At 60.0% G+C, this 110,610-nt stretch carries 116 protein-coding genes, 1 tRNA gene and 1 riboswitch (2 of these 118 cut by a window edge); of the genes, 56 read left to right on the top strand and 61 right to left on the bottom strand.

All coding sequences use genetic code 11. The features are described 5' to 3' along the window. The 10 genes from era to folK all read right to left on the bottom strand — a co-directional run. Positions 1-415, bottom strand: partial view of a GTPase Era gene (gene era, locus MWU53_RS11575; protein ID WP_247093476.1) — the 5' portion only. It extends 503 nt beyond the left edge of the window; 415 of the gene's 918 nt are visible here — the first part of the coding sequence; the start codon lies at positions 413-415; its stop codon lies off the left edge, out of view. Positions 416-418: 3 nt separating this feature from the next. After that, positions 419-1,099: a ribonuclease III gene (gene rnc, locus MWU53_RS11570; protein ID WP_247093474.1), complete on the bottom strand. Its 681-nt coding sequence runs from the start codon at positions 1,097-1,099 to the stop codon at positions 419-421. Next, on the bottom strand, positions 1,096-1,875 hold the full coding sequence (lepB, locus tag MWU53_RS11565; protein WP_247093472.1) for a signal peptidase I: 780 nt from the start codon (positions 1,873-1,875) through the stop codon (positions 1,096-1,098). Before lepB ends, rnc begins: the two co-directional genes overlap by 4 nt. A 116-nt stretch (positions 1,876-1,991) precedes the next feature. Further along, positions 1,992-2,390, bottom strand: coding sequence for a holo-ACP synthase (gene acpS, locus MWU53_RS11560; RefSeq protein ID WP_247093470.1), 399 nt, complete (start codon positions 2,388-2,390; stop codon positions 1,992-1,994). After that, complete coding sequence (locus tag MWU53_RS11555) at positions 2,387-3,010, bottom strand: LysE family translocator (protein WP_247093468.1); 624 nt, start codon at positions 3,008-3,010, stop codon at positions 2,387-2,389. Before MWU53_RS11555 ends, acpS begins: the two co-directional genes overlap by 4 nt. After that, positions 3,007-3,759 (bottom strand): pyridoxine 5'-phosphate synthase, encoded by a 753-nt coding sequence (locus MWU53_RS11550; RefSeq protein WP_163040750.1) that lies wholly within the window; start codon positions 3,757-3,759, stop codon positions 3,007-3,009. Before MWU53_RS11550 ends, MWU53_RS11555 begins: the two co-directional genes overlap by 4 nt. A gap of 36 nt (positions 3,760-3,795) precedes the next feature. Beyond that, positions 3,796-4,443, bottom strand: coding sequence for a DUF2062 domain-containing protein (locus MWU53_RS11545; RefSeq protein ID WP_247093466.1), 648 nt, complete (start codon positions 4,441-4,443; stop codon positions 3,796-3,798). A 35-nt stretch (positions 4,444-4,478) separates the two neighbouring features. Further along, a complete protein-coding gene (locus tag MWU53_RS11540; RefSeq protein ID WP_247093526.1) occupies positions 4,479-6,587 on the bottom strand; it encodes a bifunctional (p)ppGpp synthetase/guanosine-3',5'-bis(diphosphate) 3'-pyrophosphohydrolase in 2,109 nt (702 codons plus the stop codon). A 61-nt stretch (positions 6,588-6,648) separates the two neighbouring features. Continuing rightward, positions 6,649-7,005 carry a DNA-directed RNA polymerase subunit omega gene (rpoZ, locus tag MWU53_RS11535; RefSeq protein WP_163040754.1) on the bottom strand — a complete coding sequence of 119 codons (357 nt, stop codon included), beginning with the start codon at positions 7,003-7,005 and terminating at the stop codon, positions 6,649-6,651. 81 nt (positions 7,006-7,086) lie between these two features. Beyond that, the gene (folK, locus tag MWU53_RS11530; RefSeq protein WP_247093464.1) at positions 7,087-7,683 is read right to left on the bottom strand and encodes a 2-amino-4-hydroxy-6-hydroxymethyldihydropteridine diphosphokinase; all 597 of its coding nucleotides are present in this window, start codon (positions 7,681-7,683) and stop codon (positions 7,087-7,089) included. Between the two features lie 102 nt (positions 7,684-7,785). Here folK and MWU53_RS11525 point away from each other — a divergent pair, with 102 nt between their 5' ends. From MWU53_RS11525 to rnhA, 4 genes are all read left to right on the top strand, one after another. After that, a complete protein-coding gene (locus MWU53_RS11525) occupies positions 7,786-8,343 on the top strand; it encodes an NYN domain-containing protein (protein ID WP_163040756.1) in 558 nt (185 codons plus the stop codon). Between the two features lie 106 nt (positions 8,344-8,449). Further along, entirely contained in the window at positions 8,450-9,400 is a 951-nt protein-coding gene (gene ispH, locus MWU53_RS11520) for a 4-hydroxy-3-methylbut-2-enyl diphosphate reductase (protein ID WP_247093461.1), read from the top strand. Between the two features lie 6 nt (positions 9,401-9,406). Beyond that, on the top strand, positions 9,407-9,994 hold the full coding sequence (locus tag MWU53_RS11515) for a class I SAM-dependent methyltransferase (RefSeq protein WP_247093458.1): 588 nt from the start codon (positions 9,407-9,409) through the stop codon (positions 9,992-9,994). An 18-nt stretch (positions 9,995-10,012) separates the two neighbouring features. Next, the gene (gene rnhA / locus MWU53_RS11510; protein ID WP_247093457.1) at positions 10,013-10,465 is read left to right on the top strand and encodes a ribonuclease HI; all 453 of its coding nucleotides are present in this window, start codon (positions 10,013-10,015) and stop codon (positions 10,463-10,465) included. Between the two features lie 10 nt (positions 10,466-10,475). On the opposite strand, the gene MWU53_RS11505 is transcribed toward rnhA, so the two are convergent. The 4 genes from MWU53_RS11505 to def (MWU53_RS11490) are packed head-to-tail and all read right to left on the bottom strand — an operon-like array spanning position 10,476 to position 12,683. After that, the gene (locus MWU53_RS11505) at positions 10,476-10,715 is read right to left on the bottom strand and encodes a GlsB/YeaQ/YmgE family stress response membrane protein (RefSeq protein ID WP_247093454.1); all 240 of its coding nucleotides are present in this window, start codon (positions 10,713-10,715) and stop codon (positions 10,476-10,478) included. Between the two features lie 38 nt (positions 10,716-10,753). Then, complete coding sequence (gene fmt / locus MWU53_RS11500) at positions 10,754-11,653, bottom strand: methionyl-tRNA formyltransferase (RefSeq protein WP_247093452.1); 900 nt, start codon at positions 11,651-11,653, stop codon at positions 10,754-10,756. After that, positions 11,650-12,147, bottom strand: coding sequence for a peptide deformylase (gene def / locus MWU53_RS11495; RefSeq protein WP_247093450.1), 498 nt, complete (start codon positions 12,145-12,147; stop codon positions 11,650-11,652). Before def (MWU53_RS11495) ends, fmt begins: the two co-directional genes overlap by 4 nt. After that, a complete protein-coding gene (def, locus tag MWU53_RS11490; RefSeq protein ID WP_247093448.1) occupies positions 12,144-12,683 on the bottom strand; it encodes a peptide deformylase in 540 nt (179 codons plus the stop codon). Before def (MWU53_RS11490) ends, def (MWU53_RS11495) begins: the two co-directional genes overlap by 4 nt. A gap of 82 nt (positions 12,684-12,765) precedes the next feature. Between def (MWU53_RS11490) and MWU53_RS11485 the strand changes: the two genes are divergently transcribed. Then, entirely contained in the window at positions 12,766-13,938 is a 1,173-nt protein-coding gene (locus MWU53_RS11485; protein ID WP_247093446.1) for a MalY/PatB family protein, read from the top strand. A 57-nt stretch (positions 13,939-13,995) separates the two neighbouring features. Here the strand turns inward: MWU53_RS11485 and MWU53_RS11480 are convergent, their stop codons facing one another. From MWU53_RS11480 to MWU53_RS11435, 10 genes are all read right to left on the bottom strand, one after another. Further along, complete coding sequence (locus MWU53_RS11480; protein ID WP_247093444.1) at positions 13,996-14,376, bottom strand: hypothetical protein; 381 nt, start codon at positions 14,374-14,376, stop codon at positions 13,996-13,998. Positions 14,377-14,440: 64 nt separating this feature from the next. Continuing rightward, on the bottom strand, positions 14,441-15,874 hold the full coding sequence (locus MWU53_RS11475) for a deoxyribodipyrimidine photo-lyase (RefSeq protein WP_247093442.1): 1,434 nt from the start codon (positions 15,872-15,874) through the stop codon (positions 14,441-14,443). A gap of 65 nt (positions 15,875-15,939) precedes the next feature. Beyond that, positions 15,940-16,731 carry a precorrin-4 C(11)-methyltransferase gene (cobM, locus tag MWU53_RS11470; RefSeq protein ID WP_247093441.1) on the bottom strand — a complete coding sequence of 264 codons (792 nt, stop codon included), beginning with the start codon at positions 16,729-16,731 and terminating at the stop codon, positions 15,940-15,942. Next, on the bottom strand, positions 16,728-18,527 hold the full coding sequence (gene cobJ / locus MWU53_RS11465) for a precorrin-3B C(17)-methyltransferase (RefSeq protein WP_247093439.1): 1,800 nt from the start codon (positions 18,525-18,527) through the stop codon (positions 16,728-16,730). The genes cobM and cobJ overlap by 4 nt, the downstream gene beginning before the upstream one ends. Beyond that, positions 18,518-19,219 carry a precorrin-2 C(20)-methyltransferase gene (gene cobI / locus MWU53_RS11460; protein WP_247093437.1) on the bottom strand — a complete coding sequence of 234 codons (702 nt, stop codon included), beginning with the start codon at positions 19,217-19,219 and terminating at the stop codon, positions 18,518-18,520. The genes cobJ and cobI overlap by 10 nt, the downstream gene beginning before the upstream one ends. Further along, positions 19,216-20,415 carry a precorrin-6y C5,15-methyltransferase (decarboxylating) subunit CbiE gene (cbiE, locus tag MWU53_RS11455; RefSeq protein WP_247093435.1) on the bottom strand — a complete coding sequence of 400 codons (1,200 nt, stop codon included), beginning with the start codon at positions 20,413-20,415 and terminating at the stop codon, positions 19,216-19,218. Before cbiE ends, cobI begins: the two co-directional genes overlap by 4 nt. A 66-nt stretch (positions 20,416-20,481) precedes the next feature. Continuing rightward, positions 20,482-21,138, bottom strand: coding sequence for a precorrin-8X methylmutase (locus tag MWU53_RS11450; RefSeq protein WP_247093433.1), 657 nt, complete (start codon positions 21,136-21,138; stop codon positions 20,482-20,484). Next, positions 21,135-22,418 carry a sirohydrochlorin chelatase gene (locus MWU53_RS11445; protein WP_247093431.1) on the bottom strand — a complete coding sequence of 428 codons (1,284 nt, stop codon included), beginning with the start codon at positions 22,416-22,418 and terminating at the stop codon, positions 21,135-21,137. The genes MWU53_RS11450 and MWU53_RS11445 overlap by 4 nt, the downstream gene beginning before the upstream one ends. Next, complete coding sequence (locus MWU53_RS11440; protein ID WP_247093429.1) at positions 22,415-22,642, bottom strand: DUF6732 family protein; 228 nt, start codon at positions 22,640-22,642, stop codon at positions 22,415-22,417. The genes MWU53_RS11445 and MWU53_RS11440 overlap by 4 nt, the downstream gene beginning before the upstream one ends. Before the next feature lie 225 nt (positions 22,643-22,867). Beyond that, a complete protein-coding gene (locus MWU53_RS11435; protein WP_247093427.1) occupies positions 22,868-23,689 on the bottom strand; it encodes a protein-disulfide reductase DsbD domain-containing protein in 822 nt (273 codons plus the stop codon). A gap of 108 nt (positions 23,690-23,797) precedes the next feature. On the opposite strand from MWU53_RS11435, the gene MWU53_RS11430 reads away from it, so the two are divergent. Continuing rightward, positions 23,798-24,376 (top strand): YqgE/AlgH family protein, encoded by a 579-nt coding sequence (locus MWU53_RS11430; RefSeq protein ID WP_247093425.1) that lies wholly within the window; start codon positions 23,798-23,800, stop codon positions 24,374-24,376. 6 nt (positions 24,377-24,382) lie between these two features. Here MWU53_RS11430 and MWU53_RS11425 read toward each other — a convergent pair whose 3' ends face one another. Beyond that, complete coding sequence (locus MWU53_RS11425) at positions 24,383-25,339, bottom strand: L-threonylcarbamoyladenylate synthase (RefSeq protein ID WP_247093423.1); 957 nt, start codon at positions 25,337-25,339, stop codon at positions 24,383-24,385. A 94-nt stretch (positions 25,340-25,433) separates the two neighbouring features. Between MWU53_RS11425 and MWU53_RS11420 the strand changes: the two genes are divergently transcribed. Beyond that, complete coding sequence (locus MWU53_RS11420; RefSeq protein WP_247093421.1) at positions 25,434-27,155, top strand: acyl-CoA dehydrogenase; 1,722 nt, start codon at positions 25,434-25,436, stop codon at positions 27,153-27,155. A 5-nt stretch (positions 27,156-27,160) separates the two neighbouring features. Continuing rightward, a complete protein-coding gene (locus MWU53_RS11415; protein ID WP_247093524.1) occupies positions 27,161-28,195 on the top strand; it encodes an MBL fold metallo-hydrolase in 1,035 nt (344 codons plus the stop codon). Between the two features lie 78 nt (positions 28,196-28,273). Here MWU53_RS11415 and MWU53_RS11410 read toward each other — a convergent pair whose 3' ends face one another. After that, a complete protein-coding gene (locus MWU53_RS11410) occupies positions 28,274-29,224 on the bottom strand; it encodes an NAD(P)-dependent oxidoreductase (RefSeq protein ID WP_247093419.1) in 951 nt (316 codons plus the stop codon). Between the two features lie 163 nt (positions 29,225-29,387). Between MWU53_RS11410 and MWU53_RS11405 the strand changes: the two genes are divergently transcribed. From MWU53_RS11405 to MWU53_RS11395, 3 genes are all read left to right on the top strand, one after another. After that, positions 29,388-29,834: a DUF6173 family protein gene (locus tag MWU53_RS11405; protein WP_247093417.1), complete on the top strand. Its 447-nt coding sequence runs from the start codon at positions 29,388-29,390 to the stop codon at positions 29,832-29,834. A gap of 95 nt (positions 29,835-29,929) precedes the next feature. Further along, positions 29,930-30,064 carry an aa3-type cytochrome c oxidase subunit IV gene (locus MWU53_RS11400; RefSeq protein WP_247093415.1) on the top strand — a complete coding sequence of 45 codons (135 nt, stop codon included), beginning with the start codon at positions 29,930-29,932 and terminating at the stop codon, positions 30,062-30,064. Between the two features lie 37 nt (positions 30,065-30,101). Continuing rightward, positions 30,102-30,698: a hypothetical protein gene (locus MWU53_RS11395; protein ID WP_247093413.1), complete on the top strand. Its 597-nt coding sequence runs from the start codon at positions 30,102-30,104 to the stop codon at positions 30,696-30,698. Positions 30,699-30,706: 8 nt separating this feature from the next. On the opposite strand, the gene MWU53_RS11390 is transcribed toward MWU53_RS11395, so the two are convergent. Both MWU53_RS11390 and MWU53_RS11385 read right to left on the bottom strand, forming a co-directional pair. Further along, complete coding sequence (locus MWU53_RS11390; RefSeq protein ID WP_247093522.1) at positions 30,707-31,039, bottom strand: AzlD domain-containing protein; 333 nt, start codon at positions 31,037-31,039, stop codon at positions 30,707-30,709. Beyond that, positions 31,039-31,749 carry an AzlC family ABC transporter permease gene (locus tag MWU53_RS11385; RefSeq protein ID WP_247093411.1) on the bottom strand — a complete coding sequence of 237 codons (711 nt, stop codon included), beginning with the start codon at positions 31,747-31,749 and terminating at the stop codon, positions 31,039-31,041. The genes MWU53_RS11390 and MWU53_RS11385 overlap by 1 nt, the downstream gene beginning before the upstream one ends. Before the next feature lie 47 nt (positions 31,750-31,796). Here MWU53_RS11385 and MWU53_RS11380 point away from each other — a divergent pair, with 47 nt between their 5' ends. Genes MWU53_RS11380 through MWU53_RS11370 form a run of 3 tightly spaced genes read left to right on the top strand, consistent with a single transcriptional unit; the run spans position 31,797 to position 35,061 of the window. Further along, a complete protein-coding gene (locus MWU53_RS11380; protein WP_247093409.1) occupies positions 31,797-32,687 on the top strand; it encodes a formate dehydrogenase accessory sulfurtransferase FdhD in 891 nt (296 codons plus the stop codon). Further along, positions 32,684-33,304 (top strand): molybdenum cofactor guanylyltransferase MobA, encoded by a 621-nt coding sequence (gene mobA / locus MWU53_RS11375; protein WP_247093407.1) that lies wholly within the window; start codon positions 32,684-32,686, stop codon positions 33,302-33,304. Before MWU53_RS11380 ends, mobA begins: the two co-directional genes overlap by 4 nt. Beyond that, positions 33,301-35,061 (top strand): bifunctional molybdopterin-guanine dinucleotide biosynthesis adaptor protein MobB/molybdopterin molybdotransferase MoeA, encoded by a 1,761-nt coding sequence (locus MWU53_RS11370; protein WP_247093405.1) that lies wholly within the window; start codon positions 33,301-33,303, stop codon positions 35,059-35,061. The genes mobA and MWU53_RS11370 overlap by 4 nt, the downstream gene beginning before the upstream one ends. A 63-nt stretch (positions 35,062-35,124) precedes the next feature. Here MWU53_RS11370 and smpB read toward each other — a convergent pair whose 3' ends face one another. Both smpB and dapA read right to left on the bottom strand, forming a co-directional pair. Then, positions 35,125-35,601, bottom strand: a complete 477-nt coding sequence (gene smpB / locus MWU53_RS11365) for an SsrA-binding protein SmpB (RefSeq protein ID WP_247093403.1) — start codon at positions 35,599-35,601, stop codon at positions 35,125-35,127. A gap of 105 nt (positions 35,602-35,706) precedes the next feature. Further along, on the bottom strand, positions 35,707-36,582 hold the full coding sequence (gene dapA / locus MWU53_RS11360) for a 4-hydroxy-tetrahydrodipicolinate synthase (protein ID WP_247093401.1): 876 nt from the start codon (positions 36,580-36,582) through the stop codon (positions 35,707-35,709). Positions 36,583-36,727: 145 nt separating this feature from the next. Here dapA and MWU53_RS11355 point away from each other — a divergent pair, with 145 nt between their 5' ends. After that, positions 36,728-38,689, top strand: coding sequence for a lytic transglycosylase domain-containing protein (locus MWU53_RS11355; protein ID WP_247093399.1), 1,962 nt, complete (start codon positions 36,728-36,730; stop codon positions 38,687-38,689). Here the strand turns inward: MWU53_RS11355 and MWU53_RS11350 are convergent. Together MWU53_RS11350 and mnmD are read right to left on the bottom strand one after the other, a co-directional pair. Continuing rightward, positions 38,679-39,542, bottom strand: coding sequence for a DMT family transporter (locus MWU53_RS11350; RefSeq protein WP_247093397.1), 864 nt, complete (start codon positions 39,540-39,542; stop codon positions 38,679-38,681). The genes MWU53_RS11355 and MWU53_RS11350 overlap by 11 nt on opposite strands. A 9-nt stretch (positions 39,543-39,551) precedes the next feature. Further along, on the bottom strand, positions 39,552-40,241 hold the full coding sequence (mnmD, locus tag MWU53_RS11345) for a tRNA (5-methylaminomethyl-2-thiouridine)(34)-methyltransferase MnmD (RefSeq protein ID WP_247093395.1): 690 nt from the start codon (positions 40,239-40,241) through the stop codon (positions 39,552-39,554). A gap of 55 nt (positions 40,242-40,296) precedes the next feature. Between mnmD and MWU53_RS11340 the strand changes: the two genes are divergently transcribed. Together MWU53_RS11340 and MWU53_RS11335 are read left to right on the top strand one after the other, a co-directional pair. Further along, complete coding sequence (locus MWU53_RS11340; RefSeq protein WP_247093393.1) at positions 40,297-41,337, top strand: FAD-dependent oxidoreductase; 1,041 nt, start codon at positions 40,297-40,299, stop codon at positions 41,335-41,337. 12 nt (positions 41,338-41,349) lie between these two features. After that, a complete protein-coding gene (locus MWU53_RS11335) occupies positions 41,350-41,754 on the top strand; it encodes a VOC family protein (RefSeq protein WP_247093391.1) in 405 nt (134 codons plus the stop codon). Here the strand turns inward: MWU53_RS11335 and MWU53_RS11330 are convergent. Beyond that, complete coding sequence (locus MWU53_RS11330; protein ID WP_247093389.1) at positions 41,745-42,290, bottom strand: NAD(P)H-dependent oxidoreductase; 546 nt, start codon at positions 42,288-42,290, stop codon at positions 41,745-41,747. The two genes, MWU53_RS11335 and MWU53_RS11330, sit on opposite strands and share 10 nt — an antisense overlap. Before the next feature lie 74 nt (positions 42,291-42,364). On the opposite strand from MWU53_RS11330, the gene MWU53_RS11325 reads away from it, so the two are divergent. After that, positions 42,365-44,020, top strand: coding sequence for a thiamine pyrophosphate-binding protein (locus tag MWU53_RS11325; RefSeq protein ID WP_247093387.1), 1,656 nt, complete (start codon positions 42,365-42,367; stop codon positions 44,018-44,020). 23 nt (positions 44,021-44,043) lie between these two features. On the opposite strand, the gene MWU53_RS11320 is transcribed toward MWU53_RS11325, so the two are convergent. The 3 genes from MWU53_RS11320 to MWU53_RS11310 all read right to left on the bottom strand — a co-directional run bounded on the left by MWU53_RS11320 (position 44,044) and on the right by MWU53_RS11310 (position 46,306). After that, entirely contained in the window at positions 44,044-44,355 is a 312-nt protein-coding gene (locus MWU53_RS11320) for a YciI family protein (protein WP_247093384.1), read from the bottom strand. Between the two features lie 23 nt (positions 44,356-44,378). Beyond that, positions 44,379-44,987: a cob(I)yrinic acid a,c-diamide adenosyltransferase gene (cobO, locus tag MWU53_RS11315; RefSeq protein WP_247093382.1), complete on the bottom strand. Its 609-nt coding sequence runs from the start codon at positions 44,985-44,987 to the stop codon at positions 44,379-44,381. A 113-nt stretch (positions 44,988-45,100) separates the two neighbouring features. Continuing rightward, a complete protein-coding gene (locus MWU53_RS11310; RefSeq protein ID WP_247093380.1) occupies positions 45,101-46,306 on the bottom strand; it encodes a hypothetical protein in 1,206 nt (401 codons plus the stop codon). A gap of 162 nt (positions 46,307-46,468) precedes the next feature. Between MWU53_RS11310 and MWU53_RS11305 the strand changes: the two genes are divergently transcribed. Then, positions 46,469-46,783 carry a hypothetical protein gene (locus MWU53_RS11305; protein ID WP_247093378.1) on the top strand — a complete coding sequence of 105 codons (315 nt, stop codon included), beginning with the start codon at positions 46,469-46,471 and terminating at the stop codon, positions 46,781-46,783. Here MWU53_RS11305 and MWU53_RS11300 read toward each other — a convergent pair. Next, a complete protein-coding gene (locus MWU53_RS11300; protein ID WP_247093376.1) occupies positions 46,780-47,229 on the bottom strand; it encodes a GNAT family N-acetyltransferase in 450 nt (149 codons plus the stop codon). The genes MWU53_RS11305 and MWU53_RS11300 overlap by 4 nt on opposite strands. A 29-nt stretch (positions 47,230-47,258) precedes the next feature. Then, positions 47,259-50,960: a cobaltochelatase subunit CobN gene (cobN, locus tag MWU53_RS11295; protein ID WP_247093374.1), complete on the bottom strand. Its 3,702-nt coding sequence runs from the start codon at positions 50,958-50,960 to the stop codon at positions 47,259-47,261. Positions 50,961-51,023: 63 nt separating this feature from the next. On the opposite strand from cobN, the gene MWU53_RS11290 reads away from it, so the two are divergent. Beyond that, positions 51,024-51,188, top strand: a complete 165-nt coding sequence (locus MWU53_RS11290; RefSeq protein ID WP_247093372.1) for a hypothetical protein — start codon at positions 51,024-51,026, stop codon at positions 51,186-51,188. A 7-nt stretch (positions 51,189-51,195) separates the two neighbouring features. Here the strand turns inward: MWU53_RS11290 and MWU53_RS11285 are convergent, their stop codons facing one another. Beyond that, complete coding sequence (locus tag MWU53_RS11285) at positions 51,196-51,648, bottom strand: GNAT family N-acetyltransferase (protein ID WP_247093370.1); 453 nt, start codon at positions 51,646-51,648, stop codon at positions 51,196-51,198. Further along, positions 51,645-52,751 carry a cobalamin biosynthesis protein CobW gene (gene cobW, locus MWU53_RS11280; RefSeq protein ID WP_247093368.1) on the bottom strand — a complete coding sequence of 369 codons (1,107 nt, stop codon included), beginning with the start codon at positions 52,749-52,751 and terminating at the stop codon, positions 51,645-51,647. The genes MWU53_RS11285 and cobW overlap by 4 nt, the downstream gene beginning before the upstream one ends. A 31-nt stretch (positions 52,752-52,782) precedes the next feature. Then, a riboswitch (cobalamin riboswitch) is annotated at positions 52,783-52,982 on the bottom strand. A gap of 202 nt (positions 52,983-53,184) precedes the next feature. Here cobW and smc point away from each other — a divergent pair. Further along, positions 53,185-56,640: a chromosome segregation protein SMC gene (smc, locus tag MWU53_RS11275; protein ID WP_247093366.1), complete on the top strand. Its 3,456-nt coding sequence runs from the start codon at positions 53,185-53,187 to the stop codon at positions 56,638-56,640. 69 nt (positions 56,641-56,709) lie between these two features. Further along, on the top strand, positions 56,710-57,177 hold the full coding sequence (locus MWU53_RS11270) for a YbjN domain-containing protein (RefSeq protein WP_247093364.1): 468 nt from the start codon (positions 56,710-56,712) through the stop codon (positions 57,175-57,177). A 39-nt stretch (positions 57,178-57,216) separates the two neighbouring features. Here the strand turns inward: MWU53_RS11270 and MWU53_RS11265 are convergent, their stop codons facing one another. Genes MWU53_RS11265 through MWU53_RS11250 form a run of 4 tightly spaced genes read right to left on the bottom strand, consistent with a single transcriptional unit; the run spans position 57,217 to position 60,666 of the window. Continuing rightward, a complete protein-coding gene (locus MWU53_RS11265; RefSeq protein ID WP_247093362.1) occupies positions 57,217-58,398 on the bottom strand; it encodes a lytic murein transglycosylase in 1,182 nt (393 codons plus the stop codon). A gap of 44 nt (positions 58,399-58,442) precedes the next feature. Beyond that, positions 58,443-59,360, bottom strand: a complete 918-nt coding sequence (gene cbiB / locus MWU53_RS11260) for an adenosylcobinamide-phosphate synthase CbiB (RefSeq protein WP_247093360.1) — start codon at positions 59,358-59,360, stop codon at positions 58,443-58,445. Continuing rightward, on the bottom strand, positions 59,357-60,298 hold the full coding sequence (locus MWU53_RS11255; RefSeq protein WP_247093358.1) for a threonine-phosphate decarboxylase: 942 nt from the start codon (positions 60,296-60,298) through the stop codon (positions 59,357-59,359). The genes cbiB and MWU53_RS11255 overlap by 4 nt, the downstream gene beginning before the upstream one ends. Continuing rightward, the gene (locus tag MWU53_RS11250; protein WP_247093356.1) at positions 60,295-60,666 is read right to left on the bottom strand and encodes a DUF1636 domain-containing protein; all 372 of its coding nucleotides are present in this window, start codon (positions 60,664-60,666) and stop codon (positions 60,295-60,297) included. The genes MWU53_RS11255 and MWU53_RS11250 overlap by 4 nt, the downstream gene beginning before the upstream one ends. 159 nt (positions 60,667-60,825) lie before the next feature. Between MWU53_RS11250 and MWU53_RS11245 the strand changes: the two genes are divergently transcribed. The 4 genes from MWU53_RS11245 to MWU53_RS11230 are packed head-to-tail and all read left to right on the top strand — an operon-like array spanning position 60,826 to position 63,594. Beyond that, on the top strand, positions 60,826-61,215 hold the full coding sequence (locus MWU53_RS11245) for a response regulator (RefSeq protein WP_247093354.1): 390 nt from the start codon (positions 60,826-60,828) through the stop codon (positions 61,213-61,215). Between the two features lie 53 nt (positions 61,216-61,268). After that, the gene (locus tag MWU53_RS11240; RefSeq protein WP_247093352.1) at positions 61,269-61,898 is read left to right on the top strand and encodes an HAD family phosphatase; all 630 of its coding nucleotides are present in this window, start codon (positions 61,269-61,271) and stop codon (positions 61,896-61,898) included. Further along, on the top strand, positions 61,895-62,809 hold the full coding sequence (locus tag MWU53_RS11235; protein WP_247093349.1) for an ornithine cyclodeaminase: 915 nt from the start codon (positions 61,895-61,897) through the stop codon (positions 62,807-62,809). Before MWU53_RS11240 ends, MWU53_RS11235 begins: the two co-directional genes overlap by 4 nt. Then, positions 62,794-63,594, top strand: coding sequence for a phytanoyl-CoA dioxygenase family protein (locus MWU53_RS11230; protein WP_247093347.1), 801 nt, complete (start codon positions 62,794-62,796; stop codon positions 63,592-63,594). The genes MWU53_RS11235 and MWU53_RS11230 overlap by 16 nt, the downstream gene beginning before the upstream one ends. Positions 63,595-63,683: 89 nt before the next feature. Here MWU53_RS11230 and rpsU read toward each other — a convergent pair whose 3' ends face one another. Next, entirely contained in the window at positions 63,684-63,890 is a 207-nt protein-coding gene (rpsU, locus tag MWU53_RS11225) for a 30S ribosomal protein S21 (RefSeq protein ID WP_007255353.1), read from the bottom strand. Between the two features lie 110 nt (positions 63,891-64,000). Between rpsU and MWU53_RS11220 the strand changes: the two genes are divergently transcribed. Genes MWU53_RS11220 through MWU53_RS11210 form a run of 3 tightly spaced genes read left to right on the top strand, consistent with a single transcriptional unit; the run spans position 64,001 to position 66,311 of the window. Then, positions 64,001-64,684: a COQ9 family protein gene (locus MWU53_RS11220; RefSeq protein WP_247093345.1), complete on the top strand. Its 684-nt coding sequence runs from the start codon at positions 64,001-64,003 to the stop codon at positions 64,682-64,684. Next, the gene (locus MWU53_RS11215; RefSeq protein WP_247093343.1) at positions 64,681-65,664 is read left to right on the top strand and encodes an NAD(P)H-quinone oxidoreductase; all 984 of its coding nucleotides are present in this window, start codon (positions 64,681-64,683) and stop codon (positions 65,662-65,664) included. The genes MWU53_RS11220 and MWU53_RS11215 overlap by 4 nt, the downstream gene beginning before the upstream one ends. After that, positions 65,664-66,311 (top strand): sulfotransferase family 2 domain-containing protein, encoded by a 648-nt coding sequence (locus MWU53_RS11210; protein WP_247093340.1) that lies wholly within the window; start codon positions 65,664-65,666, stop codon positions 66,309-66,311. Before MWU53_RS11215 ends, MWU53_RS11210 begins: the two co-directional genes overlap by 1 nt. On the opposite strand, the gene MWU53_RS11205 is transcribed toward MWU53_RS11210, so the two are convergent. Further along, positions 66,312-66,953, bottom strand: coding sequence for a ribonuclease T2 (locus MWU53_RS11205; protein ID WP_247093338.1), 642 nt, complete (start codon positions 66,951-66,953; stop codon positions 66,312-66,314). Between the two features lie 147 nt (positions 66,954-67,100). Between MWU53_RS11205 and MWU53_RS11200 the strand changes: the two genes are divergently transcribed. Both MWU53_RS11200 and MWU53_RS11195 read left to right on the top strand, forming a co-directional pair. Then, complete coding sequence (locus MWU53_RS11200) at positions 67,101-67,841, top strand: cell cycle transcriptional regulator TrcR (protein WP_247093336.1); 741 nt, start codon at positions 67,101-67,103, stop codon at positions 67,839-67,841. 140 nt (positions 67,842-67,981) lie between these two features. Continuing rightward, positions 67,982-70,183, top strand: a complete 2,202-nt coding sequence (locus tag MWU53_RS11195) for an ATP-binding protein (RefSeq protein ID WP_247093334.1) — start codon at positions 67,982-67,984, stop codon at positions 70,181-70,183. On the opposite strand, the gene yaaA is transcribed toward MWU53_RS11195, so the two are convergent. The 3 genes from yaaA to MWU53_RS11180 are packed head-to-tail and all read right to left on the bottom strand — an operon-like array spanning position 70,184 to position 73,340. Next, positions 70,184-70,945 (bottom strand): peroxide stress protein YaaA, encoded by a 762-nt coding sequence (gene yaaA / locus MWU53_RS11190; protein WP_247093332.1) that lies wholly within the window; start codon positions 70,943-70,945, stop codon positions 70,184-70,186. A 1-nt stretch (position 70,946) separates the two neighbouring features. Beyond that, on the bottom strand, positions 70,947-72,989 hold the full coding sequence (recQ, locus tag MWU53_RS11185) for a DNA helicase RecQ (RefSeq protein ID WP_247093330.1): 2,043 nt from the start codon (positions 72,987-72,989) through the stop codon (positions 70,947-70,949). Between the two features lie 60 nt (positions 72,990-73,049). Further along, positions 73,050-73,340, bottom strand: a complete 291-nt coding sequence (locus MWU53_RS11180; protein WP_247093329.1) for a YggT family protein — start codon at positions 73,338-73,340, stop codon at positions 73,050-73,052. A 126-nt stretch (positions 73,341-73,466) separates the two neighbouring features. On the opposite strand from MWU53_RS11180, the gene MWU53_RS11175 reads away from it, so the two are divergent. From MWU53_RS11175 to MWU53_RS11125, 11 genes are all read left to right on the top strand, one after another. Next, positions 73,467-73,997: an acyl-CoA thioesterase gene (locus tag MWU53_RS11175; RefSeq protein WP_247093327.1), complete on the top strand. Its 531-nt coding sequence runs from the start codon at positions 73,467-73,469 to the stop codon at positions 73,995-73,997. A 56-nt stretch (positions 73,998-74,053) separates the two neighbouring features. Then, positions 74,054-75,385, top strand: a complete 1,332-nt coding sequence (locus MWU53_RS11170; protein WP_247093325.1) for an MFS transporter — start codon at positions 74,054-74,056, stop codon at positions 75,383-75,385. Between the two features lie 8 nt (positions 75,386-75,393). Next, on the top strand, positions 75,394-76,260 hold the full coding sequence (mepA, locus tag MWU53_RS11165) for a penicillin-insensitive murein endopeptidase (RefSeq protein WP_247093322.1): 867 nt from the start codon (positions 75,394-75,396) through the stop codon (positions 76,258-76,260). Continuing rightward, entirely contained in the window at positions 76,233-77,159 is a 927-nt protein-coding gene (locus MWU53_RS11160; protein WP_247093320.1) for an esterase-like activity of phytase family protein, read from the top strand. The genes mepA and MWU53_RS11160 overlap by 28 nt, the downstream gene beginning before the upstream one ends. 116 nt (positions 77,160-77,275) lie before the next feature. Continuing rightward, positions 77,276-77,896 (top strand): queuosine precursor transporter, encoded by a 621-nt coding sequence (locus MWU53_RS11155; protein WP_247093318.1) that lies wholly within the window; start codon positions 77,276-77,278, stop codon positions 77,894-77,896. Between the two features lie 271 nt (positions 77,897-78,167). After that, positions 78,168-78,587 (top strand): alternative ribosome rescue aminoacyl-tRNA hydrolase ArfB, encoded by a 420-nt coding sequence (gene arfB, locus MWU53_RS11150; protein WP_247093316.1) that lies wholly within the window; start codon positions 78,168-78,170, stop codon positions 78,585-78,587. Positions 78,588-78,687: 100 nt separating this feature from the next. After that, complete coding sequence (locus MWU53_RS11145) at positions 78,688-79,965, top strand: aminotransferase class III-fold pyridoxal phosphate-dependent enzyme (protein WP_247093314.1); 1,278 nt, start codon at positions 78,688-78,690, stop codon at positions 79,963-79,965. Beyond that, positions 79,962-80,906: a phosphotransferase gene (locus MWU53_RS11140; protein WP_247093312.1), complete on the top strand. Its 945-nt coding sequence runs from the start codon at positions 79,962-79,964 to the stop codon at positions 80,904-80,906. Before MWU53_RS11145 ends, MWU53_RS11140 begins: the two co-directional genes overlap by 4 nt. Before the next feature lie 322 nt (positions 80,907-81,228). After that, positions 81,229-82,218: an IS1595 family transposase gene (locus tag MWU53_RS11135; RefSeq protein ID WP_348647039.1), complete on the top strand. Its 990-nt coding sequence runs from the start codon at positions 81,229-81,231 to the stop codon at positions 82,216-82,218. 233 nt (positions 82,219-82,451) lie between these two features. Continuing rightward, positions 82,452-82,802 (top strand): type II toxin-antitoxin system RelE/ParE family toxin, encoded by a 351-nt coding sequence (locus MWU53_RS11130; RefSeq protein WP_247093310.1) that lies wholly within the window; start codon positions 82,452-82,454, stop codon positions 82,800-82,802. Continuing rightward, the gene (locus tag MWU53_RS11125) at positions 82,799-83,158 is read left to right on the top strand and encodes a helix-turn-helix transcriptional regulator (protein WP_247093308.1); all 360 of its coding nucleotides are present in this window, start codon (positions 82,799-82,801) and stop codon (positions 83,156-83,158) included. Before MWU53_RS11130 ends, MWU53_RS11125 begins: the two co-directional genes overlap by 4 nt. A 252-nt stretch (positions 83,159-83,410) precedes the next feature. Here MWU53_RS11125 and MWU53_RS11120 read toward each other — a convergent pair whose 3' ends face one another. After that, positions 83,411-83,554 carry a hypothetical protein gene (locus MWU53_RS11120; protein ID WP_247093306.1) on the bottom strand — a complete coding sequence of 48 codons (144 nt, stop codon included), beginning with the start codon at positions 83,552-83,554 and terminating at the stop codon, positions 83,411-83,413. Here MWU53_RS11120 and MWU53_RS11115 point away from each other — a divergent pair. Then, positions 83,547-84,716, top strand: coding sequence for a hypothetical protein (locus MWU53_RS11115; protein WP_247093304.1), 1,170 nt, complete (start codon positions 83,547-83,549; stop codon positions 84,714-84,716). The genes MWU53_RS11120 and MWU53_RS11115 overlap by 8 nt on opposite strands. Here the strand turns inward: MWU53_RS11115 and pncB are convergent. The 5 genes from pncB to MWU53_RS11090 all read right to left on the bottom strand — a co-directional run bounded on the left by pncB (position 84,713) and on the right by MWU53_RS11090 (position 89,951). Further along, entirely contained in the window at positions 84,713-86,005 is a 1,293-nt protein-coding gene (gene pncB / locus MWU53_RS11110) for a nicotinate phosphoribosyltransferase (protein ID WP_247093301.1), read from the bottom strand. The two genes, MWU53_RS11115 and pncB, sit on opposite strands and share 4 nt — an antisense overlap. After that, complete coding sequence (gene pncA / locus MWU53_RS11105) at positions 86,006-86,614, bottom strand: bifunctional nicotinamidase/pyrazinamidase (protein WP_247093299.1); 609 nt, start codon at positions 86,612-86,614, stop codon at positions 86,006-86,008. A 137-nt stretch (positions 86,615-86,751) separates the two neighbouring features. Then, positions 86,752-87,852, bottom strand: coding sequence for a polysaccharide biosynthesis/export family protein (locus MWU53_RS11100; protein ID WP_247093297.1), 1,101 nt, complete (start codon positions 87,850-87,852; stop codon positions 86,752-86,754). 158 nt (positions 87,853-88,010) lie between these two features. Then, positions 88,011-88,664: an ABC transporter ATP-binding protein gene (locus tag MWU53_RS11095; RefSeq protein ID WP_247093295.1), complete on the bottom strand. Its 654-nt coding sequence runs from the start codon at positions 88,662-88,664 to the stop codon at positions 88,011-88,013. Between the two features lie 9 nt (positions 88,665-88,673). After that, positions 88,674-89,951 carry a sugar transporter gene (locus MWU53_RS11090; RefSeq protein WP_247093293.1) on the bottom strand — a complete coding sequence of 426 codons (1,278 nt, stop codon included), beginning with the start codon at positions 89,949-89,951 and terminating at the stop codon, positions 88,674-88,676. Between the two features lie 91 nt (positions 89,952-90,042). Between MWU53_RS11090 and MWU53_RS11085 the strand changes: the two genes are divergently transcribed. The 3 genes from MWU53_RS11085 (at position 90,043) to MWU53_RS11075 (ending at position 93,925) form a co-directional block, all read left to right on the top strand. Beyond that, the gene (locus tag MWU53_RS11085) at positions 90,043-90,834 is read left to right on the top strand and encodes an ABC transporter permease (protein WP_247093291.1); all 792 of its coding nucleotides are present in this window, start codon (positions 90,043-90,045) and stop codon (positions 90,832-90,834) included. A 173-nt stretch (positions 90,835-91,007) separates the two neighbouring features. Continuing rightward, a complete protein-coding gene (locus tag MWU53_RS11080; RefSeq protein ID WP_247093289.1) occupies positions 91,008-92,843 on the top strand; it encodes a DUF4422 domain-containing protein in 1,836 nt (611 codons plus the stop codon). A 104-nt stretch (positions 92,844-92,947) separates the two neighbouring features. Then, the gene (locus MWU53_RS11075; protein ID WP_247093287.1) at positions 92,948-93,925 is read left to right on the top strand and encodes a glycosyltransferase; all 978 of its coding nucleotides are present in this window, start codon (positions 92,948-92,950) and stop codon (positions 93,923-93,925) included. 9 nt (positions 93,926-93,934) lie between these two features. Here MWU53_RS11075 and glf read toward each other — a convergent pair whose 3' ends face one another. Then, entirely contained in the window at positions 93,935-95,080 is a 1,146-nt protein-coding gene (gene glf / locus MWU53_RS11070; RefSeq protein ID WP_247093285.1) for a UDP-galactopyranose mutase, read from the bottom strand. Between the two features lie 348 nt (positions 95,081-95,428). On the opposite strand from glf, the gene MWU53_RS11065 reads away from it, so the two are divergent. After that, positions 95,429-98,302: a hypothetical protein gene (locus tag MWU53_RS11065; RefSeq protein WP_247093283.1), complete on the top strand. Its 2,874-nt coding sequence runs from the start codon at positions 95,429-95,431 to the stop codon at positions 98,300-98,302. A 105-nt stretch (positions 98,303-98,407) separates the two neighbouring features. Further along, the gene (locus tag MWU53_RS11060; RefSeq protein ID WP_247093281.1) at positions 98,408-99,229 is read left to right on the top strand and encodes a DUF2793 domain-containing protein; all 822 of its coding nucleotides are present in this window, start codon (positions 98,408-98,410) and stop codon (positions 99,227-99,229) included. 18 nt (positions 99,230-99,247) lie between these two features. Here MWU53_RS11060 and MWU53_RS11055 read toward each other — a convergent pair whose 3' ends face one another. Together MWU53_RS11055 and MWU53_RS11050 are read right to left on the bottom strand one after the other, a co-directional pair. Further along, complete coding sequence (locus MWU53_RS11055; RefSeq protein WP_281501380.1) at positions 99,248-99,886, bottom strand: sugar transferase; 639 nt, start codon at positions 99,884-99,886, stop codon at positions 99,248-99,250. A gap of 45 nt (positions 99,887-99,931) precedes the next feature. Then, entirely contained in the window at positions 99,932-101,266 is a 1,335-nt protein-coding gene (locus MWU53_RS11050; RefSeq protein WP_247093279.1) for a UDP-glucose/GDP-mannose dehydrogenase family protein, read from the bottom strand. A 172-nt stretch (positions 101,267-101,438) separates the two neighbouring features. On the opposite strand from MWU53_RS11050, the gene MWU53_RS11045 reads away from it, so the two are divergent. The 4 genes from MWU53_RS11045 (at position 101,439) to MWU53_RS11030 (ending at position 103,380) form a co-directional block, all read left to right on the top strand. Beyond that, on the top strand, positions 101,439-102,074 hold the full coding sequence (locus MWU53_RS11045) for a CAP domain-containing protein (protein WP_247093277.1): 636 nt from the start codon (positions 101,439-101,441) through the stop codon (positions 102,072-102,074). A 159-nt stretch (positions 102,075-102,233) separates the two neighbouring features. Beyond that, positions 102,234-102,449 carry a hypothetical protein gene (locus MWU53_RS11040; RefSeq protein ID WP_247093276.1) on the top strand — a complete coding sequence of 72 codons (216 nt, stop codon included), beginning with the start codon at positions 102,234-102,236 and terminating at the stop codon, positions 102,447-102,449. Positions 102,450-102,701: 252 nt separating this feature from the next. Continuing rightward, a complete protein-coding gene (locus MWU53_RS11035; protein WP_247093274.1) occupies positions 102,702-102,914 on the top strand; it encodes a hypothetical protein in 213 nt (70 codons plus the stop codon). Positions 102,915-103,170: 256 nt separating this feature from the next. Then, positions 103,171-103,380 (top strand): hypothetical protein, encoded by a 210-nt coding sequence (locus tag MWU53_RS11030; RefSeq protein WP_247093273.1) that lies wholly within the window; start codon positions 103,171-103,173, stop codon positions 103,378-103,380. A gap of 81 nt (positions 103,381-103,461) precedes the next feature. On the opposite strand, the gene MWU53_RS11025 is transcribed toward MWU53_RS11030, so the two are convergent. Together MWU53_RS11025 and MWU53_RS11020 are read right to left on the bottom strand one after the other, a co-directional pair. Then, positions 103,462-104,202, bottom strand: a complete 741-nt coding sequence (locus tag MWU53_RS11025; RefSeq protein WP_247093271.1) for a YjbF family lipoprotein — start codon at positions 104,200-104,202, stop codon at positions 103,462-103,464. A 2-nt stretch (positions 104,203-104,204) separates the two neighbouring features. After that, positions 104,205-106,328: a YjbH domain-containing protein gene (locus tag MWU53_RS11020; RefSeq protein ID WP_247093269.1), complete on the bottom strand. Its 2,124-nt coding sequence runs from the start codon at positions 106,326-106,328 to the stop codon at positions 104,205-104,207. A 212-nt stretch (positions 106,329-106,540) separates the two neighbouring features. Here MWU53_RS11020 and MWU53_RS11015 point away from each other — a divergent pair, with 212 nt between their 5' ends. The 4 genes from MWU53_RS11015 (at position 106,541) to MWU53_RS11000 (ending at position 110,553) form a co-directional block, all read left to right on the top strand. Further along, positions 106,541-107,698 (top strand): acyl-CoA dehydrogenase family protein, encoded by a 1,158-nt coding sequence (locus MWU53_RS11015; protein WP_247093267.1) that lies wholly within the window; start codon positions 106,541-106,543, stop codon positions 107,696-107,698. Between the two features lie 142 nt (positions 107,699-107,840). After that, positions 107,841-108,938, top strand: coding sequence for a CaiB/BaiF CoA-transferase family protein (locus MWU53_RS11010; RefSeq protein WP_247093265.1), 1,098 nt, complete (start codon positions 107,841-107,843; stop codon positions 108,936-108,938). Positions 108,939-109,040: 102 nt separating this feature from the next. After that, positions 109,041-109,117, top strand: a tRNA-Arg gene (locus MWU53_RS11005). Positions 109,118-109,272: 155 nt separating this feature from the next. Then, positions 109,273-110,553: a DUF4147 domain-containing protein gene (locus MWU53_RS11000; RefSeq protein ID WP_247093263.1), complete on the top strand. Its 1,281-nt coding sequence runs from the start codon at positions 109,273-109,275 to the stop codon at positions 110,551-110,553. A 13-nt stretch (positions 110,554-110,566) separates the two neighbouring features. Here the strand turns inward: MWU53_RS11000 and MWU53_RS10995 are convergent, their stop codons facing one another. Beyond that, positions 110,567-110,610: the 3' end of an alpha/beta hydrolase gene (locus MWU53_RS10995; protein WP_247093261.1), read on the bottom strand. 790 nt of this gene lie beyond the right edge of the window; the window shows 44 of its 834 coding nt (coding positions 791-834); its start codon lies beyond the right edge, outside the window; the stop codon is at positions 110,567-110,569.

Raw genomic sequence — 110,610 nt, 5'->3', positions numbered from 1 at the left:
AAGCCAGAAGCGTCTCGGCTTTGACCTTATCGATCTTGTTAATCGCAAGCGCGACGGTGCGACCCTTTCCGATTTCGTCCAAGCCATCGAGAATGGTTTTGACGCCCTCGGTTACGCCCCGATGAGCTTCGACCAGAAGAACGGTGATGTCAGCATCCGCCGCTCCCCCCCATGCTGCGGCAACCATAGCGCGGTCCAGTCGGCGGCGCGGCTGGAACAAGCCGGGCGTGTCTACGAAAACGATCTGTGCGTCGCCTTCGATGGCCACGCCGCGAATGCGCGCACGGGTCGTTTGCACTTTATGCGTCACGATCGAAACCTTAGCCCCGACCATATGGTTCGTCAGCGTCGACTTGCCCGCATTGGGTTCGCCAATCAGGGCGACAAAGCCCGCGCGTGTGTTCGCATCCGACATCTTTTATCCTTCAACCTGCGCCAGAAGCGCTTTGGCCGCAGCTTGTTCGGCGGCCCGTTTTGAGTTGGCTTTCGCCTGCGCTGCACGACCATCGGGCAACTGCACTTCGATGGTGAAGACCGGAGCATGATCCGGGCCTTCGCGACTTGTTTCGATATACTTCGGCACGGCCATCTTACGCGCCTGCGCCCATTCTTGCAGCGCTGTTTTTGCATCCCGGGCATCGGCCTCGACCTTGTGGATGCGGTCGCCCCACAAACGCAGGATCATGTCCCGCGCCGGATCCAGCCCGCCATCCAGATAGACGGCGGCAATTACCGCCTCCATCGCGTCGCCCAGCAGCGCCAGTTTGCGCCGCCCGCCGGTCTTCATCTCGGACCGGCCCAGTTTCAGGACTGCACCCACATCAATCTGCGTGGCCACGTCTGCGCAGGTTTCCTTGCGCACCAGCGCGTTATAGCGCGGGGCCAGCGTGCCTTCGGGCGCGTTGGGATCGTCGGCCAGAAGCTTCTCGGACATGACCAGCCCAAGCACCCGGTCGCCCAGAAACTCCAGCCGCTGATTGTCGGGACGCGTGGCCGATGAAATCGACCCGTGCGTCAGCGCGCGGATCAGCAGATCGGGCTGCGAGAACTCGTACCCGATACGTGCCGTGAAGGCGATGAGATCAGCAGACAACTTCACTCGATTTCCTTGAAGAAGCGATCCGACCGCCATGTCCAGAAATAGAACAGACGTTTGCCCGCCGCCGAGAACATGATGCGATCCGCGCGGCCCAGAAGGTATTCGGCAGGCACAAAGCCCACGCCGCCGGCGTTCGGGCTGACTCGGCTGTCGATCGAGTTGTCGCGGTTGTCACCCATGAAGAAGTAATGACCTTCAGGCACGGTGAACACGTTGGTGTTATCGACGCTACGGTTCGCGAAGTTCAGGATCGAATGCGACACGCCACCGGGCAGAGTTTCAACGAACTTTTCTTTCAGGCACTCACCACCTTCACCAACCGGGCGGTTGATACATTGCGGAATAGTGCGGAAACGTCCCTGCGGCAGTTTGGTTTCTGAGAACATGCCATCCGGCACCTGTTTGGACTCTTCACCGTTGATCCAAAGCACGCTGTTTTTGACCTGGATCTTGTCACCCGGCAAGCCAACCAGACGCTTCACATAGTCTGTGCCAAGGGTCGGGTGGCGGAAGACGACAACATCTCCACGCTCGGGTTCCGAGCCAAAGATACGTCCCGAGATCGGGCAGCTTGAGAACGGGCAAGAGTAGCGCGAATAGCCATAAGCCATTTTGTTCACGAACAGGAAATCACCGATCAACAGCGTGTCTTTCATTGACCCTGTGGGGATCCAAAAGGGCTGAAAGAATAGGGTGCGGAAGATCCCGGCGATGATCAGCGCCCAGAAGATCGTTTTGACGTTCTCCCACAGGCCATCTTTCTGCTTCTCGGTCATGTAACTGCCTTTTATCTGTCAGGCCACAATGGACCGAAATCTGTTGAGGGCGATATGGGCGGATGGGGGGCAGGAGTCAAGTTTTGCGCCGGGTTTCGGCGGGTTTGGCCGGGGTTTTAGACGGGCCGCGCCTCAATCACCACAAATGCCTGCGCCCAAGGGTGATCATCGGTCAATGTGACGTGGATCACGGCCTGATGCCCCGCGGGGGTCATTTCGTCCAAACGGTCCTTGGCCCAGCCCGTGACCTCCATCACCGGCTGGCCTGTCCGCAGGTTCGACACCGCCATATCGCGCCAGCTGATCCCCATGGTCAGCCCGGTGCCCAACGCCTTCGAACACGCTTCTTTCGCGGCCCAGCGCTTGGCCAGCGTGCCTGCCTCATCCTTGCGACGGGCGGCCTTGGCCAGCTCGCGGTCGGTAAAGACACGTGCACGAAATCGGTCGCCGAAGCGATCCAACGTTCCCTGAATGCGTTCGATATTCGCAAGGTCTGTGCCGATGCCCAAAATCATTCAGCACGCACCGTCAAGATTTTCAGGCTGGCGGCGCCAAACAGAGCCGCGAATGCAAGTTCAAACCAACGACGCGCATCGCGGTAGATTTCGACCGCTTTCGGGGTCGAGAACAGATAGGCATACCCGATGAAAACCAAAATGCCTCCGGTATACAGAAAGGCAAACATTCCCGCGATGTGCGGCCCCGGTGCGGACGGAGGCAGAATGATAGAAAAAACCGCGCCCCAAGACAGAATTGCTTTGGGATTGGTCAAGTGTACCAACGCACCTTTCTTGAAGGCAGATAGGCGCGATCCTCTGGCAACAGCGCCCTGATCAATGGTCTTCTCTGTGAATGCGGATTTTACGGACCGGACAGCCAGGTAAAGAAGATAGGCAGCGCCTGCATATTTTATCGTTGCGAACAGCCAGCCGTAGCTCAGCATAAGCGCGCCCATGCCAAGGGCCGCAGCAATACCCCAGAAGGCTCCTCCGGCAAGTATTCCAGCAGCAAAGGCAAGACCCTGTTGCCGTCCTTCAGACATCGAGGTCGCCGCAATGCCAAGCGTAGCCGGTCCCGGCGAGGCACCTGCCAACACCCATCCTAACCACACGATGGCAAGCTCGACACCCGTCATCCCCGCGCCTCGTCCATCAGGCGGCGCATCTCGGCGATGGCATCAGGCATACCGCGGAAGATCGACTCACCAATCAGGAAATGGCCGATGTTCAGCTCGACCACCTCGGGCATGGCCGCAATAGGGGCGACGGTGTCATAGGTCAGGCCATGGCCCGCGTGCACCTCAAGCCCTAGCGAATGAGCAAAGGCCGCGCCCTCGCGCAGGCGTTCCAGCTCGGCGTCGCGCTTGTCGAATTCCCCTTCCGCGTGGAAATCGCAATAGGCGCCAGTGTGCAGTTCGACAACCGCCGCACCAATCCGCGCCGAGGCCTTGATCTGCTCGGCATCTGCGTCAATGAACATCGACACGCGGCACCCTGCGTCCCGCAAGGGTAAGATGTAGTCGCCCAGACGGTTGTCATTGCGGGCGACGTCCAAACCGCCTTCGGTCGTCAGCTCTTCGCGCTTCTCAGGGACCAGGCAGACCGCATGGGGTTTGTGGCGCAGCGCGATCGCCTGCATTTCCTCGGTCGCGGCGCATTCAAAGTTCAGGGGGGTGGTCAAAGCCGCCATCAGCCCGTCAATGTCCTCGTCCCGGATATGGCGGCGGTCTTCGCGCAGATGCGCGGTGATGCCATCGGCCCCGGCCTCTTCCGCCAGTTTCGCGGCGCGCACCGGATCCGGATAGGCCGAGCCACGCGCGTTGCGCACGGTTGCCACGTGGTCAATGTTCACGCCAAGCCGAAGCTTGCCTGCGGTCTGGGTCATGTTCGTGCTCCTGCACCGGTTCCGTTTGGGAAAGTGTTACTTGTTTTTGTCGGGGCCGCCACCCTCAGAAAACCGTTCGGCCATCCGTTTTTCATACCGCGACTTCAGCTTGTTAATCCGGCGGCGCTGATAGGCATGGATCACCGGGTTCGCCAGAATATAAGCCACGGTGCCCGCGGTGATGCCTGGGATCAGACAACCCACCAGATAGGGCAGGAAAACACGGTCATAGAAGCTGTTGATCTGAGACCAGTCGGCGACATCATCGGTCAAGATCGCCTTCAGGTTCGACCAGATGTCATTGGTTGCAGCAGCAAAACTTGCAACAATTTCAGGCAGGTGGACCGTGACTTCCTGCCCCAGCATAGCGTGCCCCAGATTGACCGACAGCTCGGCAATAATGGGAAAGGTCAGCGGGTTGCCCACAAAGGTCGCCAGAAGCGCCGCCAACACGTTCCCGCGCAGAAGCCACGACAGAATGGCCGCAGTCAGGAAGTGCAGACCGTAAAAGGGCGTGAAGGATGCAAACACCCCGGCGGCAATCCCACGCGAAATCCGATGCGCCGGATCGGGCAGGCGTCGCAAGCGGTGCACCACGTATTGGGCCGCACGGTACCAGCCGCCGCGCGGATAAAAGAACTCCGCTACGATTCGCAGATACGATCGCGGATTTCGTTTAAACACCTGTACGTCCTTCCGCCTGCCCGGCCGGTGGTGGGTTATGGTTTGCGGCTCAGATCCCGATGCCGATGCACGGCTGCCACGTCGCTGTCTGCTTCAAGCGCCAGCATAATCGTGTGCAGATGTTCGACATCCCTTAGCTGAACATCAACAATCAAACGGTAAAAATCCGGTTTCCGGTCCACGAATCTCAGATCCGAGATATTGGCCTTCTGTTCGCCGATCAAGGTGCAGATACGCCCCAAAACGCCTGCATCATTGGAAATCGTCAGCTCGATGCTGACCACGTGAATGGCTGGGTGCTTGCCCGAGTGCCAATGCAGATCGACCCAGCGCGAGCTGTCGTCGTCCAGATCAGCCAGCGCATCGCAGTCGATCGTATGCACCATCACACCCTTGCCGCGATAGGAAATCCCGACGATCCGTTCACCCGGCACTGGCTGGCAACATTGGGCCGGGGCAAAGTCCTGCCCGGCCTCCAGCCCGATCACGGACGCATCAAGATCGACCTCATCTCCGTGCGGATCAGCTTCGGGATACAAGATGCCCACAACGTCACGCGCCTGAAGTTCGGCCGACCCGAGACGGGCCAAAAGCTCGTCCGTGTCCTTCAGTCGAAGCTGCTTGGCGGCTGTCGCCAGCGCTTTGTCACTGACTTTCCGTCCGACATGTTCGAACGCGAGGCGTGCAAGCTCGCGGCCCAAACGGACATAGCGTTCCCGGTCGTCATTGCGCAGTTTCTTGCGGATGGCAGCCTTGGCGCGACCCGTCACAACAATGTCGATCCAAGTCGCCTGCGGGCTTTGTCCTTCGGCGGTCATAATCTCGACCGACTGCCCGTTCTTGACGCGCGTCCACAGGGGGACGCGGATGCCGTCGACTTTTGCACCCACGCAGCTGTCGCCAATCCGTGTGTGGATCGCGTAAGCAAAATCCAAGGGCGTCGCGCCACGTGGCAGTTTGACGACCTCGCCCTTCGGGGTGAAGCAGAACACTTGGTCCTGATACATCTCGAGCTTCACATGCTCGAGGAATTCGTCGTGGTCATCCGCCGTTTCGAACCGTTCCGTGAGCGAGGCGATCCACTTGGCGGGATCAACGGCAAAGGGGTTTTCCACCCGGATCCCGTCACGATAGGACCAATGCGCCGCCACACCGGTTTCCGCCACCTCGTGCATCTCGCGCGAGCGGATCTGAACCTCGACCCGTTTGCCATCGCGACCCGACACCGTAGTGTGGATCGAGCGATAGCCGTTCGATTTGGGCTGGCTGATGTAGTCCTTGAAGCGACCCGGAACCGCGCGCCAGCGTCGGTGGATCGCCCCCAGAACCCGATAGCAATCCGTGTCACTTTCAGTGATCACCCGGAAGCCGTATGTGTCGGACAGACGCGAGAAGCTTTGTCCCTTCTCCTCCATCTTGCGCCAGATGGAATAGGGCTTTTTCGCGCGGCCAAATACCTTGGCCTCGATGCCCGCCGTGTCCAGCTCCAGCCGGATGTCGCCGGTGATCTTTTCGATCACATCACCGCTTTCCTTCTGAAGCCGCAGGAACCGCCGCATGATCGAGCTTCGCCCCTCGGGGTTCAGCACGTGGAAGGCAAGATCTTCCAGCTCTTCCCGCATCCACTGCATACCCATGCGGCCTGCAAGCGGGGCGTAGATATCCATCGTCTCGCGCGATTTTTGGATCTGCTTGTCCGGGCGCATTGCCTTGATCGTGCGCATGTTGTGCAGACGGTCGGCAAGCTTGACCAAAATGACGCGCATGTCCTTGGACATGGCCATGAACAGCTTGCGGAAATTCTCGGCCTGCTTGGTCTCGGACGAGGACAGCTGCAGATTGGTCAGCTTGGTGACGCCGTCCACAAGCTCGGCAATCTCTTTGCCGAACAGCTCGGACACCTCGCCATAGGTTGACCCAGTGTCTTCGATCGTGTCGTGCAGAAACGCGGTGACGATGGTCGCATCGTCCAGCTGCATATCCGCCAGAATGTCGGCCACGGCGAAGGGATGCATGTAATAGGGATCGCCCGAATGGCGATACTGCCCAAAATGCATTTGGCCGCCATATTCAAAGGCGGCCATAAGCAGGTCCGAATTGGACTTAGGATTGTACGTCGAAATGCGTTCGATCAGACCGTCGATATCGAGATCAACAAGCTCGTCTTTCCAGCTCGTCACTCGTGACGCCTCCGTTCGCTTTCGATCAGCCTTGGCCTTGCGCTTCCATCAGCGCGCGCAGCAGCTTTTCTTCCGACATGTCGTCGTCAGCAGGCTTGTCAGCGGCTTCAGCACCCATAAGCAGCGCCATGCTGTCTTCTTCGGGCTCGTCCACCTCGATCTGAGTCTGGTGATCCTCGATCATGCGCTCGCGCAGTTCGTCCGCCGTCTGGGTTTCGTCCGCAATTTCGCGCAGAGCCACAACGGGGTTCTTGTCGTTGTCGCGATCCACAGTGATCTCGGCACCTGCCGAAATTTCACGCGCGCGATGCGATGCCAGCATTACCAGATCAAACCGGTTCGGCACTTTATCAACGCAATCTTCAACCGTCACACGGGCCATGTCCGCTCCATTCCTTGCAAGGGGATGTGAAACGCCTATCTATGCCGCTGAACTGGCAATGACAAGCAGAAACGCCCCTTATCAGCCCATTTCAAAGGGCGAAACCTCTTTTTTTGCCTCTTCCGACAGAGCGTCTGCCATCTCTTTGATGGATTTGCCTAAAACCGGATGGCGCCAGTCCGGCGCAACGTCAGACAGAGGAATCAATGCGAACCCGCGATCCTGAACCCGCGGATGAGGCAAAATCAGCTGATCCGGGGCATGTTTCATCTGCTCATCCAGCGGCAGATTCATCCAATGTTCGAACGTCTCGCGGTCCGGGGTGATGCAATCCCCATAGGCGATCAGATCAATATCCAACGTGCGCTGCGCCCAGCGCGAGGGCCGCTCGCGCCCGAACTCATGCTCGATGTCATGCAATTTCTGCAGCACGACTTCCGCGGGTTCATCCACCTCTAACTCTGCTGCAACATTGATGAAATCCGGCCCGGCACCCGCTGGAAAACAAGCTGTGCTATAATAGCGACTTAAGGAGGTGATTCTTAAACCGCGCTCGGAAAAGCAACCCAGCGCATCTCGCACCAGCTTCGCCGATTCTTTGAGAGCGAAAGTGGCGTTACTTCCAAGCAGAACCCATGCCTTTGTATAGACTTTTTGTTGATTTTTAGCTTGCGGCACAGCGTGTGTTCCCTAGATTACGTCACATGTTTCTTCGTTAAGTGATTTTAATCCTACCACTCACGGAATTGCTCGGCGAAGTTAATTGGAAAGGAATAATTAATGTTCTATCGCGACGAGCGACTCGCACTCTTCATCGATGGCTCTAACCTTTATGCAGCGGCTAAGTCGCTCGGGTTTGACATCGATTACAAGCTGCTCAGACAAGAATTCATGCGCCGCGGCAAGCTGCTACGTGCATTCTACTACACAGCACTTCTGGAAAACGACGAATACTCACCCATTCGCCCCCTGGTGGACTGGCTCCACTATAATGGCTTCTCGATGGTGACGAAGCCAGCCAAGGAATACACCGATTCCATGGGCCGCCGGAAAGTCAAAGGCAACATGGACATCGAACTGACGGTCGATGCTCTTGAGCTTGCCGACCACATCGACCACGCGGTTCTGTTCTCGGGCGACGGCGACTTCCGCCCGCTGGTGGCCGCACTTCAGCGTAAAGGCGTGCGTGTGTCGGTGGTTTCGACCATCCGCAGCCAGCCGCCAATGATCGCCGATGAACTGCGCCGCCAGGCTGACAACTTCATCGAGCTGGAAGAGCTGAAAGACGTGATCGGCCGCCCGCCGCGCGAATTTGATGGTCCCGAAGACCGCGATTGATCTGAATGGGCAGGCCGGGGCAGACGCTCCGGCCTGTTTCCTTTTGGGGGCGGCTCTGGACGACCCGCGTGAAAACCCTTACCTCTGACCCAGATCGGAGGACGCCATGACAAAACCCGCCCTGACCCTATATCTTGCAGCCCCCAACGGCTTTTGTGCTGGTGTGGATCGCGCCATCAAGATCGTCGAAATGGCGATCGAGAAATGGGGGGCCCCGATCTATGTGCGGCACGAGATTGTGCACAACAAATTCGTTGTGGATGGGCTGCGCGCAAAGGGTGCCGTGTTCGTTGAAGAGCTGGACGAATGCCCCACTGATCGCCCGGTGATCTTCTCGGCCCACGGCGTTGCGAAATCCGTCCCTGCAGAAGCCTCGCGTCGCGAAATGGTCTATGTCGATGCCACCTGTCCGCTTGTCTCGAAAGTCCATATCGAGGCCGAGCGTCATCACGACAATGGATTGCAAATGGTCATGATCGGCCACGAAGGCCACCCGGAAACGGTCGGCACGATGGGCCAACTGCCCGACGGAGAAGTCCTGCTGGTCGAAACCGCCGAGGATGTCGCCACGCTGGAACCGCGCGATCCAGAACAGCTGGCCTATATCACCCAGACCACCCTGTCCGTGGACGACACCGCCGGTATTGTCGCCGCCCTGCGCGAGCGTTTCCCCGCCATTGTTGGCCCGCACAAAGAAGACATCTGCTACGCCACCACCAACCGTCAGCACGCCGTCAAAGCCATCGCGCCGCAATCGGATGCGGTTATGGTGATCGGTGCGCCCAACAGCTCGAACTCGCGCCGCTTGGTCGAGGTCGCGCGCGCCAATGGCTGCGACTATTCCATGCTGGTGCAGCGCGCGTCCGAGATCGATTGGCGCTCGCTTGAAGGCATCCGCACGGTCGGGCTGACTGCAGGCGCATCCGCCCCGCAAGTGTTGGTGGACGAGGTGATCGACGCCTTCCGCGACCGCTATGACGTGACCGTGGAACTGGTCGAAACCGCGCAGGAAAACATCGAATTCAAAGTGCCGCGCGTGCTGCGTGTGCCAGCCTGACCCTTCATGTCAGAAGATCGCCAGACCCTTGACGTCTATGACGCCCAAGCCGCCGAATACGAGGCGCGGGTCGCGATCAAGGACACACCGGGGCTGGACGGTTTCATCGCGGAACTGCCCCCACACGCGCATGTTTTGGACCTAGGCTGTGGTCCCGGCCTGACCGCAAAACAGATGATGAACCACGGACTGACTGTGGATGCCACGGACGGCTCCACCGCGATGGTGAAACGCGCCCGCGATCACGGCGTTCCTGCGCGACAGGCTCTGTTTCACCAGATCGACGGGCACGCCCTCTATGACGGGGTCTTTGCAAATTTCAGCCTGCTCCACCTACCACGTGCCGAGATGCCCGTCATGCTGACCCGGCTTCACAAGCTGCTGAAATCGAAGGGCATCCTGCACATCGGCGTCAAACTGGGCATGGGCGATGCCCGCGATGATCTGGGGCGGTTTTACACCTATTACCAACAGGATGAGCTGGAAGAGCTGTTGACCTCGGCAGGCTTTACACTCATCACCCGCATTCTGGGCAAGGGCACTGGGCTGGATGGCCGTTCATCCAACTGGATTGTCCTGCACGCGCACAGCTAAGGCGAAAGGAACACACTCATGGCTGAATTTTTCGCCTATACCGACGGCGCCTGTTCCGGCAACCCCGGCCCCGGCGGCTGGGGCACGCTTTTGCAGGCTAAGGAAGGGAATGCCGTCGTCAAGGAGCGCGAGTTGAAGGGTGGCGAGGCGCTGACCACCAACAACCAGATGGAGCTTATGGCCGCCATCATGGCGCTTGAGACTTTGGGCAAGCCCTGCGCGATCACCGTCATTACCGACAGCCAGTATGTGAAGAACGGCGTGACTGGTTGGATCCACGGCTGGAAGCGCAACGGCTGGAGAACCGCTGCCAAGAAGCCCGTGAAGAATGCCGAGCTTTGGCAGCGTCTGGACGAAGCCCAAGCGCGCCATCACGTGACGTGGGAGTGGGTGAAGGGCCACGCAGGCCATCCGGAAAACGAACGCGCAGACGAACTGGCGCGGGCAGGCATGGCGCCCTTCAAGAGCTAAGACTTTCTGCCTAGCTGCGGCCCGAGTATCTCTGCCACAGCCAGATCAGCAGAATGGCCCCCAGCACGGCTCCGATTGCTCCGAAGGCAATGCTGCCAACCATCATCAAAGCACGCATCAGAAGACCGCTGATCAACGCCCCGCCCACACCAATGGCGATTGTCGTGGGGACATCCGTGCGCACGTCCATGATGCGCGTGGCCAGAAAACCCGCAGCAGCACCAACGATGATCAAAAATATAATCGACATGTGATCAATATGGGGTCAGAGCGTGCGGATTGAAAGGTTCAACCGACCTGATCGGGCATGTCAAAGCCGCGCAGGAAGTCTTCGGCCTCCATCGCGCGTTTGCCGGGACGTTGGGCACGCAGGATCTGCACGGCGCCGTCTCCGCAAGCGATGGTCAGCCCGTCCAGAACCTGTCCGGGTGTGCCGTTTCCATCCACCAGACGCGAGGCCAAAAGCTTCACCTGCTCGCCCGCCATATCGCATTTCGCGCCGGGGAACGGGGACAGGCCACGGATCAGGCGATCCACGCCGACTGCGGGCCGGGTCCAATCCACCCGCGCCTCGGCCTTGTCGATTTTCGCGGCATAGGTCACGCCGTCCTCAGGCTGCGCCTCGGGGGTCAGATCGTCCAACCGCGCCAGAGCGTCCACGATCATTCGTGATCCCATCGTCGCCAGACGATCATGCAACAGGGCCGTGGTTTCCTCGGCCCCGATGGGTGTCGCTTCGCGCAGCAGGACGGGGCCCGTATCCAGACCGGCCTCCATCTGCATGATGCAAATGCCAGTTTCGGCATCGCCCGCCATGATCGCACGGTGAATGGGCGCGGCCCCCCGCCAGCGCGGCAGAAGCGAGGCATGGATGTTCAGGCAGCCATGCGTTGGCGCATCCAGAATGGCTTGCGGCAGGATCAGGCCATAGGCGACGACAACCGCAGCATCCGCGTTCAGATCGGCAAAGGCTTGCTGTTCCTCGGCACCCTTTAAGGACACAGGGTGACGCACCTCCAACCCCAGCTCCAACGCCCGCGCATGGACCGGACCGGGGCGGTCTTTCTTGCCGCGCCCAGCGGGACGAGGCGGCTGGCAATAAACGGCGGCGATGTCATGCCCGGCCTCGACCAGCGCTTCCAGCACCGGAACGGAAAAGTCGGGCGAGCCCATGAAGACCAGTCTCATCGGCTCAGCTTCCTTGCCTTTTTCACCAGCATGTCGCGCTTCACCTTCGACAGGTGATCGACGTACATCTTGCCGTTCAGGTGATCGATCTGGTGCTGTACCGAAGTGGCCCAGATGTTCACGAAATCGCGCTCCTCGACCTCGCCCGCCTCGTTCAGGAACCGCACGGTCACGGCGCGCGGGCGGCTGATCACGGCAGAGACGCCGGGCAGGTTCGGGCTGGCTTCTTCGTGTTCACGCGATTGGGTCGAGGCGTGCAGGATTTCGGGGTTCGCCATGCGCACCGCCTGCCCGCGTTCGTCCGACGCATCCACAACCGCCAAGCGCAGCATGATCCCCAACTGAGGTGCCGCCAGTCCAACACCGGGCATCGAATCCATCGCAAAGATCATCTCGTCCCAGATGGCGCGAATGTCATCCGTCACGGCCTCGACCGGTTCAGCCGCCGTGCGCAGGCTTTTATGCGGGTATTTCACATAGGGGCGGTGGGTCACGACCGGGCTAGCTCGCGCTTCAGTTTCTGCATCTTGCGGGTGATCATCTGGCGCTTCAGCGGCTTCAGATAATCAATGAACAACTTGCCGTTCAGGTGGTCGATCTCGTGCTGGACACAGGTCGCCCAAAGCCCGTCGAAATCGCGTTCCTGCAGGTTACCGTCGCGATCCAGCCACTGCACTCGAACCTCTTTCGGGCGGGTGACTTCGGCGAATTGATCCGGGATCGACAAGCAGCCTTCTTCATAGACGTTCAACTCGTCCGAGGACTGGATGACCTCGGGGTTGAACATGATCAAGGGCTGCCGCGGTTCGTCTTCGTCCCGCACGCAATCCAGCACGATCAGACGTTTCAGAATGCCAATCTGGGGCGCCGCCAGACCGATGCCCGGCGCGTCATACATGGTTTCCAGCATATCGTCGGCCAATGTCCGCAAGTCATCGGACAGGTCCGGCACAGCGTCGGCCACCTTTTTCAGGCGCGGGTCGGGGTGAATAAGGATCGGTTTGATGGTCATATGCTGCATGTAGGACATGCGCCCCTTTCGTGCAATGGCTGGCTTGCACCCGCCGCCAAAGCCGCTAACGTGCCCAAAATGCCATCCCGAAGGAGACACCATGAATTTCGACAAGATGACCGAGCGCCGGGGCACGCACTCCTCGAAATGGGACAAGATGGAGCAGCTGTTCGGCGTATCACAGGAAGACGGGCTGGCGATGTGGACAGCGGACAGCGACTATGAAACCGCGCCCTGCGTGATCGAAGCGGCCCGCAAAGCTGTCGAGCATGGCGTGTTCGGTTATTCTTGGGAATATGATGCCTACAAAGAAGCCGTCGCGTGGTGGATGCGCACACGACACAATTGGGACGTGAACCCGGATTGGGTTCTGTCCAGCCAAGGTCTGGGCAACGCGATTGCTCTGTGCCTTCAGACGTGGACCGAGCCCGGCGATGGCATTGTGATCTTCACCCCCGTTTATCACGAATTCGCTATGAAGATCGGCAAGAACGGACGCAAGGTGGTCGAATGTCCGCTGAAACTTGTCGGCGACCGGTACGAACTGGATCTGGAGGACGCACAGTCGCGTCTGACCGGCAACGAGAAGATGATCCTGTGGTGCTCGCCGCAGAACCCCTCGGGCCGGGTCTGGACAGAAGCCGAGCTGAAAGCCATCGCTGCGTTCGCTGAAAAGAATGACCTTATGCTTGTCTCGGACGAGATCCATCAGGATCTGGTCTATCCGGGCCATAAGTTTGTCCCGACCGCCGTTGCTGCCCCGGAATCGCTTCCGCGTCTGATTACGCTGACCGCGGCCTCAAAAACCTTCAACATCGCAGGCCAGCGCACCGGCAACATGATCATCCCCGATGATGAACTGCGCAACGCGATGCGCGGCAAGCTCTATCAGATGGACTATGCCCCCGGCATGTTGGCTGTGTCGATGATCACCGCAGCTTACTCGCCCGAGGGCGCAGAATGGGCAGACGCCCAGATCGCGCATCTGGACCGCAACCGCAAAATGTTCGACGCCGCGATCAATGCCATCCCCGGCGTGAAATCCATGCCGCTTGAAGCGACCTATCTGGCCTGGGTCGACTTCTCGGGTACTGGCATGACCCATGACGAGGTGATTGCCCGCATTCGCGACGACGCCAAAATCGCCGTCAGCCCCGGCCCGTCATTCGGCGCCGGAGGCGAAGGCTTCCAACGCTTCAATCTGGCCACGCAAGGCGCGCGGGTCGAAGACGCCATCACCCGCATGCAGCGCGCCTTTGCAGACTTACAGTGACACACAAAAGGCCCGCGCGGATCACTCCAGCACGGGCCTTTTGTTAGAAACTCAGAGTTACTTGCCTTCGATTAGGGCAACCGGCGCATTGTCTTCGCGGGCATAGTCCCGCGGCACGGCGTCATGCGCTTCGGCCTTGCGCTTGAATTCATACTTCATCTCACCGTCTTCCTCTTCCGAGGCAATGATCAGGCACTGATACAGATGCCTCGACCCGTCATAGAGGTCCACCAACCCGCGCAGATGCGGCGCACGTTCAGCATCCAGCGCGAATCCTGTCTCCCAGAACTTCAGCACCGGGAACACCTCTTCATTCACACGAATGCGCAAACGGCTTTTTTTCTTGAGGTCTTTCTTGCGCGCCGCTTCCAGCCCCTCGCGCACCTCTTTCGGAAGATATTCCACGGTTCGTCCCCTCCCAACGCAGATGACTATCATGGCACAAGATATGTCTCGGTCAAGTAAACGGAGTGTTAACCATGAGTTAGATTGCTGCCCTCAGCTAAAGCTCACCGAAGGCATCAAGCGCAGCAGTTCGCGCGCTGGCATGGTCCACGATCGGGTGGGGATAGGTCGCCCCCAAGCGCACACCCGCCCCATGCAGCACGGCCTCGGACGCTTGCCACGGGGCGCCCAGATAACGGTCCGGCAGAGCCGACAGCTCGGGCACCCACTGGCGGATATACGCGCCGGTCGGGTCAAATTTCGAGGCCTGTGTGATGGGATTGAAAATGCGGAAATAGGGTGCAGCATCCGCCCCGCAGCCTGCCACCCACTGCCAACTGGCCGCGTTCGACGCGACATCCGCATCCAGCAACGTGTCATGGAACCACGCCAGCCCCGCGCGCCAATCAATGCGCAGATGCTTGGTCAGGAACGAGGCCACGATCATCCGCACGCGGTTATGCATCGTGCCGGTCTGCCAAAGCTCGCGCATACCGGCATCCACGATCGGGTACCCGGTCTGCCCCCGCTGCCACGCGGTCAGATCATTGGGCGCGTCGCGCCACGGGAAGGGGACGAATTTTGGCTGGAACTCTACATGCGGCAAGCTGGGCGTGTGATAGAGCAAATAGGCCGCGAATTCGCGCCAGCCGAGTTCGGCGAGGAATTTGGTCGCGTCCCGTTCGCCAATATCTCTGGTCAGTTCGGCACGGCGCAGACTGGCCAAGATCTGGCGCGGTGTGATCTCTCCCATCTGCAAATGCGGCGAGAGGTTCGAGATCCGCGCCTCGGCCGGAAAGTCCCGGCCCTCGGCGTAACCTCGCGCCCGCGTGGTCAGGAAGTGATCCAAACGCGCAACCGCGCCAGCCTCGCCCGGTGTCCAATGGGGTCCAAAGCCCGCGGCCCAGTTGGGGCGCGTTGGCAGCAATCCCCAATCGGGCAGGTCTTCGCTCGACAATTGGCGATGGAATGTCAGGTCAGAGGGGATCGGCAAGGCAGGCGAGACCTGATCCAACTGCGCCAGACAGGCGCGCCAAAACGGGGTGAAGACACGGAACGGCGTGCCGGATTTGGTTGCCACCTGCCACGGCTCGAATAAATACCGCCCCGCGTGGCTTTCGGCCCGAATGCCCTGCGCCTTCAGCTGCGTCTTCAGGACGGTGTCCGCGGCAACCGCATTGGGCGTATAACGACGCGACCAGTGCACCTCGTCCGCGCCGGTTTCCGCGATCACCTGCGACAGTACCATCTGAGTCGGACCTGATCGCAATACCAACTGCCCGCCCAGCTGATCGATCTGCGACACCAAGGCGGTTAAAGAGCGATGCAACCACCACTGCTGCGCCCCACCAATCGGATCAGCGGGGTGAGGATCGTTCACGAAAAGGCAGATAACGGGGCGACCACCAGCACAGGCGGCGGTCAGGGCTGCATGATCAGACAGACGCAGATCATTGCGATACAGAAGGATGGCGGGGCGGGACGTGCTCATGAATGCCTCATGTGTAGGACATAGAGTATACGTCCCGCCACCGTATTTAGATCAGTGCTTTTAGATCAGGTATTGTGATCCTCGACCAGATCGACACCCACCACCGGGCGCAGCACGTGGGGCTTCTCGGGATCGTAAAGCGCGGAATCCTTGAAGTCACGGCCACGATCCAACGCCGGGCCGACTAGGATCAGCGCGGTGCGAGTGATCTTTTCGGCACGGACTTTCTTGCGAATATCCTTGATCGTGCCACGAATGAACATCTCGTCCGGCCAGCCGACGCGATAGGCGACGACCACCGGGCAATCCTCGCCATAATACGGGGTCAGCACGCGCTCGATCTCGCGCATGTTGCGCACAGCCAGGTGGATGGCCAGCGTCGCGCCGGTCTTGGCGAAATTCTCAAGGCTTTCACCCTCGGGCATCGAGGTCGACTGCATCGACATCCGGGTCAGAACGATGGACTGGGCGATTTCCGGGATGGTCAGTTCCTGCCCCAAGGCGGCCGCAGCAGCAGCGTAGGCGGGCACACCCGGAATGACTTGATAGTCGATCCCATCCGCATTCAGGCGGCGGATTTGTTCAGCAATCGCACCGTAAAGAGACGGGTCTCCGGAATGCACACGGGCCACGTCCTGCCCACGCGCATGGGCGGCTTTGATTTCGGCGTGGGTGTCGTCCAGCGTCATCGCGGCGGTGTCCATGACTTTCGCATCGTCAGGGGCGCAGGCGACAACCTGCGGCGGGACCAGAGACCCCGCATAAAGGCACACCGGACACTCGCCAATGACGCGCTGCGCTTTCAGGGTCAGAAGTTCGGGATCGCCGGGGCCGGCACCAATGAAATAGACGGTCATGACAGATCTCCATCAATGCGGCGGGCATAGCCGCGCGGGGTAAACATACGGGGGCCTTCGCCCAGTTGCGCCAGACGCGAGTTCGACGAGCCCACCAGCACCACGGTCAGCATGTCGACCTCGTCCACCTGCAATTCGTCCAGACGGCGATAGCGGATGTTCTCGGTCGGGCGACCAAGGTTCGAGGCCAGCATCACCGGCGTATCTGCCGGGCGATGCTTCAGCAGGATGTCACGTGCCTCGGCCAGCAGAGTGCGGCGCTTCATTGACACGGGGTTGTAGAAGGCGATCACGAAGTCACCCTCAGCGGCAGCGTGAAGGCGCTTCACGATATCCTCGCGGTGGGTCAGCAGATCCGACAGTGAAATGGCGCAGAAATCGTGGCCCAACGGTGCGCCTGCACGGGCGGCTGCACCTTGCAGCGCGGACACACCGGGTGTGGACACAACCTCGACCCGACGCGCTGCATCGCTGACGCCTTTTTCCTCGGCGGTACGGTCGAGGAGTTCGTACACCAACGCGCCCATCGCATAGATGCCCGCGTCGCCCGAGCAAACCAGCGCGACGTTCTTGCCCTTGCCCGCCTGTTCCAGCGCGTAACGGCAGCGATCTTCCTCGCCGCCCAGCGGGAAGTCCGAGCGGGTTTTACCAGCGGCCAGCGGGCCGATCAGGTCGATATACAGGCCATAGCCCACCAGCTCCTCGGCCTCTTGCAGCAGATGGCTGGCTTCCGGCGTGCGCCATGTGTGCTGGCCCGGCCCGATCGAGACAATGGACAGCTTGCCACGGGTGCGGCCACGCATCTCGGTAATGGGCTCGGGTGCACGCGCGATGGCGCATGTGGTGTTGGCGGTTTTGACCTTTTCGACAACCAGTTCGGCGTCCGGGCCAGCGGCGGCCAGCGCCGCACCTTCCGACACGCCGTGGCATCCGACCTCTTCGAACACGACGTCCGAGGGGTTCGCCAGACGCGCGGTTTCGGCTTCCAGTTCCTCTGCCGTGAACACGCGGAACGGCACGTCCAGACGGCGCGCCAAATCATTCATCGCGCGTTCGTCGGCTTTCAGGTCCAGCGAGGTGACGCAAGCGATGGCCTCGGGGGCGATATTGGCGGCGACCAGTTGCTCGGACACGTTCTGCCACAGCTCTTCGGGGTCCGCATTGCGCGCACAACCCACACCCAGCGCGAAGCGTTGCGGGTGATAGGCCAGACGCGTCGGGCCGGTCTCAACCGGAGCCTCGGTCACAACCAGTTCGACCGCGCCGCCCGCGTCATCGATGTCAAAAATGTTCTCGCCCACGATCGAAACGCCAGCGCCCGACAGCAGTTCTGCCATGGCCTCTTTCGCGTCCTTCTGGTTGGCCAGACGATAGCCCACCGGCGGCTCGTCCAGCGCCACGCCCATCGACACGTCACCTGCGGTGGTGACGGCAGCGGTGGCGTTGATCCCGGCTGCGATTTGAGTTGCCAGACGATTGGCCCCGCGATGCCCGCCCAGCAACGGCAGCACGGCGGATCCATCATCGGCGACGGCCACAACGGGCGGTTCGGCCAGTTTGTTGGCAAGGATCGGCGCAACCGCGCGGATCAGAATGCCCGCAGCGCAGACGCCGACGATGGGCGTGCCCGCGGCAAACAGCATCCGCACGTGATCCAGCGCGTTGGGGAAGAATGCATCGGCTTTTTCGACACGGCCTTCGCGGCCATGCACCTGTGCGCCCAACAGGGCAGCGACCTTATGGGCCAGAGGTTCGCCTGAAGCATTCAAGCAGATAACAACAGGCGTTACAGCCATGGGTCGGTTCCTTTCGCAAGCAGGATCATCGAGAAATAAGGGGCCTTTTCAGGGGCCTCGGACAGGGGCAGCACGACCTCTTCCGGCAGGCTGGCGCGTTCCACATAGGTGGCTTTCGCAGTCAGGCCGAGGTCATCAATCACGCTGCGGATCTTGGGCAAGTGACGCCCGACTTTCATGATCGCCACCGACTCTGCGCCTTCGATACGCGACCGAAGCTCGTCCTCGTCCAGCGGGCCGGGCAGCACGGTCAGGCGTTCGTTGCGCGCGACCAGAGGGCGTTGCGCCCGGGCGGCCACGGTGGTGATCGAGGTCACGCCGGGGATGATGTCGCAATTGAACCGATCCGACAGGCGGGCGAACAGGTACATGAACGAGCCATAGAAGAACGGGTCGCCCTCGCACAGCACCACCACATCGTCGCCCGCTTCCAGACGCTCGGCGATCTGCGCGGCGCCTGCATCATAGGCGGCTTGTGCCGGTGCACGCTCGACGCTCATGGGCACCGGAATGCGGATCTCGTCCGCGTCTTCCGCGATCAGGTCAGCGGCAATCGACCGGGCAAAGCTGTCTCCGCGCTCCAGCGCCGGATAGGCCACGACCTTCGCCGCCGCAATCAGGCGCGCAGCCTTCAGCGTCATCAGCTCGGGGTCTCCCGGGCCAAGGCCGATCCCATATAGGGTTCCGTTCATCGTTTAATCAGGCTCCATTGGGTGACAGGGCGCAGGGGCTTCCAACCGGACAGCGACCCCAGCGCTTCCGCGCGTTCCACAGACAGTTTCACCAGCTGTCCGCCATGTTTCTTGTGCAGCGCGGTCAGGCACATCTCGCTTTCGATGGTGACCGCGTTGGCGACCAGACGGCCCAGAGGGCGCAACGCCGCCCATGCGGCGTCGAAAGTTTCTTCGGTCAGGCCACCACCGATGAATACCGCATCGGGGGCATCCAACCCGTCGAGCGCAGCAGGGACCATGCCGTCGACAAGCTCCAGACGTGGCACGCCCAGCGCCAGCGCGTTCGCAGCCGCCATAGCGCGGCGTTCCGGTTTGGGCTCAATCCCGATGGCGCGGGCATAGCGCGCGCCACGCATCCATTCGACCGCGACCGAGCCACAGCCCGCCCCGATATCCCACAGCAACGCACCGCGCATCGGCATCAGCTTTGCCAGAGTGATCGCGCGGACTTCTTGCTTGGTCATGGTGCCGTCGGATTGGAACAGCTCGTCTGCCAGCCCCGGCACGCGCGGCAGAAGCGCGGCGTCAGGGGCGGCAACACAGTCTACCGCCAGCGTGTTGAACTCGGGCACCTCATGGTCCCAGCTTTCCGCCAGCCCATCGAAGCGTGCTTCCTTGTCGCCGCCCATGTGGGCCAGCACGGTCATGCGGGATTTGCCAAACCCACGCTCAGTCAGAAAGGCTGCAATCTGCCCGGGAGTCTCGGCGCCTGTGGTCAGGATCAGCAGGCGTGCGTCGGGTTGGATGAAGGCAATCATCTGCTCGACCGGGCGGCCATGCACGGTCAGGGTTTCCAAATCCGCCATCGACCAGCCCATGCGGGCGGCGGCCAATTGGAACGCGCCGACCTGCGGGTGGAAGACGATCTGTGATGCATCGAAATGACGGCCAATCTTGGCCCCAACCGAGAACCATAAAGGATCCCCCGTCGCCAACACCGCCACACGTTTGCCGCGCCGCGCTTCAAGTTCGGCAATCAGGCTGTTGAAGGGCGAGGGCCACGCAAGGCGCTCGGCCTCGGTGTCCAGCATCTCGTGATGGCGTTTGCCGCCCACAATGACCTCGGCCGCATCCAGAACCGCGCGGGTCGCAGGCGCCAGCCCGTCAACGCCATCTTCGCCAATGCCGATGATATGCAGCCAAGGTTGGGTCATGTCACTTGCTCCTGACACCAAGTTTCTTCGAAGAAACTTGTCCGTTTTCTTGGGAAGAAAACGGGATCATTTCTTTTCCTCCGGCAGTCCTGCCGCCAAGGCGTTCACAGCAGCCGATGCAATCGCCGAGCCGCCGCGCCGTCCGCGCAGGGCGACGAATTCGCAGCCACGCGAGTCGTTGGCCAGTTCCGCTTTGCTTTCGGCAGCGCCGACAAAGCCCACCGGGAAACCCAGGATCACGGCAGGTTTAGGCCCGCCCGCGTCGATCAACTCCAACAGGTGGAACAGCGCGGTGGGGGCGTTGCCCACGGCAACGACAGCGCCTTCTAGCTTATCCGCCCACAGCTCGACCGCCGCGGCGGAGCGCGTGTTGCCGATTTCCTTGGCAAGCGGGGGCGTGCGCGGGTCGTTCAGGGTGACGATTACCTCGTTCCCGGCAGGCAGATAGCGGCGAATAATCCCCGCGCCCACCATCTCGCAATCGCAAAAGACGGGCGCGCCGGATTTCAGCGCCTCGTGGCCGACCTGATAGGCGTTTTCCGAGAACGCCAGACGGTCCGCGACCTCGACCATGCCGCAAGCGTGGATCACACGGGTGGCAAGCGCCGCCATGCCACCGGGGAACCGCTCCAACCGAGCTTCGCGGCGCAGGGTCGCGAAGCTTTCGGCATAGATCGCCATCGGGTCGCGTTCATAGCGCAGAGGGGGACGGCCCGTGCTCATTTCGAGCGTGCCGATTCTGGGCCATGCGGGTGTTTCGCATGAGGGTATTCGGCGTGCACGTGGTCATGATCATGGTGATGATGATGGTCATGGTCGTGATCATGATGGTGGTGGTGATCGTGGTCATGATGGTGATCATGGTCGTGGCTGTGGTCATGATCGTGGCTGTGGTCATGATCGTGATGGTGGTGGTGATGTCCCATATACAGGCGGCATTCGCCGGTGCAGAACGTGTCACACAGCTTACAATCCGCCACGTTCGAGCCGGGCGCGGATGCCCCCTGCCCTTCGACGTGGTGGTGGTGGCTTTCCTGAATGGCGCCAACCTCGGCCTCGAAGCCCAGAACCTCGACACGGTATTTGCACATCACGCAGGTGGGCGGCGGGACGTCTGCAAAGGCGGGGTGCTTTTCGCGATCCTCGACAGAAATGGTTTTCTCTTCGCCGCCATCCATTGCCAGAACCTGCGTGCGATAACCACAGGTGCCGCAGTTCGGCGGGCGCACGTCGCCCAGCTGCTCTGTCACGCGCTCGGCGAAGGTTTCCAGCACTTTCGGGTGATCGTTCAGATAACCCGCTTTGACGAAATGGATGTCCGGGTTTTCAGAAGCGACCTTGTCGGTGAAGCCATAAATCCGGTCAATCAGGATGCCGGTGAACAGGAAATACGGGAACACGATGACGCGTTTATAGCCCAGCTTGGTCACGTGGTTCAGGCAGGGTTCGACCAGAGGGAAAGTCACGCCGGAATAGCCCACTTCCAGCCAGCCAAAGCCCATACCCTCCTGCAAGAGACGCGCCACCTTGGCGACGTTGCCGTTGGCGTCAGGGTCCGAGGCACCACGGCCGATCACCACAAGGCAGGTTTCCTCCAGCGGCACCTCGCCCTTCTCGGCATTGGCGGCGTCGACGGCTTCCTGAATGCGCGCACCGGCAGCGGCGATCATCTTGGGGTCCACGCCCAGTTCGCGCCCATAGGTGACGTCGATCCCGTGCTTTTCAGCGTAGGAATTCAGAACCGTCGGAATGTCGTTCTTGGTGTGCATCGCGGCAAACAACATGCCCGGGACGGCCAAAATGCGGTCACAGCCCGCTTCACGCAGACGGTCCAGCCCGTCGCGGATCACCGGGTTTGCAAACTCCAGATAGCCATAGTCGGTCATCCAGTCGTCCGGGAAATAGGCCGGAAGCTTTTCCGCTAGGACCGCGAACTGGTCCACCGCATCCTGGCTGCGCGAGCCATGCCCGCAGATCATCACACCAATTTTCGACACGCTCATGCCTCCTGCGGCTCTTCGTCTACAGCTTCTGCCTCGGCCTTGTCAGCGTCGGCATCTTTTCCCTTTTGGCCCTTCAGCGCCGCCCACAGGCCAATGCCTGCTGCCAGACCAATCAGGATAATCGCCCCAATATGGTCATGTCCTGCGACGTCTCCGATATGGCTGGGGTGGGCAATGGCCGGGCCGGCCAGAAGGCCAAGAACAACAAGAGCAAAACGGGTCATGCGGCATCCTTTCACGCATAAAGCGGGCGCAAAGAGGTTGCCTCTTTCGTTCAACGACGCTGCGTCTGATCCCCTAACTGGGTCGATCGTCTGCAGCCAACCTCTCTGGCCCTATGGGCTTCGTTGGGTTTTCTATAGAAAGCGTGTGGGATGGGCGCAATGGGAAAGACGGCACGGAAGGGCCGATTGGCGACATCTGGCGTGGGTTTTGGGGTGCGAATGCGGTCAGCCGCCCGTGCAACCGCGAATATCAACGCCACGCCCAGCCGCCAGTACGGTCAGACGCACGTCCGAGCGATTCAGCATGAAGGGCTTGCCCGAGATCGGCACAAGATCGGCCACCGTGGTCAGAACCCTGCCGTCGCGTTGCGTCGACAGGGTGTTCACCCACAGCGAGGGGTCTGTGGTTTCCACCACAACGACCTCACCCTTACCAACGCGGGGCATGTCGATGGATGCGGTCAGACGCAGCCCGTCCTTGATCGGCTCGACCTGACAGATGGCTTTGCGCAGTCCAGCTTCAGAAGCCGTATCGGGCCGCGCATTCAGCGCGCGTTTGATGGGACGCGCGGCCTTGGTGGCCTCGGCAGGCAGCGTGACCGAAATCTCGGCGTCCATCGGCATGCACACGTCTTTGCACACCCCAAGGTTCACCTTGCCAGTCAACGTGATGGGTTCTCCGTTCTGACTGGGTGTCAAGCTCATCGGCAGGACCAATTCATGCGAATAGCCGATGGTCTGCATCCCGGACGTCTCGAACACCTCGGGTACCGGCCAATGGAAGGTCACGCCCGCCAGATTACCCGACCCGCGCCAATCAAGACTTGGGGGGATACCGGCCTCTCCGGGGCTGCGCCAATAGGTCTTCCAGCCATCCGCCAGCCTCACCCGAAGCGCGGCCATGTGGTTGCCCGACGCATCCCGCCATCCCGGCAGAACGTCGATCTGCGCCACGTCTTCAAGCGCAGGCGGCGTATCCGTTTGCGCCGAAGCCGGAGTGCCCAGCGACAGCGCCCCAAGACAGGCAGTAAGGATGGCGTGTTTCATATTCATGCCCAAATACATAAGCAGCAAATCGCACATGTAAAATCACAAAATCCGGATAAGTTGTGACCAGCCCTTGCAAAGCGTCGGCCGGATCGCTTTTCTATTAGTATGAGCAACACCGAAAACACCGAAATGAACCTCAGCGGAAAGCTGTTGATTGCGATGCCCGGCATGGGGGATCCACGGTTCGAAAAATCCGTGGTGTTCATGTGCGCCCATTCGCCGGAAGGGGCGATGGGGCTGATCGTGAACAAACCGTCTGCCGAGCTGTCATTGGGCGATGTGCTGGCGCAGCTGGACATCGACGCAAGCTCGATCACCAAGGCGGGCAAAGTGTTTTTCGGCGGTCCTGTGGAAGGTGGACGTGGATTTGTCCTGCACTCGGGCGAATACAACAACGACGAATCGACCCTGAAGGTGGATGACGTTTTCTCGATGACCGCGACACGCGACATTCTCGAGGCGATGGCCCATGGCGAAGGTCCACAACAGGCCTTGGCCGCTTTGGGCTATGCCGGATGGTCGCCGGGACAGATTGAGGACGAGATCCAGCAAAACGCATGGCTGACCTGCGACGCCGAGAAGGCGATTGTCTTTGCCTCTGACGATGACGGCAAATGGACCGCGGCGCTGGCCCAACTTGGCATTGACCCCCTACTTCTGTCAGCAGAGGGCGGCCACGCTTGATCGCACCTAGTCTCGTGGGGCCGCCGCCCGACGCAAACGGTCATTGATCGCACGCCCAAGCCCATGATCGGGAATCGGTGACACGGCGATTGGCGCATCCCCATCCGCATCCAGCTTGTGCAGATAGCCAAACAGGTTCGCTGCAGCCTCGACCAGATCGCCCGAGGGCGACAGGTTCAGCGCGGCCTCGACCGGGCCAAATCCCAACAGACGCTCACCGGGCGCGACGTTTTCCGCATTCAGCCGCATCCGCGCGTTGGGCGCGTAATGTGATTGAAGCTGCCCCGGCGCATTGATGGCCTCATCCTGAGCTCGGCTCGCAAGCGGGCCACCCAGCGCGGCTTCAAGCGCTTCGACCGGCAGGCCGCCGGGGCGCAGCAGCGTTGGCTCGGGGTCAAGTCCGACAATGGTGCTTTCCAGCCCGACGCCACAGGGACCACCGTCCAACACCGCCTCGATCCGGCCCGACAACCCGTCCAGCACATGCTGCGCGGTCGAGGGGCTGATCCGCCCCGACGGATTGGCCGAGGGCGCGGCGACGGGCACGCCCGCGGCCTCTAACAACTGGTGCGCAAGCGGGTGCGCGGGCACGCGGATCGCGACGGTCGGCAGTCCGGCGGACACCAAGGCGGACAACGGCCCATCCGGCTTCAACGGCAACACAAGCGTCAGCGGCCCCGGCCAGAAGGCCATCGCCAAATCGCGGGCGACGCCAGACAGCTCGGCATAGTCCGTCACTGCATCGACCGACGGCAAATGCACGATCAGCGGATTGAAATGCGGACGGCCTTTAGCCTCAAAGATTCGCGCCACCGCCCGGTCATCCGTCGCATTGGCTCCAAGGCCATAGACGGTCTCGGTCGGGAAGGACACCAGCGCACCAGTGCGCAACAGCTCGGCCGCGCGGGCAATGCCGCCCGCGTCGTCCTGCAAATGCTCGGTTTTGAAGCTGCGCTCGGTCATGACGCTGCGTTTTCCTTTGCCCTTCAAATGACCTTCGGTAAGGGATCATCAAAGCCCTGTTAAGGGTCAATGTCCACGAAGCCAAGGATCGAACATGACTTATCGCGCCACAACTGATGACTTTCAATTCCTGTTCGACCACATCATTGGCTACGACGACATCGCCGCGACCGAGCTGTTTGCCGAAGCCTCGGGCGACATGGCGACCGCCGTTCTGACGGAAGCGGGCAAGATGTGCGAAGACAAGCTGGCGCCATCGCACCGTGACGGTGACCTGACCCCGGCAGTATTGGAAAACGGCGTTGTGCGTACCTCGCCCGGATTTGCCGACAGCTATGCGGCGATTGCTGAAGGTGGTTGGATCGGCATGGCCGCGGACCCGGAATATGGCGGCATGGGCCTGCCCCTGACCCTGCAAACCGCTGTGAATGACATGATGTCGGCGGCGAACCTGTCGCTGCAGCTTTGCCCGCTAATGACGCAGGGCCAGATCGAAGCGCTGGAGCATCATGCCTCGGACGAGCTGAAGGCGCTGTATCTGCCCAAGCTGATTTCCGGCGAATGGGCAGGCACCATGAACCTGACCGAGGCACAGGCCGGGTCGGACGTGGGCGCACTGACCTCGAAAGCCAGTGACAATGGCGACGGCACCTATGCGGTATCGGGTCAGAAGATCTTCATCAGCTGGGGTGACAACGACATCACCGAAAATGTCTGCCACCTTGTTCTGGCGCGCCTGCCCGATGGTGCGGCGGGCACTAAAGGCATCTCGCTGTTCCTTGTGCCGAAATTCATCCCCGATGCAGACGGCAACCCGGGCGAAAAGAACGACCTGCGCGTCGTCAGCCTTGAGCATAAGATGGGCCTGCACGGCAGCCCGACGGCTGTGATGTCCTTCGAAGGCGCAAAAGGCTGGATGATCGGCGAGCCGCACAAAGGCATGGCCGCCATGTTCACCATGATGAACAACGCCCGTCTGGGGGTTGGCGTTCAGGGTCTGGGTGCTGGCGAAGGCGCCTATCAGAAAGCGCTGGCCTACGCGCTGGAGCGCAAGCAGGGCCGCACGCCTCTGGGCGAAGATGGCACCGGCATGATCATTGATTTCGCCGATGTACGCCGGATGCTGACTCAGATGCGCTGCGAGCTGTTCGCCGCCCGCGCCATGGCTTTGTCGCTGTCCAAGGCCATCGACATGGCCACCGCAACGGGTGACGAAAGCTGGAAAGCCCGCGCCGCCCTGCTGACCCCGATCGTGAAAGCCTATGGGACCGAGACCGGCATTCTGGTCAGCCATCTGGGCGTGCAGGTCCATGGCGGCATGGGCTTCATCGAGGAAACCGGTGCTGCGCAGTACTGCCGCGATGTGCGTGTAACCGCGATTTACGAAGGCACCAACGGCATTCAGGCCATGGACCTTGTAGGTCGCAAGATGATGGACGGGGGCGATGCTGCCTTCCGCCTGCTGGATGAAATCGAAGCTCAGGCTGAAGGCGCCCGCGCCATGTTCCCCAACATGTCCGAAGCCGTCTGGTCGGCTGCCGAAGACCTGCGCGAAACCGTCGAATGGATGGTCGAGCAAGGCGACATGCAGGACCGCTTTGCCGGTGCCGTGCCGTTCCTGATGGGCTTTGCCCGCGTTCTGGGCGCGCATATGCATTTGAAAGCGGCGATTGCCGAAGGCGGTAACGGCGCGCGCACCGAACTGGCCCGCTTCCACATCAACCGCTTGCTGCCCGAACACACTGCACAGTTTACGCAGGCGCGTGCCGGGGCTGCTGGCCTCTATGCACTCAGCCCGGAAGATTTGGCCTCGTGAGCGACCTGACGACCGGAAAGCTGGACTTTCCTTTTCCCGACGCGCCCGCCGAGGGCGAGGCCATTGAGGTCGCAAAAGGCGTGCTCTGGGCACGCCTTCCGCTGCCTATGGCCTTGGACCACGTGAACGTCTTCGCATTTGAAGACCCCGAGGGCTGGACCATCGTCGACACAGGCTTTGATACCGGCAAGACCCGCCGCATCTGGGAAAAATTGCTGGCAGGCCCGCTGGGCGGCAAACCCGTGGTACGCGTGATCGTCACGCATCACCACCCTGACCACGTCGGGCTGGCCGGCTGGTTCCAGCGCGAACATGGCGCGGAACTGGTCACCACCCGCACAGCGTGGCTGTTCGCCCGGATGCTGCTCTTGGATGAGCAGATGGAACCGGTGGACGAGACGCTCGCCTATTGGCGCGCGGCGGGGATGGATCGCGAGGTTTACGAGAAACGCCTGACCGAGCGCCCCTTCAACTATGCCGACATCGTCGCCGACATGCCCCTAGGCTTCAAACGCATCAAGGAAGGCAGCCGCATTCACTTTGGCGGGCGCGACTGGGACGTGCGCATTGGCAATGGCCACGCGCCAGAACACGCGACGCTCTGGTCCACGGATGGGGAACTGGTGATCGGCGGGGACCAACTGCTTGCCACGATCAGCCCCAACCTTGGCGTCTATGCGACCGAACCCGATGCGGACCCGGTCGGCGACTGGCTGGAAGCCAATGAACGCCTGAAGCAATACGCGACCCCCAACCAACTGGTCCTGCCCGGCCACAAGCTGCCCTTCACAGGCCTGCCCACGCGGATGCGCCAGTTGATCGACAACCACCACAGCGCCCTGCGTCGACTGGAAGAGTTCCTGTCAGCCCCCCACACCGCTGGCGAATGCTTCCCGCCACTGTTCAAACGCGAGATTAAGGGCGGGGAATACGGGCTGGCGCTGGTCGAGGCCGTCGGCCATCTGAACCACCTTCTGCACGAAGGCCGCGCCATCCGCACTATGCGCGAGGATGGCGCGTGGGTGTGGAAAGCCGTCTAGGCTCTACACGCTTTTCTTGTCTAAAATATCCTGGGGGAGTGTGAAACCCGCAAGGGTTTCGCACGGGGGCAAAGCCCCTTAACCCCGCCCGCGCGGCACAACCTCGTATCCCGGCTCTTCTGGTTCATCATCTGTCATCTCGGCGGGAAACCCGGGGGCGGTGATGTCCAGCCCGGTGGCTTCCTCGAGACGACGAATGATGTCATCTGACTGCGCCCGCTCGCCATAGCGCGCGATCCCATCCTTGAAGATTTCGATCATCAGGGGCGAGATTTCCAGCGGCACATTGGCCCGGTCCGCAATGTCCTGAAACAGGCCGATATCCTTTTTCACAAGATCCATGGTGAAAGAGATGTCGCGCGACCCGTTCAGAATCACCTGACTTTCGGTCTCGTGAACGAATGACGTTCCGGACGAAATCTTGATCGCCTCGTATGTCGTCGCCAAGTCCAACCCGGCGGCTTTCATCGTCACCAATGCCTCGCAGCAGGTCAGCAGGTTGGCGGTCGCCAGATAGTTGGTCATCACCTTCAGAACCGAGGCCGACCCGAGCTCGCCCGTGTGCAACACGCGGCGCCCCAGAACCGTCAGGATCGGCAGCACGCGTTCAAACGTCGCCCGATCACAGCCTGCAAAGATCGAGATATTGCCCGTATCCGCCCGATGGCACCCGCCCGAGACCGGGCAGTCCACGGCCGCGCCACCGCGCGCAATAACCTCGGCGCCCAGACGTTTCACCTCGGCCTCGTCGGTGGTGGACATCTCAAGCCAGATCTTGCCCTCGCAGACTTCGTCCAGCATCTCGCTGACCACCGCGTTACACGCCGCGGGAGACGGAAGGCAGGTGATCACCACGTCGCACGCGCGCATCAAAGCTGCTGGATTGTCTGCCGCCTTGGCCCCGCGCGATACGAACCCGTCGACGAACTCGGAATTCAGGTCCAGCACCGTCAGGTCCTTGCCATTCCGCAACAGGCTTCCCGCCAGTTTACCACCGACATTCCCAAGCCCAACAAAACCGATTTTCATGCAAATCCTCCCTGATTTCCGGTCAGATTTTCAGCGGCGCCCCCACCTTTCTGTCCTGTTTCCGACATCCGACCAGATTTCCTCTGTTCAGTATATCGTGACGTGACGCCGGGCTTTGCCTGTGCAATCTTCGCAGAGTGTAACTTATGAAGAATGGTGCCTTATGTCCGACGACGCCCCTAAAACCCCAGCACGCCAACCGCGCGCGCATAATCTTGACTGTAGTGAATCCGGGCCTGTCGTGGTCGAGGATCAACCACTGCCTGCCAAAGTGGCGGAGACCCCGGTCGAACAGAAAAGCCCCGCGCAATGGGCCTATGAGCGCCTGATTCTCTATATCAAAAACTTCGAAGATCAGCTGGACAATGAACACGAAGTCGCCATGGGCTTTGCTGGTGGTGATGCGGGCGTTCTGCGGATCGAAGGGATCGGTTATTTCGACCCGGACATCATCACCTATTACGGGTCCGACGGCGAGGGCACAAAAACCCAACTGGTACAGCATGTCAGCCAGTTGTCGGTCATGCTGCGCGCCCTGCCCAAGCAGATCGAAAGCGCCGAACCGAACCGCATCGGGTTCCGGCTGGCGGCCCAGTTGGAAGAAGAATAATCGCAAACTGTATGACGAACAGAATCCGGGCCGTGACAGAGGCCCGGAAATCCGTTATTCGGTGCAAAACGCAAACTCAGAACAGGATTTGAACAATGGCTGAACACGTTCATGGCACCATGGAAACCAGCGCCCAGGAAAAAACCTATGCGGGCTTTGTAGCCACAACCAAATGGTCGGTCATCGTTATTCTGGCTATTCTGGTCTTCTTGGCCCTGGTTGGCGCCTAAGACCAACACCCAATCATAGTTCAGGTTCGAGGGTTTCATGGTACGATTGCTAGCAGTGCTATCGTTGATCGTCTCGCTTGCCGGCTGCGGTGGCGCAGACAACATCTTTGCCAGCGATCAAACAGTGGCGGATGCCGTATACCGGCATGACGGTCCGCCGACCCTCACCCTGTTCACTGTGATCTCGAAGGCGTCCGGCTCGGGCGCGCATTCGGCGCTGATGGTCAACGGCTCGCAGCGCGTGATCTTTGATCCGGCGGGGACCTTCCACCATCCCAACCTGCCCGAACGCCATGATGTGATCTATGGCATGACGGACCCGGCGGTGGACTTCTACATCGATTACCACGCCCGTGTGACCTATGACGTGGTCCGTCAGGACATCGTCGTATCGCCACAAGTGGCCGAAATGGCCAAACGCGCGGTCGAGCAATATGGCGCGGTCCCCAAGGCGCATTGCGGCCAGTCAGTCAGCGCCATCCTGCGCAGCCTTCCGGGCTTCGGATCGGTCCCGCAGTCCTACTATCCCAAGAAGATCATGAACGCGTTCGGCGACCTTCCCGGCGTGCGTGCGCAAACCTTCCAGGACGACGACCCCCATAAAGGCGGCGAGATCAGAACGCAGGGCATCTGACCCGCGCGTTATCCCAGCAGGAACAAAAGCCCGTAAAGCGTGGCGGCCCCAGACAGGATCGCTGCCAGAACGTTTTTGCTGAAATACCCCACGGCCAATGTCACAAGCGCTGCCCCCAGTCGCGCCGGATCAGGGCTTCCCTCTGTCGCGGCGGGCCACAAGACCAACGGGGCCACCAGACCCGGCAAGACCGCAACGGGCGTATAGCGAAGGTGCCGCAGCACCCATTCCGGCATTTGCCGATCACCTATTATCCCTAGAAAGCTGAAGCGGATCAGGAAGCTGCCGATCGCCATCGCGAAGATAACAAACCAGACTGTGGTGTGGTTTAGCTGGTCCATCACGCGGCCCTCCGTTCCATGTAGAGCTCGACCTGAGCGCCCACGATCATCGCACCGATCGCTGCCACCAACAGGCCCGAGCCATAGGGCATCCACGCCATCAACAGCGCCAACACGACCGAGGTCAGCGCCGACGCTACATGCGCCATCGTGCGCAGCGCGGGGGCGATCATCGCAAGGAACGTAATCGGAAGGGCGAAATCCAGCGCAAATTCAGGCGGCACCTGCGCGCCCGCGACCGCGCCAAGGTAAGATGCACCGTACCAGAACGGCGCCAAGGGGGCGACTGTCCCAACGTAGTAGGCAAACCGCTCGGGCACAGTCAGTTCGCGCTCGATCTCGAATTTGATCTGCGACAGGGCATAGGCCTGATCCACCATTAAATAGGCCACCAGCCCGCGCTGCCAGATCGGCGCACTGCCCAGATAGGGGGTCAGCGATGCGCTGTACATCGCCATGCGCAGGTTCACTGCCAAGGCGGTCAGGATCACGATCACGGTGGGGGCGTTCTCGGTCATCAACTGCACGGCCGTGAACTGCGCGGCCCCCGCAATGACTAAAATGGAAAAGCCCATAACCTCGGCCACATTCAACCCGGCTTCGGTCGCCACCACGCCGAACAGGGCAGCGAAGGGGATGATTACCAGAAGAAACGGAAGCGCATCGCGCGTTCCGCGCAGGAAATGTCGTTTCGGGTTGGACGCGGTCATGGGGAATTCCTAAGTTACCCCTAACGCTTACGGCGTCCGTGCAGGAGTTGCAATTGTCCACCGAACTCGATCTTTCCGAATACCTGATCGCCCCCGACCCCGGCGCGGCGCGATTGACCCGTGCCGTTGCGGGCCACGATGAAACCGGCGCGCCAGTGACCATCAATGTGGTCGAGGAACGCCCCCTGACCATCTTCCTAAATCGGCGCGAGATCGTGACCGCCATGACCATTGGTGACTATCCCGAGTATCTGGCGCTTGGATTTCTGCGCAATCAGGGGATGCTGTCGACAGAGGACCAGATCACGGGCGTCGACTATGACGACGACATCGACACGGTCGTCGTGCGCACGGCCACGGAAACGGATTACGAAGACAAACTATCCCGCAAGACCCGCACCTCGGGTTGTGCAGTGGGGACGGTGTTTGGCGACATGATGGAGGGGCTCGAGGGGCTGACCCTGCCCGCCGCGCCGGTGAAGACCTCGTGGCTTTATGCCCTGTCGCAGAAGATCAACCGCACGCCCTCGCTTTATCTGGAAGCGGGTGCGATCCACGGCACGGTCCTGTGCGAAGGGGATCGCCCGCTGGTCTATATGGAGGATGTGGGCCGCCACAACGCCGTCGACAAAGTGGCCGGCTGGATGCTGGATCAGAATGTCTCGGGCGCGGACAAGATCCTTTATACCACCGGGCGACTGACGTCTGAGATGGTGATCAAAACCGCGCAGATGGGCATTCCCGCGCTGGTCTCTCGCTCTGGCTTCACCGCATGGGGTGTCGAGATCGCAAACGAAATCGGACTGACCTTAATCGGTCGAATGCGGGGGCAGCGGTTTACCTGTCTGGCCGGAGAAAGCCGCCTGATCCGCGACGTGGATCCAGCCCACGTCACGCGTGAAGACAGCAAACACCGCCGCAAAGGGGCAGGCGCATGACCCGTCCCCTTGGCATCATTCTGGCCGGTGGGCTCGCCACCCGTATGGGCGGTGGAGACAAGGGACGCCTTCCCTTGGGCAACGGTACGCTTTTGTCCCACGTGATCGACCGACTGGCCCCTCAGGTCGACGGCATGGCCTTGAACGCGAACGGAGACCCCGTGCGTTTTGCCGACACCGGCCTGCCCGTTCTGCCCGACAGCATCGACGGCTATGCGGGTCCCTTGGCGGGAGTCTTGGCCGGGCTGGATTGGGCTTCTGAACAGGGCGCGACTCATGTGGTCTCTGCCGCCGCCGACACGCCGTTTTTCCCGCGCGACCTTGTGGATCGGCTGCTGATTGCCGCCCAGCGCGACGGCACCGACATCGCTTTGGCTGCCACGCTTGACCCGCAACGCGGTGCGATGCGCCAACCCACCTTTGGCCTCTGGCCGGTCGCACTTCGTGACGACCTGCGCGCGGCCTTGGAAGACGGCTTGCGCAAGGTCGTCCTCTGGACCGACAAGCACGGCGCGGCCATCGCCAGCTTTGCGCCCACGCCCTTTGATCCGTTTTTCAACGTGAACACCCCGGACGACCTTGCCCAGGCCGAACAGCTTTTGGAGACCGCCCCATGAAAATCTTCGGTGTCACCGGCTGGAAGAACTCGGGCAAAACCGGGTTGATGGAGCGTCTGATCGCCCATTTCACCGCGCAGGGTCTGCGCGTCTCGACCCTGAAACACACCCATCACGGCGTCGATCTGGAAAAGCCCGGCACGGACACACACCGCCACCGCGTGGCGGGCGCGCAAGAGGTCGTTTTGGCCTCCTCCGCCCGCATCACCACCCTGCATGAGCTGCGCGATAGCCCCGAACCACGACTGGCCGAGTTGATCGCGGGCCTGACCCCCTGTGACCTTGTGCTGGTGGAAGGGTTCAAAGGCGCACCGCATCCCAAGATCGAGGCGCACCGTGTAGAAACAGGCGAGGATTTGTTGGCACCAAGCAATGACACGATCCGCGCCGTGGCTAGCAATGAAGCCCTCCCTCACCTCGACCTGCCAGTCTTCGATCTGGATGACACCGCCGCGATTGCAGCCTTCATCGCAGATGTCACCGGCCTCGCCCCGCGCAAACCAAAGGGATTGAAAAACGACTGCTTCGCCCTGCCCCCCGGCGTCCATTGGACCCCCGTCGATGAAGCGCTAGAGACATTGCGCGACCGCCTATCACCTGTGGTCAGCACCGAAACCGTGCCCACGGCAACATCCCGTGGCCGGATCCTTGCAAGTGACCATTTGGCGGCCCGCTCCAACCCACCCGGTGCAAACTCCGCGGTCGACGGCTATGCTTTCGCCTATGCAGGACTGCCCGAAGGCGACGTGATCGAAATACCCCTGATGTCCGAGCGCGCCGCTGCCGGTGATCCCTTCACCGGCAGCGTCCCGATAGGCCACGCCATCCGCATCCTGACCGGCGCACTTCTGCCCGAGGGCGTGGACACCGTGGTCTTGCAGGAAGACGTCCAAGTCGATGGGCAAACCCTGCGCTTCCCCGCAGGCGTCAAACCCGGCGCCAATGCCCGCGCTGCCGGTGAAGATGTCGAGGCTGGCAAGCTGGCCCTGCCCGCAGGTCACAAGATGCGCGCGCCCGATGTCGCGCTTCTGTCCGCGCTCGGCCTGCCGCATGTCCAAGCCTGCAAACCGCTGCGCGTCGGCGTCCTGTCCACCGGCGATGAACTGGCCGAGCCCGGAACGACCACAGACACCGCCCGCACCTATGATGCCAACCGCCCGATGCTGCTGTCTCTGGCACAGGGCTGGGGCTATACCCCCGTCGATCTGGGCCATGTGGCCGACGACCGCGACGCCCTGCGCGCCGCCTTCGACATGGCTGCAACAGAGGCCGATGTCATCATAACGTCCGGCGGGGCCTCGGCAGGCGACGAAGACCATGTCTCAGCCCTGCTGAAAGAAACCGGATCGCTGCACCACTGGCGCATCGCGATCAAACCGGGCCGCCCTCTGGCGCTGGCGCAATGGAACGGCACACCCGTCTTCGGACTGCCCGGCAACCCCGTCGCCGCGCTGGTCACGACACTGATCTTCGCACGCCCTGCCTTCTCGGTCCTTGCTGGCGGTCCATGGCTGACCACGCCCGGAACCATGCTGCCAGCCGCTTTCACCAAATCCAAAAAAGCAGGCCGCCGCGAATATCTGCGCGCACGCCTAAACGAAAACGGCGAGGTGGAAGCGTTCAAATCCGAAGGCTCAGGCCGCATCTCAGGCCTTAGCTGGGCCACCGGACTGGTTGAACTGCCGGACGAGGCGATGGACATCACCCCCGGCACCCCCGTCCGCTTCATCAGCTACGACAGCCTCGGGATCACCTGACCCCCATCCTCTTGCCTTAAATACCTTGGGGTGAATGCGCGCAGCGCAGAGGGGCAAAGCCCCTTAATCACCGTGCCGCAAAAGCCGCTGCTTCTGACGGCCCCAATCCCGTTTGGCCTCGGTCGCGCGCTTGTCATGGGCCTTCTTACCCTTGGCAATGCCCACCTTCACCTTCACCAGACCTTTGTGGTTGAAATAGATGACCAGCGGCACAAGGGTCATGCCCTTGCGACTGGTCGCATTCCACATCTTCGAGATCTCGCGCTTCGACGCCAACAGCTTGCGCTTGCGGCGCTCCAGATGGCCCCAAGTGATGGCCTGCTTATACGGCGCGATATAAGCGTTGGTCAGGTAAAGTTCGCCATCCTCAACAGCCACATAGCTTTCGGCAATATTCGACCCACCCTGACGCAGCGATTTCACCTCGGAGCCCATCAACACGATGCCGCATTCGATGTCTTCCTCAATCGCATAGTCATAGCGTGCACGCCGATTGTCGGCGATCACTTTATAGTTGGTGTCTTCTTTTGCCTTAGCCATGTGCCGGATGTAGGGCTTGCGCCGCGAACTGTCCAGACCATCCCATCAGATAGACAAAGGGCCGCGACGATGCGCGGCCCCCGTAACACAAATCAATTGCCTGGATCAGTTGATCAGCCCGGCGTGACGCATGGCGGCATCAATGGCGGCCTTGGTCTCGTCCGTCAGGCCAACCAGCGGCGAGCGGACGTCTTCGGTGCAGCGGTCCAGCTTGGACAGCGCGTATTTCGCGCCACAGGTGCCCGGCTCCATAAAGATCGCCTTGTGCAGCGGCATCAGCTTGTCTGCGATCTCCAGCGCCTTGGCGAAGTCACCTTCCAGCGTTGCGGCCTGCATGTCCGCGCACAGACGCGGGGCCACGTTCGCGGTGACCGAAATGCAGCCCACGCCACCCTGTGCGTTGAACCCGTGTGCCGTAGCGTCTTCGCCCGACAGTTGGATGAAATCCGCACCACAGGTCATGCGCTGAAAGCTAACACGCGCCAGATCACCCGTCGCGTCTTTTACGCCCACGATGTTCTTGTGCTTGGCCAGTTCGCCCATGGTCTCGGGCGTCATGTCAACGACCGAGCGACCGGGGATGTTGTAGATCACGATCGGAAGGTCGACGGCATTCGCAATCGCCTCAAAATGCGCAATCAACCCCCGCTGAGTCGGTTTGTTATAGTACGGCGTCACCACCAGACCAGCAGCGGCACCAACACGCTTGGCGAACTCCATGAAGCGCAGGGCTTCGGCAGTGTTGTTCGAGCCCGCACCGGCAATGACCGGCACGCGGCCTGCGGCGGCTTCGACTACGGCTTCGATGACGGCTTCATGCTCGTCATGGGTCAGGGTCGGGCTTTCACCGGTTGTGCCCACCGGCACCAGTCCGGTCGAGCCTTCCTCGATCTGCCATTCGACCAAGCGTTTAAGCGCGTCGAAATCCACTGCACCGTTCTTGAACGGCGTAACCAGGGCAGGAAGAGATCCTTTGAACATGACACGCTCCATTTTGTCTGTGTTTCCAATCACGTCTGCGAAGATCTGCTGAATCGCCTCGCAAACGCGGCGGAAACTAGCCGGGTTCGACAGAAATGCCAAGTTTGTGTGTTGCGTGTTAGCGCCATAAAGCTAGGTTTTGCACATGAACAGGATCAAATCACGCCTTATCCCGGCCCTGACACTGGCCGCCAGTCTTGGTTTTGCTGCAAGCAACCCCGCTTTCGCACAAAATGCCGGGGCCGTTTCGGCCTTTGAAAAGGCTATTGAAACCGCGCGCGACGGCGATTGGGACACCGCCCGGACCCAAGCAGCACAGGGCGGTGCGCTGGCTGCTGACATATTGGAATGGCACCGCTTGCGGCAAAGCGAGGGCAGCTTTGCCGACACCCGCGCTTTTCTGGCGCGCCACCCTGACTGGCCCGGCCTGAAGCTTCTGCGCAAACGATCCGAAGAATCAATTCCGCGCAATCACACACCGGCCGAGGTTTTGGACTTCTTCCGCGACCAGCCCCCGCAAACCGGGCGCGGCGCATTGCGTCTGGCCGAGGCGCTGAAGGCCACAGGGAACGGGGAAGAGGCCAAAGCGCAGATCATCCTTGGCTGGATTTCGCTGTCTCTGGACGAAGACGAACACGATGCGTTTGTCTCGCGCTATGGCGATACGCTGAAATCCCATCACTGGGATCGGACAGATATGCTGCTGTGGCGCGGGGCGACAACCGAAGCGGGGCGTATGATACCGCTGTTGTCCACCGGCAAACAGGCACTCGCCACAGCTCGCATCGCGCTGCGCAAAAAGCAAAACGGCGTGGACGCGTTGATTAAGGCCATCCCTGCCAGCCTGTCAGATGATCCGGGGCTGGCCTATGAACGCTTCCTGTGGCGGGCCTCGAAAGGGCGCAATCAGGATGCTGTGGACTTGCTGCTGGAGCGGTCGACCTCGGCCCAATCGCTTGGCGCGCCTGATCGTTGGGGCAGTTGGCGCCGTGTCTTGGCCCGTTGGTCGATGCGCGATGGCAAGCCCAAGCAGGCCTATCGCTTGGCAAGCGCGCATCACATCACGGACGGATCGGATCGCAACGATCTGGAATGGTTGGCGGGCTATGTCGCGCTGCGAAAGCTGAACGATCCGGCCACCGCGCTAGAACATTTCCAAACCTTCCAACTGGGCGTCGAAACCCCGATCAGCCTTGGTCGCGCCGGATATTGGCAGGGCCGCGCTTATGAGGCGTTGGGGGATAAGGTCTCGGCCCAAGCGTCCTATGAATACGGTGCCGAGTTCCAGACCAGTTTCTATGGCCTTCTGGCCGCCGAGAAAGCCGGCGTTCCAATGGACCCAACCCTGATCGGGTCGGAGCCTTTCCCAGACTTCCGGCAGGCCAGCTTCTGGGGCGGATCGGTAATGGAAGCCGCCCGCCTTCTGCAAGCCGCGGACGAGCTGTATTGGGCCGAGCGGTTCTCGGTCCATCTGGCCGAAAGCCTGACCCGCGAAGAGATTGGACAGCTGGCTGCATGGGCCGAAAGCGTGAATGAGCCGCACCTGCAGGTCATGATCGCCAAGCAGGCCGCACGACAGGGCCACACCATCGTTCGCCCCTATTTCCCGACGCCCGATATTGGGCGCGGCAACCGCACCGTGCCCCGCGCCTTGGAACTGGCCATCGCCCGGCGCGAAAGCGAGTTCGACCCTTCGGTCGTCTCGGGCGTTGGTGCACGTGGTTTGATGCAGCTGATGCCCGGCACCGCGTCTGACATGGCCAAGCGGCTGGACATGCCCTATTCCAAGGCACGCCTGACCGAGGATCCCGCCTATAACACGCGACTGGGATCAGAATATCTGGCGAAATTGATCGAGGATTTCGACGGCAACCCGGTGCTGATCGCGGTGGGCTATAACGCTGGTCCCAGACGCTCGCAAAACTGGACCGAGAAGTTTGGGAACGTGCGTTCCTCGTCCGTAGATATCATCGACTGGATCGAGCACATTCCCTTCCGCGAGACCCGCAATTACGTGATGCGCGTCACCGAAAGCCTGCCTATTTATCGCGCGCGGCTGACCGGGAAAACGCAACCGCTGCGCCTGTCGAAAGAGCTTAAGAAGTAGCGCGGCGGCTGCGGATCAGGGTGAAAATGCCCGCCGACACAACGATCACCGCGCCGATCACGACATTGGTGTGCAAGGTCTCGTTGAAGACCAAGACGCCGATGAAGCTGACAAAAACCAGTTGCAAATAGGCGAAGGGTTGGACGGTGCTGGCCTCGGCAAACTCGTAGCACTTGATGAGCAGCCAATGGCCCAATACGCCGGTGCAGCACAGCAGCGCCATCCACGCCCAATCGCCCTGCGACATGGGCTGCCAGAACCAAATGCCAATGGCGGTCATCACCACGGCACCGATAATACCCGTCCAGAAAAAGCTGGTTTGCGTGCTGTCGGTCTTGGCTGCCAGCCGCGTCATCAAGCCGTAGACCGCGAACATCGCGGCCCCGAGCAGCGGAATAATTGCATAGGGTGAAAACACGCCCGTCCCCGGCTGCAGGATCACCAGAATCCCAACGAAGCCAACCGCGATCGCCGCCCAACGCCGCCAGCCCACATGCTCGCCCAGAACCGGGCCAGATAGGGCAGCCACCATCAGCGGGTAAACGGCGAAAATCGCGTGGCTTTCCACCAGCCCCAGCAACGTGAACGAAATCACCGTCACGCAGATTTCCAGCGCCAGCAACGCGCCACGAGAGATTTGCAGCCACAGCCGCGCGGGGCGCAGCGCTTGGCTCAGACCGCCATTGCGACGGGTGATCCAGATGACGAAGGCCGCAAAGAACCAATAGCGGATCATCACCACCATCCAGACGTTGTATTCCCCGCCCAAATGGCGCGAGATCCCGTCCTGCATCGCAAAAACGAAGGTCGTGGCGACCATCAGCCAGATGCCGATTTGATTGTTGCGATCCATTGCGTCCTTCTAGGGCCGCAATGTTCCACGGCTCATATGCCGCTTGCGCCCGTATCCGGATACACGTTCCACATCGAAACCCGCCGCGTCTAGGGCACGGCGCACAAAACCTGCGGCGGTATATGTCGCAAACGTGCCATTTGGCGCGGTGTGGATGCCAACCTGTGCCATAAGGTCCTCGCCCCACAGTTCGGGGTTCTTCGCGGGCGAGAAGCCGTCGAGGAACCACGCATCCGCCTTTCCATCCCAAGCCGCGAGGGTTTCGCGCGCGTCGCCTTCGATCACCTCGACCGTGAACCCGTCCAGATCAAAGCGCCGCGCTCCGTCAGCCCACGCCGTCAGGAAAGGCCCAGCCACCGCATGCGCCTCTGGGAAGGTTTGCAGGGCGCGGTCGATGTCGGCGGCGTCCATCGGGAAAGCCTCGAACGAGGTGAACCCAGCCCCCTCGGGCGATCCCGAAGCGCGCCACGCGATGAACGCGGCCAGCATGTTCAGACCGGTGCCAAAGCCCAGCTCGGCAATCTGGAAACTCGGGCGAAAGCGGTTAGCCAAATCATTGCCGTCGATGAAGACATGCCGCGTCTCGGCCAGCCCATCTTCAAGCGAGAAATAGGGATCGTCGAACCGATCCGCCACCGGCACGCCGCTGTCTTTCCACGTGATCGTCGCCGCGGTGGTCGTTGTCTGGCGCTTTGTCATGATCTGCCCTAGAACGCTTTTGAAACCTGCGCGAACATGAAGAAGGATAGCTCTGATGGCAATCGCTGATGTGACAGTTTACGGCGCGGGGATCTTTGGCCTATCGGTTGCATGGAGCTGCGCCAAACGTGGCGCGAAGGTGCGGGTGATCGACCCGAATGGGCCGGGCGCGGGATCATCCGGAGGTCTGGTCGGCGCGCTGGCCCCGCATGTCCCCGAACGCTGGAACGCCAAGAAAGCCTTTCAATTCGACAGCCTGATCATGGCGGAAGCGTATTGGGCCGAGGTCGAAGCGGTGTCAGGAAAATCCCCCGGTTATGCGCGGTCAGGCCGTTTACAACCCATCGCAGATGAACGCCTGCTGGACCTTGCCAAGTCCCGCGCGGCCGAGGCCGACACGCTGTGGCAAGGCAAAGCCGTGTGGCAGGTGCGCCCAGCGTCGGACTTCCCCGATTGGGCGCCGATCAGCCCCACGGGCTTCCTGATCTACGACACACTGACCGCCCGGATGAGCCCCCGCCGGGCAGGTGCCGCTTTGGTCGCTGCAATCCAAGCCAAGGGTGGCGAAGTCGTGACCGACGGCCCCTCGGAAGGGACCGAGGTCTGGGCGACCGGCTGGCAGGGCATGGTAAAACTGTCCGAGGAATTGGGCAAACCCGTTGGCAACGGTGTCAAAGGACAAAGCGCGCTTCTGGACTATGACGCCCGCGATATGCCGCAGCTGTTTGCAGATGCCGTGCACATCATCCCCCACGCGGATGGCACGGTCGCCATCGGGTCCACCAGTGAACGTGAGTTTGACGATCCATCCAGCTGTGACGATGCACTGGACGAGGTTATCGCCCGCGCCCGCGCCGCCTGCCCGGCCCTTGCAGACGCCCCGGTGATCGAACGCTGGGCGGGCGTCCGCCCCCGCGCCAAATCACGCGCGCCGATGCTGGGTGAATACCCCGGCCGCCCCGGCGCCTTCATCGCCAATGGCGGCTTCAAGATCGGCTTCGGTATGGGCCCGCGGGTGGGGGAGTTGATGGCGGATCTGGTATTGGAAGGCCGCGACGAGATCCCCGAAGATTTCCGGGTCGAGGCCAGCTTGTAGGAGCACATCCGCATGACACCGACACTAAGCTCACTGGATCACTTCGTCCTGACAGTCGCCAACATTGACCAGACAGCAACCTTCTACGCCAACGTGCTAGGCATGACTGCGATCCAGTTCAAGGTCGCCGATGGCACGGCCCGTTGGGCCTTGGAGTTTGGTCGTCAGAAGATCAACCTGCATCAGGCAGGCAGAGAATTCGACCCTAAAGCGGCGACCCCAACGCCAGGAAGCGCCGATCTGTGTTTTCTGTCGGACACACCGCTGGAAGCGTGGATGACCCATTTGAAGACACAGAACGTCGCGATCGTCGAAGGGCCTGTGCCTCGTACCGGCGCACAGTTTCCAATCCAGTCAATCTACATTCGCGACCCCGATGGAAACCTGATCGAAATCGCTGAGCGGCTTCAGGACTGATCCGCGGCGGCCCTCAGCTTCCCCATCAGCTTCACCAGATTGGCCTCGTAGCGCTCATTCGTCAGATTGCCATTTTCGTCGAATTCTTTCGAACTGCCCGCCACAGCGATCTCTGGCCCGATCACAAGCTTGGGCTGAAACGGCACCATTGCCGCCACCAAAGACGCCTGCGCCCGTTCTCCGCCCGCGCGACCTCCGGCGGCCGACATCACGGCAACAGGCTTGCCCTGCCAAGGATGAGGCTTCACCCGGCTGACCCAATCCAGCGCATTCTTCAAAACGCCGGTCAGCATCTTGTTGTACTCCGGCGTCGAGATGATCACCGCGTCCGCTGCTGCAATCTGCGCCGCCAGTTTCGCCACGCTTTCGGGGATCCCCTCGGCATCCTCAAGGTCGCCATCGTAAAGCGGCAAGTTCAAATCTGCCTCGACGTAATCCGCATCGCCATAAAGCCGCGCAGCATTTCGCAGCAAGAACCGGTTGGTTGCGTCTTTACGCAGGGAACCGGACATGCCAAGCAATTGGTGTTTGGACAAATGAACCTCCTTGTTCGCGTCCCAAGGATGTGGGGCGCGCGACATGAGAGGTCAAGATAAGACGAGACTTACCCATGCGCCACGGCGGACAAATCCTTGTCGATCACCTGAAAACTGAAGGCGTGAGCCGCGTCTTTTCCGTGCCCGGCGAAAGCTTTCTGGCCGCACTGGACGGGCTTTACGACAGTGGGATCGAAAATGTGGTCTGCCGTCAGGAAGGCGGCGCGGCGATGATGGCCGAGGCACATGGCAAGCTGACCGGCGCGCCGGGCGTGTTGTTCGTAACACGCGGGCCGGGGGCGACAAATGCGTCTTCCGGCATTCACGTCGCCATGCAGGACGCCACGCCAATGGTGGTGTTCGTCGGCCAGATTGCACGCGGCCACCGGGATCGCGGAGCGTTTCAGGAAGTCGACTATCGTGCTTTCTTTGGCCCGCTTGCCAAGTGGTCCTGCGAGGTTGACCAGACCGATCGCCTGCCCGAATACCTCGCCCGCGCCTTCCATGTCGCCCGCACCGGACGCCCCGGTCCCGTCGTGGTCGCCCTGCCCGAGGATATGCTCAGCGACGTAGCTGATGTGCCGGATCGCCCCGCCGTACCCGCCACGCAGGGCAACGTGTCCAGCGCGGACGCAGGTGCCATCATGGCCGCGATTGCGACCTCCGCGCGTCCGCTTCTGATCGCAGGCGGTCCGGGTTGGACGGCTGAAGCGGGTGCGGCGCTGATGGAATTCGCCGCCGCCAATGCCCTGCCCGTCGCCACGGCCTTCCGCCGTCAGGACTATGTCGACAACCGCCACCCGAACTATGTCGGAGACCTCGGCCTTGGCATTAACCCGGCGCTGAAAACCATGTTCGGCGCGGCCGACACGTTGGTCGTTCTCGGCAGCCGCTTGGGCGACATCGTGACTGGCAGCTACGAGATGCTGAACCCGATCCAGACCGGCAAGCGGATCGTGCATGTCTATCCCTGCGCAGAAGAGCTGGGTCGCGTTTATCACGCCGACCAAACTGTGCTGGCGACCGGCCCCTCAGCGATTTCGGCGCTTGGCGCGCAGCCCGCGCTGACCGCCACCCCGTGGGCGGAATGGACGCAACAAGGCCGCGCAGCTTATGACGCGTTCCAGACCCCGGTCGAGACCCCCGGCCCGGTCAAGCTGGAGCGCATCATGCACTGGCTGTCGGACACTCTGCCTAACGACACCATCATGACCAACGGAGCCGGAAACTATGCCACATGGCTGCACCGCTACTTCCGCTTCAAGGAATACGGCACGCAGTTGGCCCCGACCTCGGGCTCGATGGGCTATGGCTTCCCGGCCGCAGTAGCCGCCAGCCTGCAACATCCTGACCGCACCGTCATTGCATGGCTTGGGGATGGCGAATTTCAGATGACCCTGAACGAGATGTCGACCGCCGTGCAGCACGGTGCCAAACCCATCGCGATCATCGTGAACAACGGGCGCTATGGTACCATCCGGATGCACCAAGAACGCACCTACCCGGCGCGCGTCTCGGGCACGGATATGGCGAATCCCGATTTTGCGGATCTGGCCCGCGCCTATGGAGGCCATGGGGAAACGGTCACGCGAACGGAAGACTTCGAAGCAGCTTTCCGCCGCGCCGAAGCGTCAGGCAAACTGGCTGTCATCGAGTTGGTGGTGGACCAGCAGGTCGCCACGCCGGGGCTGACGCTGGATCAGTTGCGCGCACAGGGCGAGGCGGGGTGACCGCCACGCCCCGGCGCTAGGGATCAGCCCTTCGGCATCTCCATTAGCTCGGCCAGATGGATCGTGCCCATCTGGATGAAGCTGTTTTCACTGGCAATCGCCAAGGCCGTGTCCGCGTCCGGCGCGTTGATCACGCAAAAACCCATCATCGGCTGCTTGAACCCTTCGCGGTGGCCATCACCATCCACGGTCCATTGTGCCTTAAAGGGCGTCTCGGGCATTTCGAACACGTCCGCGTATTTGGCGATCCACGCCTTATACGCAGCCTGCATCTTAGCCTTCTGATCGTCGGGCACATCCGTCGGCTCGTGATAGGCCATGTAGAATCTCGGCATCGTTTCTCCTCCCGTTTAGGGGATCAGTATTCGACCCCAATCTGCGCTTTGATGCCCGACCGGAACGGGTGCTTCACCAACTCCATCTCGGTCACCAGATCGGCAATCTCGATCAGATCGTCCGAGGCATTGCGCCCGGTCAGAACCACGTGGGTCATGTCGGGTTTCTCTTCGACCAGGAACTTCACCACCTCGTTGATGTCGACATAGTCGTAGCGAATGGCAATGTTGATCTCGTCCAGCAGGACCATCTTGTTGGACGGATCGCGGATCAGCTCTTTCGACTTCTCCCACGCAGCCTGCGCCATCTCGATGTCGCGGGTGCGGTCTTGGGTCTCCCACGTGAAGCCTTCACCCATCGTGTAGAACTCGCAAATGTCGCTGAACTTGGCGTTGATCAGATCACGCTCGCCGCAATCCATGCCGCCCTTGATGAACTGCACCACGGCGCATTTCATATCAGCAGCGATGCAGCGGAAAATCATCCCGAACGCGGCCGAGCTTTTGCCCTTGCCCTTGCCCGTATGCACGATGATCAGACCCTTCTTGTCGGTCTTCGTCGCCATGATCTTGTCACGGGCGGCTTTCTTCTTTGCCATCTTTGTGGCGTGGCGATCGGGATCTACGGTCATTCTGGCCTCACTTCTGAATGTCAGACCAGTGTGAGAGCACATGCCACCAGATGCAAGTGCGGGCGCCCCGAAAATCAGGACGCCCGTCTATTTTGGCCACCGTGAGTGGTATATTACTCGGCTGGTACGGCCGAACTGTGTACGCGGCCAAAATGCTGTTTGTTCAAGCGAACAACCAAGACAATCATGGCCATTTGGAACGCAATCGCAATGGCGGAAATCACCCAGTACATGACCGAGAACTTGTCGACCACGCCAGCTTTGACCAGACCAGAGTTCAGGAAGAACTGCAGCAGAACCGACAGGGCAACTCCCGGGCAGACCAGCGCATAGGAACCGGGCGAAGTCTCGTTCCCGAAGACAAAGCTTTTCCAGTAGCCAACGCGCGACAGCACAACCAGACCCAGTAGCCCGAACAGGACCTGTACTGCCATCAGGCGGGCAAGGAACACCATGGTTTCCGCAGCCGAGCCATGGACGTCAAAGGTGGCGTGCAGGCCGTGGTCTTGGCGCAAGAACATGATGCCCAGAATGGTCATCAGTGGGATAACAATCATCAGGGTTGGGGCAGCTTCCTTGGCAGTGCCGTGATGCAGCATCGAGTTGAAGGCGGTGAACAGGGCCAGAGCGGCATAGACAATCGCTGCTGTACCAAAGAAGGTCGAGCCAACCAGCGATACGCCCACGACGATGGTGTTTGTGCTCATCGCGGCGGGGGCAGCAAAGCCAACGGCGGTCATGGCAAGCGCAAAGGACGGCAGCATCTGTGCAAAGCTGTTATGGGCAGTCACATCGAAGACACCACCTTTGGACAGAACACGACCAAGGAAGTCACCGATATAGCTCAGCGCCAGAATGCCGATGGCAAGAAAGGCCGCCATGGCGAAGGGGAACAGGTATTCCACGATCGACCACAGGCCGGGCACGAAGACCAGACCGGCGACGAACAGGCCGTTTACGCTCATCGCCAAGGCCAGCGGCATGGCAAGGATGGTGGTCTCTGCGTTCGAGTTCTTCAGCGCGGTGTAGGCATCTGTTTTGCGGAAGGCCGAGAATCTCTTCAGGTTCCAGATCAGGTATTTCAGGTTCAGGAAGACCATGGCGGCAATCCCGGCCCACGCCACGGCGATGGCAACCTTGATGCCCATCGATCCGGTGGTGAAGGCGGACATAATGTCCTCAAAGACCGGCACGGGCTGGCCCGGGTGTTTCACCCAGAACATCAGGTACATGAAGAAGGTGACCGACAGGCCACCGGCCCCGACCGAGGCCAGGAAGTAGAGCGGCGAATATTTATCCGCGGGACGAGAGGTTTGCATCGGATTTCTCCATTCATATTCGTTTTCTTGAATATCTTATAATTGCAATTGCAACAGTTCGCAAGCCCCTGCCCGTGTACAGGTTGTCGCGGGGTGAATTTGCCCGGATTTACCGATTGTTAACCAAGACACCGCAATCTGCAGAGGAAGGAGACCCAACCCATGCGCCTTGTCCATTCCCTTGTTTTTCTGAGCTTTACGGCCCTCGCCGCCTGCGACAGCCCCAGTCCGCAATTCATGCATCGCGACACTGCAACCACGCGGGTCGAGGTCGAGGGCTCTACCTTTTCGGTGCATCAGCGCGAAAACTGGGTCGAGGTCTATCGCATCGGATTCGAGGCGCTGCCCCGCGTACCGGTGATTCTGGCCCGGGCGAAAATCGCGATTGAGCAGGCCACGGGATGTAAGGTGGTCAAAGGGTCTTTGACAGGGGATCAGGCCATTCAACGCGCCAAGATCGACTGCGACGCGGCTTAATCGACAGGCTTAGGCGTCACAACCTTGGAAAACTCGAATGACGTTGGGCGATCAAATCCCGGATGGCTGTACGCAGCGGTTTTGGTAAAGCCCAACCGTTCGAAGGTGTGGTGGTTCTCGACCAACTCGACCCGCGTTTTCAGACGCAGAACCGACAGGTGTAAAGCACGTGCACGTTGTTCGGCCAGATGGATCAACGCCCGTGACAGCCCGTGCCGCTGCGCGTTTGGATGGACCGCAAGTTTACCAAGATAAAGCTCGGGCGGATTGGCGTCGGGGCGCGGTGTCAGAAACACGCAAGCCTGTTCGTCGATCACCCAGACCTCTCCTGTCCGGACCTGTGCGGCGATCCCATCCTCGGTCAACTGATGCAAAGAACTCGGCGGATCAATCCGCCCCTCCATCCCAGCGAAGGCGGTGCGAAGCAGCGCCAGAACTGGCGCCATATCTTCGTCCGACCTAAGCCGTCGCGGGGTCACCGGATCTGGTCCAGCATCGCCCGGGCCGAGTTTGACCGTGGCGTCCAAAGCCCGCGTTCGATCGCTTCGCGCAGACGTTCGGCGATTTCCTTCAGCGCCGGGTCGTTATGTTCCTCGATGAACTCGCGGGTATCGTCATCCTCGATGAAAGCGCTATAGACCAGATCGAAGTGATGGCTGCGCACCGCGCCCGTCGTGGCCGCGAAGGCGAACATATAGTCGACCGTCGCCGCGATCTCGAACGCGCCTTTATAACCGTGGCGTTTCACCCCATCGATCCATTTCGGGTTCACAACGCGGGACCGGACCACACGACCAATCTCATCTTCCAGCGTACGGATCACCGGGCGCTCGGGACGCGAGTGGTCGTTGTGATAGATAGGGCGATCGCGACCCTGAAGGGTCGACACCGCCGCAGCTGCGCCACCTTCGAACTGATAGTAGTCGTCGCTGTCCAACAGGTCGTGCTCGCGGTTGTCCTGGTTCTGGACGATGGCCTCGACCTGACCCAGACGCGCCTCGAACCCTTCACGATCGCGGGTGCCTTCGCTGCCCGCGCCATAGGCATAGCCACCCCATTCCAGATAGGCCTCGGCCAGATCGGCCTTGTCGGCCCAAAGGCGTTCATCAATCATCGCCTGAAGACCCGCGCCATAAGCTCCGGGTTTCGAGCCATAGACCCGCGACGTCCCCTCGCCCGCCCGCACACGCGCGGCGGCGGGGTTCACGTCATTAGGTTCATCCATGGCCTGCACAGCGCGTGCGGCGCTATCGACTAACGAAATCAGCTGCGGAAAGGCATCGCGGAAGAAGCCTGACACACGCAGGGTCACATCCACGCGCGGACGGCCAAGCGCCGAGGACGGGATCACCTCGAACCCGGTCACGCGGCGGTTGGCGCTGTCCCATTTGGGTTTCACGCCCATCAGCGCCAAGGCCTGCGCGATGTCATCGCCGCCGGTGCGCATGTTGGCGGTGCCCCATGCCGTTACCAGCATCGAACGTGGCCAGTCGCCATGGGTCTGTAGGTGCTTGTCGATCAGCAGGCTGGCTGATTTCCAGCCCAACGCCCACGCGGTCGGCGTCGGCACAGCGCGGCTGTCGACCGAGAAGAAATTGCGCCCCGTGGGTAGTACATCCAAACGTCCGCGGGTGGGGGCGCCGGATGGCGCAGGGGCGACGAACTGTCCAGCAAGGGCGGTGAGAAGCCCCTTCCCCTCGTCCGGCCCACAGGCCCGCACCGAAGGCAAAACCTGCGCATGATAGGCGTCAAGAACCGGACGCGTTGCAGCGAACTCCTCCGGCACCTCATCCCATTGAACAGCGGCCTGCGCCAGCAGCTCCAGCCGCTCGACCGTGTCGCCATTGCTGCGCCACTTGCCTGCTTCAATTGCCTCAAGCCGCGCATGACGTGGGCCGTCATATGTGGCCGCCATATCGCAATCGAGCGGGTCGATATCTACGCCGCAATCTGCCGCCAAAGCCCGGATCAGTGACGCATCTCCGCCCCCGCCTTGCCCGCGCGGCACGCGAACCAGCGCGATGCCTAGATCACGCTCCAGATCCCCGGTCGGAGACTGCCCGAACACGTGCAAACCATCCCGGATCTGCGCTTCTTTCAGCTCACATAGGTAGGCGTCCAATTTCGCCAGATCGCTGTCCTCATCCTCGCCCGACATGCCCACATCGGCGTCCAGCCCGGTGGCTTGGGTCAGCGTCAGGATTTCACGACGCAGATGCACGATCCGGCGGGGATCGACGCCAGCAGCCTCATAGTATTCGTCCACCAGCGCTTCCAGATCGCGCAGAGGCCCATAGGTTTCAGCCCGTGTCAGGGGGGGCGTCAGGTGGTCGATGATCACGGCCTGCGCGCGGCGCTTGGCTTGCGTGCCTTCGCCGGGATCGTTCACGATGAACGGATAGACATGGGGCATCGGGCCCATCACAGCCTCGGGCCAGCAGGTTTCGGACAGGGCGACAGCCTTGCCCGGCAGCCATTCGAGGTTTCCGTGCTTGCCCATATGCACCAGCGCGTGCGCGCCAAAGACGTGACGCAGCCAGAAATAGAAGGCCAGATAGTTGTGTGGCGGAACAAGATCGGGCGAGTGATAGGTCTCGGTCGGGTCGATGTTATAGCCACGCGCAGGCTGTACGCCGACGACGACGTTGCCGAACTCCAGCACCGACAGAGAGAACGACCCGCAGTCGACGTCACCCGGGGTGAAGAATGGGTCTTGTTCAGGTTTGCCCCAACGGCTTTCAATCGCCTCGCGCATCTCCCATGGCAGTTGGCCGTAGTTGATCTGATAGTCGGACATTGGCATGGACACGCCGCCCGTACGGGCGGCCCGATCGGTCAGCCAGTTGGTCGGCCCCGCCATCACCGCCTGCATCAACGCATCGCTGTCCGCAGGTGCGTCCGCAACTCTGTACCCCTGATCCGCCAGCAGCCCCAGCGCGTGCATCACGGCGGCAGGCGTATCCAGCCCCACGCCGTTGGCCAGACGCCCATCCTTGTTGGGATAGTTCGCCATGATCAGCGCGACTTTGCGGTCGCCCGTCGCAGCACGCCGCAGACGCGCCCAGTTAGCGGCAAGTTCCGCCACGAACTGCACCCGGTCGCCCAGCGCCTTGTAGGTGGCAATGGGGCATTCAGTGGCCTCGTCAAAGAAAGCTTCGCCCTTGAAGGAAATCGCGCGGGACAGGATGCGGCCGTCCACTTCGGGCAGGGCTACGTTCATCGCGATGTCGCGCGCAGACAGTCCGGTCAGACCCTCGGCCCATGCCTCTTCGCTGGACCCAGCCAGCACGACCTGAAACACCGGCGCCGCGTTGCACCACGGGGCTTCGAACGGGTTCTGGCTGGGGGCATCGCCTGCATGCGGCGATCCGACGGCGAAAGAGGTGCAGTTCAGGATCACGTCGAGCGCGGCCTCGGCAAACAGGCTTTCCAGCGTCGCGACGGATACCGGGTCTTTCAAAGACGCCACGAACACCGGCAGCGGGTTCAGCCCCTGACGCAACAGCGACTTCACCAGTCGATTGATCGGGTTCAGCCCCGCGCCTTGCACCAGCGCGCGATAGAAGACGACGGGCACAACGGGGGCGCCGTCGGTCCACATCTCTTGCGCTGCGGTCAGATCCGCGACGCCTGCGCCCGGCCAGTAGACTCCCGCACGCAGCAGGGGGCGTGCGGCTTCGGGCTTGTCGCCGCCGTCCATCATCGCCTTGGCATAGTCCAGGAACCCAACCGAGTTTTCCGGCCCGCCCTCGACCAGATACGCCCAAAGCGCATCGTAATCTTCATCGGACACGGTCGACAGCGCGCGCAGTTCGGCGTCCGGCTTGTCATCGCCCGGCAAAAGCGCCAAAGGCACGCCCGCGTCGCGAAGATGGGCGGCATATTGCTCGGCCCCATATTTCCAGTAACCGACACCGCCAAGCACGCGTGCCACAACCAGACGGGACTTCGTCGCGCAGTTGTCGATATGCAGGTCCACTGACATCGGGTGCGCCAGATGCATCATGTTGGCCAGACGCAGACCGGGCGCGTCCGACATCTCGGCCCGCGCTTGGGCCAGCCCTGCAAGTTCCGTGTCTGCGGCAGAAATGAACACCAAATCCGAGGGTGTCTGCCCCAGATCTACCGGTTCTTTTCCGTCATCAATGCTGCCCGGAGTAGCTGCCAGAAGATGCATATCGCGTCCCTTGCGTTAAGATGTTATGGACCGGGCAAACAAGACCCAATCAAGGTGAACCTTATGGATTATAAAGCTGCCGGCGCGCCGAAGCCTGCGAAGGGAAATCCCCGCCATTCCGAACATAATGCCCGTGGAACCGCGAAGAATCCGCTGAACCGGAAGGACGACAAATCGGCGCTTCTGGCCCGGATGAAAGCGGCTGCCGAGCAAAGCAAAAAAGACTGAGCGCCACTCACAGCTCTTTCTCCATGAAGAGAGAGCTGTTTGCTTCGGGGTAGTCTCCGAACGGACCGCATTTGGTAAATCCGGCCCGTTCGTACAGACGGTGCGCCGCATAGAGCACATTGCCGGTTTCCAGTTTCATGGCCGCGTGGCCTTGCGCACAAGAGGTGGCTTCGATCTGCTGAAGCAGGGCTTCACCCACGCCTTTCCCGCGCGCGTCTGGCGAGACGAACATGGACTTCACTTCGCCATATTCGCCTTTATCGGCCAGTGCGCCAGTACCCAACACCACGTCGCCCTCGCGCGCCACGAAGAACGAGATTTCGGGCACGCAGAGGTCGTCGATATTCAGAAAGAAATTGTCCTCGGGCGGAAACAGGCTCTCCATCAGGGCATGGCTTTGCTTTAGCAGCGCCGTGGCCTGAGGATCGCGCGGATCGCCGGGAACAACGTCAATCGTCATGCGGTTAGCGCCTGTTCGATCGCTGCGCGGTCAAGACCCGACTGCCCAATGACCACCAGACGCGTTTCGCGGGTCTGGGTGCCGAAGGGCTGATCGAAATAGGTGTCGACGCGGGGACCAACCGCCTGCAGCGTCAGGCGCATCGGTTTGCCTGCGACGGCGGCAAAGCCTTTCAAGCGCAGAATGTTGTTGGCCCGGATCACGTCGGCGACTTTCTCGGCAAAGGTTGTGGGGTCGGCGACCTCGCCCAATGTCACCACGAAGCTTTCAAACGCATCATGGTCGTGATCGTGGTGATGATGGTGGTCATCATCGTGATCATGGTGATGATGGTCGTCGTCATGGTCATGGTGGTGGTCATCGTGGTGATGATGCCCCTTCTCATGCAGCGACAGGCGGGCGTCCATGTCATCCTCGGCCCCCATGCCCTGCCCCAACAGAACCTCGACCGGCAACGCGCCCATGGTCGAGCGGACAACCTGCACGCCATCACGGCTTTCGTCGGCCAATCGCGAGACCAACTGATCCGCTTCGCCTTCCGCCAGCAGGTCGGATTTGTTCACGACGATCATGTCTGCGCAGGTCACCTGATCCTTGAACAGCTCGGACAGAGGCGTTTCGTGATCCAGATTCTCGTCAAGTTTCCGTTGCGCTTCCACGGCATCCAGATTTGACGCGAACTGACCGTCAAACACGGCCTTCCCGTCCACAACGGTCACAACACCATCCACGGTCACGCGGGTCGAGATCTCGGGCCATTGGAAGGCACGGACCAGCGGTTGCGGCAGGGCCAGGCCCGAGGTCTCGATCACGATGTGATCGGGCGGGGTGTCGCGGTCCAGCAGCTTTTCAAGCGTCGGAATGAAGTCCTCGGCAACGGTACAGCAGATGCAGCCGTTCGACAGCTCCATGATGTCATCCTCGGTGCAGGTCTCGTCTCCGCAGCCCTTGAGGATGTCACCATCGACGCCCAGATCACCAAACTCGTTGATGATCAGCGCAATGCGCTTGCCCTTGGCGTTGTCCAGCATGTGACGGATCAGGGTCGTCTTGCCCGCGCCCAGAAATCCGGTAACCACGGTGGCAGGAATCTTTGCTTGCATCTTATCCTCCTTCGCCCGTCTCCCCGACGGGTGGGTTGCATGATCGCATGGCAGGTCTCCTGGCTTTGCGGGTCGAAGCGCGCCGCCGCCTTCCCGACCCGAAGGTCAGTGGCGCTGGCGGGCGCTCTCCGCTTACAGTCGCGGGGGCGGCTGCACCATCAGACCCCGGATTGGGTCGTCCCCGGTGCATTCCCTTTTGTCCCAGTGGGAACCATGCAGAACGTCTTTGCCGTGCAAGGGGGCAAAGGGTCAAGATCGAAACCGACCTCGCAGGCGGGAATGGCGGCAAGACAAACAGGTGCCCAAGGCATCAAATGCAATATCTTGTGGATAACTTGCCCATTTCGACCACATATCGGTCACCACCGTTGACTCCCGCATATTCCGTTCGAACAATCGTTGAACAGTAAGAATCAATTATGAGGCAGACCGCTTGCGGTTTTCAAAACTCCGTCTGAATGGCTTTAAAAGCTTTGTAGACCCGACCGATCTGGTGATCGCGGACGGGCTGACGGGAGTTGTGGGGCCAAACGGCTGCGGTAAATCCAACCTGCTAGAGGCCCTGCGCTGGGTCATGGGCGAGAACCGCCCGACCGCCATGCGTGGCGGCGGGATGGAGGATGTGATCTTCGCCGGTGCGGCCTCGCGCCCCGCGCGCAATTTTGCGGAAGTCTCGCTGCTGCTGGACAACAGCGAACGCCTTGCCCCTTCCGGATTCAACGAAAGCGACAATCTGGAAATCATACGCCGGATTACCCGCGACGCGGGCTCTGCTTATAAGGTGAACACCAAAGATGTGCGCGCACGGGACGTCAGCATGCTGTTCGCCGACGCCTCGACCGGGGCGCATTCGCCGGCGCTGGTGCGTCAGGGGCAGATTTCGGAACTGATCAACGCCAAGCCCAAAGCGCGTCGCCGCATTCTGGAAGAGGCCGCTGGCATCTCGGGCCTGTATCAGCGCCGCCACGAGGCCGAGCTGAAGCTGAAGGGCACTGAAACCAACCTTGCCCGCGTGGATGATGTGATTGAGCAATTGGCCTCGCAGCTGGGGCAGTTGGCCAGACAAGCCCGCCAAGCCGCACGTTACCGCACAATCGGGGACGACCTGCGCCGCGCCGAGGGGCTGCTTCTCTATCGTCGTTGGAAAGAAGCCGACGCCGCCCGCGCCGACGCCCAAGCCCAGCTGACCGAACGCGTAAAAGCCGCCGCCGCGGCCGAGGGCGCCTCGCGTCAGGCCACGAAAACCCGGCAAGACACCGAAGACCGCCTGCCGCCGCTGCGCGAGGAAGAGGCCGTTGCCGCCGCCATCTTGCAACGTCTGCAAGTTCAGCGCGACCAGCTGTCGGATCAGGAAAGCCAAGCGCGCGCACGGATCGAGACGCTGACATCGCGCATCGCGCAATTGGCCCGTGACATCGACCGTGAAAGCGGGCTGAACAAGGATGCGGGCGAGACGATTGAGCGTCTGGAATGGGAGCAGGCGCAGATCGCCAAGGCATCCGAAGGGCATGCTGATGCGCTTGAAGCCTCCAACGCGGATGCCCGCGACAGCGCGGCAATCTTGCAGGAACGCGAAGGCGACCTAACCCAACTGACGGAAGACGTCGCGCGGCTGGCCGCGCGCCACCAATCCGCCCACCGCTTGCTGGATGACAGCCGCAAGACGCTGGAAAAAAGCGAAGGCGAGGCCACGCGGGCGCGATCCGCGATGGACGACGCAAAGGGCGCGGTTGATAAAGCGGCGGCTGATTTTGAAGCGGCTGGCGTGGCGCAGAATTCTGCGGCCAAGGCTTCGGAAGACGCTGAAGCGGCGCTTGTGGCGGCCGATGAAGCCCGTTCCGAGGCACAATCACGCGAAGCAGATGCCCGCGCTGCGCGATCATCTGCTGAAGGTGAAGTGAACGCCCTGCACGCCGAGGTTCAGGCGCTGTCCCGTCTGGTCGAGCGCGATGCGTCTGAAGGGTCGCAGGTGCTGGATACGCTGCGCGTGAAGTCGGGATACGAGAAGGCCTTGGGCGCCGCGCTGGCCGATGATCTGCGCGCGCCAGAGGTCGAGGGCGAAGCGCCCTCGGGCTGGGCGCTGTTGCCCGGATATGCGCAAGCGCAATCCCTGCCAGATGGCGTGAATGCGCTGTCCAACTATGTCACCGTGCCCGAAGTTCTGGCCCGTCGGATGAGCCAGATCGGTCTGGTCGCAACCGAAGACGCCGCCCGCCTTCAGGCCCAATTGAAACCGGGGCAGCGCCTTGTCTCGATGGAAGGCGATCTGTGGCGTTGGGATGGGTTCCGCGCGGGGGCCGAAGACCAGCCGTCGACGGCCGCGCTTCGGCTTGAACAGCTAAACCGCCTGCAGGAACTAAAGCAGGATCTGGAGGAGGCCACCGCCCGCGCAGATGGGGCCCGCGCCGCCCATGACGTGCTGAAAACCCGGCTGGTGGAAACGACCGAAGCCGACAAGCGCGCCCGCGATGATCGCCGCGATGCGGACCGCGCCGTGACCGAGGCCAATCGCGCCCTGTCGCGCGCCGAAGCCGATCGCAACATCGCGGAAGGCAAGCTGGAAAACCTTGGGCTGGCCTTGAAGCGCCACGAGGAAGAAGCCATGGGTGCGCGCCAGCGGCTGGCGGAAGCTGAAAAGGGCGTTGCCGATCTGGGTGATCTCGATGCCGCCCGCACGCAGGTGGAAGAGGTCAAGATGGCCGTGGAAGCCGCGCGCATGACCATGATGTCCAAGCGCTCGGCCCATGACGAGCTGCGCCGCGAGGGCGAGGCACGCATCCGCCGCAGCCAAGAAATCACCAAGGAAATCTCGGGCTGGAAGCACCGCCTGGAAACCGCTGGGAAACGAATTGCCGAACTGGACGAGCGCAAGACGGAAAGCGAAGCCGAGCTAAAGGACGCCCAAGCCGCGCCGGATGAACTGGCCGCCAAGCGCGACGAACTGGCAGATGCGATTGGCGAGGCCGAGACCCGGCGCAAAGCCGCAAGCGACAAGCTGGCTGAAGGCGAAACCGCCGAGCGCGAGGCCGCCAATGCCGAGCGCGAGGCCGAACGCGCCGCAGGTGAAGCCCGCGAGGCCCGCGCCCGCGCCGAAGCCCGTGCAGATGCGGCGCGCGAAACCGTCGCGCTGGCCGCTGAGCGCATTCAGGAAGAGATGGAGACCACGCCGGACGCTCTGCTGGAATCTTTGGACGCGGATCCCGAGAAAATGCCGTCGTCTGAGCAGATCGAACACGACGTAAACCGTCTGAAACGCCAGCGGGATTCCTTGGGCGCAGTCAACCTGCGCGCCGAGGAAGACGCCAAGGAGGTTCAGGAAGAGCACGACCATCTGCTGTCTGAAAAGACCGATCTGGAAGAGGCGATCAAGGCCCTGCGCACCGGCATTTCCAGCCTGAACAAGGAAGGCCGCGAGCGTCTTTTGACCGCGTTCGAGCAGGTGAACGAAAGCTTCGGTACGCTGTTCAAGCACCTGTTTGGTGGCGGCGAGGCCAAGCTGGTTCTGGTCGAAAGCGACGATCCGCTGGATGCGGGGCTGGAGATCATGTGCCAGCCTCCGGGCAAGAAACTGTCGACGCTTAGCCTGTTGTCGGGCGGCGAACAGACCCTGACCGCGTTGGCGCTGATCTTCGCCGTGTTCTTGGCCAACCCCGCGCCCATCTGTGTGCTGGACGAGGTCGACGCGCCGCTGGATGACGCAAACGTCACGCGGTTCTGCGACCTTCTGGACGAAATGACTCGCCGCACCAACACCCGCTTCCTGATCATCACCCACCACGCGGTGACGATGGCGCGCATGGATCGTCTGTTCGGCGTAACAATGGCTGAACAAGGCGTCAGCCAGCTGGTCAGCGTTGATCTGAAGAAGGCCGAGCAGATGGTCGCCTGATCTGGCAACGCCCTTGCCCCCTGAAAGGCAAATCCCTAGGCTGACCCAAAGTCTGATTTGGAGAAGCTTATGAAATCCATTCTTTTTTCCGGCGCGATAGCCCTGTCCTTGTTGGCGGGACACGCTGCGACCGCCCAACAAGTCAAAGCCTCCGAGCCTGAAAGCGTTCTGGCCTATTTCGAAGACCTTGGTGCGCCTGCAAAACTGGTCGAGGACAGCGTCGGCGACCCCTCGGTCGAGGTGCAGTACTACGGCACAAACATGGTCGTTTTCTTCTATGGCTGCCGCAACAACACGAACTGCAATTCGCTTCAGTTCTTTGCTGCCTACACCGCGGAAAGCGAGATCTCGCTAGAGGGGCTGAACGACTGGAACGCCGCGCAGCGCTATGGTCGGGCCTACCGTGCTGAAGACGGTCGCAAGATGTTGGAGTACGACATCTATACCGGTCAGGACGGCGTCAGCATGACGGATTTTGACGAGATCTTCGACATCTGGACCGAAGTCGTCGAAAGCTTCGAAGACGCACTTTCCTAAAGTGGTTCGCCCCCAACCGTCAGGCTGGGGGCTTTATTCTTACAGAGTGTTCAAAAGCTGCGCTGTCGGCCACGCGTCGGCAGGCAGGCCAAGACGTACCTGCTCAGTCTGAATGGCGGTCCGGGTCTTGGCGCCCAGAATACCGTCAATCTTACCCACATCATGCCCGCGCGCGGCGAGTTTCTTTTGCAGCGCTTTCATCTGTTGGCCGGTGAAGGCTGGGTCAGGATTTCCTGCATTGAAGACCGGCGCACCTTCCAGCCGGGTGGCAAAATAGGCGGCGGTGGTCACATAGACGAAGCTTTGGTTCCACTCGAAATACACACGGAAATTGGGATAGGCGATGAAGGCCGGGCCCTTGCGCCCTTGCGGCAGGATGATCGACGCGGTCAGGTTCCCTGCCCCCAGCTTTCCAGCCCGCGGCGAAACGCCAAGCGCCGCCCAGTCTGACACCGTTTTCGTGGTGTCCAACCCGGTCTCGGCCCAATTCAGATCGGCTGGAACGGTGACCTCTTGCAGCCACGGTTCGCCCGCGCGCCAGCCCAAGCCCCGCAGCATGTTGGCCCCGGACAAAAGCGCATCTGCCGGGGTTTTACGCAGATCGATCTTGCCGTCGCCATTACCGTCCACACCGGCCTCGATGATGTCACCGGGCAGCATTTGGACCATGCCAATCTCGCCCGCCCATGCACCGGTCGAGGTTGCGGGGTTGAAGGCACCGGCCTCGTACAGTTCTAGTGCTGCGAAGACCTGCGGCTGGAACAGTTCGGGGCGGCGGCAGTCATGCGACAGCGTGACCAGCGAGTTTAGCGTGTTGAAGTCCCCTTGGAAGGCACCATAGTCGGTCTCGAACGCCCAGAACGCGGTCAGCACACCGCGGCTGACACCGTATTCCGCCTCCATCCGGTCAAAGGTAGCGGCGTGTTTGGTCAGCATCGCGCGGCCACGGTTGATCCGGTCCTGACTGATCAGACGGCGCGAGAAATCGACGAAGGGTCGTTGGAAAATCCCCTGCGCTCGGTCGGCTTTCAGCGTGGCTGGGTCTTGCTGAACCGACGCGAAAAACTTGTTCACGCTGGCTTTGGAGTGCCCCTTGGCAATGGCCGCGTCTTTCATGGATGTGACGAAGCCCTTGAAGCTGCCACCACAGGCCACGTTTTGCGCCTGTGCGGGAAGGGCCAATGTCATGGCAACTGCCACGGCCGAGATAAATTTCTGCATGTGAATACCTTATTCTGCTCGGCGGGCAGATTACCGGATTCACATCACGTGACAACCGCCAGCAGGAATACGACGCCCAGCAGGACCAACCATGCCGACCAGAGCGCATCGACGGCCTGATCGACCTCTTTCGCGCCAATGTCACGCGCGCCTTCGCCGTTCACCCACGGGAAGTCCCGCATCTCGCCATGATAGGCCCGTGGGCCAGAGAGGGCGACGTTCAGGGTGCGGGCCATCGCGGCCTCGGGCCAGCCCGCGTTGGGCGAGCGGTGCAGGGGCGCGTCGCGGCGGATCACCGACCACGCGGACCATTGGCGGCTGGCGAGGATCAGGATTAGTGCGGTCAGGCGGGCGGGGATCCAGTTCAGTACGTCGTCCAGCCGTGCGGCGAACTTGCCGAACTGTTCATAGCGTTCGTTGCGATAGCCGATCATGCTGTCGGCCGTGTTCACCAGCTTATAGACCATCAGCCCCGGCAGCCCCGCAATCAGGAACCAGAAGGCAGGCGCAACAACGCCGTCCGAGAAGTTCTCGGCCGCACTTTCAATCGCACCGCGTGCAATGGCGTCGTCTGCCATGTCCTTGGTATCACGCCCGACGATCATGGCGACGGCTTTGCGCCCCTCTTCCGTCGACTGGCGCAGCGCGTCCGCCACAGCCTGTACGTGCTGGGCCAAGGATTTCTGCGCCAGTAGGATTGCGGCAACGATGATCTCAAGCAGCCCTCCAAAAGGAAGATACTGGATCACTTGGCCAAGTATCCCGGCCACAGCAGCCAGAACGAACACGCCCATTGCACCGTTGAAGAAGCGGTTGTCGCCTTCATTTAAATTGCGCTCGAGCCACCCAATCGCGCGGCCCATCAGGACTGCCGGATGCGGCACACGCTTCCACGCCCAGTCAGGTTCGCCCATGAAGGCGTCCAGAATTAAGGCCAGAACCAGAGGTGCTGCGTAGATCATAGGGCAGCCTCCAGCTGTGACCAGCGATCCGGGTGCGGCAAGCCAAGGCGGAGCCATCGGGTCGAATAAGGGAAGATGCGCGACCAGACGTGGCGTTCGGCCAAGCGGCTCTGCCACGCTTGCGCGTCGCCCACATCGTACAGGCGGAACAGCGTGGTGCCGCCCAGTGCTTTGGCGCCGTTGGAAGTCATCAGGGCATCCAGACGGGCGGTGTCGTCCGCCAGCCGCGCGCGCGTCGCATCGGCCCATTCGAAATCCTCAAGCGCCTGCGCGCCCAGTTCCAATGCGGGGCCAGAGACCTGCCACGGACCGATTGTGTCGCGCAGCATAGCGATCAGCGCGGGGTCTCCGATCACGAAGCCCAGTCGCAGCCCTGCGAGGCCCCAGAACTTGCCGAAGCTTTTCAGGATCAAGACGCCGGGTGTGGTCGCGGCCTTGATCAAGCTTTGATCCGGCATCACGTCGCAGAAGCTTTCATCAATGACGGTCAGGGAGCGATCCAGATCCAAGCCCGGCCAAATGCGGCCGTCGGGATTGTTGGGATGCACGACAACGCGGGCGGGGGCGGCGTGGTCCACGACCTCCCATCCTTGCGCGTGAAACCCGGCGGCGTGTTCGTTATAGGTCGGGCCTTCGATCTGCACCTGACCCGCAGGCAGAAGCGAGGGGATGCGGGCGATCAGCGCGGACGCGCCGGGCGCGGCCAGGACCGCAGCCTCGTCAGGAACATTCCAGAACTTCCGTGCCGCAGCCTCAAGCCGCGCAAACGCACCTTTGTCGGGCAGCGCAGTCCACGCATCGACCGAGAACGCCCCGACAGGATATGGCAGCGGATTGATACCCGTAGACAGGTCCAGCCAGCCCGCGCGCGTGCCGCCGAACCGCGCAATGGCCGCGTCCAGTCCGCCCCCGTGATCGCGTTCTTCCGCTTGGGTCATGTGTCCTCCGGCAAGGGGGCGTGGCGGGTCACGAAATGGCCTTTCACGGCCTGTGGCCATTCACGGTACGGTACCTGCCCGGTGACGCTATCCGCATGGGCCACCGCATAGTCGACGATCCCCTGTGCGGCGTCCTCGGACACCTCGAACCGCCCCAGCGTGTAGCAAAGCTTGCCATGCGCCTGAACGGTAACGTTGCAGCTGTTGTCGCAGCCCATCATGCAGGACACGCGGCGGGTGCGGACAGGCGTACCGTCGGCCTGCGCCTCGATCAGCGCGGCCAAGGCTTCGCCGTCAGTCTTCTCCATCCCGCGTTCCGCCCAGTCCGCGTGTTTGCAGGTGTCACAGATGGTGATCCAGGTTGTCATCGCGCGCGCTCCTTCAGTGTTGGTGACGGTTCAAACGGAAAACGCGCCGAAAGACAACGCAAATTGCGGCGAAGTGGCCCGGTTGGGCGACATGACGGCAGCAACGGCAAGATTGGCATGTGGCACAGAACGTGTCATACCGCGCCGGCGGAGTTTATTATGCAAATACTGATTATCGAAGAGAACCCCGATCTGGCCCGGATTTGGTCGGCGCATCTGTCGCGTCAGGGGATGAACGTAACGCACGCCCAATCGAAAACCGAGGCGCACGCACTGGTGACCGATCGCGCGTTCGACGTGGTTATTCTGAATGCCGATATTGATGGCGGACGACCGATTGCGCTTGCGGACTATATTTCCTATCGCCTGCCTGTTGCGCGGATCATCTTTGTGACCGGCACCAGCTTTTTCTCCGATGGCTCGATCTTTGCCTTGGCGTCGAATGTCCATGCCTGCGTGCCCACGGACTCGGACCCCGCGGACATCGTCAGCCTTGTCGACCACCACGCCCGCGCGGCGCAACAAGAGGCCGGCACACGCGACGGATGATGCACGCCAAGGTTATGGCTTTCGTTTCCGGACAAACGCACTAAGGTCGCGGCATGACACAGAACACCCCCGTCACCGCCGTGGTCTTTGACATCGGCAACGTCCTGATCCGCTGGCAGCCGGAAGAGCTGTATGACCAATGGGTCGGACAAACCCGGCGGGAAGAGATGTTCGCCGCCGTGGACCTGCATTTCATGAACGAACTGGTCGACCGTGGCGGGGATTTTCGGAAGGTGATCTATGACACCGCTGACAAATACCCGGCCTATGCGGAAGAAATCCGATGGTGGCATGATCGTTGGCTGGACATGGCCAGCCCCGCGATTGACCTTTCGGTGGCCACTCTGCGTGCGCTGAAAGCCCGCGGCGTCCCGGTCTTCGCCCTGTCGAACTTCGGCATTGGCACGTTCGAGGTCGGGGAAGCCGCCTATGATTTCCTGTCTGACTTCGACCGAAGATACATCTCGGGCCATATGGGTGTGACCAAGCCCAGCGCGACAATCTATCAGATGCTTGAGGATGATTGCGGCCACGCACCCGGCGGCCTTCTGTTCACCGATGACCGAACTGAGAACATTGACGCCGCCGCCCAGCGCGGTTGGCAGACCCACCATTTCACCACGCCCCGCGCGTGGGCCGACACCCTGATCGCCCGCGACATGATAAAGGAGAGCGACCTGTGACCCCCGAACTGATCCCCTTTGAAGCCGATGCCCTTCTGAGCTGGCAAGGTCTGGCGGATGCCTTCCTTGAGGACCACACGAAACCCAAGGCCGAGATCGGGGACACGTTCCTCTATCGTGGCGAAGATACTATGCTGACCCGCTCGGCCTGGATCGATGGGTTGGGGATCGCTGTGAAGACCGCCAACATTATGCCGGGCAATCCGGGACGGGGCGAGCCGATGATCCACGGGGCGGTGAACCTCTATGACGACATCACCGGGCTTCTGGAAGCCATCGTCGATTTCCACCTTGTCACCAAGTGGAAAACGGCTGGCGACAGCGCCCTTGGCGCGCGGCTTCTGGCGCGGCCCGACAGCAAAGTCGTACTGATCGTCGGCGCGGGCACGGTCGGGCGCAACCTGCGCATGGCCTATGAGGCGATGTTCCCCGATGCCCGTTTCCTGATCTGGAACCGTAGTCCGGAAGGTGCCGCCAAGTTCGCGGATGAGTTCGACAAGACCGAGGCCGTCGCCTCGCTGGAAGAGGGTTTTGCGCAGGCGGACATCATCACCTCGGCGACCATGACGACGGACCCTCTGATCAAGGGCGACTGGCTGCGCCCCGGCCAGCATCTGGACCTGATCGGCGCCTATCGCCCCGACATGCGCGAGGCTGACGACACTGCCCTGACCCGCGCCCGCCTGTTCATGGATAGCCGCGACACGGTGCTGGATCACATCGGCGAATTCAAAGGCCCGCTGTCCCGTGGGGTGATCAGCCGAGATGACGTGGTGGGCGATCTTTACGACCACAAGGATGGCGTCTTCACGCGCCAGCCCGACGACATCACGCTTTATAAAAACGGCGGCGGCGCGCATCTGGACCTGATGACCAGCCGCTACATCCTGAACGCTTGGAGGAACAGATGATCACGAAGCAGCATATCGAAGATTTCCAGCGCGATGGTGTGGTCGTGATCCGCGGCGCTTTTACCGACTGGATCGACACGATGATCGCAGGTGTGGACCGCAACATGGCGGACCCCTCGCAATACGCGTCCGAGAACGCCGTAACCGAAGGTCGATTCTTTGACGATTACGTCAACTGGACCCGCATCCCGGAATACGAGCGTATCGTGCGCGAAAGCCCGGCGGCGCAGATTGCTGCAGAAGTCATGCAAAGCGACACCGCGCAGTTCTTCCATGACCACGTGCTGGTCAAGGAACCCGGCACGCCCAAACCCACGCCGTGGCATCAGGACGGCCCCTACTACTTTGTCGAGGGCGAACAAACCGCCAGCTTCTGGATCCCGCTTGATCCGGTTCGCGAAAACTCGCTGCGGTTCATCGCGGGCAGCCACAAATGGGACCGTATGGTCCGTCCGGTCAGCTGGGCTGATGACAGCGACTTCTATGATGGTGATCAGGGATGGACCCCGGTGCCCGACCCGGATGCCAACCCCGACGACATGAAAGTGCTGGAATGGGAGATGGACCCCGGCGACGCGGTTATCTTCGACTTCCGCACTGCCCACGGTGCGCGCGGCAACCATTCCCCCAACCGCCGCCGTGCGCTGAGCCTGCGCTGGATGGGCGATGACGCGCGCTATGTCGAACGCCCGGGCCGCACCTCTCCGCCCTTCCCGGGGCACGAGATGACGCAAGGCCAGAAACTGCGCGAAGACTGGTTCCCGGTGATCTGGCCGAAACCCTGATCTGAAAAAAACAAACCCCCGGAAGCGGCGCTTACGGGGGTCGTTTTGACGGACAGTTGACAACCTGCCCATCGAACACTGTTCAGATCTTAGAGAAGACCTTCACGCTGTGCTTTCTTACGAGCCAGCTTACGCTGACGGCGAATCGCTTCCGCCTTCTCGCGCGCTTTTTTCTCGGAGGGCTTCTCGAAATGTTGCTTAAGCTTCATCTCACGGAAGACACCTTCACGCTGAAGTTTTTTCTTCAGCGCACGAAGCGCTTGATCGACGTTGTTATCACGAACCGAAACCTGCATGTGGTTGTCACCACCTTTCTAAGTTAGAGTTTGCAAAAAGTTGCAGGAAGCTGGCTTCTAGCAGCGACGAAGCCTCTTGTCCAGTTCGCCTTCAGATGCGAGGAATATCTATGACATTGAAAGACAACCTATTAGAGGCCGCCACCCATCACGTCCCGTTTGACGGGTGGTCTGACGCAACTCTTCTTGCCGCAGCCGAAGATTGCGGCCTAACCGAAGCTGACGCACGCGCAATTTATCCACGCGGAGCGCTGGATTTGGCGCTGGCCTATCACCGGGCGGGTGACGCGAAGATGGTCGAGCGGCTGAACGCGGAAGACCTGTCCGAAATGCGCTTTCGCGACAAGATCGCGGCGGGTGTACGTTTCCGGCTTGAGGTCGCGGATAAGGAACTGGTGCGCAAGGGAATGGCGTTCTTCGCAATGCCCCAGAACGCCAGCGACGGGGCGGCTGCGCTATGGCACACATGCGGATTGATTTGGGAGACGCTGGGCGACAGTTCGACCGATCTGAACTGGTACACGAAGCGGGCGACGCTGTCGGCGGTCTATTCCTCGGTCGTGCTGTTCTGGCTGGGCGATGAAAGCGACGGGGACGCGGCCACATGGGCCTTCCTTGATCGCCGCATCGACGACGTAATGCAGATCGAAAAGATCAAAGGGCAAGCACGTGGATCGGCGCTGTATAAGGCGTTCATGTCGGGGCCGGGCAAAATCCTGGACTCGATCAAGGCCCCCGGCACCCCGAACCCGAACTACCCCGGCCGCTGGCACCCAGACGAGGACGAAAAATGACCGACACCATGCGCGCAATTCAGATCACCGAACCCGGTGGTCCAGACGTTCTGCAGCTGTGCGAAGAGCCCATTCCGACTCCGCGCCCCGGCGAGATCCTGATCAAGGTCGCCTATGCAGGTGTAAACCGTCCTGACGCGCTGCAACGCGCCGGCAGCTATGCCCCGCCACCCACCGCAAGCCCCCTGCCCGGCTTAGAGGCCTCGGGCGAGGTTGTGGCACTGGGCGACGGCGTGACCCATTGGGCCGTAGGTGATCAGGTTTGCGCCCTTCTGCCCGGTGGCGGCTATGCTGAATACGTGACAACCCCGGCGGCCCACGCCCTGCGCATCCCCGACGGCATGGGTATGAAAGAAGCCGCCTGCCTGCCCGAAACCTTCTTCACCGTCTGGTCCAACGTCTTCATGCGCGGCGGGCTACAAGCAGGTGAACGCTTCCTTGTCCACGGCGGCAGCTCGGGCATCGGTACGACGGCGATCCAGCTGGCCAACGCCTTTGGCGCGCGGGTGTTCACCACCGCAGGCTCGGACGAGAAATGCGCGGTTTGCGCCGATCTGGGGGCGGAACGCGCGATCAACTATAAGACCGAAGATTTCGTCGAGGTGCTGAAGCCCGAAGGCGGCGCGAACCTGATCCTCGATATGGTGGGCGGGGGCTATATCGCCCGCAACATCAAATGTCTGGCCGTCGAAGGCCGTATGGTCCACATCGCCTTCCTGTCCGGCCCCAAGGCCGAGATCAACTTTGCGATGATCATGGCCAAGCGCCTGACCGTCACCGGATCCACCCTGCGCCCGCAATCCGATCTGGCCAAAGCCCGCATTGCCGAGGAATTGACCGAGAAGGTCTGGCCGCTGCTGGATGCAGGCCGCGTTGCACCCGTGATGGATCAGGTCTTTGCCCTTGAGGACGCCCACAAGGCCCATGCCCGCATGGAGACCAGCACACATATTGGAAAGATTGTTTTGGAGATCACATAGTGCCCTACATTGAGCATGACGGGAAACGGATCCTTTTCGTCCATATTCCCAAGACTGGCGGCACCTCGATCGAGTCATGGATGAGCTCGATTGCGCCCCTCAAACTGTTTAACCCAATCCCGCCCCGCGCGCTGCGCGTAACCCCGCAGCACCTGCGTATGGTCGACATAGAAACCATGTTTGGCGCGGATTATTTCGACTTTGTCTTCGCGATTGTGCGCGACCCCTACGAACGGCTCGAATCCGAATTCAAAATGCGGACCGAACGCTTGGCGGATGTGATCGTACAGAAAGGGCGGTTCAAGCCGTGGCTGGACTATGTCCTTAACAAAGCAAAAGCCGATCCGTTCTTTCTGGATGGCCACATGATCCCGCAATGGGAATACCTCTCCGACAATTGTACGATTTACAGGTTCGAGGATGGGATCGAAGGGATCATAAAAGATGTGGCCGAAAAAACCGGACTACCCCTACCCGAGAAAACCCCGCATTATCGGGATTCCTCGGACTTCAAGGTCGAGATCAACTGGGAATCCAACGGAATTATGGCCGTTAACCAGAAGTACCGGGCGGATTTCGAGCAGCTGGGCTATCCCATGCGCGAACCCAACTTCAAAACCCGTATGATCCAACGCCTGAAGTCGTAACTACTTGATCGGATCCAGCAATGCCCGCTGCGCCGTGCAATCACGCACCACGTCGCGGGCGCAGGTTCTGGGTTCGAGGTCTTTGGTCAGGCACAGACGCGCCTCTTGGATGCGGTTGGATTTGCAGGTGATGGTCAGCATATCCGGGTGCCAGTCGGGGTTCGCCTGAAGGAAGGCCTCCTCCACGACGGATGCAGGCAAGCCCACAGGATTGGTCAGTTTTCGGAACACCTCGGGGCGGTTCACGGTGCCGAACGCTTCACGCACGAGGTCATAATAGACCGCCGCCTCAAGCCCCGCACAGGACCCGTGTTTCTTCCACTGATACCACGCAGCCCCGCTGGTTCCGAACAGGTCCGTCTGCGCGGCGGTCATAGAGCGCGACGGAGCGCGCACTGCGGTTTTGCAGTAGCTGGGCCAGCCGTTTTCGTACTGCGGCCACAGACCATGCACGACCCAGCCCAGATCGCGGGCGGGGTCACATTGCTCGGACCCGCGGTGATCACCGGTCGTCGCGCACCAGTTAGGCGACCAGCTGAGTGACAAGACGTAGTAATCGAAATCACCGGCGCGTTCACCCTCGGCCACACAGGAGCAAGCCGCGCTCAGCCAGATCAAGCCGCTCAAGATCAGTTGACGCATTTGCCCTTCCCTCTTTCGCCTTCCTTCCTTATATAGGCCTGAAGTTCCCCGACAACGGAAACCCGTCTGGAAGGCCTAAAGGCACCAGACAGCCCAGCCAGGGCGCGGGAAAGTTGTATTCGGGCCGATATTGTAAGGAGTGTTCAGATGAGCAAACTGATCATGGCAAAAGCCACCGCCGTCTGGCTGGTGGACAATACAACGATCAGCTTCAAGCAGATCGCGGATTTCTGTGGCCTGCACGAGCTGGAAGTGCAGGGCATTGCGGATGGCGACGTCGCCACCGGCGTTAAAGGTTTCGATCCCGTGGCCAACAACCAGTTGGATCAGGAAGAGATCGACAAGGCCGAAGCAAACCCGCTGCACAAGCTGAAGCAGAAATTCTATGCCGCTGCCGCTGGCGAAGAAAAACGTCGTGGCCCGCGCTATACCCCGCTGTCCAAACGTCAGGACCGCCCGAACTCGATCCTGTGGCTGGTAAAGTTCCACCCGGAACTGGCCGACGCCCAGATCGCTAAGCTGGTGGGCACCACCAAGCCGACCATCCAGTCGATCCGCGAGCGCACCCACTGGAACATCCAGAACATGGAACCGATCGACCCGGTTGCCTTGGGTCTGTGCCGCCAGAGCGAGCTGGACCAAGCCGTTCAGAAAGCCGCTGCCAAGCAAGCCAAAGAAGGTGGCGTCATGTCCGATGACGAACGCCGCAAGCTGGTGTCGACCGAGCAAAGCCTGGCGATGGATACGGAACCCAGAATGCCCAGTGCCATCGAGGGTCTCGAGACCTTCTCGCTGTCCCACGCTCCGGAAGAGAAAGAGGATGCGCTGCCCGATGCAGACAGCTTCTTCAATCTGCCGGACTCGAAAGACGACGACGAAGACGAATAAGACCTCAAACCCCGGCCCGGCGCCGGGGTTTTTCTTTCCCGGATCTACGGGCGTCAAAAATTTCGAACCTCGTTAAGTTCCTGTTCACCGTGATCGACGATGCTGCTTTTTGACAGTATCGGAAGGCCGGAGAACCGGGGATGAAAATCGAAGATATTCTTGCACAAGAACGGCGCGCCAGAATGGCCGCTGAACGGCTGTTGGCCCAGAAACAGGCCGAGCTTTCGGATGCAAACCGCATACTGTCACAGCACGCGTTATTACTGTCGGACGAGATCACCGAGACCCGCGAGGTCGTCGAGGAAGTCAGGGGCGAGAACACCCAAGTCCGCGCTGACCTTGAGCGCGCCAACAAGGAAATCGTCATCGCAAAGCGGCGTCTGTGGGATTCGCTGGATACCATCGAAGATGGGTTCGCGGTGTTTGACCAGACTGACCGGATGATCGCCGCCAACAGCGCCTATCTGCAGCCATTTGACGGTCTGACCTGTGTGGCCCCGGGCATTCGCTATGTCGACATCCTGAACATCGCGACAGAAGAGGGCATCGTCGACATTGGCGACCTGCGTCCACTGGCGTGGCGCGACATGATGCTGGCGCGCTGGAACGCCCCCAAACGCGACCCTCTGAACCTACGGCTTTGGGACGGCACCCACATTCAGCTTGTGGACCGACGCTCGCGCGATGGGGATATGGTGTGCCTTGGGCTCAACATCACCGAAACCATCACCTATCAGACAAAGCTGAAAGAAGCCCGCCACCGTGCCGAGGCGGCGAACCGCGCAAAGTCCGCATTCCTTGCCAACATGAGCCACGAAATCCGCACGCCGATGAACGGTGTCGTTTCGATGGCGGAACTGATGGCCGAAGGGGATCTGGACGAAGAGCAGCGCCTCTACGTTGACACGATCCGTAAGTCGGGCGAGGCGCTTCTGACCATCATCAACGACGTGCTGGATTACTCGAAGATCGAGGCCGCGAAGCTGGCCCTCAACCCCGAGCCCTTCGATCTGGAGAAAACCATTCTGGACGTGGTGACCCTGTTGCAGCCCATCGTGCAGGAAAAGGGCATCCAGCTGTCGATTGATTTCGACCTGTTCATGCCGACGAAATTCATGGGCGATGCGGTGCGGTTACGTCAGGTCCTGACCAACTTGATCGGCAACGCGGTCAAGTTCACGTCGGAAGGACATGTGCTGGTGCGTGCAATTGGTTTGCCCGCTGAAGATGACAAGGACTATCGCGTTCATATCTCGGTCGAAGACAGCGGCATCGGCATTCCCAAAGACAAACAGGCGCATATCTTTGGCGAGTTCAACCAAATCGAAGACGATCGCAATCGCCGCTATGAAGGCACCGGGCTGGGGCTGGCGATCGCACAACGCTTGGTCAAGCTGATGGATGGCGAAATATGGCTAGACAGCGAAGAAGGCGAAGGGTCGTGCTTTGGCTTCAACATCTCACTTCCTGCGCTGGAACATGTGGTCGAACCCACGCTACCTGATGCGCCCGGCAAGGCGGTTCTGGCTTTGACCGAGGGGCTGAACAAAACCATTCTGGAAAAGCGTCTACGGGCGCTTGGATTTGAGGTCACGCTGATCTCGGCGACTGCCAACTTGCTGGACATTTGCCACGATGCACGACTGATTTTCGTGGACGAGGCGCTCTGCGCGCCAGCATCATCAGCTGCCAACTCCCTGCGGACACTGAAAACCGCCTATCCTGACAGCAAGCTGATCCTGTTGACGCCCCCACAGAAACGCGCGGCTGATTGCAGCTGCACTGCCGTGGCGTCCCATGTCCTGCATACCCCTGTCTTGCGCGAGGTGTTGTTTGACACACTCAGCCAGATCGGTTCTGCGCCCGAGCCGCTGCCAGAGGTACCGTCAGAGGTTAAAACCCCACCTGCAGACATCACCCCACCCAGCTATCACACCCGCCAGATGCGTGTGCTGGCGGCCGAGGACAACAAGACCAACCAGTTGGTCTTCTCGAAACTGGTAAAATCCCTGAACATCGACCTGCGCTTTGCCAATAACGGCCTTGAGGCGGTCGAGGCGTTCTTGGACTTCAAACCTGACCTGATCTTCATGGACATCTCGATGCCCGAGGTCGACGGCAAAGAAGCCACCCGCCGTATTCGCCTGATCGAGCAGGATCAGAATATGCCGCGCACCCGCATCGTCGCCCTGACTGCACACGCCATGCCGGGCGACGCGGAAGAGGTTATGGTCTACGGTTTGGACAACTACCTGACCAAACCGCTGCGCAAACCAGTCATCTTTGACGAAATCATGGAAAGTTGCCCCAAGGACGCGACACCGCCGATGGACGATGTCTGATCAACCCTCGTCGCGCAGGAAAACGGGCTGGTCCGGGGTGCTCATCTCGGGCTGGTACTGATAGCCGCCCAAATCGAACTCGGTCAGGGCCGCTGGATCCCGCAACCGGTTCTGCACCACGTAACGCGCCATCGATCCGCGCGCTTTCTTGGCATAGAAGCTGACCACTTTCGGCGCGCCGTTCTTCATCTCCATAAACTGCGGAGTGATCACCCGCAGGGTCAGCTGGTCCTTCTGCACGGCCGAGAAATACTCGACCGAGGCGCAGTTCACCAAGACCTCGCTTTGGGTCTCGTCCCCTGCTGCATTCAGCGCATCTGCAATGCGCGGTCCCCAGAACTCATACAGGTTCTTGCCGCGGGGATTGGCCATCCGTGTCCCCATCTCAAGCCGGTGCGGCGCGATCTGGTCACGTGGGCGCAATAGCCCGTAAAGACCGGACAAAAGGCAGAGATGGTCATCGGCATAGCGCAACGCGTCTTCGTCCAGACTGGGTGCATCGAGGCCCGCATAGGTGTCGCCCGCGAACATCTCGATCGCGGGTTTTTCACCTTCGCCACTGCCAAAAGCCTGAAACCGTTCAGCATTCAGCGCGCCCAGTTTGGGCGAGATATGCATGAGCTTCTCAAGCCCCTCCGCCCCGACACCGCGTGCGGTTTCAGCTAGAATTTCGGCCTGGTCCAAAAACCGCGGTCGCGTTCCAGCGCCATTCAGGGCCGGTTTTTCGTCCAATCGTTTGGCGGGTGAAACCACAACCAGCATGTCAGTCCTCTTCGCTTAGAATTTCCAGAAAGGCCGGGCCGAACCGTTCGGCCTTGGCGTCATTCATCCCCGGCATGCGGCCCAGATCGCCGATGTTCATCGGTTTTCGTTCCGCAATTTTGCGCAACGTTCCCGGCGCGATGGTCAGGTATTTGCCCGTCCCATCTTCGCCGCGCAACAGGTCCGTAGCGGCGTCTTGCAACCGGTCAAACAAACTGCCCGCCGCGCGGCCGGCCAGCTTGCGACGGACGGGGTGCATATGCGCGACCTCGCCTGCGATGACCTGCAGGAAGTCCGCGCCATAGCTTTCCAGCTTCTTCGCGCCTACACCGCCAATCCGCGCCATGTCATCCAACGTGACGGGGCGTGTCTCGGCCATTTCGATCAGCGTTTTGTCGGTGAACACTACATAGGCGGGGACGCGGGCAGCCTCGGCCAGCGCGCGGCGTTTGGCTTTGAGGGCAGAGAGCAGCGGCGCATCTTCCTCGGACACAAGCATCTTGGCGGCGGGCCTGCGCGCAGCCTTCAACGTGTCGCGCCTGAGCGTGACTTGCGCTTCGCCGCGCAGCACGGGATGCGCCTTTTGCGTGATCCGCAGCGCACCGTGCCGTTCGGGGTCGGGCCGCACCAGATCCAGCCCCAGCATCTGCCGGAATATTGCCTGCCACATGGGCTTTGTGTGATCCTGCCCCACACCAAAGGTTGGCAAGCTGTCATGGCCGCGTTCCTGCACGCGTTCGGTCATCGTCCCACGCAGAATGTCGATCAGATGCCCCGAGCCAAAACGTTCATCCGTGCGCAGGATCGCGGACAGCGCCTTCATCACGTCGACCGTCCCGTCGAACAAGTCCGGCGGAGTCGCACACAGGTCGCAGTTCCCGCAAGGCTCGGCCTCTTCCCCGAAATAGGCCAGAAGCTGCTGACGGCGGCATCCATGTGCCTCGGCCAGACCAAGCAGAGCATTCAGTCGCCCATGATCTGCGGAGCGCCGCTCGGGCGGGGCGAGACCCTCATCGATCTGGGTGCGGCGAAAGCGGATATCATCGGCACCGAAAAGCGTCAGTGTTTCAGCAGGCGCTCCATCGCGGCCTGCGCGGCCGATTTCCTGATAGTAGGCCTCGATCGATTTGGGCAGATCGGAATGGGCAACCCAGCGGATGTCGGGCTTGTCCACGCCCATGCCGAAGGCCACGGTCGCGACGACGATCAGCCCGTCTTCCTGTTGGAAACGACGCTCGACCTCGCGACGGTCATCGGGATCCATTCCCCCGTGGTAATGGACAGCGGCGTGGCCTGCGTCTCGCAAAGCGCTGGCCAAAGTCTCGGTCCGGGCGCGCGTCCCAGAATAGACAATGCCCGACTGGCCTTTTCGGGCAGCGGCAAAAGACAATATCTGTTGGCGGGGCGAATTCTTGGCAGCAAAGGCCAGATGGATATTGGGCCGGTCAAACCCGTGCAGAAAAGTTTGTGGGGGCTGTTCATCGAACAGCTTTTCGACAATCTCGGTGCGAGTTTCTTCGTCGGCAGTTGCGGTGAAGGCAGCCAATGGCACGTCCAACGCGCGGCGCAGCTCTCCGATCCGCAGATAATCGGGGCGGAAGTCATGGCCCCACTGGCTGACGCAATGCGCCTCGTCTACGGCGATTAGGCTGGTGCCGATCCGGCGCAGCAGGTTCAACGTCCCGCCCGAGGCCAGACGCTCGGGCGCCATGTAAAGCAGTTTCAGCTCGCCGCGTTCCAGCGCGTCAAACACTGCGTCGGTTTCTTCCTGCGTGTTGCCCGAGGTCAGCGCCCCCGCCGACACACCCGCCGCCTGAAGTCCGCGCACTTGATCGCGCATCAACGCAATCAGCGGCGAGATCACCACCGTCACACCATCGCGCACCAGCGCAGGCAATTGAAAGCAAAGGGATTTCCCGCCACCCGTCGGCATGATGGCCAAGGTATTCTGACCGTCGCACACGGCCTGAACGATCTCGGCCTGACCGGGCCGAAAGTCATCGAAGCCGAAAACGGATTTCAGAAGATCAAGGTCGCGGGGCATGTGTGTGCTGCTCGGTGTTTTGACAGCACAATCCCATGCCCGCGCGTGGGCAGCAAGGGATTAGTAGGCGGCCGAGTACAAAGCGTCGTTCAGCACGATCCGAATGGCCATGAGCGCGATCAGGGCAACCAGCGGCGCCAGATCCAGATTGCCCAGATTGGGCAGGAACGACCGCAGGCGGGAGTGCACGGGTTCGAGCAGCTTATTCAGGCCGTACCAGATTTGCGCGACGATCGGTTGGCGCAGGTTCAAAACCTGGAAATTGATCAGCCACGACATGACGATGTGCACGATCAGGATGAACCAAGCAATTTCGGTAAGCATCAGAAGGATTTTGAGAATGCTGATCATGTCGGCTCCTTGCAAGTTGGTCACACCCATCTAGGTCGCCTGACGCGCAAGAGCAAGGGTGACGCGCGGTTGGCATTGACGTTCAGGGAAAGTCGCGGCAGGGCAACCACAATTAAAGGAGCCGCCATGTATCCCTTCGTCCGCATGATCAAAGAGATGGTGAAATTCGCCAAGGCCGAGCCTCTACCCGTCGATGGCGTCCACATCAGCCACCACCGCTGCTGGCCGTGGGATATCGATCTGTGGCGCGAGCTGAACAATGGCCGCACCCTGACCATGTACGATCTGGGTCGCATTCCATTGGCAGGACGCACGGGTCTAAGCCGCGCGTTGATCAAGAACCGCTGGGGTCTGACGATGGCCGGAGCCAGTGTGCGTTATCGCAAGCGGATCCGCACCTTTGCGCGGTTCGAGATGCGCAGCCGCTTGGTCGGCTGGGACGGAAAATTCTTTTATGTCGAGCAAACCATGTGGCTGGGCGACGACTGCGCGAACCAGATCGTCTATCGCTCGGCCGTGACAGATCGCGATGGAATTGTTCCCTCTGACAAGGTGCGGGCCGCCATTGGCCATACCGGCCCCGCGCCCACCTTGCCGGAATGGGTGCAGGCATGGATCGCGGCTGACGCTACGCGACCCTGGCCGCCTGAGATGTAAGTTCTCTTGCCCGCGCGGGCTTTTCCCTGTTTGATCGCAAAAAACAGGGGGCAAACATGGCAGAGATCTCGGCACGTAAGCGCATTTGGGGATGGTTCTTTTTCGATTGGGCCAGCCAGCCCTATAACACGTTGATCCTGACCTTCGTCTTCGCCCCGTATTTCAAGACCGTGGTGGGCGATGGCGCGCAAGCGCAGGCCAGTTGGGGGTTTGCTGTTGGCACCTGCGGCCTGATCATCGCGCTGCTGGCGCCTATTCTGGGCGCCTTCGCCGATAACTCTGGCAACCGCTTGCGATGGATCTGGCTGTTTTCGATCATGTATGTGATCGGCAGTTTCGGGCTGTGGTATGCAGCTCCCGACAATTTCAACATGACGCTTATTCTGATCCTCTTCGGCATCGGCCTGATCGGGATGGAGTTCGCGACGATCTTTACCAACGCGATGCTGCCCGACCTCGGCTCGCGCGAGGAAATCGGCAGCATTTCCGGCAATGGGTGGGCCTTTGGCTATATCGGAGGCCTTCTCACCCTGATTATCATGCTGGCGCTGTTCGTTGAACAGCCCAATGGCAAAACCCTGATCGGCATGACGCCCCCCTTCGGACTGGACCCGGCTGCGAAAGAGGGCACGCGTTTTGTCGGCCCGCTGACCGCGGTTTGGTACGCGCTGTTCATGATCCCGTTCTTCCTGTGGGTGCGCGACCCGAAGCCCGTTAGCAGTGACCCCCTGTTGGTCCGGCACGCGCTGGCAAGCCTGTGGAAGACCATTCGGTCGCTGCCGAAGTCCCCCAGCCTGTTTGCCTATCTCAGCAGCTCGATGTTCTATCGCGATGCGCTGAACGGGATGTACACGTTTGGCGGTATCTATGCGGCAGGCGTGTTGAACTGGTCCGTGGTAGACGTCGGCATCTTCGGCATTCTCGCGATCATCACCGGAGCGATCTTTGCATGGATCGGCGGGCGCGCAGACCGACGCTTTGGTCCCAAGCCGGTGATCACCATCTGCATTCTGGTGCTGACCTTTGTGGCCATCTGCATCGTCTTCATTTCACGCGAGAGCGTGTTTGGAATGCCGGTCGAGGCAAACAGCAAGCTGCCAGATATCGGGTTTTACATCTTGGGCGCACTAATCGGGGCTGCTGGAGGCGCGCTGCAATCGGCCAGCCGCACGATGATGGTGCGCCAAGCCAACCCCGAGCGCATGACCGAAGCGTTCGGCCTTTACGCCCTTGCAGGCAAGGCCACCAGCTTCCTTGCGCCCTTCCTGATCGGCATCATCACGGCGGCGACGGGCAGCCAACAGCTCGGCGTCTCCCCGCTTATCGGGCTCTTTATACTGGGACTTGTCCTACTGATCTGGGTTAAACCCAAAGGCACACACGCGTAGGTTTTCATATGAAACTGTTTCACAAGCTGATCCTGATTGCTGGCCTCGCCCTGACCGGGGTGCCTGCGGCTGCCCAACAACCCGCGAAAGAGCTGTTCGGCGCGGCACGTAACGGAACAGCCAGCCGTCCTGCCTCGTTCGGGTCCTACGCCAAGGGCTGCTTGGCCGGGGCCGAGCAACTGGCCGAGTCTGGGCCGACATGGCAAGCCATGCGCCTGTCGCGCAATCGCAACTGGGGCCACCCCGAGCTGATCGACTTCGTGGAAAAACTGTCGCGCAAAGCCGCCCAGCAACCCGGATGGAAGGGGCTGTACGTCGGCGACCTCAGCCAGCCGCGTGGCGGTCCGATGCTGACCGGCCACCGCTCGCACCAGATCGGGCTGGATGCCGATATTTGGATGCTGCCGCCCAAACGCCTGAACCTCAGCGCGTCCGAGCGCGAGGCGCTGTCGTCGATTTCAACCCGCCGGTCCAAGGGTGCTTACGTAAACAAGAACTGGACCCGCGCGCATCACGAGATCATCAAGGCCGCCGCAAAAGACAAACGTGTGGCGCGGATCTTTGTCTTCCCCGGCGCAAAGGTGCAGATGTGCAAAGACGCCAAGGGCGACCGAAGCTGGCTGCGAAAAATCCGCCCGTGGTGGGGACATCACTATCACTTCCACGTCCGGCTTTCCTGCCCCAAAGGCGTGAAAGGCTGCGTGGATCAGGCACCGCCGCCCGCTGGTGATGGGTGCAAGGACGCAGAACAATGGGTGCAAGATATTCTGCACCCCAAACCCGCTCCGAAAACGACAACTCCGCGCAAGCCTCGCGGTCCTCTGACCCTAAAGGATCTTCCCAACCAATGCGGACCCGTTTTGTCATCGCGATAGCGGCACTTGCCGCGCTTCTGGCGCTTGATCTTGGTGCGCAACCGGTATCGGACGCGCAGCTTGTGTCGGCCTATCGCTGGCACGGCACGGGCGAACATTTCGGCGGGTTTTCCGGGCTTGAAGTCAGCGAGGATGGCAAAGACTTCATCGCGATCACCGACCGTGGCTATATCGCCAAAGGCAGTTTTGATCGCAAGGATGGCGTGATCTCGGGTCTGAACACCACCCGACTTGGCCCGCTGAAATCCCCGAAGGGCACCCCGTTTGGCCGGTTCAGAGCGGACAGCGAGGGGCTGGCCACGAACATGGACGGTCCGATTTTCGTAAGCTTCGAGGCCAAACACCGCGTGATGCGCTTTGCCGGCCTGCGGACCAAAGGACGCGCGCTAAAAGGGCATCCAGACTTTAAGGGATTGCAGAACAACTCGTCGCTCGAGGCCTTGGCGATCGACCGCGACGGTACGCTTTACACCATCCCAGAGCGGACAGGCGTCGAGGGCTCGCCCTTTCCGGTCTATCGCCTGCGGGCTGGAAGCCAGACATGGGACAAACCCTTCGCGATCCCGCGTTTCGCGCCCTATCTTCCGGTGGGCGCCGACATCGGCCCGGATGGAAAATTCTATCTTCTCGAGCGTCACCTCAGCGGAATTCTGGGCTTCACCAACCGCGTCCGCCGCTTCGATATCACCCCGGACGGCTTCACAAACGAGGTCGAACTTCTGCGCACCCCTGTCGGCCTGCATGACAATCTGGAAGGGCTTGCCGTCTGGCGTGACACGGATGGAAACATCCGCCTGACGATGGTGTCAGACGACAATTTCAAGTTCTACCAGACCACGGAATTTGTTGAATATGTGGTCCCAACCCACGCAGCACGGTCGGACAAGATCGCAAACTGACCCAACATCCCCCTTTTTCACAAGGGTTGATCTGTCCGTTTTCCCACTGTAAGAGCACCCCGTCCCTGACATTCAGGGGCCAAGTCTCCGCAACCTTGCTAAAACGGACCAACAATATGACCCGTCTTCTTCCTGGCGTAATCGCCATGGCCGCCATCGTCGTGGCCTCAAACATTCTGGTGCAATTCCTGTTCGGCAACTGGCTGACCTGGGGCGCCTTCACCTACCCGCTCGCTTTCCTTGTCACCGACGTGATGAACCGCGTTTACGGTGTATCCGCTGCGCGCAAAGTCGTCTTCGCCGGTTTCGTCACTGGTGTGATCTGCAGCTTCATCGGCACCCAGATCATCGGCGAGTTCGGTCCGCTTGTGACCCTGCGCATCGCCATGGGATCCGGCCTTGCCTTCCTGACCGCACAGCTTCTGGACGTCGCAATCTTTGACCGTCTGCGCGAAGGTCGTTGGTGGCGTGCACCGGTTGTCTCGACCCTGATCGGCAGCTCGGTCGACACCGCAATCTTCTTCACCATCGCGTTTTCAGGCACTCTGACTTTCCTAGAACCCGCCAACGACGTTAGCTGGGCGGGCGAGGTTTTGCCGCTTTTGGGCGCAGGTCCGATGGCCCCGCTATGGGTGTCTTTGGCCGTTGCTGACTGGATGGTGAAACTGGCATTGGCACTGCTGGCACTGGTGCCGTTCCGCGTCCTGGTCACAAAACTTTCACCAAATCCTGCGTGAAAAGTTTTGACAAACGCAAAATATGTGGCACGCTCCTAGATATAGAAACAGCGAGAAAGGAGGTGTCCATGTCAAGAGATGCAACGGAGCGAGGTGCTGGGACAATCTAGGTCGCGGTGGTTCGAGGCAGCCCTCGAACTGAAACGCGGGCCGAGTTGACGCAGTTCTAACCGGCCCCACCTCCTAAATTCTCGAAAGGGTCGTTCCGATGGAACGACCCTTTTTCGTATCTGCCATTCCCGTCACGGATGTGATTGGCTAGGGTGCCCCCATGATCCGCGTGAATGACGATATCACCCTGCAAGACTGGGAACTCAGCGAAAGCTTTTCACGTTCGTCCGGCCCCGGCGGGCAGAATGTGAACAAGGTCTCGACCGCTGTCGAATTGCGGTTCGAAGCAGCACGATCGCCCCATCTGACGCAGGCCGTGAAGGCTCGGTTGAAGCGTATCGCGGGACGGAAATGGGCGCAGGATGGCGCGATCACCATCCGCGTCGAAGACACAAGAAGCCAAGCCCGCAACCGCGAGATCGCCGCCGAACGTCTGGCCGAGATGATCCGCAAAGCGCTGGTCGCGCCCAAGCGGCGTATCCCAACGAAACCGACGAAGGGCTCGCAACGCCGGCGCATGGACACCAAAACCAAACGCGGACAGGTTAAGGCTCTGCGTGGGCGGGTCACGGACGACTGACTATTTACTTAACAACGCAATTACTATGGCGTAGCATCCCCACATGGGCAGGGTCCGCACACCGAACGGACCGCACCATCCAAATACAGCGGAGCATGACATGGCCGATACCTCTTCGATTCTGGACCGACGCGCGCGACTTCTTGGCCCGAACATGACCACCTTCTATCGAGAGCCGGTTCATGTGGTGCGCGGCGAAGGGACATGGCTGTGGGACGCGGATGGAAACCGCTATCTGGACTGCTACAACAACGTCCCGCATGTCGGTCACGCCCATCCGAAAGTGGTCGAAGCGATCACCAAGCAGGCCTCGACCCTGAACACCCACACACGGTACCTGCACGAAGGGATTCTGGATTATGCCGAACGCCTGACCGGCACGATGGACCACGGGCTGGAGACGATGATCATGGTCTGCACCGGATCCGAGGCCAACGACATTGCCCTGCGCATGGGACGCGCGATGACCGAAAAGGTGGGCATCATCTGCACCGACAATACCTACCACGGCAATACAGATTTGGTCAGCCAGATGTCATCGAAACGCACGCCGATTGGCGGGCCGGTGGATTGGGTCAAGAAGGTGCCTGCGCCGGATACGTTGTTCCCGTTGGGCGGCAGCGCGGAGGCGCAACCACAAGCATTTGCCGCAGAAATCCAGCGTGCGATTGATGCGCTGGAAGAGGCTGGATACGGCTTCGGCACGCTGATCCTCGATCCGTTCTTCGCTAACGAGGGCTTCCACACATTGCCCAAGGGCTTCCTCGAGCCAACCGTCGCAGTGGTCCGCAAGGCCGGTGGCATCATCATCGCAGACGAGGTGCAGCCGGGCTTTGGCCGCACGGGGCGCAATTTCTGGGGGCATGACCGCATCGGATTGGCGCCTGACATCGTGACCATGGGGAAGCCGATGGGGAACGGGCATCCTGTGGCAGCGGTCGTGACGCGCCCCGAGATCATGGCCGAGTTCCGCACGCGCTTTGGGTACTTCAACACCTTCGGTGGCAACCCGGTGTCTGCTGCCGCCGCGATGGCGGTTCTGGATGTGCTGGAAGAAGAAGAGCTGGTTCAGAACGCACGCGACACTGGCGACTATGCCTTGGGGTTGCTTCATGAACTGGCGCACCCGCTGATCGCGGATACACGCGGCGCGGGCATGTTCATGGGCATCGAATTCACGCGAGACGGGGACCCGGAGGGCGCGACCACATTCTGCAAAGATCTGGTCGAGGAGATGCGAAATCGTGGTGTTCTGTTGCATCTGATGGGGCGGCATTATCACGGGATCAAAATCCGCCCGCCGATGTGTTTTGACCGCGCGCAAGCCGACCTTCTGGCCGAGAATCTGGACGCCGCATTGAAAGCCGTTCCCGCATGAGCGCCGTTTTGAAGCAAGCCCTGAAGGCATGGAACGCACAGCATGTGCGGATGATCAAGGACCGCGAAAACGCGGTGCATGAGGTGCGGATTTCCGGCAAGCCCGCCGCGCTTCGGTTGCACCGTCCGGGGTATCAATCAAAGGCCGCCATTCGGTCGGAACTGGACTGGATGGGGGCGCTGGCCGAGCGTGGCATGCGGGTGCCGTCCCCGATCCCGACAGCAGATGGCGATCTGGTGTTTTCACTCGGCGCAGACCAATGCGCGACGATGGTGTCGTGGGTCGAGGGCGCACCGATCGGGGAAAGCGGCGTGCCGCTGGACGGCTCGCCCGATGATCAGGCCGCGCTATATCGCAAAGTCGGCGCCGAGCTGGCGAGGCTGCACAATTTGACCGACGATATCCCCCTGCCCGATGGCTTCACACGGCACCGGTGGGACATCCCGGGATTGCTCGGGGACGAGCCGTTCTGGGGACGGTTCTGGGAGTGCCCGGCGCTGAGCGAGGACGAGCGAAACATGGTATTGCGCGCCCGCGCTGTGGCGCATGATCTGGCAACGGTCTTTCTTGAGAACGGTGCGGATTTCGGACTGATCCACGCAGACGCATTGCGAGAGAATGTATTTGTTCACAATAGCTTACTAACCCTGATCGACTTCGACGATGCGGGCTTTGGGTTCCGGCTATACGACCTTGCGGTAATGCTGTCGCAGAACGAAGACGAACCCGCCTATGAGGCAATCAAGGCCGCCGCGTTGGCGGGGTATCGGGACCACCGCGCGCTGAGCCAAGAGGCGGAAGACCTGCTGCCCATGTTCCTGATGATGCGCCGCTTCGCGTCGATGGGCTGGGCGGTCCCGCGCTATGATCCGACCGGCCCGAAGGTCGCGCTTTATACGGAAAGAGCCGTCACCGCCGCCCGGAAGTTTCTTGGGGGATGAGGGGCCGCGTGACGGGTGGAAATCTTTAAACCTTTTGACGCGGGACAGGCCGGGGTTTTAAAGGGTTTAAAGGCGCAACGGCAACACTTCCACAGCCGCGCTTCATTCTGCTGAACGGAATGATCCGGATTGCAGTAATGGTAATATCAAAGCTTCGGTAGTGTTAGCCTGCCAACATCCCTTTAAGGTTGTGCAAAGACCTACATTCAGCCTAAGTTCATTATTATTTGTCGTGTCCGCAAAGCGTGTTGGGAATTTTTTCGTATCGCCTTCGGATTTTCATAATTGGCCAATATAGCTCCTAAAAACAGCGGAGCGGATCGTGCAGGCACACGACTTTAGGCATTTCCTCGACCGGTTCAGTGAGCTGAATCCGGCGCAAATCGAGGACGCCAGAACAAAGATTAGGGATGTTCGGAGAAAAACCGAAGCCCTGGCCGAAATTGAATCACGAACGGAACAAGAACACAAGTGTCCGCATTGCGGTAATGACCGTCGCCAGAAGTGGGGGAGGACTCGGACTAAGGTTCAACGCTATCGTTGCCTGGGCTGTCAAAAGACTTTCTGCGGTAGGACGACTTCCAGGATCGGGCACATCCACCGGCCAGATCTATTTCTCGAAGTGATCCGAGATATGCTGGGAACTCGGGCACCCTCTTCCATTCGACAACTGGCCAATCGCCTCCGTCTCGACAAGCACACCATCTGGCGGTGGCGGATGATCATCATGCAGGAGCTAAGAGGTTCATCTGACGTACATTTTTCCGGCATCGTCGAGGTGGACGAGACCTACCAGAAGGAATCCAGGAAGGGATCCCGTGAATGGGTGAGGCACAAGCGAGACCCGCTCAATTACCCCAAGCCGCCAAGGTTGCGCTGGTATGAATACGCCAAGCTGGGCGTGAAGATGCAGCGCGGTCTCAGCCGTTGGCAGCTGCCGATCCTAACTGTGGTCGATCGTGGTGGGGCCAAGATGGCTCAGAGGATACCCGACAGGGCCAATGCGACGATTCATAAGGCCCTGAACTCGGTGGTTCCAGCTGACGCTGTCCTCTGCAGTGATGCCTTACGAGCTTACGGCCGTTTCGCCCAGGCGAAAGGGTTGGAGCATTTTGTGGTGGGTGGTGCCAAGGGCAAAGCCAAGGCAACGGCCTCGCATCACATACAGAACATCAACTCTCTGCATTCGAGATACGAGGACTTCATCAGACAGTTCAAAGGTCCAGCGTCCAAGTATCTTTCGGGATATGTTGATTGGTTTTTAGCACGGCTATCCAACCGAGATCCCGTCGGGGTTTTTAATGGGAGCTGAACAACCCAATCTACTCCAGTGTAAAGCTGGAAGCAGGTTTCGAAGTCTCGTTTCAGTTTGATGGTTGAACTAAGCAAACTTTGAAAGACATGTTGGACCTGTAGCTAAAGCATTGAACATAGATGTAAAAATGGCCAGTATGGCCGCCGAAGGTGAGCGTCTTGGGTTTTTGAGTTGGAAACTCTTTGCCTTAAGGAGGCGTTATACCTATATTGGTATAAGGAGATTCGTTAGTGTCGGAAAGGCAGGTTATCTGGGTAGGAGACTCCAAGAAGAATTTGATGGAGTTTCCGAAAGATGTGAAGGTTTCGATTGGGTATGCTCTCAGTGAAGCACAAAAAGGTAGGAAGGCGGGATACGCCAAGCCCATGACGGGTTTGGGTTCCGGGGTTCTGGAGATCGTAGCTGATCACGATACTGATACCTATCGAGCCGTCTACGCTGTGAAGCTCGGGGATGATTTGTATGTGCTTCACGCGTTCAAAAAGAAGTCCAAATCCGGGATAAAGACCCCGAAATCTGAAACTGAACTGGTAAAGCGCCGCCTAAAGCAAGTGAAAGAACAACTGAGGAAAAAAGCATGACTGATGTAGCCGAAGAACTTGAAATCGAAGTTGGTAGCGGAAATGTTTTCGCTGACCTGGGGCTTGATGATGCCCCTGAGCTAAAACTGAAAGCTGCGATCGCTGGTCAAATCAACTCTATTGTTCATCATCGCCACCTGAATCAACGACAAGCAGCCGAGATTTTCGGGGTTCCACAGCCAAAGGTCTCTGCTTTGCAGAACGGAAAACTTCATGGGTTTTCTCTGGAAAAGCTCTTGTCGTTTATGGTTCGATTGAATCGGGATGTTGAAATCGGCTTCAAAAAAGTCGCCTCTCATCAGGATCCTCGGTATTTTGTCCGGAACGAGAAGGAGAGGCTTCTTGTGGACGCATGATCCCGATATCCCTTAAGTTTCAGAACACTAAAACGTTTTAGGGCCGCGCTTTGCGCGGCCCTGTTTACTTTCCCGGGGGTGCGTTTGTAGATTGGACTGTTCAACGACAAAGCGGGATAGTCGAAAGAGGATAGACACGACCAACACGCTTTGCGGACACGACATTATTATTTTGTGAATATCTTGGGACCCAACATGCCTACAACAGCCGAACAAGAAGTTCTCGACGAAATCTCGCAAGTACCTGGCAATTCAGTCCAACGAATTCCATTTCACCTCTATGACAAGCAGTACCGTAAAACCACCAAGCTTGCCGATGTAGAGAGCGGCGCGACCGCTGTCAAAGGTCGAAGCGATTGGTACAGGTTTGATTTCACCGAACCAGTATTTGTCCAAGACAATTCTCATTGAAGCAGCGGACTACAAGTACCAGAACTGCGAATTCACATGGAATTCCGTTTCAACCGGAGAAAAAAGAACCAAGACCACAAAGTTTGACGACGGTTCATTTGCAGTCGAAGTAGACGATTTCATAACAGAGTTCTCCTTCAAGCCCGACAGAAGAATTCTTGGAAGCCCGATCATTACAGGGGTACGGGCTGAAGGCTTCTTGATGGACGACTTTGTCCATAGCCGCGAGCGGATTTACAGGATTGATAGCCTTAAAAAATCAGCAATTAGCGCTGCGGTTGCTACCATCGAACAAGCTGAAACCAAGGCTGAGGAGATGGCAAACTCAGTCAGCAGAATCAAAGAACTTGAGAGCGAAGCAGCTGGCCTCAAGGGTGAAATCGAAAACACGGAACGCGAACTGGCTCATAGGCGCAACGAAGTATCTGAACTTGATGCTAGAATTTCGGAGAAAAAGGCCGAGCAATCTGGTCTGGAAGCAAGGATTGAAAAGCAACAGGCAACAATTGAACAACGGCAGGCAGAAAGAGATTCACTTACCAGAGAGATAGCTGAAAAATCTGGTGTCCTTAGTGAACTCGAAAGTGACATCTACCTATTCCCGAGCGAAATATCCGAGTTCGTAAAACAGGGAGGCAAGAACAAGGCTTTCTATTGGAAGCTTGCAGTCGTACCTATGCTTGTCCTTGTAGGAATGGCCATCGCACTACTCACGAATGCCGCAAATCTCTCAACGGTCTTTGATGAAGTTGAGAATGCTAGAATCTTTTCCATACTAGTGACACGGATTCCCTATGTGGTCGTTGCATCAACGATTATCGGCGTGTCATTCGCAATAATTCAGCGACTCATTTCTGAGATTTTTAGAATCGACAAACAAACAAGATCTCTTGCGAAAATTAGCATTGTTGCGACCGATGTTTACGAAGCCTCAGCCGATGGACTCAACCTCTCCGACACCGATCAGTATCAACTGAGAACAGCTCTGAAGATGGAGTTACTTCGCGAACACCTGAAGGACTATGTACCCGAAGACTATGAGTACTCGGCTCGTAAATCCGTATTTGAGAAGGTTAGAGAAAGGAAGGAGACACTAGCTGATTCCGAGGCAGAAGATGAAAGCTTAGTGTCTGTAGTTGACGACTAAACCACAACCTCCATCCCGACCTGTTCGCCAACTCCAAACACACGTTTATAGCGCGCAATCTCGTCCTCCGGCCCCATCGCCTTGTTGGGGTTGTCGGACAGTTTCACGGTGGCCCTCCCATTCGCCTTCACCGCCTTGCAGACCAGCGAGAATGGGGCGAGGGCGTTGTCGGGGACGAGGTCTCGGAAATCATTCGTTAGCAGGGTGCCCCAGCCGAAGCTGGTGCGGACGCGGCCTGCGAATTGCTGGTGCAGTTCGATGATTTTGTCGGTGTCCAGACCGTCCGAGAAGATGACCATTTTCTGCGTCGGATCCTCGCCGCGGGATTTCCACCAGTTGATGGCGATCTCGGCGCCCGTCGCGGGGTCTCCGCTGTCGATGCGGATGCCGGTCCAGCCGGCCAGCCAATCGGGCGCATTGTCCAGAAAGCCCTTGGTGCCATAGGTGTCGGGCAGGATGATGCGCAGGTTGCCGTCGTGTTCCTGTTGCCAATCGGCAAGCACGTCATAGGGGGCCTGCGCCAGTGCGGTGTCGTCTTCGGCAAGGGCTGCATAAACCATGGGCAGTTCGTGGGCGTTGGTGCCAATGGCCTCGATATCGCGCTTCATGGCGATGTGGCAGTTGGAGGTGCCGACGAAATTGCTTCCCAACCCCTCCATCGCCGCTTGCACGCACCAATCCTGCCAGAGGTAGGAATGGCGGCGGCGGGTACCGAAATCGGCAAGGCGGAGGCCGTCGAGGGCGCGGAGGCCCGAGATCTTCTCCCATGCGCGGGTCATGGCGCGGGCGTATAGGACTTGCAGCTCGAACCGGCCCATACCACGCAGGACGGCGCGCGAGCGGAGTTCCATGAGGACCGAGAGCGCGGGGATTTCCCATAGCATGACCTCGGGCCAGGACCCTTCGAAGGTCAGCTCGTATTGGTCGCCGACGCGTTCAAGGTGGTAAGGCGGGAGGCGCATGTTCTCGAACCACTCCATGAAGTCCGAGCGGAACATCTGGCGTTTGCCATAAAAGGTGTTGCCGCGCAGCCATGTGCTTTCGCCACGCGACAGCGACAACGAGCGGATGTGGTCCAGTTGCTCGCGCAGTTCGCCCTCGTCGATGAGGTTGGCGAGGGGGACGTGTTTCGAGCGGTTGATCAGGCTGAAGGTGACCTGGGCGTCGGGCTTGTTGCGGAAGACCGATTGGCACATCAGAAGTTTGTAGAAATCGGTATCGATCAGCGAACGGACGATCGGATCGATCTTCCAGTTGTGGTCATAGACGCGGGTGGCGATATCAACCATTTATGCCTCCAGCTTGACGCCTGCGGCGCGCATGTTGTCACGGGCAGCAGCCAGCGAACCGTCAAGGTCGATGGCACGGCTGGCGGTTTCCAGAACGGTGACGTCGAAGCCCAGCTTGGCACCGTCGATGGCCGAGTAGGCGACACAGAAATCGGTCGCAAGGCCGACCATGGTCAACTTGGTGACGCCACGGGTGCGCAGATAACCCTCCAGCCCCGTGGGGGTGGTCTGGTCATTCTCGAAGAAGGCGGAATAGCTGTCGATCTGCGGGCGGAAGCCTTTGCGGATCACGAGGTCGGCGGGGTCGGTCAGAAGATCCGTATGAAAAGCCGCCCCATCGGTGCCCTGCACGCAGTGGTCGGGCCAGAGGACCTGAGGGCCATAGGGCATCTCGGTCATCTCAAACGGGGCTTTCCCTTCGTGCGACAACGCGAACGAGCTGTGGCCCGCTGGGTGCCAGTCCTGCGTGAAAACTTTCACGGCAAAGTCGGGCAGAATGGCATTGATCAGGGGCACAATCTGGTCGCCTTCGGCGACGGCAAGGGCTCCGCCCGGGCAGAAATCGTTCTGCACGTCGATCACGATCAGGGCTTCATCTGCGGTGCGCATGGGCGGTCCTCCTTGAACTTCAATGGGTAAGGACCGCACGCAGAAGGGTCAAGCAACGAGGGCCAAGGATGCATGATGCCACACGAAAAAGGGGCGCGCACCACGCGCACCCCTTCAAAAGTCGCATCCGCTCAGGCCTAGAGCCTGCTGATGTCAAACGAGATCCCAGTCAGCTGGCGGATCAGTCGCAACAAAGTGTTGCTTGCCGCGATCGCGCTTTCGGTAACAAGCACTGTGTCCTTGCTGTGGATCTGGAACTTGTCCGCGCTGAACAGTCCGTCAGCGGTGGTCAGGTCGATCACAAAGACACTGCGTGCGTTGTCTGGCCCCTGATCGTCTGGACGCACAGCTGATTGCGGATATTCGCGCAGGATCAGGATCCCCTTCGGGTTGGCGCGGGTATCTGACAGCCCACCAATCAGCGACATCGCATCAAGCGCAGAGATCTCGGATTTCGAGAACGGGATCAACGCCTCTTTCGAAGCCGCCCCCAGCGAGCGGAAATAGCGGCTGTCATCCTGCAACGCCAGTTTGTCTCCGGGCCGCAGATAGGTGTCAAAGGATGCGTTGGACATAACCTCGGCCAGCGGGCGCAAATAGGTCTGATTGCCACGGATCAACTTGATGCTGGGGTTATTCAGGCTTTTGTCCGGGCCACCGGATGCGGCGATGGCATGCAGCACAGTAAAGCTTGGGTCATCCAGCGTGATCGGTCCAGGTCGCGAAACACCAGACACCATCGATACCGTACCTCGTGTGCCTTGTGTGACGTTCAACTGCACCTGAGCCGACGGGATGGCTTCGACATATTTGCGCTGGATACGGGCGCGGGCAGCCGAATGCGACATGCCTGCGATATGGACGCTGCCGACGAAGGGCAGGAAGATGGTGCCGCCCGAAGAAACAAGCATGTTCTTCATCTCGACCGTGTTCTGGCTGGGCGAGGACAGAAGCGAAGATTCCTCGCTATCCCAGACAATCACGTCCACGCGGTCAAACGGCCGGATTGGTTTGTCGACGGCGGCAGATCCGCGCGACGGCCAGGTGTAATCGCCGTCCGCGTTAGGGGCTGGCCAGCTTGCGATGGCGGGCAGGGTTGCCTTGGAAACGGTGTATACAGCCAGATCCGCACTGCTTTCAGCGTTCCCGCCAACAATCTCGGATTGAAGGGCCGCGCCGCGTGGCGCGCCACAGCTGGCCAAAGCAAGGACAGAAACCGCAATCAAAACAAAACGCATTCGCGCAACCCCCAAGGTTTCTTTGTGGTTCAAGGCAGTAAACCAATTATGCGCACATTAGTAACGAAGCTGCCGTTTCTCAAGCTCCGCGCACTGGATTTCGCGGTTAATTCCGAACGACGCACAATGTGCAGTAGATGGGTTACACCCAGATCGGATCAGGCGGTCATCTCGCGATGCCGCTCCACCGCTTCTTTCACGTCGTCGTAATAAGTCAGGCGGCCGTTATCCAGAATACACGCCGCGTCGCACACCCGAGAGATGACGCGCAGGTTGTGCGTCACCAAAAGCGCCCCGCTGTTCTCCATCCGGTCACGGAACACGTGCATGCTTTTCTTGCGAAAAGACGCATCCCCCACCGAGGTCACTTCGTCTACCAGATAGACGTCAAACTTGATGCCCATGGACAGCCCAAAAGCCAGACGGGACCGCATGCCCGAAGAATAGGTACGCACGGGCAGATAGAATTGCGGCCCCAGCTCGGCGAAATCTTCGACATATTCGCGCAGCTCTTCGGTATCGACTCCGTAAATCCGCGCCAGAAACTTGGTGTTCTGTGCGCCCGTCAAATCCTTGTGGAAACTGCCCGCAAAGCCGACAGGCCAGCTGACCGTGCCGTCAATCTCGATGCTGCCACTGTCTTGACGCATCGTGCCAGCGACCATCCGTAACAGGCTGGATTTTCCGGCCCCGTTGCGCCCCAGCAGTCCAACGACCATACCCGATTTAAAATCAACCGAGATATTGTCAGCCACTACCGTGGTTTGCCCCTGCAGATGATACGCTTTGCGCAGATTTCGGATTCGGATCATGCAGCAACCCTATCGTCTGTCGCGGACCGAGTAGTAAACCATGGTTGCCACCACCCAGATACCGACCAGGAAGGCCGCCAGCGTCGCCAGAATGATCAGGCGCTGCGGATATTCCGGGGTCTCGGCCAGTGTTGGCTCGATGTAGGCCGCAAGATAGCGCGACTTCCGCGCGGCTTCGGCTGTGGCCAAATCCAGCGATCCCAACGCGGACAGATAGGCCTGTTCGGCGAATTGCTTGTCGACCGACAGGCGTTCGAAGTCACCAATCAGGTCGGCGTAAGACCCGTTGACCGAGCCGTCAGTATTGCTGAACCGTGCACGTTCATCGGCCAGACGCTGCTGGATCACATCCACACGGCGACGCGCTTGAATCAAGCGGGGATCCCCTTCGCGCGCTGTCTGCATCAGGATGTCCAAATCAATCTGAGCCGCCGCCAGCTGGTTCTGCATCGAGTTCAATAGACCCATGCGCCCTACGATGTCGGCCTCGGGGTCGATGATCTGAGTTTCAAGCCGGAATTTCTGGATCGCTGCACGTGCCGTTCTAAGACGCTCGACGGCATTCTCAAGCTCACTGCGAGCATAGCTGGTGGCATCTTCGCGCGCGACGGTTGTCAGCTTATTGATCATGTCGGTGCTCTCATCATAGATCGCATCCGCAACGGCCTTGGCGTCTTCCGGGGCAAAGGCAGTGACGCGCACCTCGATCAGGCCCGAGCCGCTGTCATAGAAAACTTTCACAACCCGGCCCCAGAATTTCTGAAGCCCCTCAATGGTCGCATCGGGATCGAGACCAAAGATCGGGTCCGAGGGCATGTGGTACATGGTACGCAGGTCAAGCCGCTCATCCACCAGCCGGACGATGCGCTGGCTTTGAATGAACTCGAACAGAACATCCGTATCGGTACCGCTGGACGATCCCGCCAGTTCGGTGATGCCGCCCAACATCTCGACCGGAGACGCACTGTCTTCCGCTCGGACCGAGAACCCAAGATACGAGGCATATTGATCTTTGGCGATCACATAAAGATACACCGTCGCCACCAAGAGCGGCGCCAAAACGCCCAACAGGAACAAGGTGCGGATCATGTTGTGCCGTTTTTGAGGGCGGGCCGGTTGGGCCGGCGGGCGCGGCGGAGGCAGAACCTTGCCACCCTTTTCTTCTTCGCCCCAGCCGTCATCGTCCAGCTCGTCCTGTTCGGCATGCGCGACCTGCGCATCCTTTCGGCGTTTGGCCTTGAGATTGGACTTAGGCTTGGGATCAGGCGCTTCAGAAGACTGGGTCATAGGCTATCCACGGCAAAACATTTTGCAAACTATATGCATTAGAGGCAGTTATCGGATACCTCTTAGGACGAATCAACTCGATATTGCCCGCATGACAGCATCACGCACAGCAGATCCTACACGCTTCAAGATGGGGCGCACAGTCGTCGCGTTGATGCTGCGCGAGATGTCATCGACCTATGGGCGCTCAAACGGGGGATACCTCTGGGCCTTGGTCGAACCAATCAGCGGTATCGCTTTCTTGACCATCGTCTTTTCCCTTGCGCTGCGGTCACCGTCGATCGGGGACAGTTTTGCCCTGTACTATGCGACCGGGATGCTTCCGCTGGGCCTGTTTCGCGAACTCAGCGCCAAGACCGCGATGGCAATCAACTTCTCGAAAGCTCTATTGGGGTACCCGCGAGTCACATTCGTCGACGCCATTCTGGCGCGCGCCATCCTGAACAGCCTCACAAGTATCCTGATCAGCGTCATGCTGATCGGCGGAATGGTGCTGATCAACCCCTCATTTGTGTTCCTGAACATCCCGGAAATGGGGCTGTCGTTCTTGATGTCAATTGCGTTGGGGGTCGGCATTGGAACACTGAACTGCTTCCTGTTCTGGCGGTTTGACTGGTGGCAACAGCTGTGGAAAGTGCTGATGCGTCCGTTGTTCATCGTCTCGGGCGTCTTATACAACTTCGATGATCTTCCCGCCTTCGCTCAGGATATCCTGTGGTGGAACCCGATGGTCCATGTGGTCGGCCAGATGCGTATGGGGGTCTACGCCACGTACGAGCCCGACTATATCTCGTGCATCTTTGTTTTTGCTGTATCGCTTGCAGCCCTGTCGTTGGGGCTGACACTGCTGAACCGGTATCATGACGATATCATGTATAAATAGACCATGCGCCTGCACCCATCTGTGTCTCGGGTTGGCTGGAAACCGAAAATCAACGCGACGCCCAACACGTGCCTGCATCGCACCCGCCAAGGCAGAAGGCCTACACGCGCCTCCAATTCTTGTAAGACCCCCCTCTGCCCCCTATAAATTGCGCGACGCAGAGAAGGTGCATCATGAAAGTCTCGATCTACTCCGCCTATCACAAGCTTTCTCCGCGGGTTTCGTCGAAAAGCATCAAGCCAATCCACGTTGGGGCAGATCTGGCCAGCGCCCCTTTGACGGACATGCTGGCGGACAACACGGGCGACCACATTTCCGGTAAGAACGGATCCTATTGCGAACTGACGGCGCTGTATTGGGCGTGGAAGAATGACCGGGACAGCGACTTCGTCGGGCTGATGCACTATCGCCGGCTCTTGGATGTGGCGGGCGATTGCGACAGCACCCGGGCCGAGACTTTCGTCGGGGCGCTGGACATCGACGACTGGACCGCGCGAACCGAGGCGTGGATCGAGACAGAGCTGGGCAACTGGGACATCGCGCTACCACGCCTCCACAAGATGCCTGTCAGTATCGAGAAGAACTTTCTGGATGCCCACCACGCAGAAGATTTCGACAAGATGCGCGCGGTGATCGCGACAGATCACCCCGCCTATCTGGGCGCGTTCGACACCACGGCCAGCTCAAAGACCTTGCGCCTCGGCAATATCGCCGTGATGCGCCGCGACATCTTTGACCGCTACTGCGCCTGGCTGTTTGATATCCTTGGGAAGGTCGAAGCTGCGGACATCGACCGGTCGAATTACAGCCCCTATCAGGCGCGCTATATTGGCTTCCTGGCCGAACGCCTGCTGACCGTCTTCATCTTGCACGAACAGACCACCAACCCGACGCTGCGGATCCGTGAAACAACAATTCTGAATCTGTCACAAGCGGCTGTGTCCCCCTATTTGACCCGACAAGACGCGCCCGCAGACGACGTGGTCAATATCGCGATTGCCGCGGATCGGGCGTACCTGCCGCATGCTGCAACCATGATGCAGTCGCTTCTGACACAGGCCAACCCGAAGCGCCCCATTGTGCTGTTTTTCCTGTATTCGGACATCAGCACCGAGGAGATCGAGATCTTTGGCCGCTGGCTGAAATCCCAGCGCCAAAATGTCGAATTGCACGCCATCAACGCTGGCAACTACTTCAGTGACGTCAAGCGCTCGCTGCATCGGGTGTCGTCGAATGCGACCTTCTATCGCTTCCTGCTGTTCCTGCTGCTACCTGGGTTGGACCGGCTGCTCTATCTGGATGTCGACACCATTCTGAACGCAGATGTTTGTGATCTGTATGATGCCGATATGGGGGACGCCAAGGTCGGCGCCGTGCCGGACTGGATCATGACACGCACCTTAACCGGCCCGATTGGGACCTCGGTCCTGAATGTGCCCGACCTGTCTGCCTATCTGCGCGAGCGGCTGCAGCTGTCAGACGCGCAGATGGGGCGGTACTTCAATGTGGGCGTCTTGTTGATGAATTTCAAAGCCATGGGCGATCTGAAAGCGCTGGGCGAGAAGCTGATCCACGAGGCGCAGACCCAGCAGTATTTGTTTCAGGACCAAGACATTCTGAACAAAGAGTTCAAGGACGACCTTCACCTTCTGGACGCACGCTGGAATGTCTTCAACTCGGTCGATGCAAGCTATGCCAAGGTGCCGCAAGCGAACCATGCCAAAGCGATGGCCGCGCGGCGCGATCCGTGGCTTGTTCACTTTGCAGACAGCAATTTCAAACCGTGGCGTAGCCGGGTCGTGCCGCACGCTGATCTGTACTGGAGAGCGCTGGTGAACACGCCTTACTTTGGCGAAGTGACAACAAATCTTCTCGCAGAGCGCCGCAAAAGCCAGACCCTAAAGAAAAGCATCATCGACACCGGCCAGAAGATCGCACAGCGCTACCCGGCCCTTAATCGCCCGCTTTTGATGGTCTATGGCCTGCTTCGCCGGATCTGGAAGGATTGAGCTCTCATTCTCGAGCACAGGCAAGAGCATTGACATGCCTTGTTGTGAAAGGGGAAAACCCCCAGGAACGGTATGTCACCCGGCACAAGATCAAGGTTCAGTAGATGCACGACACCCCCGGCCCGAAGGAACGCTTGGTTGCCGTAGTTGTGACATATAACCGGCTTGAGAAGCTGAAGCTGACCCTGTCGAACCTGCTGCAGAACACACCCGCCGGGCTGGACCGGATCGTGGTGGTGAACAATGCCAGCACCGATGGGACCGAGGACTGGCTGGTGACGCAAGATGATCCCCGACTGGACATTCTGAACAGCGCGACCAATCGCGGCGGTGCCGGAGGGTTCGAACAAGGGCTGCGCCATGCCCTGACCCAGCATAAGGCCGACTGGTACGTGGTGATGGATGACGATGCATGGCCCGAACCGGGGATGCTGGATCAGTTCATGGCCACCCCGCGCCCCGATGATACGGCGGTCGCGGCGGCGGTCTATTACCCCGATGGTCGCATTTGCGAGATGAACCGCCCGTCCGTAAATCCGTTCTGGTCCCCCCGCACATTCCTGCGCACGCTGGTAAAGCGGCGTGACGGCTATCACATCCCGCCCAGCGCATACGAGGCCAGCGCCCCCACCCCGATCGACCTGACGTCCTTCGTTGGACTGTTCATTTCGAAGCGGATGCTCGACACGGTGGGACTGCCCGATCCGGGGTTGTTCATCTACGGCGATGACGTGATCTATACGTTGGGCCTTCGCAAACGCGGGTTCGAGATCAGCTTCGATCCATCAATACGTTTCGTCCATGACTGCGCGACCTTCCAGACGGACGGGAAAAAGACCTATCGACCGCTATGGAAAGTCTATTACGCCTATCGCAACGGTCTGATCATGTATCGCCGCGCGGCGGGCATCCTGTTTTGGGTGCTACTGCCCTTGTTGTTGGTCGCATGGAAGCGGGCGGCAAACCGCTATGGCACGGACAAAGCCACCTATGAAGCGCTGCGCAAAGCTGCCGTGTCGGACGGGTTGGCACGCCGAACCGCGCGCAGCCATGCTGACATTCTGGAACTGGCAAAACGCTAAGCGCCTGCTTTAGGGATCAACGGCAAAGACCGGCATCTCGACGCCATCAGCCACGGACCTGCGGAACATGTCGGCAGTGTCCAGCGCCTCGCGGATGGTGACGTCCATATCCAGATAGCGATAGGTACCCAGTCGCCCCACGAAGGTCACACCGGTGGTCGTCTTGGCCAGCTCGACATAGTCGGCCAACAGCGCTTTTTCGTCGACCTGACGGATCGGGTAATACGGGATGTCGTCCGGCCCACAGGCGCGCGAGAATTCGCGGTAGCAGACGGATCCGTCGTGCTGTTCCCACGGGCTGAAATGCTTGTGCTCGGTGATGCGGGTGTAGGGCACGTCCTCTTCCCCATAGTTCATCACCGCACAACCCTGATAGTCGCCATCATAGGTGAACCGTTCGAAGTCGAGCGTGCGATAGCCCAGACGGCCCAGCTCGAAATCAAAGAACCCGTCCAGCGGGCCGGAATAGAATACGTGGTCATACTGATCTGCCTGATTGCGGGTAAAACGCGTGTTCAGGTGCACCGTAATTGACGGGTGATCCAGGATCTTCTCGATCATCTTGGTATAGCCATCCTCTGGCATACCCTGGAATTTATGGAAGAAATAGTTGTCGTCGTAGTTGAAGCGCACCGGCAGGCGCTTCAGGATGCTCGCGGGCAGCTCGGATGGCTGCATGCCCCACTGCTTGATCGTATAGCCCTTGAAGAACGACTCGTAGAGGTCCTTGCCGACGAAGCGAAGCGCCTGTTCTTCAAACGTCTTGGGATCCTCGATCGAGGTGTCCGCCTGTTCAGTGGTGATGAATTCCAACGCTTCATCCGGGCGCATCGAGCAGCCAAAGAACTGGTTGATCGTGTGCAGGTTGATCGGCAGCGAAAACACCGTTCCCTTCGCGGTCGTCTTCACGCGGTTCTTGAAGGGCCGGAAAGTGGTGTGACGGTTCACATAGTCCCAAACCTGCTCGTCGTCGGTGTGGAAGATATGCGGGCCATAGACATGGACCATGACCCCCGTGCCCGTATCCCGTTCGGTATGACAATTGCCGGCGATGTGATCCCGGCTTTCGACGATGGTGACTTGATGCCCATCCTCTGCCAGCTCGCGCCCGATGACGGCACCGCTGAGGCCTGCTCCGACAAGTAAGATGTTCATCGCGATCTCCGACGTGAAATTCCCTGCGTTGTTCCATACCGCGGTTTTTTTAGCAAACAGGAATGGACAGGTGTGGTTGCTTTCAGCCGACCACTCAGCGCCACGTAAGAGCCAAAGCCCGGCGATCAGAGCCAGTGAGACATTCAATTAGAACAAGAACCAAGGCAACGCCATGGCGTGCAATGGCGGCGCAGAACAGTGTGGGGCCGCAGCCATTAGGAAGTCATTAATATTCAATTGCTTACAATTCCTAAACAAACTCCTGACAAGAAATAAACAGTCGTTAACCCCCAGCCACCACACTCGAAGAGCGCTTCATGCGCATGGGTGAAATCGAGGGTGGTTGGGGTGACCAAGTTTAGTTTCGCTGGCACCAGCTCGGGTGCCAGTCAGCTATATGAATCGGGCATTACGGATCTAAAGATCGTCTGGCAGGATGGCCAGGCGCATCTTGTGTCGATCAGCGCCTCCGCCAACGGGTCCATGATCCAAACCATCGGCGCGGGTGGTACGCTGACGCTGTCTGATCAGGTTTGGACCGGAGGGGGTGCGGTATCATCGTCCGTCCCTGTCCTCGAAACAGTCACGCACGAAGGCGCAACCGTCTTGATGGCCTTTGGTCAAAGCGACTGGGCCATTGCTGGACTAACGCTTGACCCAGGCGCGGCATTGTCAACTCCGGTATCGTATCAATGGGGCCCAAACGGGGTGGGGCTGCTGACGGCCCTGCATGCGACAGTCATCGACGGCGAGACACACATCTACGCCGCCAGCATCACCGGCGAAGGCTTCTACCACTATACGCTTGATGGCACGAACACCTTCATCCTGCAGGGCAATCACAGCCAGCCGGCATCTCTGTCCGAGCCGGATGTGGTCGACATCGAAACCATCGATTTCGGAACACATCAGGTTCTGATCACGGCCTCGTCCGCGGGGGATGGCATTGCAAGCTATACGCTGGACGCGGCGGGCACACCCACACTGGTGTCCGAACATTCTGCTGGCACAGTGCTGCCAGTTGGCACGCCAACCAAGCTGGCAACCGGGATGGTCGGCGGTCAAAGCTTTGTCATCATGGCCAGCGCAGGCAGCTCGTCCTTGACCGTATTTGCCGTCGACGCGACAGGCACGCTGACCCCGACGGATCACGTCATCGACAACAAGTTCACGCGCTTCTCGGATGTAACCGAACTGACCACGGTCGAGCACGATGGACGCCTGTATGTCATCGCGGGTGGTTCTGATGATGGGCTATCCCTGTTCACGCTGCTGCCTGACGGCACGCTGGTCCACCTGGACACCGTCTGGGACACGAATACGACCGCCCTTCAGAACGTCGCCGCCCTTGAGGCGGCTGTCGTGAATGGTCAGATCGTTGTCTTCGCGACCAGCGAGACCGAGCTTGGGATCACCCAATACACGATCGACCCCGACCCAGCGGGTGTGACGCTGACGGGCGGCATCTCGGGTGACACATTGACCGGAGGCGCTGACAGCGACGTCATACTAGGCGGTTTTGGCGACGACACGTTGGCTGGCGCAGGTGGTGCCGACATGCTTAGCGACGGCGCGGGCGCAGATACGCTTACGGGTGGGGCTGGTGCGGACCTGTTCATCCTGTGTGACGACGGCAATCTGGATACGATTACGGATTTCGATCCAACCGAGGATTCGCTGGATCTCAGCGGGTATCACATGCTGTATGATGCCAGCCAGATTCAGGTCACCTCGACCGCCTGGGGTGCCATCCTGACCTATCAAGACGAGGTTCTGCACGTCTATCGTGCGGGTGGTGGGGCGCTGGATGCCTCGCATTTCCAAACCGCAGACACATTGAAGCTGGACCGCCCCCCGAACGGGTTCTCCTATTTCCCTGCAACCATAGACGGCACCGCGTCTGACGACACGCTCGAAGGCAATGCGGGTTCAGATACGCTGTATGGGCAAGAAGGGAACGACATGCTGATGTGGTCGGGCGGTGGTGATCTGTTCAATGGCGGCGCAGGGATCGACACTGTTTGTTATTCCGGGGCCGACACAGGCGTTCAGGTCAACCTGGCCACCGGCGAGACAAGCTTGGCAGCCCAGGGCGACCAGTTTGATTCAATCGAAAATCTGATTGGCTCTGACTTTGACGACGTGCTGATCGGGGATGCGGGCAACAACGAACTGACCGGAGGCGCCGGGAACGACATTCTGATGGGCGGCAATGGTGATGATACTCTGGATGGCGGCGACGGCAATGACAGGCTGATCGGGGGCGCAGGGGCAGATGCATTCTTTGGCGGCGACGGTGACGACATCGTCGACTACAGCGACGAAACAGATGGGTTTATCTTCGATTTCGCCACGGGCCAACGCACCGGGTCAGCCGCCTTAGACAGTTTCGTTTCCATTGAAGGTGTCATAGGCGGATCCGGCGCGGATACGCTGACCGGAGCGGCCGGGGACGACGTTCTGGAAGGCGGCGCCGGGGGCGACAGGATCGATGGTGGCGCCGGGGATGACAGGTTGATCGGGGGCGACGGCAACGATGTTCTTTTGGCCAGCGATGGGGCAGATCTTTTTGACGGCTCTGCAGGGGTCGACATGGTCGACATGCGTGCCAACACCTCTGGTGCGACGGTTGATCTGGTGGCGGGTACCGGGGCAGGTAGCATGGTCGGCGATCAGTTCATCAGCATCGAGAATTTGGTGGGTACGGAATTTGATGACCTGCTTGTCGGGAATGACGCAGACAACCGTCTGGTCGGGCGCAATGGCGCTGACATCCTGACCGGAGGAGGAGGCGATGACCGGCTGCTTGGAGGCGTTGGCGCAGACCAATTGAATGGCGGCACGGGCGACGACCGGATCATTGGCCACAATGGTCGGGACACTCTGAATGGCGGCGATGGGCGTGATATTCTGCGCGGTGGCTTAGGACTGGACGAACTGGACGGCGGCGCTGGAAACGATGGTTTGTATGGCGGCGGCGGGCAGGACACGTTCCTGTTCAACGCCGGTGTAGACCGCATTCGCGACTTCGATCCCGCAGATGATACAATCATGTTTGACAGTGCGCTGTGGGGCGGCGGTACCTTATCCCAGAGCGAAATTCTGAGCTACGCAACGGCTATGTCAGATCGGGTAGTGTTTGATTTTGGTGACGGAGACAGGCTGATCGTTTTCGGTGTCACTGACTTGTCGCAACTCGAGGATACGATTGGTTTCTACTAAGGGGATATCTGCATAAGTCTGCGACGCAACGCACGCCCAGGAGCGGCCCCGTTAAGGATTTTCGCCAATCACTTGGACGGAAACGACCTTTTCGCGGAGAGCCCCATGAGCCAGTCCCCCATTCTGTCCCTACCCCTGATCCAGCCATCACAGGCGCAAAAACACGTCACCCACAACGAAGCGCTTCGGGTGTTGGACATGTTGGTCCAGCTGACGGTCCAAAGTGCCGATGGAACGGTGCCACCCGCCTCGCCAGCCGAGGGGGACCGCCACATCATCGCGAGCGGGGCAACGGGCGATTGGGCCGGGCAGGATCACAACATTGCCCTTCTGGAAAACGGTGTCTGGCAGTTCTTCGTGCCGCTGGAAGGTTGGCGGGCGGATGTCCTGACTACCACGCAACAAATGCGGTTCGATGGCGGCGTCTGGGCCGCGGTGACCCCCGACACCAACAATCTGGACCTTGTGGGCGTCAACACCAACGCAGATACAACCAACCGGCTTGCTGTGTCCTCGGACGCGACGCTTCTGACCCATGCGGGCAGCTCGCATCAGCTGAAGGTCAACAAGGCCAGCAGCGGCGACACGGGCTCTCTTCTGTTTCAGACCAACTGGTCGGGACGCGCGGAAATGGGGCTGGCGGGGAATGATGACTTCTCGATCAAGACCAGTGCAGATGGGTCGATCTGGAACAGCGCGGTGGTGGCCACCGGTGGCGGAGACGTCGGGATCGGCAAAACTCCGGACGCCAAGCTGGACGTGGACGGAGTGATGAAGCTGACCCCGGTTCTGACAGCAGATCTGCCCGCTGCGGCGACCATTGGCGCAGGCGGGATCGCCTTTGTGTCGGACGCGACCGGAGGCGCCCAACTGGCCTATAGCGATGGCGCGGCATGGCTGAAAGTGGCAGATGGCACGGCGCTGTAGTCCCTAACGCCCCGTTGATCACTGCCCGCGAATACGGGCAGCACGACGTCCTGGCAGCGGCACCAGTTTTGCCGCTGTCAGATACAGCACATACAGATCCAGCATCATCGACTTATTCTGGTGATAGATCATGTCCAAACGTGCCTTTCGCGGGATACAGCGACGAAGATAGACATCTTCCGCTTCCGCCTGCGAGTTGCACTCGGCCAACATCTTTTCTTCATGCGCGTGAAACATGATCGAGGCCATTCCGGTGATGCCGGGACGGTCCAAAAGCACCTGCTGATAAATTTCGGGACAGGCGGCAACATAGCGCGGTTCGGGCGGGCGCGGGCCAACGAAGCTCATCTCGCCTTTCATCACGTTCAGCAGTTGCGGAAGCTCATCCAGACGATGGTCGCGAAGGTACCGGCCCAACTTGGTGATCCGCCCCCTTTTATGCCCGCCGGTGATCCCCACGTTTTCATGTGCAGGGGCAGTCCGCATTGTGCGGATTTTCATCAGGTCGAACTCTTGGTCAAATGCCGTGTTACGACGTGAACGATAAATGAACGGGCGCCCATCTTTGGCAAGCACCACGACGTACAGAAGCACCAGAGCGGGAATCACCGGCACAAGAAGCACAAGTGCCAATACGATGTCGAAAACCCGCTTCAACCTTTGCCCGTTCCTTGCCTGCCCCCCTGCTACAGGAAGGGCGTCTTAGTCATGCCATTCTCCGGTGCCGAACCCACGACGTCCAACGGCACAATAGGCCGAGAACCCCGCACGTTTCGCATCCAATGGCGAATAGATGTTGCGCAGATCGGCCATGGCTGCCGTGTTCATCCCTTCGGCCAGACGTTTCAAGTCCAGCGCTCGGAACTCATTCCACTCGGTCAGAAGCACTACCGCATCCGCATTCTCGGCAGCCTTATACGCATCTTCGAACCAATGTGCACCCGGCAAAAGCGCTTCGCCCTCGGCAAGGCCTTGCGGGTCGACGACGCGGACGGTTGCCCCTCCGCCAATCAAAGCCGGAACGATGGTTAAACTGGGGGCATCGCGCATGTCGTCGGTGTTGGGTTTGAAAGTGACACCCAGTACGACAATGGTCTTCCCCGAGACCGAGCCACCGCACATATCGACCACTTTGTCGATCATCCGACGTTTGGCATGGTCATTCACGTTGATAACGGTTTCGGTGATTTGCATCGCCATGCCGTTTTCCTGACCAATGCGGGCCAGCGCCTTGGTATCCTTCGGGAAACAGCTTCCGCCATATCCCGGACCTGCGTGCAGGAACTTGTTGCCGATACGGCCATCCAGCCCGATGCCTTTCGAAACCTGCTTCACATCCGCATCTACGCGCTCACAAAGCGCGGCAATTTCGTTCATAAAGGTGATCTTGGTCGCCAGAAATGCGTTGGCGGCATATTTGATCATCTCGGCGCTTTCCAGATCGGTCGTGACGATCGGGAAATCACGCAGGAAAAGCGGGCGATAGATCTCGGCCATAACTTGCGCAGCGCGGTCGTTCTCAACGCCCACCACCACGCGATCAGGCCGCATGAAGTCATCAATCGCGGCACCTTCACGCAGGAATTCCGGGTTCGATGCCACATCGAAATCCAGATCCGGATTGGCCTTCTCGATCACCTCGGCAACGCGGCGGTTGGTGCCGACGGGCACCGTCGATTTTGTCACGACCACGGCATAGTGATCCAGCGAATCAGCGATTTCTTCAGCCGCTGCAAAAACATAGGTCAGATCCGCATGGCCGTCGCCACGTCGCGTGGGCGTACCAACAGCAATAAAGACAGCACCAGCCCCTGAAACGGCTTCTTTCAAGTCTTCCGTGAAGGTCAGGCGCCCGGCCTGAACGTTCTTCGCCATCAAATCTTCCAACCCGGGCTCGTAAATCGGAACCTTGCCCGCTTCGAGCATCCGGATCTTGCGCGGATCCTTGTCGACGCAAACGACTTCATGTCCAAAATCAGAAAAACAAACCCCCGATACGAGCCCAACATAGCCCGTTCCAATCATTGCGATTTTCATCGGTCATTACTCTCATGTATTTAATAAAACTGTATAACTTTGGTGCGGGAAACACCGCTGCAAGTCAATGGACAGCGCCATATAATTGCCAAGAAATGGCCTCGCATTCCTCTACCATTTATTGAACAATAGAGTTCAGGATCCGTCATTACCACTCAGATCGGAGACAGAAATGTTGCGCCCCTTGTTGCCCGTCATGCTAGTCGCATGCCTTGCTGTATTCCTGTCGCCTGCCACCGCGCAGGCCAAATGCTCTGTTCAACGCGTTGCAGGTGAAGAAAAATCCATATCCTACAAACAGTTGAACCAAGCCATCTTGGATGCTGCGATCTTGGCGCAAGTAAACTTTCATCGGTGCAAACACGGCCTGCCAAAGCTGACCGCGGCAAGCGGCTTGCGCAAGCAGGCCAGCAAACATTCGAAGTGGATGGCGAAGTCCGGCAAGCTGAGTCACCAGGCATCCAGCGGGACAACACGCAGTCTGAAGGGACGGCTGAAGTCGTCAGGCCTGAAGTATAAAACGGGCGCTGAAAACATCGGCGTCATGCGTCTGTACAATATCGACAACCGACAGTTTTTGATTCGATCTTCCGGGAAATGCGTGTTCACAACGCCATCAGGCCAGCCCATCGGGCGGCACAGCTATCGCAGCCTGGCCACGCTAGCCGTGCGCGAATGGATGGAATCACCTGGCCACCGCAGGAATATTCTGCGACGGAATCTGCGTCATACCGGTGCGGGGGCTGGGGTTCGCCCAAACTCGCAATACTGTGGTGCGGTATTCCTTACCCAGATCTTTTCGGGGTAGAATTCGGGTATTGCAACCGTGCCACATCGGCCAATCTTTGCCACCCTCAGGGCACCGATCCGCAGTTCATCCTTCCAAAACCACCCCTTGTATGCGACATATTCGGTTGACGGCTCGCTAAAGTAGTGTGGCCTGCTTACCAATTATGGAGTATGAAACATGAAAAAAGTCATGACCCTTGCCGCAGCTGGCATGATCGCTCTGACCGCCCCCGCTTTTGCTGGCGGCTACAGCGACCCGATCGTTGAAGACGTTGTTGTTGTTGAAGAAGCTGCAAGCTCGATCGGCAACACCGGTATGGCACTGCTGGGCCTGGCTCTGATCGCCGGCATCATCATTGCTTCGGATTCGGACAACTCGACTCCGGCACCCTAATACGCTGCTTTTAACAAAGCAGTTGACCGAGACGGCAGGCCCTTGGGCTTGCCGTTTTGCGTTTGGGCAGAGGTCCATCTATCCGCACGCTCTGCTCGAGGGTGACATCGGATTGAAAGCATATGGTATAAATTGGCCACACAACCGATGTGCCTCCAGAACTTCAGCCTTCCCTAAAGACCTCTCGTATGCGAAAAACATAATGACGGCGCGCTAAAGTAGCGCTGCCCGCTTATTTATGGAGTATGAAACATGAAAAAAGTCATGACCCTTGCCGCTGCTGGCATGATCGCTCTGACCGCCCCCGCTTTTGCTGGCGGCTACAGCGACCCGATCGTTGAAGACGTTGTTGTTGTTGAAGAAGCTGCAAGCTCGATCGGCAACACCGGCATGGCACTGCTGGGCCTGGCTCTGATCGCCGGCATCATCATTGCTTCGGATTCGGACGAAAGCGTACCGAACTAATTCGACTGCTTTCAACAAGGCACTCGATTGAAACGGCAGGCCCTTGGGCTTGCCGTTTTGCGTTTGGGCAGAGGTCCATCTGCCTTCGCACTCGGTTCGAGGGTGACACCGGATTGAGGGCGTAGAGTACATATTAGCCACACAGCCGAAGTGCTGTCCCAATTTCAGCCTTCCAAAACCACCTCTTCTGTGCGAAATACCAAGAGAAGGCTCGCTAAAGTAGTGAAGCCCGTTTGTTTTTTATGGAGTATGAAACATGAAAAAAGTCATGACCCTTGCCGCAGCTGGCATGATCGCTCTGACCGCCCCCGCTTTTGCTGGCGGCTACAGCGACCCGATCGTTGATGACGTCGTTGTTGTTGAAGAAGCTGCAAGCTCGATCGGCAACACCGGTATGGCACTGCTGGGCCTGGCTCTGATCGCCGGCATCATCATTGCTTCGGATTCGGACGAATCCATCCAATAAGTTTCAACTGCTTTCACCAAAGCAATTGACCGAGACGGCAGGCCATCGGGCTTGCCGTTTTGTGTTGGAGGTGCTGAGAAACTACAGACGCAGGTTCTGAATGGCCAAGCTGCCGATGCGCTGCCCGACCCATTGGCTGGATTTCAGCACGCGACCGGCATCATCAACCCAGTAAGCATTGCTGAACGCAATCTGATCCCTGCGGCAGGTTTCCTTCAGAATGACAGCGTCCTCATCAATCTCGCCCAAGGTCACCTTTTCGGTCCCGGCGCGTCGTAGCGTACAGCTCAGCCGCAGCTCGGTCGTCTGCCCCAGATCACCCAGATAGTAGTGAAGACGCGTGTACTCGGTTTCGGTCCGGGACGTGATCGCCGACACGGCGGCATCGATGCGTGAAGACATCAGGTCATCGCCCAAGCCGCGCGTATTGGTCATAACACCCCGGTTATAGGTGATCCCCTGCCCCGGCGCACTGCCCCAGGTCACGTGATTGCCATTGGTCCCGACTGGGTTCATTGCCAGCACGGCTTTGGTATCCAGACGAACGACGATGGCAATTGGGCCATCCGTCGCCGCCAGAGCCTTTGAGATCAGAGCATTGGGATCAGCGGCTGCTGCGGATTGCACAGCAGCAGCGCCCCCACCGGGCTTCGCCCCCCCCACCTTCGAGGTAATACTGCCAGTTGTCCGCTTCAGAACACCCAGTGCCACATTGGACATTTCGGTTTCCTGCGCATCCGACCCGCAGGCCGCCAGACCCGCGGCTGCGCACAGCGCGAAACCTGCCACTCGCAGCGGCTTTGTCAGATGAAATCCCAACACGGTTACCTCCAGAATCTGCCCCAGCGGCCTGCATAGGCATCGGCATGGCCTTCATCGACCCAGTCAAACAAGCGGCCATCGACCTGCAGGCGCGCACCGCCATCGCGGTCAAGCGAGCGTAGCTCGGCGGCAGATTCGCTTTTCGAGGGGCTGCCAAGCGCCCATTCAAGCGGGATCGAAATGCGGATCCCTTTGTCAAACGAGCCTTCGCCGAAATCTTCGGCCGAAACGTTGGTCTTCGTGAAATACCCCCCGACCTTCCAGCCATTAGCAAAGGTCCGGTCAACCGAAACGGTCGCGCCATAGTCCCCGGCCAGATAGCGGCCCGCATCTACGCGGGTCGAGAAGCCATTTCCAAAATCATAGTAGGCCGAGACATGACCGGTGACGACATCGTAGTCCTGAAAACCAAAGAGCTGGTCGAAATTGCGCTGCTTGACCCAAGCAAGCTCGCCCCCGATGGCCAGTCGGCTGTCCACGGGTTTCCACAGAACTTCTGCCGCAACGCCGCCAAACATCTGTTCAAGATACCCAACGGTCACGCGGCTATACAGGTTCTTTCCGGGTCGTCCGTACCATGATGCGGTCAGATGCTCGATCGCGGGATCGCCTTCTTGTGCGTAAAGCGCGCCATCGGTGCGTACATGAGGCAGAACGGAACTGTTGGTGGTCGAGGCATCCCCCAAGTCACCCCAGATGCTTTTCTGAAGTGCGCCCGACAGGATGAAATTCGGAGCGACCTCGTACTTCCCGCTCAGTCGCAGTCCCACGTCGCCGCGAATTGGGCTGGAGGGATCAAAGAAACTGAGTGTCACATAGGGGGCCAGCGCCCAGGTAAAGCGCGTATCATAGTTCGGCAGTTCCGCGTTCTTCACTGCGACGGGCGTGGCTTCGTCAATGGTGACGCGTGCGAACAGGTCGTTGGCGGGCGCGTGCTCCAGCCGTTCGATGTCGCTGCGGCGCAGGGTCACTGTCGACAACGGGATGCCATTCTCGGTGACGGTGATCTTAAAGGTCTCAACCGAAGGCGGCGTGGCGTGGGTCAGAACGCGTACCGTGCGGCCGACAGCCTGCGGCTGCGAGTTAAAGCGCTTGTTTTCGATCTTCACTTCGGCCCGCGTGGCCGTCAGCGCCAAAGCTTTCAGGCGAATGCCCTCTTTGCCAAGCGCGTCCGAGACGACCCTCTTGATGCCCGCGTGATCTTCCGGATTGCTCACCCAGTCCGTGCTCCACGCAGCCGAGTCGGCGCGTGACGGGCGCGGCTTGACCGGCAGAGGTGCTTTTTCGCTTCCCGAGTATACTGGCGGCTTTCGAGGGTTCATGGTGAATGTCAGACCAGCGCCGAACATACTGCCTGCGATATAAGACGCATTCAGGTGACCCGTCTTTGAGAACCGATAGTCGATGCCAAAGTTGAAGGGTGAATTATATTCCATCGTCCCGCGGTTCGTTTCCTGCACGAACGCGTCCGACGAATACTCTGCCTTGACGGTCAGCCTATCGTTTACTTTGTAGCTCAGGCCACCAAAGGGGGCGAAATCACCACGGAACCATTGGCTGGCATTCAGAGTTCCACCTTCACCCGCATCCCAAGGCGGACGAGTGCCACCGGTATTTCCGATCGGGTTGTGCGAGGCCAGACGCCCCCAGCCCAGACCACCGTGAACCCGCAGCCTGTCGCCGATACTTTTCGTCGCGACGATGTATTCGCTGGCGTAGATGCCCGTACCGATGAAATCGCGCAAACCAACCGAGATGGCCGGCAGGTACTTCGATTCATTCAAAATGCGATATTGCAGGTCAAAGCTACGGTCGAAGAAGTCCTGACCGATCAATGGGCCGCTGTTCCAGAAACTATCCAGCTTCGTATAGCGGAAGGTGCCCGACAGGCGGGGCAGAATCTGGAAGGTCAGCGCGCCGTTCGAATTCGGGCCAAATTGCGAATAAGAAAACGCCAGCTCGCTGTCTGCGGCGACCTCGGCCGTGGGCATCAGGATCAGGCCCGGCGTCCCGAACATCGTATAGCTTGAGGTCTCGGTCCCGACCTGTGCCTGAGCAGGCGTTGCTGCCGTGGCCAGCAGGCCAAGCGCTGCGTACTTGATGAAATCCACCCGTGCAGTAGTCACCGCAGTCTCCGTCTAATATCTTTTCAGTCTCATTACGTGATCCGCGCGTTCAACGCACGCAAAACATCGCCATTAGGGCGGTTTGCGGTGGATTGTCGCGCAATTGCACAAGTTCCCTTGCGTCGGCTTAGCGCGTGTAACGTCACGTTACCAGTCCGATTGCAAAACCTGCGTCCTATAGTTCGAAAAACAACGTCAAATCGGAGCCCCCCATGAGCCTGTTTTCGCCCTCGGCCAGCTGGATCAGCGACGAACATCGCATGTTCGCAGACATGACCAACCGCTTCTTCGCGGACGAGCTTTCCCCCAACATCGAACGCTGGGTCGATCAGGGTATTGTCGACCGTGAGTTTTGGCACACAGCCGGACAGGCGGGGATCATGGGCGGCGCGATTCCTGAAGAACATGGTGGCGCAGGTGGCGACATGGGCTTTGAAAGCGTGGTGATCTATGAACAGACCCGCACCGGCGATTGCGGCTGGGGCTACGGCATTCAGTCGATCGTTACCCATTACATCACCGCCTATGGCACGGACGAACAAAAGGCGCGTTGGCTGCCCGGTCTGGCCTCGGGCGAGATCGTGGGCGCGATCGCGATGACCGAGCCGGGCACAGGGTCCGATCTTCAAGCCGTCAAAACGCGGGCCGAGAAGGACGGCAACCAGTACAAGATCAACGGATCAAAAATCTTCATCACCAATGGCCAGGCCGCCGATCTGATCATCACAGTCTGCAAGACGGATCCAAGCGCGGGCGGAAAAGGCGTGTCACTGATCGTGGTCGAACCCGATCAATGCGAGGGCTTCCAGCGCGGCACGAACCTGAAAAAGCTGGGCATGAAGGCGAATGACACGTCCGAGCTGTTTTATGAGGACGTGAAAGTTCCGCTGACGAACCTTCTGGGCTCGGAAGAAGGTCAGGGCTTCTATCAATTGATGCGCCAGCTTCCGTGGGAACGTCTGCTGATCGCCATTCAGGCGCTTGGTGCGATTGATTTCGCGCTGGAGCAGACCATCGCCTATACGCAGGACCGCAAAGCCTTCGGGCAGCGCGTGATGGATTTCCAGAACACGCGTTTCAAACTGGCCGAGTGCAAAACCAAAGCCGAGGTGCTGCGCAGTTTCGTCAACGACTGCATCGCGCAGCTGATCGCGGGAACGCTGGATGCGCCTACGGCCTCGATGGCGAAATACTGGGGCACCGAGGTCCAGAACGAAATCATGCATGAATGCCTGCAGCTGTTCGGCGGCTATGGCTATATGATGGAGTACCCCATCGCGCGGCTCTATGCGGATGCGCGGGTGCAAATGATCTATGGCGGAACGAACGAGATCATGAAGGAATTGATCGCCCGGTCGATTGACGTGTAAGCACGGGGTGCCCGCCGCGTTGCGCCGGGCGCACTTTCGGTGGCTCACACTGTGAGCCTGAAGGGGCTCTGCCCCTCGCCCGTGCCGGGCTCACCCCGGGATATTTGAGCCAAGAAAATGCAGTCATGCGAAGGAGCACGGCATGAGCAAAGAGAAGCCTCTTTCAGGGTTAAAGGTTATTGAAATCCAAGGACTTGGCCCCACCCCTTTCGCGGCCATGTGGCTGGCGGATATGGGGGCGGATGTGGTGCGCATTCAGCGTCCGAACCTGAAGGCGCTGATCCCGCAAAAGGTGGATGTTCTGAGCCGCGGGCGCGGCTTTGTCGAGCTGGACCTGAAGTCAGACGCTGACCGGGCCGTTGCGCATGACCTGATCTCCCGCGCCGACATGTTGATCGAAGGCATGCGCCCAGGCGTGATGGAGCGTCTGGGCCTGGGGCCCGGTGATTTCCCGGACAACCCCGCGCTGGTCTATGGCCGCATGACGGGCTGGGGCCAAAGCGGCCCGCTGGCCCATGCGGCGGGGCATGACATCAACTATATCGCCATCTCTGGCGCGCTGCATGCAATTGGCGGAGATCATCCGGTGCCGCCCTTGAACCTTCTGGGCGATTTCGGCGGGGGCGGCATGTATCTGGTGGCGGGAATGCTGGCAGCGCTTCATGCGGCGAAGACCACCGGCCGTGGGCAAGTAGTGGACGCGGCCATCACCGATGGCACTGCACATCTGATGGCGATGATCTATTCGCTTTACGGGTCCGGCATCTGGGCCGATCAGCGAGAAGCCAACCTTCTGGACGGCGGAGCGCCATTCTATACCGTCTATGAATGCGCTTGTGGCGGCCACATGACGGTGGGTGCGTTGGAAGCCAAGTTCTATGCAGAGTTCCTGGAGCGGATCGGGCTTGCGGATGCCGGTCTACCGGCACAGCACGACGTCGACGGGTGGCCCAGACTGCGCACGGCCTTTGCCAAGCGCTTCAAGGAAAAGACCCGCGATGCATGGGCCGAGCTGCTGGAAGGCACCGATGCCTGCTGTGCCCCTGTCCTGTCGCTGGCCGAGGCGCCGGACCATCCCCACAACGCCGCCCGCGGCAGCTTTGCCACGATCAACGGGGTGGCGCAGCCAAGCCCTGCGCCGCAGATGTCTGACAGCGCCCTGCACGCCGAAGCCGGAGAGGAACAGCGCCCGCAAGATGTCGCCTTGGTTCTGTCCCGCTGGGCCGGTTCAGCAAAATAAGGGCGGGCGCGAAGGCAGGGCGCGCTTCTGCGAAAAAGTGGAAAAACTTCGACTTTCGCCCTTGCAAACCCCCGGCGGTCCAGTTACATCCCCGCCTACCGCGCTCTGGTAGCTCAGCTGGATAGAGTACTTGACTACGAATCAAGGGGTCGGGGGTTCGAATCCTCCCCAGAGCGCCATTTTCCTCTCCAGCTAAAACTGATGGCTATGCCGTCTACATGACAGCTCTGCTGGCGGCCTTTGATCGTCTTCAAAGCTGCGCTATAGCTGACGTTATGAACGAACAGTCACCTTGGTACCGCGCATCCATGATCGTCTCTGAGGCGAGCGACACATGACACCCCTTTGCGTCAACGCACTCCGCCGGTCGGCTCGTCAGATTTTCCTGAAAGCAGTCGAGGCCGCCGATCCCGCACGCGCCGTCCGAAATGCGCTGAACCAGTCACCATTTCCGCCCCCCGGACCAAATGGGCAGTACTATGTCGTCAGCATCGGCAAAGCCGCACCTGCCATGATGCGCGAGGCGTTGCGGCACATTGATGGCGAATACCAAGCGCTGTGCGTCACCCATCCCGAGAATGAGGAACAGATCGACGGCGCAACCTGCCTGCACGGCGCGCATCCGGTGCCGAATGAGAACAGTCTGGCAGCAGGGCAGGCCGTGAAGGATCTGCTGGCGCAAGCTGGGGCGGATGACCAGGTGATCGCCCTGATCTCGGGCGGAGGATCGGCGCTGATGGCGCTGCCCGCAGACCGCATCTCGATCGAGGACAAGGGGAAGGTCAGCGCACTTTTGCTGGGGGTGGGCATCGATATCACCCAAATGAACCTTGTGCGGCAACAGCTGAGCCAATTGAAAGGCGGTGGCATGTTGCGGGTTGCAAGCCCCGCGCCAGTCACAGCCTATATACTGTCGGATGTGATCGGCGATGACCTACGGGCGATTGCCAGCGGCCCCACCGTGGCCCCCATCGGCACGCGGGACAATGCCCGCGCAATCTGCAAAGCGGCGGGGGTGTGGTCGGATTTGCCCGCGTCGGTCCAGAAACACCTGTCGCAATCCGGTGCACCTGACGACGTGCCGCAAACCGCCCAGAACCACTTGATCGGATCGAACCGCCACAGCCTTCACGCCGCCGTGCTCGAGGCTCAGAGCGTTGGCGCGGTACAGATCATCTCGGACATGTTGACCGGGGATGTGCGGGACGCGGCAACCACCCTTCTGGACGCGGCCGAGACTGCGCCCGCTGGCACCTTGACCGTGCTTCTAGCGGGCGGAGAAACCACCGTCCAGCTGACAGGAACGGGTCGCGGTGGACGCAATCAGGAACTTGCCCTTCACGTCGCAATGGGCGCGGCAAAGCGTGGGTTGCACGGCGATTGGGTCTTCCTAAGTGGCGGAACAGACGGACGCGACGGGCCGACCGACGCGGCGGGTGGCATCGTGGACGCAGACAGCCTTGGCCGGATGATTGACGCCGGAACAGACCCCGCAGCCCTTCTGCACAACAACGACAGCTACGCCGCGCTTCAAGCCTCGGGCGATCTGTTGATGACCGGCGCGACGGGCACCAATGTCGCTGACATCCAGTGCTTCCTAATCGCTAAGTCCTAGGCCGATAGCCGGATCAGTCCTTGCCCAGAAAGGTCGTGATCTCGGCCCCGACTTCCT

It is taken from the genome of Aliiroseovarius sp. S1123, from assembly GCF_023015885.1.
GTDB lineage: Bacteria > Pseudomonadota > Alphaproteobacteria > Rhodobacterales > Rhodobacteraceae > Aliiroseovarius.
Note: the sequence above shows the minus strand (reverse complement) of the source record. Positions and strands in the feature narration are given on the sequence as shown.

Excerpts from the sequence above, each read along its gene's own strand:
- MWU53_RS11090 (WP_247093293.1), bottom strand. The coding sequence starts at position 89,951 with ATGACCCAGTCTTCTGAAGCGCCTGATCCCAAGCCTAAGTCCAATCTC.
- MWU53_RS11390 (WP_247093522.1), bottom strand. The coding sequence starts at position 31,039 with ATGGACCAGCTAAACCACACCACAGTCTGGTTTGTTATCTTCGCGATG.
- MWU53_RS11040 (WP_247093276.1), top strand. The coding sequence starts at position 102,234 with ATGAAAAAAGTCATGACCCTTGCCGCAGCTGGCATGATCGCTCTGACC.
- arfB (WP_247093316.1), top strand. The coding sequence starts at position 78,168 with ATGATCCGCGTGAATGACGATATCACCCTGCAAGACTGGGAACTCAGC.
- MWU53_RS11010 (WP_247093265.1), top strand. The coding sequence starts at position 107,841 with ATGAGCAAAGAGAAGCCTCTTTCAGGGTTAAAGGTTATTGAAATCCAA.
- mnmD (WP_247093395.1), bottom strand. The coding sequence starts at position 40,241 with ATGACAAAGCGCCAGACAACGACCACCGCGGCGACGATCACGTGGAAA.
- yaaA (WP_247093332.1), bottom strand. The coding sequence starts at position 70,945 with ATGCTGGTTGTGGTTTCACCCGCCAAACGATTGGACGAAAAACCGGCC.
- MWU53_RS11180 (WP_247093329.1), bottom strand. The coding sequence starts at position 73,340 with ATGATCAGCATTCTCAAAATCCTTCTGATGCTTACCGAAATTGCTTGG.
- MWU53_RS11220 (WP_247093345.1), top strand. The coding sequence starts at position 64,001 with ATGACATTGAAAGACAACCTATTAGAGGCCGCCACCCATCACGTCCCG.
- MWU53_RS11335 (WP_247093391.1), top strand. The coding sequence starts at position 41,350 with ATGACACCGACACTAAGCTCACTGGATCACTTCGTCCTGACAGTCGCC.
- MWU53_RS11370 (WP_247093405.1), top strand. The coding sequence starts at position 33,301 with ATGAAAATCTTCGGTGTCACCGGCTGGAAGAACTCGGGCAAAACCGGG.
- MWU53_RS11255 (WP_247093358.1), bottom strand. The coding sequence starts at position 60,298 with ATGACCCAAGCGGAAGAACGCGATCACGGGGGCGGACTGGACGCGGCC.
- MWU53_RS11080 (WP_247093289.1), top strand. The coding sequence starts at position 91,008 with ATGAAAGTCTCGATCTACTCCGCCTATCACAAGCTTTCTCCGCGGGTT.
- cobM (WP_247093441.1), bottom strand. The coding sequence starts at position 16,731 with ATGACCGTCTATTTCATTGGTGCCGGCCCCGGCGATCCCGAACTTCTG.
- MWU53_RS11475 (WP_247093442.1), bottom strand. The coding sequence starts at position 15,874 with ATGAGCACGTCCCGCCCCGCCATCCTTCTGTATCGCAATGATCTGCGT.
- MWU53_RS11410 (WP_247093419.1), bottom strand. The coding sequence starts at position 29,224 with ATGAAAATCGGTTTTGTTGGGCTTGGGAATGTCGGTGGTAAACTGGCG.
- MWU53_RS11290 (WP_247093372.1), top strand. The coding sequence starts at position 51,024 with ATGGATTATAAAGCTGCCGGCGCGCCGAAGCCTGCGAAGGGAAATCCC.
- smpB (WP_247093403.1), bottom strand. The coding sequence starts at position 35,601 with ATGGCTAAGGCAAAAGAAGACACCAACTATAAAGTGATCGCCGACAAT.
- MWU53_RS11125 (WP_247093308.1), top strand. The coding sequence starts at position 82,799 with ATGACTGATGTAGCCGAAGAACTTGAAATCGAAGTTGGTAGCGGAAAT.
- dapA (WP_247093401.1), bottom strand. The coding sequence starts at position 36,582 with ATGTTCAAAGGATCTCTTCCTGCCCTGGTTACGCCGTTCAAGAACGGT.
- MWU53_RS11305 (WP_247093378.1), top strand. The coding sequence starts at position 46,469 with ATGCGCCTTGTCCATTCCCTTGTTTTTCTGAGCTTTACGGCCCTCGCC.
- MWU53_RS11250 (WP_247093356.1), bottom strand. The coding sequence starts at position 60,666 with ATGACAACCTGGATCACCATCTGTGACACCTGCAAACACGCGGACTGG.
- ispH (WP_247093461.1), top strand. The coding sequence starts at position 8,450 with ATGACAAAACCCGCCCTGACCCTATATCTTGCAGCCCCCAACGGCTTT.
- acpS (WP_247093470.1), bottom strand. The coding sequence starts at position 2,390 with ATGATTTTGGGCATCGGCACAGACCTTGCGAATATCGAACGCATTCAG.
- MWU53_RS11085 (WP_247093291.1), top strand. The coding sequence starts at position 90,043 with ATGACAGCATCACGCACAGCAGATCCTACACGCTTCAAGATGGGGCGC.
- cobW (WP_247093368.1), bottom strand. The coding sequence starts at position 52,751 with ATGCAAGCAAAGATTCCTGCCACCGTGGTTACCGGATTTCTGGGCGCG.
- MWU53_RS11170 (WP_247093325.1), top strand. The coding sequence starts at position 74,054 with ATGGCAGAGATCTCGGCACGTAAGCGCATTTGGGGATGGTTCTTTTTC.
- cbiB (WP_247093360.1), bottom strand. The coding sequence starts at position 59,360 with ATGATCTACGCAGCACCTCTGGTTCTGGCCTTAATTCTGGACGCCTTC.
- MWU53_RS11030 (WP_247093273.1), top strand. The coding sequence starts at position 103,171 with ATGAAAAAAGTCATGACCCTTGCCGCAGCTGGCATGATCGCTCTGACC.
- MWU53_RS11050 (WP_247093279.1), bottom strand. The coding sequence starts at position 101,266 with ATGAAAATCGCAATGATTGGAACGGGCTATGTTGGGCTCGTATCGGGG.
- recQ (WP_247093330.1), bottom strand. The coding sequence starts at position 72,989 with ATGCCCCGCGACCTTGATCTTCTGAAATCCGTTTTCGGCTTCGATGAC.
- MWU53_RS11060 (WP_247093281.1), top strand. The coding sequence starts at position 98,408 with ATGAGCCAGTCCCCCATTCTGTCCCTACCCCTGATCCAGCCATCACAG.
- MWU53_RS11485 (WP_247093446.1), top strand. The coding sequence starts at position 12,766 with ATGAATTTCGACAAGATGACCGAGCGCCGGGGCACGCACTCCTCGAAA.
- MWU53_RS11075 (WP_247093287.1), top strand. The coding sequence starts at position 92,948 with ATGCACGACACCCCCGGCCCGAAGGAACGCTTGGTTGCCGTAGTTGTG.
- mobA (WP_247093407.1), top strand. The coding sequence starts at position 32,684 with ATGACCCGTCCCCTTGGCATCATTCTGGCCGGTGGGCTCGCCACCCGT.
- MWU53_RS11550 (WP_163040750.1), bottom strand. The coding sequence starts at position 3,759 with ATGACCCAGACCGCAGGCAAGCTTCGGCTTGGCGTGAACATTGACCAC.
- cobJ (WP_247093439.1), bottom strand. The coding sequence starts at position 18,527 with ATGGCTGTAACGCCTGTTGTTATCTGCTTGAATGCTTCAGGCGAACCT.
- MWU53_RS11435 (WP_247093427.1), bottom strand. The coding sequence starts at position 23,689 with ATGAAACACGCCATCCTTACTGCCTGTCTTGGGGCGCTGTCGCTGGGC.
- MWU53_RS11325 (WP_247093387.1), top strand. The coding sequence starts at position 42,365 with ATGCGCCACGGCGGACAAATCCTTGTCGATCACCTGAAAACTGAAGGC.
- MWU53_RS11480 (WP_247093444.1), bottom strand. The coding sequence starts at position 14,376 with ATGATAGTCATCTGCGTTGGGAGGGGACGAACCGTGGAATATCTTCCG.
- pncB (WP_247093301.1), bottom strand. The coding sequence starts at position 86,005 with ATGGTTGATATCGCCACCCGCGTCTATGACCACAACTGGAAGATCGAT.
- MWU53_RS11245 (WP_247093354.1), top strand. The coding sequence starts at position 60,826 with ATGCAAATACTGATTATCGAAGAGAACCCCGATCTGGCCCGGATTTGG.
- MWU53_RS11430 (WP_247093425.1), top strand. The coding sequence starts at position 23,798 with ATGAGCAACACCGAAAACACCGAAATGAACCTCAGCGGAAAGCTGTTG.
- MWU53_RS11145 (WP_247093314.1), top strand. The coding sequence starts at position 78,688 with ATGGCCGATACCTCTTCGATTCTGGACCGACGCGCGCGACTTCTTGGC.
- MWU53_RS11140 (WP_247093312.1), top strand. The coding sequence starts at position 79,962 with ATGAGCGCCGTTTTGAAGCAAGCCCTGAAGGCATGGAACGCACAGCAT.
- MWU53_RS11445 (WP_247093431.1), bottom strand. The coding sequence starts at position 22,418 with ATGAGCGTGTCGAAAATTGGTGTGATGATCTGCGGGCATGGCTCGCGC.
- cobI (WP_247093437.1), bottom strand. The coding sequence starts at position 19,219 with ATGAACGGAACCCTATATGGGATCGGCCTTGGCCCGGGAGACCCCGAG.
- MWU53_RS11355 (WP_247093399.1), top strand. The coding sequence starts at position 36,728 with ATGAACAGGATCAAATCACGCCTTATCCCGGCCCTGACACTGGCCGCC.
- MWU53_RS11310 (WP_247093380.1), bottom strand. The coding sequence starts at position 46,306 with ATGCAAACCTCTCGTCCCGCGGATAAATATTCGCCGCTCTACTTCCTG.
- rpsU (WP_007255353.1), bottom strand. The coding sequence starts at position 63,890 with ATGCAGGTTTCGGTTCGTGATAACAACGTCGATCAAGCGCTTCGTGCG.
- MWU53_RS11045 (WP_247093277.1), top strand. The coding sequence starts at position 101,439 with ATGTTGCGCCCCTTGTTGCCCGTCATGCTAGTCGCATGCCTTGCTGTA.
- cobN (WP_247093374.1), bottom strand. The coding sequence starts at position 50,960 with ATGCATCTTCTGGCAGCTACTCCGGGCAGCATTGATGACGGAAAAGAA.
- MWU53_RS11215 (WP_247093343.1), top strand. The coding sequence starts at position 64,681 with ATGACCGACACCATGCGCGCAATTCAGATCACCGAACCCGGTGGTCCA.
- MWU53_RS11270 (WP_247093364.1), top strand. The coding sequence starts at position 56,710 with ATGAAATCCATTCTTTTTTCCGGCGCGATAGCCCTGTCCTTGTTGGCG.
- MWU53_RS11320 (WP_247093384.1), bottom strand. The coding sequence starts at position 44,355 with ATGCCGAGATTCTACATGGCCTATCACGAGCCGACGGATGTGCCCGAC.
- MWU53_RS11395 (WP_247093413.1), top strand. The coding sequence starts at position 30,102 with ATGGTACGATTGCTAGCAGTGCTATCGTTGATCGTCTCGCTTGCCGGC.
- mepA (WP_247093322.1), top strand. The coding sequence starts at position 75,394 with ATGAAACTGTTTCACAAGCTGATCCTGATTGCTGGCCTCGCCCTGACC.
- lepB (WP_247093472.1), bottom strand. The coding sequence starts at position 1,875 with ATGACCGAGAAGCAGAAAGATGGCCTGTGGGAGAACGTCAAAACGATC.
- cobO (WP_247093382.1), bottom strand. The coding sequence starts at position 44,987 with ATGACCGTAGATCCCGATCGCCACGCCACAAAGATGGCAAAGAAGAAA.
- def (WP_247093448.1), bottom strand. The coding sequence starts at position 12,683 with ATGTCCTACATGCAGCATATGACCATCAAACCGATCCTTATTCACCCC.
- MWU53_RS11195 (WP_247093334.1), top strand. The coding sequence starts at position 67,982 with ATGAAAATCGAAGATATTCTTGCACAAGAACGGCGCGCCAGAATGGCC.
- MWU53_RS11515 (WP_247093458.1), top strand. The coding sequence starts at position 9,407 with ATGTCAGAAGATCGCCAGACCCTTGACGTCTATGACGCCCAAGCCGCC.
- MWU53_RS11340 (WP_247093393.1), top strand. The coding sequence starts at position 40,297 with ATGGCAATCGCTGATGTGACAGTTTACGGCGCGGGGATCTTTGGCCTA.
- MWU53_RS11265 (WP_247093362.1), bottom strand. The coding sequence starts at position 58,398 with ATGCAGAAATTTATCTCGGCCGTGGCAGTTGCCATGACATTGGCCCTT.
- MWU53_RS11015 (WP_247093267.1), top strand. The coding sequence starts at position 106,541 with ATGAGCCTGTTTTCGCCCTCGGCCAGCTGGATCAGCGACGAACATCGC.
- MWU53_RS11160 (WP_247093320.1), top strand. The coding sequence starts at position 76,233 with ATGCGGACCCGTTTTGTCATCGCGATAGCGGCACTTGCCGCGCTTCTG.
- MWU53_RS11240 (WP_247093352.1), top strand. The coding sequence starts at position 61,269 with ATGACACAGAACACCCCCGTCACCGCCGTGGTCTTTGACATCGGCAAC.
- MWU53_RS11200 (WP_247093336.1), top strand. The coding sequence starts at position 67,101 with ATGAGCAAACTGATCATGGCAAAAGCCACCGCCGTCTGGCTGGTGGAC.
- MWU53_RS11000 (WP_247093263.1), top strand. The coding sequence starts at position 109,273 with ATGACACCCCTTTGCGTCAACGCACTCCGCCGGTCGGCTCGTCAGATT.
- rpoZ (WP_163040754.1), bottom strand. The coding sequence starts at position 7,005 with ATGGCCCGTGTGACGGTTGAAGATTGCGTTGATAAAGTGCCGAACCGG.
- cbiE (WP_247093435.1), bottom strand. The coding sequence starts at position 20,415 with ATGACCCAACCTTGGCTGCATATCATCGGCATTGGCGAAGATGGCGTT.
- MWU53_RS11505 (WP_247093454.1), bottom strand. The coding sequence starts at position 10,715 with ATGTCGATTATATTTTTGATCATCGTTGGTGCTGCTGCGGGTTTTCTG.
- pncA (WP_247093299.1), bottom strand. The coding sequence starts at position 86,614 with ATGCGCACCGCAGATGAAGCCCTGATCGTGATCGACGTGCAGAACGAT.
- MWU53_RS11095 (WP_247093295.1), bottom strand. The coding sequence starts at position 88,664 with ATGATCCGAATCCGAAATCTGCGCAAAGCGTATCATCTGCAGGGGCAA.
- MWU53_RS11385 (WP_247093411.1), bottom strand. The coding sequence starts at position 31,749 with ATGACCGCGTCCAACCCGAAACGACATTTCCTGCGCGGAACGCGCGAT.
- glf (WP_247093285.1), bottom strand. The coding sequence starts at position 95,080 with ATGAACATCTTACTTGTCGGAGCAGGCCTCAGCGGTGCCGTCATCGGG.
- MWU53_RS11425 (WP_247093423.1), bottom strand. The coding sequence starts at position 25,339 with ATGACCGAGCGCAGCTTCAAAACCGAGCATTTGCAGGACGACGCGGGC.
- MWU53_RS11400 (WP_247093415.1), top strand. The coding sequence starts at position 29,930 with ATGGCTGAACACGTTCATGGCACCATGGAAACCAGCGCCCAGGAAAAA.
- MWU53_RS11350 (WP_247093397.1), bottom strand. The coding sequence starts at position 39,542 with ATGGATCGCAACAATCAAATCGGCATCTGGCTGATGGTCGCCACGACC.
- MWU53_RS11405 (WP_247093417.1), top strand. The coding sequence starts at position 29,388 with ATGTCCGACGACGCCCCTAAAACCCCAGCACGCCAACCGCGCGCGCAT.
- MWU53_RS11420 (WP_247093421.1), top strand. The coding sequence starts at position 25,434 with ATGACTTATCGCGCCACAACTGATGACTTTCAATTCCTGTTCGACCAC.
- MWU53_RS11285 (WP_247093370.1), bottom strand. The coding sequence starts at position 51,648 with ATGACGATTGACGTTGTTCCCGGCGATCCGCGCGATCCTCAGGCCACG.
- fmt (WP_247093452.1), bottom strand. The coding sequence starts at position 11,653 with ATGAGACTGGTCTTCATGGGCTCGCCCGACTTTTCCGTTCCGGTGCTG.
- MWU53_RS11300 (WP_247093376.1), bottom strand. The coding sequence starts at position 47,229 with ATGGCGCCAGTTCTGGCGCTGCTTCGCACCGCCTTCGCTGGGATGGAG.
- rnhA (WP_247093457.1), top strand. The coding sequence starts at position 10,013 with ATGGCTGAATTTTTCGCCTATACCGACGGCGCCTGTTCCGGCAACCCC.
- MWU53_RS11555 (WP_247093468.1), bottom strand. The coding sequence starts at position 3,010 with ATGACGGGTGTCGAGCTTGCCATCGTGTGGTTAGGATGGGTGTTGGCA.
- MWU53_RS11525 (WP_163040756.1), top strand. The coding sequence starts at position 7,786 with ATGTTCTATCGCGACGAGCGACTCGCACTCTTCATCGATGGCTCTAAC.
- MWU53_RS11440 (WP_247093429.1), bottom strand. The coding sequence starts at position 22,642 with ATGACCCGTTTTGCTCTTGTTGTTCTTGGCCTTCTGGCCGGCCCGGCC.
- MWU53_RS11100 (WP_247093297.1), bottom strand. The coding sequence starts at position 87,852 with ATGCGTTTTGTTTTGATTGCGGTTTCTGTCCTTGCTTTGGCCAGCTGT.
- MWU53_RS11450 (WP_247093433.1), bottom strand. The coding sequence starts at position 21,138 with ATGAGCACGGGCCGTCCCCCTCTGCGCTATGAACGCGACCCGATGGCG.
- MWU53_RS11175 (WP_247093327.1), top strand. The coding sequence starts at position 73,467 with ATGTATCCCTTCGTCCGCATGATCAAAGAGATGGTGAAATTCGCCAAG.
- MWU53_RS11205 (WP_247093338.1), bottom strand. The coding sequence starts at position 66,953 with ATGCGTCAACTGATCTTGAGCGGCTTGATCTGGCTGAGCGCGGCTTGC.
- MWU53_RS11155 (WP_247093318.1), top strand. The coding sequence starts at position 77,276 with ATGACCCGTCTTCTTCCTGGCGTAATCGCCATGGCCGCCATCGTCGTG.
- MWU53_RS11035 (WP_247093274.1), top strand. The coding sequence starts at position 102,702 with ATGAAAAAAGTCATGACCCTTGCCGCTGCTGGCATGATCGCTCTGACC.